The organism is Staphylococcus americanisciuri, from assembly GCF_024814435.1.
Lineage (GTDB): Bacteria > Bacillota > Bacilli > Staphylococcales > Staphylococcaceae > Staphylococcus > Staphylococcus americanisciuri.
In genome coordinates, this window is sequence record NZ_JANUXY010000001.1 from 115,343 (window position 1) to 230,685 (window position 115,343).

Here is a 115,343-nt window from a genome sequence, read left to right on the forward strand (position 1 = left end):
AATAAATAAAAGGCATAATGCCATATGTTTTCACATCCTTTTAGTACCTGCTCTTATTTTAACATAAATTCATATTTCGTCGTGTGTTTTCTAATAAGAATGTCATAAATGGGTGGTATGGGATACAAATAATGTTTAAAGGGTGATAATAAAGCAAGTCTTATCATCTAGATATTTGCAATCGTTATCATTTTTGTTTAAGATTAATATAACACAATACGTGAAAGGGTGAACCAACTACATGATTTTATAATCCTATTTTTTGAACGCAAACAATTGAAGGTAATGCAGCAATATGATGCTGTTTTATTTGTTGTGCCTTTGATTGTTCCCTTCAGAATAGGATTGTTTGTAGTTGTACGTAAAGAGAATGGTTGTCTTTGCGTGTGCACCTATATGGATTTTTGCCTCCTATTCTGAATGACAATAGGGGGCATTTTTGTCTCCAATCATTTATTCAAAGGAGATGATTGTATGAGAATATTACTAGAAGCAACAGCTTTAAAGCACTATATAGCAACGCGATTACTGATAGATGTTGAGAAGTTGCAAGTGCATCAAGGCGACAGAATCGGGTTGGTTGGTCATAACGGCAGTGGCAAAACAACATTACTCCAAATGCTATGTGGTAACCTTACACCCGAACAGGGGCTTGTAACACCTTATTCGCAATTGGGCTATATACCACAACTTAAAGCGCAGGACATGGTTATGAGTGGTGGTGAGATGACTCAAAAGACCATTCAGCAAGTGCTTGGTCAACAACCCGAGTTGCTACTTGCTGATGAACCAACGGCTAATTTAGATATTTCACATATAGAAGCGTTAGAACATACAATGAAGTCGTGGACAGGGGCGTTTATTATAGTATCTCATGACCGTGACTTTTTGGATGCTTTATGTACAATGATATGGGAGATTGAAGATAGCAAAATAACAGTGTATAAAGGGAACTATAGTGATTATATTAATCAGAAAGACTTGGAACGTCGTCAAGCACAGTTAGCACATAAAACGTATGAGCAGAAGAAGCAACAGTTAGAAGCGGCGATAAAATTGAAAGAGAGAAAAGCGCAACAAGCGACTAAAAAACCTAAAAATCTTAGTAGTTCAGAAGCACGAATTAAAGGAACAAGTGTCTATTTTGCGAATAAACAGAAGAAGCTACGTCAAACGATGAAAGCCATGCAAAGTCGATTAGGTAGGTTGGAAACTATAGAAAAAGTAGTGGAACATAAACCATTAAAAATGTCTATTCCAAGTTCAGAAATATTAAAACGGCGAATAGTAATGCATGTGGAAGAACTTGCTGGCAATATTAAAGAGCGCACCTTATGGCGTCCAGCAACCTTTAATATTCGTAGTGGCGATAAACTTGTAATTATTGGTGCCAATGGAACAGGAAAGACTACCTTAATGAAACAATTGGTATCCCACCAGCCAGGTATCACAATATCACCAGCAGTTAAAATCGGTTATTTTAGTCAAAATTTAGATATTTTAGACTTAGATAAAACGATTTTAGAAAATGTACGAGCCACATCAAAACAAGATGAAACACTGGTTCGTACTGTACTTGCAAGGATGCATTTTGCTAAGGAAGATGTTTATAAACGTGTAGGTGTACTCAGTGGCGGTGAACGTGTGAAGGTTGCGCTTACGAAAGTATTTCTAAGCGATGTGAATACATTACTGTTGGACGAGCCGACTAATTATCTTGATACACAAGCAATCGAAGCGTTTGAGACATTGTTGAATGAATATGAAGGGACCGTTATCGTTGCGTCTCATGATCGTCGCTTCATTGATAAAGTAGCAACACGTATTTTAGCAATTGAAGATTTAAAGCTGACTGTATTTGAAGGGAACTATCAAGCGTGGCTAGCTGAAGCACAGGTGTCCGAGAAAGATGAGGCAGAAGATGAAAAACTGTTGCTAGATGTAAAAATAGCAGCAGTACTTAGCCGATTAAGTGTTGAACCTTCAGAGGCATTAGAACAAGAATTCCAAAAATTGTTGAAGCAAAAGCGAGCACTAGTTGAGTAATTGTATAACTAAGCGTGCTGAAACTTAACTTTTCACCTTGTATCAGTTATGTTAAAAGGCTTTATTTCATCAATAACTTCCATTTGTTGCTTGCATTTTTGAAGAATTTATATAAGAATAGCTATTGTATAGTTTGATGAACGAACGTATGTTTGCAGGAGGGGAATTGTGTGTCAGCGAAAAAGATGAATAATTATTCGGATGATGCGATACAAGTATTAGAAGGTCTTGAAGCAGTACGAAAAAGACCAGGTATGTATATAGGTTCTACAGATAAACGCGGCTTACACCATCTCGTATATGAAGTTGTTGATAACTCAGTAGATGAAGTATTAAATGGCTATGGTAATGAAATTCAAGTAACGATTAATGCCGATGAGAGTATCACGATTGCAGACAATGGACGTGGTATGCCAACCGGAATGCACAAATCTGGTAAACCAACAGTAGAAGTGATTTTTACGGTGCTACATGCAGGTGGTAAGTTTGGACAAGGTGGTTACAAAACATCGGGTGGTCTTCACGGTGTAGGTGCCTCTGTTGTAAATGCCTTAAGTGAATGGTTAACAGTTGAGATTCACAGAGATGGTAAGGTGTTTGAACAGAAGTTTGCACATGGTGGTGTGCCACAGACACGTCTTGTTCAAAAAGGCAAAACGAAGAACACAGGGACAATCGTAACGTTTAAACCAGACCCAGAGATTTTTAAAAGTTCAACATTGTTTAATTTTGATACGCTTAGTGAACGCTTTCAAGAATCAGCATTTTTATTGCAAGGTTTGAAAATTGTTATGGAAGATAAGCGTTCTGGGAAAGAAAGACAAGAAGTCTATCATTATGAAGAAGGTATCAAAGCATTTGTAAACTATGTGAATGAAGGCAAGGAAACACTTCATGATGTGGCGTTATTCCAAGGAACGATGAATGATATTGAAGTCGATGTGGCATTTCAATATAACGATCAATATTCTGAAAGCATTTTAAGTTTTGTTAATAATGTGCGTACAAAAGACGGCGGGACACATGAAGTTGGCTTTAAGACGGCGATGACACGTGTTTTCAATGAGTATTCACGACGCATAGGTGAGTTGAAGCCAAAAGATAAAAATATTGAAGGTAACGATATTCGTGAAGGACTCACTGCGATTGTATCAGTACGTATTCCTGAACATCTTTTACAATTCGAAGGGCAAACAAAGTCTAAATTGGGAACGCCTGAAGCGAGAAGTGCAGTAGATGCGATTATTGCTGAGAAGTTGCCTTTCTACTTAGAAGAAAAAGGACAATTATCCAAAGCATTAGTGAAAAAAGCTATTAAAGCACAACAAGCACGGGAAGCGGCTCGTAAAGCGCGTGAAGATGCCCGTTCTGGCAAGAAGAATCGCCGTAAAGATACTTTGTTGTCCGGTAAACTAACGCCTGCTCAAAGTAAAAATACGAAGAAAAATGAATTGTATCTAGTCGAAGGGGATTCTGCCGGCGGTTCAGCAAAATTAGGGCGCGATCGCAAGTTCCAAGCGATTTTACCATTGCGTGGTAAGGTGATTAACACGGAGAAAGCCCGCCTTGAAGATATTTTTAAGAATGAAGAAATCAATACGATTATTCATACGATTGGTGCAGGTGTGGGCAATGACTTTAACATTGAAGATAGCAACTACAACCGTGTGATAATTATGACTGATGCTGATACAGATGGTGCACATATTCAGGTATTATTGTTAACGTTCTTCTTTAAATATATGCGTCCACTCGTACGTGAAGGGCATGTTTTTATTGCTTTACCACCACTGTATAAATTGGAAAAAGGAAAAGGCAAACAAAAACGTGTGGAATATGCGTGGACAGATGAAGAGTTAGAGCAATTGCAGAAAGAATTGGGTAAAGGCTTCATGTTGCAACGTTATAAAGGTCTTGGTGAAATGAATCCGGATCAATTATGGGAAACAACGATGAATCCTGAGACACGTACTTTAATTCAAGTTCAAATTGATGATGAAGTACGCTCGTCTAAGCGTGTCTCTACACTGATGGGTGATAAAGTTGCACCGCGTCGTGAATGGATTGAGCGTCATGTCCAATTCGGTATGCAAGAAGATCAGAGTATTTTAGAGAATGATGAAGTTCAGATTTTAGTTAAAGACGAGATGGATGAGGAGGATGCATAATGGCTGAAGTAATTCAAACTTTACCGTTAGAAGATGTAATCGGCGATCGTTTTGGACGTTACAGTAAATATATTATCCAAGAACGTGCATTGCCAGATGTACGTGATGGGTTAAAGCCTGTACAGCGACGTATCTTATATTCTATGTTCTCAAGCGGTAATACGTATGATAAAAACTTCCGTAAGAGTGCGAAAACAGTTGGTGACGTGATTGGTCATTTGCATCCACATGGCGATAGTTCCGTTTATGATGCGATGGTGCGTTTGAGTCAAGATTGGAAGTTGCGTCATCTACTCGTTGAAATGCATGGGAACAACGGGAGTATTGACAATGACCCGCCTGCTGCAATGCGTTACACAGAGGCTAAGTTGAGTCAATTGTCAGAGCAGTTATTGCGTGACTTGAATAAAGGAACGGTAGACTTTGTACCAAACTACGATGATACACAAATGGAGCCGATGGTATTACCAGCACGTTTGCCTAACTTGTTAATTAATGGTTCAACAGGGATTTCTGCAGGTTATGCAACAGATATTCCACCACATAACTTAGCTGAAGTGATTACGGCAACATTGAAGTTGATTGATAATCCAGATATGACCGTTAAGCAATTGATGAAATATATCAAAGGCCCTGACTTCCCAACAGGTGGCATTATCCAAGGTATTGATGGCATTCAAAAAGCTTACGAGACGGGTAAAGGCAAAGTGATTGTACGCGCAAAAGCTGAAACAGAAACATTGCGCAACGGTCGAAGTCAAATTGTGATTGCTGAAATCCCTTATGAAGTTAATAAAGGTAGTTTAGTTAAGAAAATTGATGAGTTGCGTGCCGACAAAAAAGTAGAAGGTATTGTTGAAGTGCGCGACGAAACAGACCGCAGTGGTTTAAGAGTTGCGATTGAGTTGAAAAAAGATGTTAATGCAACATCAATACTCAACTATTTGTACAAGAACACAGACTTACAAGTGGCATATAACTTTAATATGGTGGCAATTAGTGAAGGGCGTCCGAAGTTGATGGGTATCAAACAGATTATTGACTGTTACTTGAACCATCAAATTGAAGTAGTATCACGTCGTACACGTTATGACTTGAAACATGCAGAAGAACGTATGCATATTGTCGAAGGATTGATGAAGGCGCTTTCTATTTTAGATGAAGTGATTGCGCTCATCCGAGAATCCAAAAATAAACGTGATGCGAAAGAGAACTTAGTTGCGACGTATGATTTTACAGATGCACAAGCGGAAGCCATCGTTATGTTACAACTGTATCGTTTAACGAATACGGATATTGTAGCGTTGCAAGAAGAACATGATGCGCTTGCCAATAAAATTAAAGATTTACAATATATTTTGGAAGATCACAATGCTTTGTTAGACGTTATTAAAAATGAATTATCAGAAATAAAAAAACAGTTTAAAGATGCGAGATTGTCAACGATTGAAGCAGAAATCGCAGAAATCAAGATCGACAAAGAGGTGCTTGTACCAAGTGAAGTCGTGATGGTGAGTGTTACGCGTGAAGGTTATATTAAGCGCACATCATTGCGTAGTTTTAATGCATCAGGTAAAGAGGAAATTGGCTTGAAAGTGGACGATTACGTATTGAAATATATGGAAGTAAATACCCAAGATACTGCGCTTGTTTTTACAAATAAAGGACGTTACTTGTCAATTCCTGTTCATAAGTTACCGGACATCAAATGGAAAGATCTTGGACAACATATTTCGCAATTAGCAGTGATTGATGAAGACGAAGTTATCGTGGACTATGATGTCGTTTCAGCATTTGATGATCATGAAGCTATTATTACAGCAACGCGTAACGGCATGATTAAAATGACGACATTGTCCAACTATAAAACAGCACGACATTGTAAACCACTTGTAGCGATGAAGTTGAAAGATGATGATGTAGTTATTTCGGCGATGAGAACGCAAATTACGGAAACTGAGCAATTAGTAACATTATTAACCCACAAAGGTATGTCGCTCACGTATCCAATTGCTGAGCTACCAACGACAGGTATTCGTACGGGTGGTGTAAAGGCTATCAATTTAAAAGCAGAGGATCATGTTGTGATGGTTGATTTAGTAGGTCGTCAGGACACGATTCTAATTGCGACACAACGCGGAGCATTGAAACGTATTAGCTTTAAGGTCTTGCAAGAGGCAAAACGTGCACAACGTGGTATTACGCTGCTGAAAGAATTGAAGAAGCAACCGCATCGTATCGTAGCAGCAGTGGTATGTCGTGAAGCTGATGTCCACTATCAATTAGTATCAGACGAAGCGGTACACGATGGGCAAATTAACAAAATTCATTTATCCGAGCAATATACGAATGGCTCATTCGTTGTTGATACAGCGACATTTGGGGAAATCAAGGATCTATTTATTAGCAAATAATAAAAAAATAGATAGTCACTATTGTGCATAGATGATAAACTATTACTAGTTGTGTGTTATTGAGACATTTGAAAATCTAATAGTAAAGAGTGATTAAAATATGAGAGATTTTGATAGTTTAATTCCTGATTGGTTCAAAACAATTGTTGAAGTAGGAAACGATTTGATTTGGTCACAGTATTTAATTGGGCTACTTTTAACAGTAGGTTTATTCTTCACGATTAGCTCAAAAGTTGTCCAAATCAGGTGGATACCTGAAATGTTTCGTGCTATTAAGGAGAAACCGGAGACACTAGATTCAGGTGAAAAAGGGATTTCATCATTCCAAGCCTTTGCCATTAGTGCAGGTTCTCGTGTAGGTACAGGGAACATTGCCGGTGTTGCAACCGCAATCGTCTTAGGAGGTCCAGGTGCAGTATTCTGGATGTGGATTATTGCGATTGTCGGTGCTGCGAGTGCCTTTATAGAGGCAACTTTGGCACAAGTTTATAAAGTGCCTGATGAAGAAGGTGGCTTCCGTGGTGGTCCAGCTTACTATATCACCAAAGGATTGAATCAAAAATGGCTAGGTATTCTATTCGCAGTATTGATTACAGTGACTTTTGCCTTTGTATTTAATACGGTTCAATCAAACACAATTGCAGAATCATTAAATACGCAATACAATGTAAGTCCTGTAGTAACAGGTATTATTCTTGCTGTTTTGACTGCTGTCATCATTTTTGGTGGTGTGCGTAGTATTGCAAATATTTCATCAGCCATCGTTCCTTTTATGGCAATTATTTATGTTGCAATGGTACTTGTCATTTTGTTTATGCATTTTGATCAAATCATCCCAATGATTTTAACGATTATTAAAAGTGCGTTTGGTTTTGACCAAGCTGCTGGTGGCGCAGTTGGTTTCGCAGTACTGCAAGGTGTAAAACGTGGTTTGTTCTCAAACGAAGCTGGTATGGGTTCTGCGCCGAACGCAGCAGCAACGGCCGCTGTATCTCACCCTGTTAAGCAAGGTTTGATTCAAGCATTAGGTGTATTCTTTGATACTATCTTAGTTTGTACAGCAACAGCGATTATGATTTTACTTTATTCTGGGTTAGAATTCGGTGAAAATGCTAAACAAGGTGTTGCAGTAACACAATCTGCATTAAATGAACATCTCGGTAGTGCAGGTGGTATTTTCTTAACAATTGCGATTGCATTGTTTGCATTCTCATCAGTGATTGGTAATTATTACTATGGTCAATCCAATATGGAGTTTTTAACTAAAAATAAGGTAGCATTATTTATTTTCCGTTGCTTAGTTGTACTACTTGTATTTGTCGGTGCAGTTGTCAAAACTGAGACAGTATGGAGTACAGCAGACTTATTCATGGGAATGATGGCCATTGTGAACTTGATAGCTATCATTGCCTTAGCTAATATTGCCTTAGCTGTGATGCGAGATTATCAGAAACAGCGCAAAGAAGGTAAACGCCCAATCTTCAGACCAGAAGAACTTGAAATTAACCTCTTTGGCATTGAATGTTGGGGCGACAATGCACAAAAGTTAAACAATTCAACGGTGAAAAAAACAAAATAACATATGAATGATGAACCGAATGTGGAAGCAGAGAGATGTTTTTACATTCGGTTTTTTAATATTTAATTGTGATTCTCATGTTAAAACGAATATAACTCTTTTCAATAATAGTAATAGCGGATATAATTTGACTTGTATGTATGGAGAGGGTGATGATGTGAGCACATACAAGATAGTCAAAGTTCTCAATAATAATGTGATTATATGTGAGCAAGATGACACAGAAGTTGTCTTAGTGGGTAAAGGGATTGGTTTTAACAAAAAAGTAGGCGTCGTAATTCAAAATGTGGATACGATTGAGAAAGTTTTTAAGCTACAAAACAAATCACAACAAGACCACTATTTAATGTTAATGGATCAAACCAATGATGAAGAGATTCATGTGGTGATTGAGTCCGTACAAATTATCTTGGCGCATTTTAATATAGAAAATAACGAAGCGTTTATCGTATCGTTGACGGATCATTTAATTTTTGCGTTGAAACGTGTAAAAAAAGGGCAATTGATTACTAATCCGTTTCTGAGTGAAACAAAATATAGTTATCCGGAAGCGTACCAAATTGCAAAACGTGTTGTGGCACGTCTGAATTTACAGTTAAATGTGGCGTTCCCTGAAGATGAAGTAGGGTTTATTGCATTGCATATCGCATCACAAATTGAAGATGTGAGCATAGAAAACACGAAACAGGTGACAGAATTGATCAACCGCTCAGTGCGTTTGATTGAGCATGATCGACAAGTGCGCATTGATGTAACATCATTGCAGTATCAACGCTTTATTCGACATATGCACTTTTTATTACAGCGCTTGAAAAAAGGAGAACGTTCAACAATTGAATTAAGTTTCGAGAACCTATTGAAAGCACAATATCCACTATGCTATAATGTAGCTGTTAAAATAATTAAGATGATTCAATCACAAATGGATGTTGAAGTGTATGAAGCTGAAGTGGCTTATTTAACAATGCACATCCAGCAGTTGGTTCGTACATCTCAACAATCTTAAATCAATAACGTGTTACTAAGTGAGATTAGGCATGAGTTAGCAATTGTGAATATACTATTATTCACAGTTTCTTTCTCATGCCTTTTGTGTTGAATTCATTGATAAATGGAGGTTAGTACAGTGAGGAAAAAGCTTTTTGGTCAATTGCAACGTATTGGTAAAGCATTGATGTTACCAGTTGCGATTTTACCTGCTGCCGGTCTGCTTTTAGCAATCGGGACAGCACTACAAGGAGATGCATTACAAGGCTATCTACCATTTCTGCATAACGCTGGTGTTCAAAGCGTAGCAAGTATGATGGTTGGTGCCGGGGGTATTATTTTTGACAACTTGCCGATTATCTTCGCCATGGGTGTTGCAATCGGTTTAGCAGGTGGAGACGGTGTTGCAGCGATTGCCGCACTTGTTGGTTATCTTGTAATGAATAAAACAATGAGTGAGTTCTTACAAGTAACAGCGAAAGCGGTTGCTGATCCATCTAGTGGTTACGCAAGTGTTTTAGGTGTTCCGACACTTCAAACAGGTGTATTTGGTGGTATCATCATCGGGGCTTTAGCAGCTTGGTGTTATAATAAGTTTTATAATATCGATTTACCGTCATATTTAGGTTTCTTTGCGGGTAAACGTTTCGTACCGATTGCGATGGCAGGTACATCTTTCTTATTAGCGTTCCCAATGGCTTGGATTTGGCCAACAATCCAAGGTGGTTTAAATGCATTTAGTGAAGGATTACTTGATGCCAACACGGGTATTGCGGTATTTTTATTCGGTTTCATTAAGCGATTATTAATTCCGTTCGGTTTACATCACATTTTCTATGCACCGTTCTGGTTTGAATTTGGTTCTTATACAAATGCCGCTGGTGAGATTATTCATGGGGACCAACGTATTTTCTTTGAACAGTTACAAGAAGGTTCTAAGTTAACATCAGGTAAATTTATGCAAGGTGAATTCCCTGTGATGATGTTCGGTTTACCAGCTGCTGCATTAGCAATTTATCAAGCAGCAAAACCTGAAAACAAAAAGGTTGTTGCCGGTTTAATGGGTTCAGCAGCGTTAACATCATTCTTAACAGGTATTACTGAACCAATGGAATTCTCATTCTTATTCGTTGCACCATTATTGTTCTTTATTCATGCAGTGTTAGATGGTTTAGCATTCTTAATTATGTATTTACTTGATATACATCTTGGCTACACATTCTCAGGTGGTTTTATCGACTTTGTATTACTCGGTGTTTTACCGAATAAAACAGCTTGGTGGCTTGTTATTCCGATTGGTCTTGTATACGCAGTTATTTACTACTTTGTATTCCGCTTCTTAATCAAGGCGCTGAACTATAAGACACCAGGTCGTGAAGATAAACAATCAACAGCGCAAAAAACATCAGCAAGTGATTTACCACATGCTGTGTTAGAAGCGATGGGTGGCAAAGGAAATATTAAGCATTTAGATGCATGTATTACACGTCTTCGTGTAGAAGTAAACGATAAAGCGCAAGTTGATGTTGCACGTTTGAAAGACTTAGGTGCATCTGGTGTGCTTGAAGTTGGTAATAATATGCAAGCAATCTTTGGTCCTAAATCAGATCAAATTAAGCATGAAATGCAACAAATCATGGCAGGAGAAGAAGTAATATCGACAGTTGATTTAGACGATAAAGATGAAGCAACAGTGGTAGATGCTGCGACAGCCAACAAAGAAATAGTGAAGCACTTTGTTGCTGCACCTTTAAAAGGTGAAGTCTTGCCATTAAGTGAAGTGCCTGACCAAGTATTCAGTGAAAAAATGATGGGTGATGGTATTGCAATCCGTCCAACAGAAGGTAAGGTTTGCGCGCCATTTAACGGTCGTGTACAGATGGTCTTCCCAACAAAACATGCGATTGGTTTAACATCTGAAGACGGCTTAGAATTATTGATTCATGTAGGATTAGATACAGTGAAGTTAGAAGGTCAGTGCTTCGACGTACTTGTTGAAGAAGGTCAAGAAATCAAAACAGGCGACGTCTTAATGACATTCGACTTAGATTATATTAAAGAACATGCGAAAAGTGATATTACGCCAATTATTGTGACACAAGCAGACGTAACGAACTTAGATTATACAACAGCTTCAACAGTGACAACAGGCGACAAACTTTTTGAAACAAAATAATAGGTATGCAAGCTGAGATTATATGGTATTTTCGTCATAAATCTCAGCTTTTCTTATAGTCATAATCATTCACACGATGATAGAGAACTTTGTATATCAAATGATATTTAGCAGTTTGATTTTCGAGAAAAAAAGTATAAACTATAATTACTTTCCAAAAGGTTTGGTGAAATTTATGACAGAACGAGAAACAAAAAAGGCGCAAGCTGAAAAACGAATTGAGCTAAAAGAAAGTCGATTTATGAAGTTTTTTGGTGGTAAAGATTTACTATTTGCGTTAGTAGTATTTATTTTGATTGGTGTGGTTGTTTTTATATTTGATCGTGTATCTTATATATTTCAACCATTTACTATTATACTTAACACGATTGCTGCACCGATTATTGTCGCATTGATACTTTACTACTTATTTAATCCAATTATTAATATTTTAGAGCGGTATCATATCAAACGAGTATGGGGTATTATTTTGCTCTTCCTAGGTATTATTGGACTCATCACATTAGCCGTTAACTTGTTAATTCCAGTGGTAACATATCAATTTGATCGATTGATACATAACTTTCCATCATACATTAATAAGGCGACGAATTTTGTTAATAATATGATGCACGTACCATTTTTATCAGATTATTATAGTGATATTGAAAAGTGGTTGCATAATTTACAAGAAAAAATTCCAAGTTTTGCTAATGGATTTAGTGACAAAGTGCGTGTTTTTGCGGAAGCAGTGGTCAATGTAACAGTTGTTATTGTTACGGTGCCATTTGTGTTATTCTTTATGTTAAAGGATGGACATCGTTTCAAAAACTATTCTAACAAAATTGTACCACCTAAGTTTCGTAAAGATGTCCATGACTTATTGGATAAGATGAGTGAACAAGTGGGTTCATATATTCAAGGACAGATTATCGTATCATTTTGTATTGGTATTTTGTTATTCATTGGTTACTCTATTATTGGTTTGGATTATGCTTTGATTCTAGCAAGTATTGCAGCAGTGACGAGTGTGGTTCCTTATCTTGGACCAACGATTGCTATTTCTCCAGCAATTGTTATTTCGATTATTACATCACCATTTATGCTGGTGAAGTTGATTGTTGTATGGACAGCTGTGCAATTTATTGAAGGTCATTTTATTTCCCCTAACATCATGGGAAAAACAATGCGTATCCATCCGTTAACGATTATTTTCGTTTTATTATGTGCGGGTAACTTACTTGGTGTGGTAGGTGTCATTCTAGGGATTCCAACATATGCCATTATCAAAGTATTAGTATCTCACGTCTTTATGTTATTCAAGCGACGTTACAATAAGTTTTATGCAGATGATGCAGGTCCTTATGAGCTTGAAGAAGATCAAAATTCGAAAATAGTAGAAGAATAAAAATCATGCTTTTTTATTGAATGTTAGGCAAATAAAGAGGCGGGGGAACTTGAAATATTGAGAAAATTGATAAGTATTTTTCTCACAGCCTCTTGTGCCTATTCAGAGAGGAGTCGTGTTGTGAGCGCTAATAAACAACTTTTATTGAAGTACTTAAAAGGAATATTTATCGTCGTATTGTTAAGTATTGTGACATTCGTTTTAGCTAAAGAACTCTCACATGTTGATTTTAAAAGAACGTTCTTATTATTCAATCGCATTAACAGTTTGCAATTAGTGCTGCTCTTTACACTAGGTGCAAGCTCGATTATATTGTTATCTCTATATGATGTTATTTTAACGATGCGTTTCGGACTTAAGTTGTCAAAGTTTAAAGCTTTAAGAGTCGGTTATATTATCAATGCTTTTAATAATATTATTGGTTTTGGTGGCTTTGTTGGTGCGAGTGTGCGTTTATGGTTCTATCAACAATATACAGACCGTAAAAAGAAATTGATTCAGTTCGTTTCGTACATGTTAACATCTATGTTGACCGGGTTAAGTTTTTTATCGTTACTTGTAGTGACGCATGTATTAGATGTCCGCTTTTTAGAACAGACGTCCGTGTGGGTCACTGTATTTTTATATGTTATCGCAGCATTATTACCAGTCTTCATCATTGTGTCATGGATTTGGCCGATTGATAAGACGGCGCGCTGGCTGGGCGCAAGTTTTACATTGATTTCAAGCTTAGAGTGGTTTATGGCGACAGTGGTCTTTTACTATGCATTACATTTAGTAGGTGCGCCTATTGCCTTTTCTGTCGTTCTAGGTGTGTTCATTGTAGCAGCTATTTCTGGACTTATTTCCTTTATTCCTGGTGGATTTGGTGCATTTGATTTATTGATATTACTAGGTTTTAAATACTTCAACGTACCAGAAGAGAAAATTGTATTGGCATTGCTTTTATATCGTATTGCTTACTATTTCTTCCCGTTGTTCATCTCACTTATATTAACCGTATTTGAGTTTGGAACAGTTGCTAAAAAGTATGTTTCCGAGTCTAAATATTTTCAGCCTGCTAAAGAGATTACGACATTTTTGCTTTCTTTCCAAAAAGATATAGCAAGTTATATTCCATCTTTTGCGCTGAGCTGTTTAGTGTTTATTATGAGTGTAGTCGCTTTAATTAACAACTTTGGCATACTTTTTGATGCATCGAACTCGAAGCAACATATCATGTTTATAATACTTTATATTTTGAATGTCAGTGCAGGTTTAATTCTCTTCTTGAACTTGAAAGGGATTATACTTAGAAGTAAACGTGCGATATTATTTGCTATCGTGGCGCTGATAATTTTGATTATATCTGATGTTTATGTATACGGTATCTCAGGGATATCCATCATGTCCATCTTAGCCTTACTATTAGTATTAGTGCTTATTTTTGCATATCGCAATTCGCGCATGCTCAAACGCCCTGTAAGGTTAAAATCACTCGTTATGATGGGTCTTATAACGGTATGTGTGTTATATGTGAATCAATTTTTAGTTCGTATCTTTTTGGAGTTTTTAGATGTTAGCGTACCTAAAGTAGATCTTTTGCTGCTTAAGTCTGCTTTCGCTTTAGCGCTATTAGGGTTATCACTGCTCGTTGTTGCTATCATTAACTTTTTTGAATGGCGCTATCACAGACCAAGTACGTATAATGATATAAATATTGCCCAAGAGATTCTAGAACAGCATGGCGGGCATCTTCTGAGTCACCTGTTATATAGCGGTGACAAACGTGTTTATGTAAACGAGGCACAAAATGCCTTTTTAATGTATCGTTATACGAGAGATGCTTTTGTTGTTCTAGGTGATCCGATTGGAGACGCTGAAGGTTTTCAATCGCTGTTAAAGGAATTCTATCAACATGCCATCTATTTGGGTGGAGATGTAATGTTTTATCAAGTGTCTGAGGAACTATTACCGATGTATCATGATTTTGGTAACCAATTTTTCAAGTTAGGTGAAGAAGCATTAATTGATGTTCAGAGCTTTACGGTCGCTGGTAAAAAGAGAAGAGGCTTTAGAGCGACTTTAAATAAATTTGAGTCATTAGGTTATACATTTGAAATTCTAGAAACACCTTTAGACGAAAAAACGTATCAACGTTTAAGAAAAATTAGTGATATTTGGTTAGGTCAGCAGTCAGAATTTTACTTTTCGGTAGGTCACTTCAATCGAACATATGTGAATGCAGCACCTGTTGCGGTTTTAAGAAATGCTGACGGACAGATTGATGCGTTTGCTACATTGATGCCTGTTGATCGTAAAACAACGATTTCTGTTGATTTAATTCGTTGGGACAGAGGCATCGAATTACCGTTTATGGATGGTTTATATTTGCATATGATTCTATGGGCACAATCAGCGGAATATGAGCGATTCAATATGGGAATGGCAACACTATCCAATGTTGGTCAAGTACCTTATGGTCATATGAAAGAAAAGGTTGTAGGTCGCTTTTATGAGCATTTTAATGGCTTATATAGCTTCCAAGGCTTACGTCAGTATAAAAGTAAGTTTGGACCGAATTGGGAATCACGTTATCTTATTTATCATCGTTCACAAACAGTATGGGAATGTTTGTTAACAGTTACGCGCATTATACGTAAAAAGAATAGAGTATAAATATGAACAGGCAGACACCCTTCATCAGATAGGATGTCTGCCTGTTTTAAATATTACAAACGCCACTTATTCGTTTAGATGGTGTGCTTTTGCGTAAGCGGCGCGATCTGCCTCTTCTTGTTCAAAACGTTCAGGTTGCTTTTTGTAGAAATCTTGGTGGTAGTCTTCTGCTTCATAAAAATCAGAAACAGGAAGGACTTTTGTCGCAATTGCTTTATCGTGATTAAAAGTATTTTTTAAACTGTTGATATAGTTTTCTGCAACAGCTTTTTGATTTTCATTGGTATAAAAGATAGCTGTGCGATATTGTGTTCCACGATCTTGAAATTGACCTTCCGAATCAGTCGGATCAATTACAGAAAAGAAAATTTCTAATAGTTTATGATAGGAAAAAAGTGCCACATCATATTCAATCTTGACGACTTCATAGTGTCCAGTTTTGCCGGTTTTAACTTGTTCATAAGTGGGATTAGTGACATGACCGCCCATGTAACCTGAAATCACTTTTTCAATACCTTGATGTTGGTCGAATGGTTTTGTCATACACCAAAAGCAGCCACCCGCAAAATAAGCTGTACTTATATTCATTTGAACACCTCCTAGTGTATTATTTTTCATGACTTTACATGTTTTTACTTGCTTTTTAAATTGAATTTATATACCGTTAATATGTGCTTATTATAGTACACAGATACCTAATTTTGAAGATATAAGGTTGAGAAGACGATGGAAAACAATTTTAAACGTAAAAAAACAAGTATGTCAGATCAGAGTTTGAAACGTACGAAAAAGAGACGGATACGCAAATTACCATTTGTTATTTTGATCATTGTCTTACTGCTTGTCTTACCAATTATATACAGCGTGAGAAGTTATCATCAAGGTTTAGAGGTTGCAAAAAATCATAATCAAGCGCCTAAAATACATAAATTTAACGGTACCTCAAAAAATGATGGAAAAGCGACTGTTTTAATTTTGGGGACAGATTTAGAAGATGGTGGTGTATCGCGAACTGACTCCATCATGGTTGTACAATACGATTACATTAAGAAAGATATGAAAATTGTCTCTGTGATGCGTGACATTTATGCAGATATTCCAGGCTATAGTAGTTATAAAATCAATGCTGCGTATTCGCTAGGCGGTGCAGAGTTGATGCGTAAAACATTGAAAGAAAACTTAGGCATTGAACCTGAGTATTATGCAACATTGGATTTCAAAGGGTTTGAAGCGATGATTGATGAGCTTGAACCTGAGGGTATTCCGATTGATGTTGAAAAGGATATGTCTGAGAAGATTGGTGTCTCTTTGAAAAAAGGATATCACCGTTTAAATGGTAAAGAATTGCTAGGTTATGCTCGCTTCCGTAATGATGAAGAAGGTGATTTTGGACGTGTTAGACGCCAACAACAGGTGATGTCAGCACTTAAACGTCAACTGACAGAGCCATCTTCTATTCTAAAAGCGCCAAAACTAGCGGGTATTATGCGTGGATATGTTAGTACAGACATGCCTGATTCAGCTATTTATCAAACCGGATTTAGTTTTATTTTACGGGGTGATAAAAATATCAAGACATTGAGCGTGCCAGTCAAAGGAAGTTATGAGAATATCACAACTAACGACGGTGGGGCGGCATTAGGTATTGATAAGAAAGAGAATAAGAAACGTATTCAACAATTTTTGAATGAAGAATAAAAAATGAAGCCATTACAAGACGTAGCATCGTCGCTGTAATGGCTTCATTTGCATACAACTTATTGGTCAGATTTACGTGTACCACCTAAACCATAATGTGTTGGTTTCATTTCTTCAATGACAACTGATATCGCATCACGTTGTGCATTCGTTGTTTTTTCAACAGCATTAGTCACTTCTGTTACTAAGTTCTTGAGTTGATCGTCTGTACGACCTTCTAGTAGCTTAACTGTAACGATAGGCATATGATTGGCTCCTCTCTTAGTGATAATCATTCACATTATAACATTTTTAGTTATAGGTTGCGGATATTTATATAAAACACGTATGATAGAGATGAAAAAGAAAAGAGACGGAGGTTTAATGCATGGGTTTTGATAACATCTTAACATCATTAGGTATTGAAGGTATGAAAGTATTCGTTCATCTTGATCAGCAGTCATATACTGTGGGTGAAGCGATAACAGGTTATATCAAACTGAAAGCGGGTATGAGTGATCAAAAAGTGACACATATCGAATTGAAATTGTTAGAAAAATATAGCAATTCAGACGAAACGAGTGAATTTAGTTATCTCAATAATGAACTTGACACGTTCATTATTGACGAGACATTTACGCTCGGCACTAAAGAACATAAGAAAATTGGGTTTGAATTAAAACCGGAGACATTTAACCTTAAGTCTGATACAAGCAAAGTCTATCTTAAGATACATGTATTCATTGATTTAGGGATTGATGAAGAAGTAGAGGCTGAAGTTCCATATCAGCGATAAATCATCACTTGGCATAAGAACTACAACATAATTGATGACTAAAATTTTGATAATGGAAAAATAGTATTAAGTATTTTGCGTTCTTTTTATTATCTGTGCAGCTGAGAAGCATTAGTTTCTTATATTTTGGGAGTGAGACAGGAAACGCATTTTTCAAAAAAAGATTTCGTTGTTCCACCACGGCAAGGCTGAAACGAGATTATGACATAAAAGGCTTTGAAAAGCACAGTTTTTGTCTTGTCTTTCACAATATTTTCCTTACTTTGGATTAGGTTATTAGTGTGGAGACGATAATTATAGTCTTTAGTGTTAGTGACTAAGGAGTGAATAGTTCTTAACAGTTTGTTCATGCAAGCATTCGCTACAGTCTTATGGTCTTTGCCATAGGGCTGTTTTTTGATTAGATGAGCTTAATCTTAATGATATTTACATCATCAACCTCACAACTTGTTGACCCGCTTCAGCAAGAGCGAGAAGTACGCGTAGTTAAGACAATTGATGCCTTACACAGAAAATATGCGAAAGGCACCATTTCAAAAGCTGTATTATATATCTAGTAACTATAAACAAAAGTGGGTCACAGAATGTAAGTATCAAAGTCGTTGAGTGCTGCTTGACCACGTTCCCGATCAGCTGCTGTTTTAAAACTCACACGTAAGGCACCGTAAATATCTTCACGCAGTTCTAAAATTTTCAAGTTGCGAATAGATATATTATGTGAACTTAAAATATCAGTAACCTGTGAAATAGAGCCGGTTTTATCTGGAATATCAACATACAAATCATATGTGCTAGTTAAAGCACCTTGTTCTCTGATAGGTAATGCATCTCGATATGCCTTATTATCAGCAAAAAAATCATAGAGTTCCATTTTATTTTCTTGCTCAAGTATCGAAATAATGTCACTTAGCTTGGATTGGAATTGATGCATAATCGTTAAGATATGTGTTTTGTTCTCTAATGAAATATCTCGCCACATCTCTGGACTACTACTAGCAATGCGTGTGATATCTCTAAAGCCTCCTGCAGCAAGTGTTTGAATAAGTGGGATTTGCGAAGCTTCATGAGCATTAAGAGAAACTAAGCTAGATGCGATGAGGTGTGGTACATGACTGACGACACCTACAATATAGTCGTGTTCATCGGCAGTCATTTTGATGAATTTAGCTCGCGTTGACTCAAGAAGAGAGGCAATACGAGTATGTGCCGTTGCATTTTCTGCTAAGTCATGTACAAGAATATAATAAGCATTTTCAAATAGATGTTTTTTGGCATTCAAAACACCAGACTTGTGACTACCTGCCATCGGATGCCCACCAATCAGGTGAATATCATGTTGTAGTAAATGGGCTTCATATGCTTGAATGGTTGATTTTGTACTTCCGGTATCTGTTACGATAAGTCCGGGTTTTGTTTGAAGCGTAGATAGCATTGTTAAATAAGCTACAGTTGTTTGTACAGGTGTAGCAAAAATAATGATATCAGCTTGTGCAACACCTTCTGCAAAATCATAGATAGGTTTATCAATAATGTCAATTGATTGTGCACGTTCTAGTTGTTTTGGGTCTGAATCGTAGGCGCTGATGGTCATTTGAGGATAAGCATCTTTTATATTACTAGCTAAACTACCACCAATGAGCCCTAAGCCTACGAAGAAAATCTCTGTCATAATCTTCTTTACCTCGCTTGAATTACATTAATTTTCAGATATTTTAACATTTTAAAGTGCTATAAAGCAATGGTTATAAATAAAACAGATAGAATTTTACATGAATAAGCGCATTTACTAGCAGGATATTGGCTAAATATCGTATGATACGTTAAAATATATCTTGGTAAGTTGTGCAACTTAAAGTAGTAGCGTACAATTCGTAGAGAAATGAGTAACGGTGTTTTAACATATTGAGTGAGATCTTTTCTACTTGAATTGTGTATAAATGAGCTATTTGCAGAATGAATATTGAATAGAGAAATTAGGAGTAATTTTATGAAGTTTACAAATTTAACAACAGCGGAATTTGGACAGTTTACAGATGCGATGCCATATAGTCACTTTACACAAATGACTGGCAACTATGAATTAAAAGTAGCAGAAGGTGTAGAAACGCATCTTGTTGGTATAAAAGATAGCAACAATCAAGTTTTAGCGGCTTGTTTGTTGACTGCGATGCCTGTGATGAGAGTTTTTAAATATTTTTATGCTAATAGAGGCCCTGTGCTTGATTATGATAACCAAGAACTTGTTCATTTCTTTTTTAATGAACTCTCAAAATATGCGAAAAAACATCATGCGCTATATGTAAAAGTAGATCCATATTTACCGATATATAAACGCAATCACGATGGTGAAATACTTGAAGATTACAACATGGCATGGATCTTTAAAAAGTTTGAGTCGCTTGGCTATCAGCATGAAGGTTTTACAACAGGATTCAATCCAGTTACTCAGATTCGTTATCACTCAGTCTTGGATTTGACAGATAAGACAGCTAAAGATGTATTGAATGGTATGGATAATCTTCGTAAGCGAAACACTAAAAAAGTACAGAAAAATGGTGTAAAAATTAGGTTTTTAGCGGAAGATGAGTTGCCGATTTTTAGAGCATTTATGGAGGAGACTTCAGCAACAAAAGATTTTGAAGATCGTACAGATGATTTTTACTACCACCGTATGAGACATTATAAAAATCGCGTACTTGTTCCGTTAGCATATATTGATTTCGAAGCGTATATCAAAGAACTTGAAGTAGAAGAAGCCCAGTATCGAAAAGAGATAGCTAAGGCGGAAAAAGACTTAGCTAAACGTCCTGATAATCAAAAAGCGATAAATAAAAAGCAAAATCTGGAAAAACAATTAGAAGCGAATCAAGCCAAAATGACTGAAGCGCGCATATTGCAAGAAAAACATGGGAATGAATTGCCTATATCTGCTGGATTCTTTATCATTAATCCATTTGAAGTGGTATATTATGCAGGTGGAACAGCGAATGAATTTCGACACTTTGCAGGAAGTTATGCTGTGCAATGGGAAATGATTAATTATGCGATCGACCATAAGATCACACGTTATAATTTTTATGGTATTAGCGGGGATTTCAGTGAGACTGCAGAAGATGCAGGTGTCATTAAGTTCAAAAAAGGGTACAATGCGGATGTTATTGAATACATTGGAGACTTCATCAAGCCAATTAACAAGCCGGCGTATGCTGCGTATAATAAGTTGAAACGATTGAAGGAAAAGTTATCGTAGAAGAGAGAAGGGGATTAGCGGTATGAAATTCACAGAGTTAACAGTTGAGGAATTTGATCAGTTTGTTCAAGATCCTTCTTTAGAAAGTCACTATTTTCAAGTGAAAGAAAATATCGAAATACGTGAAAAAGATGGTTTTCAAGTTGTCTTATTAGGTGTTAAAGACGAAAACAACCAGGTTATTGCAGCGAGTTTGTTTTCAAAAATACCGACGATGGGAAGTTATGTATTTTACTCCAATCGTGGGCCTGTCATGGATTATAGTGATTTAGGGTTAGTAGATTTTTATCTCAAGTCTTTAGATGGATATCTTGCTAAAAATAAGTGTCTCTATGTAAAACTGGATCCTTATTGGATGTATAATATTTATGATAAAGATGTTCACCAAATAGGAGACAATCAATTAGGGGATCAATTAGTTCAAATGTTAAAATCATATGGCTATGAACATCATGGTTTTACAACGAAATATGATGCATCAAGTCAAGTGAGATGGATGGGTGTATTGAACTTGAAAGACCAAACACCACAAAGTATTAAGAAGCATTTCGATAGCCAACGTAAACGCAATGTAAATAAAGCGGCTAATTTTGGTGTGCAAGTTCGTTACCTTGAAGAACAAGAATTTGATCAATTTTTAGCATTGTATCGTGAAACAGAAGCGCGTACTGGCTTCACGTCTAAAACGGACGAGTATTTGCTCAGTTTCTTCCGTCACTATGGTAGCAAGGCGATAGTGCCAATGGCGTATATTGACTTAGATCAATACTTAACAAGATTACAGCAAGATTTGAGTGATAAAGAAACTAGACGTGATCAAATGATGGCGAATCAAAACAAATCAGACAAACAATTGAAAAAGATTGCAGAGTTAGATAAGCAAATTGCACATAATCAGCAAGAAATGTTAAAAGCAAGTGAGCTGAGAAAGACAGATGGCTCAATATTAAATCTTGCATCAGGTATCTTCTTTGCCAATGCTTATGAAATTAATTATTTCTCAGGCGGATCTAGTGAAAAGTACAACCACTTTATGGGTCCTTATGCGATGCATTGGCACATGATTAACTACTGTTTTGAACATGGTTATGAACGTTATAATTTCTATGGTCTATCTGGAGACTTTACAGAATCAAGTGAGGACTATGGTGTTTATCGCTTTAAACGAGGCTTTAACGTACAGTTAGAAGAATTAGTTGGAGATTTTTACAAACCAATTAATAAGCCAAAGTATATCATCTTTCAACTAATCAATCGATTGAGATCGAAGCTAAAAAAATAAAAAAGAGCCGATTATTAAAGAGCCGATTATTATAGTGATGAATGCATGTGTAACAGCTTGATAGTTACACATGAACGCAAGTATCATAATAATCAGCTTTGTAGTGAGCACGAAAAAAGCATCAATTCCAATAGTTTGCTTTTTTCGTGCGTTTTTGTGTAGTGTTGACACAACTGCTATTGATTTTAATAACGTCGTAAGGGAACGTAAGTAGGGTGTGTTATCTTCAAGCCATCAAAACATCCTTAGTTCAAATGAGTAATCCTGTAGAAAATGAACTAAGTGATATGATGACTCATTGCAACGATGAGTGATTATAATTGCTATTAAAGGAAAAAAACGTATTACTCATGAAGATATTTATAAAAAATCGATAGCTATGTGGAACACTACAACCACATCTTAGCAAAACTTTTTAGTAAGAACAATCACTTTTTAATAGCATAAATACACTGTCGTATACCATGAAATTTATACATTTTCGGAAGTATTATCTAAAAAGCAAGATAGTTAAAATATTAGAATGTATAATAAGCAAAGTGGTTAAAAGACTAAAATAACAATATTATGTAAACTTAAATTGATAATACTAAGTAAGAGGCATTATCTACTAAGTGCATAGAAATAAAATTGATATTAAAGAATACTTATAGCAATATTATTTGATTAATACAGAGTTAAACAGATATCTTTAAAAGATATTTTCTTAGGTTTTCATCAACTCAAACGAGTATAAATGTATCATAATAGTATAAAAATTATGTAAAGAAATTTAATGCTATATGTCATTTTTTTATCTAAAATAGATTGCTTTATGAAAGTACAGCGTATTTTAAGCTGATTAAGTACATGTATGGAATTAATTATATTGTGGGTGAACGAGCTAGAAAGAATTAATATGCTAACTAGTAATATTTATTGAATGATGATATGTATTCAATGAGACTTTATAGCGCTTTAAAAATCGTTTTCTTTTTATAAGTTTACATAATATATATTATAGGAAGTTATATGTGTTAAGAGAATAACGCTCTGCTACATAAAAACACTTGCAAGTATGTGTTGTTTACCTACAAGTGTTTTTATGTTATTTATGATCGTATTGTTTTTCTAAACGTGCTAACTCTTTTTCATATTTCTTTTGTTGGCGACGTTTACGCATATCGCGTGTTAAATACCATAGAATTAAGCTAATAATTAAGCTTAAGATTGCAACAAATGCTGCATAGCCTAATAACGGTTCATACGTAATGGCATAAAAATTTGGTAAGATAAATGCCAATATGCCTAATCCAACAAACATAATAATGGCACTTACAAACCATTTGTTCAAGATGAGCGTACAAAATAGTGTTAAAACGATCATGACAACGAGTGTAACCCATAAATAATTCGGGATTTCTAAAATAGACATTCGATAATACTCCTTTAATCATTTTGTATGTACAATTGATTATACTAGAAATTAAGAGATCATACATTAAATAATTGTCGTAATAAATATGATATGATATTAACAACAATAATCAAGGGGGTTGTTTTATGGATCAAACATTGCCAACAAGATCTGAAGTAGCACAGCATGAAACATGGGATTTATCGGATTTATTTAAGGATGCAACAACTTATGAAACATTTGTTAGAGCATTGCCTGAACGTTCTGCAAAATTTAAAGCGCAATATAGTGGTGCTTTGCAGGATGTGGATAGTATCCAACAAGCATTAGACGACTACTGCACATTGGCTGTTGATATTGATCGTGCAAGCAATTATGCACAAATGCAACTAAGCGTTGATGCAACAGATTCGGAGCGCCAACGACTTGCTGCTATCATTCAAACTTTATATGGTAAAGTATCAGGAAACTTAACATTTATGACATCTGAATTATTAGCCTTAGAAGATGAACTTTTAAATAAAGCCATCGAACAAACAACGTATAGTCATTATCTGATGAAGTTAAAACGTTTAAAACCTTATCAGTTACATCCACAAGCGGAAGAAGTTTTGGCACAATTGTCCCCTGTCTTAGGAGCGCCAAGTGAAATTTATGGGATTACAAAGATGTTGGACATTGATTTTGGTCATTTTGAAGTAAATGGTCAAAGTTATGCGATGGATTATACGACATTTGAAGGATTTTACGAAGATCATGCGGATACAGCAGTTCGACGTGCAAGTTTCCGCCATTTCAGCGATACGTTAAAAAAATATGAACATACAACAGCGGCAGCTTATAATGCACATATTCAAGCTGAAAAATTAGAAGCAGATATGCGTGGTTACGATTCTGTTATTGATTTTTTATTGTCAGAACAAGATGTAACGCGAGAGATGTATGACCGTCAAATAGATGTAATTATGTCGGATTTAGCCCCTATCATGCGCCGATATGCTAAAGTTATTCAACGTGCTAATCATCTTGATGAAATGCGCTTTGAAGATTTGAAAATTTCCATTGATGATACGTATGAACCTAATATTACGATTGATGAATCGAAAAAATATATTTTTGGCGCATTAAGTGTTTTAGGTGCGGATTATCAAAACATGTTAGAAAAATCGTATGATGAACGTTGGATTGACTTTGTTCAAAATAAAGGGAAAGAAACAGGTGCCTACTGTGCTTCGCCTTATGCTTCACATAGCTATATCTTTATTTCTTGGACAGGCAAAATGACAGAAGTGTTTGTATTAGCACATGAACTTGGACATGCTGGCCACTTTAATTTGGCAAATAAACATCAAAATTACTTACAAGCAGATGCTTCAATGTACTTCGTTGAGGCGCCTTCTACAATGAATGAAATGCTGATGTTGAATTATTTATTAGAAAGTAGTGACGATAAAGCGTTTAAGCGCTGGGCCATTGGTTCAATTATTGCGCGTACGTATTATCATAATATGGTTACACACTTGCTTGAGGCAGCATATCAACGTGAAGTGTACTTACGCGTAGATCAAGGAGAATCGCTCACTGCACCATTACTCAATGAAATTAAGCGTCAAGTTATTCACGATTTCTGGGGCGATGATGTTGTATTGACAGAAGGTGCAGAGTTGACTTGGATGCGTCAACCCCACTACTACATGGGTCTTTATCCATACACATATTCTGCAGGTTTAACAATCGGTACCATCATGGCACAACGCATTCAAACGGAAGGTCAACCAGCGATTCATGATTGGCTTGAGACGTTAAAAGCTGGTGACAGTGTTTCTCCTGTTGAGCTTGCACGAATGGCTGGTATTGATGTTACGACGGATAAACCTTTGAAAGAAACGATTGCATATATTGGTCGTCTCGTTGATGAGCTTGAAGGATTAACAGATCATTTGAATCATGCATAAAAAAGCTGAACAGGGGTGAAAATGCGCTTTCACCCCTGTTCAGCTTTTGCCTTTTAAATGAAATTGCAAACTTAATTTGAAAAAAGCGTACAATCTTGCTTTATTGTACACTTTAGGTGGATGATGTCTATTTATTTTTTTGATGTATTTTCTGTACGTGCCCACCCTTTTTTCGTAAGGGTGATATGACCTGTTTCAATATTAATAATGCGTTGTTTGTATAAGTGACCGATTGCACGCTTGAATGCGCCTTTACTCATATTGAAGACCTCTTTAATCGCTTCAGGGCTCGATTTGTCCCAGAATGGTAAAGTGCCATCATATTCAACGAGTAGTTGGAAAATGGTTTCGCCATCATCATCCAGACGTTCATGTGCGAGCGGTAAAAATGAGCCGTTTAACTCTCCTTTATCGTTATAACCGATAATGCGAACAGACATTTCTTGACCTAGACGTGGTTCGTGTTGGCGCTCTGACTCGTGAACAAAGATTTTATAGCCTTTAGACGTTAATAAGAAAGTTCCAACACGTAACAAACGGTATGGTCGTGCAGTTAGCACTTCATTTTGTAGCTTGTCATCGTGAACAGGTGTAAACATCTGTTGTACCGTTGTTTCTGATGCCAAACGTGCAAACATTTGACGTTCACGGTCGATGCGTAGCGTACATAACACATAGTCCCCTTTTTCAGGCCATAGTGATTTGAGTTTCGGTAGATCTTCCCATGGAATCAAAACCTCACGTGGTAAACCAACATCTACACGTGCACCGTCACGATCTGTGCTTAGTACGCGAACGAAGTCATAACGTCCCACTGTAATGTCTGGCATATTTTGTGTTGCGAACAAATCTCCAGAACGGTTTGGATATACAAAAAAGCTATAGGATTCCCCTATTTCTAATGTATCAGATTCATTGACTTCTGACTGATTCAGTTTGACAACCTCTTTATTTGGACCTTCAAGGATATATGTTGAACCTTCAAGAGATTTTACTTCTAAAAACTCGATTGTCCCAACAATTTCATTTTCTTTAAAAGACATAACGCGCTGCTACTAAAACCATACTAAAATGTAGTTTTTATATTTTCCTTATTCAGCGTGGATATTACCATTGAGCGACAAGTTTTTGTCCACTCCTAAGGTGTTTATTCCGATACAGCCTACTGTATTTTAATGCTTAACTATTTTAGTAAGTTGCTTTTTTTAGTAACACTACTTCCTTTCCTTACGTAAGCAATACGTATTCTTTTAATTTTACTAAGTTTAAACTTGCATTTAAATCTCTGTCTATTTCATTCCTACAAACTTCACATTTGAATATTCTTTTGATTAAAGGCATTTGTTGTCTGTGACATAATTGACTATGTTGGTAAGAATATGCGATGTCTTTCAATTACAATTGTACCAATCAACTAAAAAGAACCGTTTAATGTTTTCTTTTTAAATCTTGGATATTTTTGACAAATATTTAAAGAAGTTTCTGTAACTTCTGTCTGTATTTATAATCGTTTGCGTAACGGACTTACTAGACACTTCTTCAATTCATGTGTGTTTCTTTTTGCATAATTGCTATTCACTCATGTGTAACGTTTATGCAGATACATTGAGCATTTCTGCCATTTCCTTTGGCTTTAAAACACCATTCTTCACAACTTTTTTACAATATACATTGTTACATTAATTTGCAAGCTGTTGAATGACGCCTCTTTTTTGCAAGTTACATCCATTATAGCATGCCCCTGCTTGATAAGCATTAAAGGATTATACGTTCTGTCATGTAAACGCATCATAATATCGAAACGATGTAGGTTATATGGTATAATTCAGGCGTTAGAATATATATAAAGGAGAAAGTGCATGTTACAAGTTACGGATGTTAGTTTACGTTTTGGTGACCGTAAATTATTTGAAGACGTTAATATTAAATTTACACCAGGCAACTGTTATGGCTTAATCGGAGCAAATGGTGCTGGTAAGTCTACATTTTTGAAGATTTTATCAGGAGAACTTGATTCTCAAACGGGTCACGTATCATTAGGCAAAGATGAACGTCTTGCAGTGTTGAAGCAGGATCATTTCGCATATGAAGATGTTCGCGTATTAGATGTTGTGATTAAAGGTCATGAGCGTTTATATGAAGTAATGCAAGAAAAAGATGCGATTTATATGAAACCAGATTTCAGCGATGAAGATGGCATTCGTGCAGCAGAACTTGAAGGTGAGTTTGCTGAAATGGATGGTTGGAATGCGGAATCTGATGCGGCAACATTATTATCGGGACTCGGTATTGAGACAAGCTTGCATGATAAAAAAATGGCTGAGTTAGAAAATAATCAAAAAGTGAAAGTCCTCTTGGCTCAAAGTTTGTTTGGTTCACCAGATGTATTGTTATTGGACGAGCCTACCAATGGTTTGGATATCCAAGCGATTAGTTGGTTAGAAGATTTCTTAATTAACTTTGATAATACAGTCATTGTCGTATCCCATGATCGTCACTTCTTGAACAATGTATGTACGCATATTGCTGACTTAGATTTTGGTAAAATTAAAATTTATGTTGGTAACTATGATTTTTGGTACCAATCAAGTCAACTTGCGCAAAAAATGGCACAAGAACAAAATAAGAAAAAAGAAGATAAAATTAAAGAATTGCAAGAGTTTATTGCACGCTTTTCTGCCAATGCATCTAAATCTAAACAAGCTACAAGCCGTAAAAAACAATTAGAGAAAATTGAATTAGATGATATTCAACCTTCTTCAAGACGCTATCCTTTCGTAAAGTTTTCACCTGAACGTGAAATCGGTAATGACTTACTGTTCGTTGAAGGCATTTCAAAAACAGTTGATGGTGAGAAAGTGTTGGATAACATTTCATTTACAATGAATCCAAATGATAAAGCAGTATTAATGGGTAGCAGTGAAATTGCTAAAACAACACTATTGAAAATTTTAGCTGGCGAGTTAGAACCAGATGAAGGAACAGTAAAATGGGGTGTAACGACTTCACAAAGTTACTTCCCTAAAGATAATTCAGCATTTTTCGAAGGCGTCGATATGAACTTGGTTGATTGGTTACGCCAATATGCACCTGAAGATGAACAAACAGAAACATTTTTACGTGGTTTCTTAGGTCGTATGCTGTTCAGTGGCGAAGAAGTGAAGAAAAAAGCGAGTGTGCTATCAGGTGGCGAAAAAGTACGCTGTATGCTGAGCAAAATGATGCTATCAAGTGCGAATGTCTTGCTTTTAGATGAGCCAACGAACCATTTAGACCTTGAAAGTATTACATCTGTCAATGAAGGCTTAAAATCATTCAAAGGATCAATCATCTTTACGTCGCATGACTTTGAGTTTATCAACACAATTGCCAATAGAGTTATTGATTTAGATGTGCCATCAGGTTTATCAAAAGAAATCCCTTACGAAAGCTATTTAGAAGAAAAAGGTATTTTAAAATCAAAATAAGCAGTTTTAATTAAAAATCGGACTGGTGTTATTCACTGGTTCGATTTTGATTTTTTTATGTGTTACGAATGCCCCTTATTATTATGTTTTCAAAACTTTTATTGTCTGTAAATTTAAAAAAGTTCGCAAATGGTATTTACAGGTGTGTGCGTAGTATGTATAATATGAACCATATTAATTTAATAATTTTTGATGAGGCGCATCAATCATGAGTAGATACAAGCATTTGTCTGCAAACAGCTTATATCCAAAGGGTGCGATGCCGAAGTAAACAGGTTTTGCAGAATCTGTTTATTGGATTCTAAGGTTAAGAGCTATGAATCTGTCATTATTTTACTGATAATGGAGTGCATCACTTGTATATAAATGAGACAAGTTCGCACGACGGACTTGTTTTTTTATATATTACGTGACTCTTCCCTAATGTGAGGAGGTCAAAAATGAGCTATATTTTGATGAAATTAATTGATGATGGATAACGACAAAATGTATCAACAATTAATTTACTGAATTATATGAAATAAATAAAATAACTATTTAAGAAGATGGAGTGAATAGCATGGTTAAATTAGCAGTCGCAGGTGCAACAGGATTAGTAGGTTCTAAAATTTTGGAGACAATTGACCGCAAAGGCATCCCTTTTGATGAGTTAGTATTATTTTCATCGAAACGTTCTGCTGGACAAGAAATTGAGTTTCAAGGTCAAACGTATACTGTACAGGAGCTTACTGAAACAGCAACAGATGCTGACTTTGATTATGTGCTAATGAGTGCAGGTGGTGAGACAAGCAAACGCTTCGCCCCACTCTTTGAACAACATGGTGCAATAATTATTGATAACTCGAGTCAATGGCGTATGACTGAAGACGTAGATTTAGTTGTTCCAGAAGTTAACGAACCACAGTTTACACGTGGGATTATTGCCAATCCAAACTGTTCAACAATTCAATCAGTTGTACCATTGAAGCCATTACAAGATCAATATGGCTTGAAACGTGTAGCCTATACGACATATCAAGCAGTATCAGGCTCTGGTATGCAAGGTAAAAAAGATTTGGCAGATGGTGCACATGGTGCGGAACCTAAAGCGTATCCACATCCAATATATAACAACGTCTTACCGCATATCGACGTCTTCTTAGATAACGGTTATACAAAAGAAGAACAAAAAATGATCGATGAAACGAGAAAAATTTTAAATGAACCTACATTAAATGTTACTGCCACTTGTGTTCGTGTACCAGTGCAGGATAGTCATAGTGTACATATCAATGTGACACTTGATCAACCAGCAACAGTTGAAGAAATTCAAGCCTTATTTGATGCAGACCCACGCGTTGTATTAGTCGATAATCCAGCAAATAATGAATATCCATTAGCGATTCATTCAACGGGGCGTGATGAAGTGTTTGTAGGACGTATTCGTAAAGACGATTCGTTAGACAATACGTTCCACTTGTGGGTTACTTCAGATAACTTATTGAAAGGTGCTGCACTGAATGCTGTACAAGTGTTGGAACAGGTTCTCAAATTGAAAGGAGAATAATGTTATGGCACATATTTTTGAAGGGACAGGCGTTGCAATGATTACCCCATTCACGAATAATGAGGTGGATTATGAGGCAATTCGCAGACAAGTGAATTTTTTAATCGATAACGGTATCCAATCTTTAATTGTGAATGGAACAACAGCGGAAAACCCATCACTTGTTGACGAAGAAAAAGATCAAATTTTGAAGACGGTTATTGATGAAAATCGTGGACGAGTACCTATTGTAGTTGGTACTGGAACGAATAACACACAACGTTCTATTGAAGCATCATTACGAGCAAAAGTATTAGGTGCGGATGCGATTATGTTGATTACCCCCTATTATTTGAAAACCAATCAACGGGGTTTGATTGCACACTTTGAAGCGATTGCGGATGCAGTAGAATTACCAGTGATTTTATACAATGTCCCCTCAAGAACAAACAGTACGATTGAGCCGGAGACAGTTGCACATCTAAGTCAACATCCATATATTGTTGCTTTAAAAGATGCGACGAATGATTTTGATTATTTAGCGGATATTCAATCACGTGTGGATACGTCGAAATTTGCATTATATAGCGGTAATGATGACAATATTGTGCGTTATTTTAATGAAGGCGGACATGGTTTGATTTCAGTAGCTGCAAACGTCATCCCAGCAGCCTTTCAACGTGTCTATACAGATGCTAACAATCGTGCGAGACACTTTGAACCAATTGACAAATTGTTAACAGCGTTATCAGTAGATGTTAATCCAATTCCAATCAAATTTTTGGCAGCGTTAGAAGGTTTCGGTCAATATGAAGTCCGTTTACCACTTGTTTGTTTGAATGAACAAGAACAAGCAACATTAAAAGAAGCATATATGCAATTTAAAGCGGAGGTTCAAGCATGAAAATATTACTCATTGGTTATGGTACGATGAATCAGCGTGTTGCACGTCTGGCAGAAGCAGCTGGTCATGAAATTGTAGCTGTGATTGCGAACAAAAATCATGATGCAATTCCCTACCCTACTGTTAATCAAATAAATGAAGCGACAGAGGCGGATGTGGCGATTGATTTTTCTCATCCGAACTTGTTGCTACCATTACTTAACCAAGAATTTGAATTACCACTAGTGATTGCAACAACTGGTGAAAAAGAAACAATCACATCCAAGTTACAAACGCTTTCTGAAAAGATGCCTGTCTTTTTCAGTGCGAATATGAGTTATGGTGTTCACGTACTCACAAAGTTGTTAGAAGTAGCGGTGCCATTACTCGAACAATATGATATAGAGCTAACAGAAGCACATCATAATCAAAAAGTGGATGCCCCTAGTGGCACATTGGTAAAACTTTATGATGTGATTGAACGTCTACGTGAAGAAGTACAACCTGTTTATGATCGCAGTCAACAAAATGCGAAACGTGAAAAGCAAGAAATCGGCATTCATTCAATACGTGGCGGTACAATCGTTGGCGAACATGATGTTTTATTTGCCGGTGTGGATGAGACGATTACCCTTTCCCATCGTGCACAATCTAAAGATATCTTTGCGAATGGTGCGTTAAATGCAGCCGAAAAGCTAATACATCAAGCACCTGGGTATTATACATTTGATAATTTATAAGGAGTGTAAGAAAACATGGTTAAAAATTTCACTGCTGAAGAGATCATTCAATATATTAGTGATGCGAAAAAGTCTACACCATTAAAAGTGTATGCAAATGGAAATTTCGAGGGTATCGACTTTCCAGAATCATTCAAAGTATTTGGTTCAAACGATTCAAAAGTCATTTTCTGTGAGGCAAGCGATTGGCAAGCATTTTATGAAGCACATCAATCAGTTATTACTGACTTAGAGATTGAAATGGATCGTCGTAATTCAGCGATTCCATTGAAGAATCTAGTGAATACAAATGCACGTATTGAGCCAGGTGCATTTATTCGTGAACATGCTGTGATTGGTGATGGCGCAGTTGTCATGATGGGTGCAACCATTAATATTGGTGCTATCGTTGGTGAAGGAACAATGATTGATATGAATGCAACATTAGGTGGTCGTGCTATCACTGGTAAGAATGTTCATGTAGGCGCAGGTGCCGTTTTAGCCGGTGTGATTGAACCACCAAGCGCTGAGCCCGTTGTTGTTGAAGATAATGTATTAATCGGTGCAAATGCTGTCATATTAGAAGGTGTACGTATCGGTGAAGGCGCAATCGTTGCTGCAGGTGCTATCGTAACACAAAATGTACCGGCGGGTGCTGTTGTTGCAGGTACACCAGCCAAGGTCATCAAACAAGCGAGTGATGTTGCAGACTCAAAACGTGAAATTGTTGCTGCATTGAGAAAACTTGATGACTAGATATAAGAGAAAGAGGCTGGGACATTAATAGAAAACATCATATAGAATGGGGAAACGATGTGGAAGATAGCAACTGACTGGCGTGAAAATAGTTTTTAATTTTTGTTATTTTATTCCTATGGCAGTACGGCTGCATAATTCGTTTATCTCACCTCTGCCTTTTATGTATAGGTTGATTTGATAGGAGTGGGCAACCCTAAAGAAGTCGCTTGGTCCCCCACTTCTTTTGTTATATAACAAGGAGTGAAAAGAATGAGTGAGTTAGAGTTTGTTACGCAACATAGACGCTATTTACATGCGCATCCAGAATTAAGTTTAGAAGAATATGAGACAACAGAATATATCATACAATTTTTAAAATCAGAAGGTGTATCGTATGAACGTCCGTTGAAAACAGGAGTTGTTGCCTACTTGCCGGGGAAATCGGATAAGACAATTGCCTTTCGTGCGGATATTGATGCATTGCCTATTCATGAAGAGAACGATGTTGATTATCGCAGTCAGGTAGATCATGTGATGCATGCTTGTGGACATGATGGACATACAACAGCGTTGATGTTACATGTCAAAAGATGTAAAGCATTATATGACAAAGGGCGTCTGCCTCACAATGTTGTCTTTATTTTCCAACCTGCCGAGGAATCGGGTGGCGGTGCGAATCTCTTAATCAAAACAGGCAAGCTTGATGCTTATCATTTGGATGCTATTTATGGTGTGCATATTATGCCATTTGTCGCTGAAGGTTCGGTTGTAGTTCGTGATGAGGAGATTACAGCGAGTGCAACAGAATACCGCTTTTATTTACATGGCAAATCAAGTCATGTTGCGAACAAAGAACAAGGTCATTCTGCGGCTGAAGCAATGCAACATTTGTTGACACAATTATCGCAAATACAACAGTATCACTTGAATGGTTTGCAACGGAATATTGTACATGTCGGTCGTTTTCATGCAGGTGAAGCGATTAATACAGTTCCAAGTAGTGGCTATTTAGAAGGCACGATACGAACATACGACATGACTGATCTACAACAGGTTCAAAAGCAAATGCAGAAGATTGCACAAAGCATGTCATTATTATTTAATGTGCAGTGTGAGTTGAAGTTTGAAGAAGGATACCCGCCTACAATTAATGATCCAAAATTAAAAAAATATGTTGTGGAAAGCTTGGCTTACAATCATCAAACAGTTATCGAGCCTAAAACACCTTATTTATTTGGTGAAGATTTTAGTTTCTATGGACAAATTGCGCCAGCTTATTTTGTTTTTATTGGCACGCGTAATGAAGAACAAAATAATATACATGGTTTGCATACACCACAACTTAACTTTGATGAGAAAATATTAATCAATATTGCTGATTACTATGAACGTTTATTGTTTAACTTTGATGAGGTGATTGAATGACAGCGATATGGCGTGTTGATCGCAAAATTTTTCAACAAAATGTGAAACGTGTTCAGAACGGACACCCAATTATGGCAGTTGTAAAAAATAATGCCTATAATTATGGTTTGTCATTTGCGGTAGAACAGTTTTTGGAAGCTGGTATTCAGTGTTTCAGTACAACATCATTAAATGAAGCGATAGAAATTCGTGAACTTGCCCCTACTGCATCGATATTTTTAATGAATCCAACGCAATCATTTGACATACTGCGCCAATATGACATTCAGATGACGCTCCCGTCACTAGCGTTTTATTATAAATATAAAGAAGCGTTAGCAGGTGTAAAAGTACATTTAGAATATGAGAACCTGTTACATCGTTCGGGTTTTAAAACATTAGATGAAATACAAGAAGTGTTGGCAGATCACGAAGCAAACGCATCAACCAAAATGGAAATAACGGGTTTGTGGACGCACTTTGGTTATGCTGATGAATTCGATGTAGAAGATTATGAAATTGAGCGTGCAGCATGGTTGAACATTGTTGAAAAACTATTAAATCAAGGTTACACATTTAATATGGTTCACGCACAAAATAGTGCAAGTTTTATACGAGAAGGTCAAATCTTCCCACATCATACACATGCACGTGTTGGCATTGCATTATATGGATCTCGTCCCTATTCAGCACTGCCTAGAGAGCAGATTGCACAGGCATTAACTGTTCAAGCAAATGTATTACAAGTACGAACAGTTCAAGAAGGTCAACATTGCGGTTATAGTTTTGCATACACTGCTGTACGTGATAATACGAGATTAGCTGTTGTTGACTTAGGATATGGAGATGGCGTGTTGCGGACGCGTGCCCAACATGATGTCTTGATAAATAATAAACGCTATCCCATCCGTGCATTGATGATGAGTCACATGTTTGTTGAAGTAGATGAATATGTCCAAGCACAGGATACAGTAATTTTATATAACGAAGATTTAAGAATTGATGATTATACGTTTAAAGGTGTCGGTGCGAACTCTGAACAATTGAGTGCATTGAACCTAGATTCATTGACGAAGGAGTATAAATAATGACAGTTACTTACAATAAATCAGGAGAACTTACGATTGATGAGACAAGCTTAAAGACACTCGCACAAAGCTATGGGACACCAACGATTGTGTATGACGAAAATCAAATTCGTCAACAAATGCGTCGATATCATCGTGCATTTCAACAGAATGATATTGGTTATGTTTTATCATATGCATCTAAAGCATTTACATGTATTCAGATGATTAAGCTAGTTGAAGAAGAAGATTTTGATCTAGATGTTGTATCTGAAGGTGAACTTTATACAGCTATTGAAGCGGGTTACGATCCGAAACGCATTCATTTTCATGGGAACAACAAAACAAAACAGGAAATTCAATATGCTTTATCCCAAGGCATTGGTTACTTTGTTGTAGATGCGCTTGATGAGATTAGTTTACTAGATGAATATGCGACAGAACCTGTAGACGTATTAATTCGTGTTAATCCAGGTGTTGAAGCTCATACACATGAATTTATTCAAACAGGTCAAGAAAAAAGTAAATTTGGTTTGTCATTAAAACACGGTTTAGCAGAACAAGCAGTTGAAATGATTCACCAAAGTCATCATTTACAATTGAAAGGTATTCATTTTCATATAGGTTCTCAGATTGAAGAGACAACTGGAATGATTGAAACGGCAAAAATGGTAATTGACTGGTTGAATGATCAGGCAATTGAGATTGAGTTACTTAACCTAGGCGGTGGCTTTAGTGCTGAATATGTTGAGGGTGATCAATCATTTGATATTGAAGCAGGTATTACAGAAATTGTTCAAGCCATCAAACAAAAATGTCAGGATCTTGACTACCCTACGCCAACTTTAAGTATAGAACCAGGTCGTTCCATTGTTGCTGAAGCGGGTGTTACTTTGTATGAAGTAGGCACAATCAAAGACATTCCATCTGTCAATAAATATATTTCAGTTGACGGTGGTATGAGTGATCATATTCGGACGGCCTTATATGATGCGAAATACAAAGTCATGCTCGTCAATCGTAATGAAAAAGCCGATCAAGTTGTGACTTTGGCGGGTAAGCTATGTGAGTCTGGAGACATTTTGATTCATGAAGCGACATTGCCTTCTAGCGTGGCACGTGGTGATTATCTAGCAGTATTGTCAACTGGGGCATATCATTATAGTATGGCATCTAACTATAATCAGATTCAGAAACCTGCTGTCTTTTTTATCGCAAATGGTAAGGCACGTGAAGTCATTAAACGTCAATCGTTACGCCAATTAATTATCAATGATGTGAAATAAAAGGCGCTATATTTTGGTGGTGGTATTTATTATTATCTTTCCATCACAAAAGCTGAACAGCCAAAAAATAGTCAAATCCCCTCTTTGCGTTAGGTGTTTTGACTATTTTTGCATATATTAGACAAAGCAAAAAGACGAACATATTTATGTCCGCCTTTTTATTAAGTCAACATTGCATCTATTTATTATAGTTTAACAACGTTTGCAGCTTGTGGACCGCGATCGCCTTCAACTACTTCAAATTCAACTGCTTGACCTTCATCTAATGATTTGTAACCTTCTTGGTTAATAGCTGAGAAGTGTACGAATACGTCGTTTTCACCTTCAACTTCGATAAAACCAAAACCTTTTTCAGCGTTAAACCATTTTACTGTACCTTGTTTCATAATATGTGAAACCTCCAAGACTAAAATTCAATATGCGCTATTCGCATATTACAAAAAATACTCACATAGCCATTAATATTCTTTGCAATATGGAATAATGCAATTGCTTAAATACTATTATAATGTAACGTGCATGTATTTGCAATACAGAAATTAAAAATTTTTATTCAGTTTATTAATGGTGTATTTAAATAAATTTCTTTATTTTTTAAGACAATAAAACTATAAAAAATTTGAAGGTCTTCATCGCAGTCTTCACAATAGTTCATATCACAATTGTTGTAAAATGCATAGATATTATGTTTGCCGACTGCATAATTATTGAAACATTGCTTCGCTTGTGTAATAGTTTTTTTATATCCTTCTACAAATGCATCATAGGACGAATAAGTTTGTGTGTCAATAATATGTTCTGGCCAGTCATCAAAAAGCCACCAGCCTTCGTAGTCTGCACGAATCATTATGAGTTCCCACATATAAATGCCTCCCAATCAGTGCTGAGCTTAATTTGAGTTAAACATCAACGATTATTGTAAAATGCAGCTTCGTTAACCTACTTCACAACTTAAGACTTTTAGACGTAAAAATCAAGTTATTCATCTTAAATGAATGAAGACAGTTGTAGTTCAAGATTTATTAATATGACAAAGTATACCAAAATCGCCTAAATATGAAAAACAGCATACAATTTGTGTAAAATTGAAAAGTTAAAATGAAGGCTAAAGGTTTAGGAATGGCAATCAAAAAATGGTTTTTAAATATAATTTGTTTATCATTGCTAATGGCAACTGTGGATCATGTATTAGATTGCTAATTTTATGATTAACATTCAGTTATTTCTATTTCATAATAAGAAAATTGACACCTGTATAGAGATTTACTTTAAATGACTAATTTCAAATCATTGTTTTTCGGAATTTTTTGTTAATATATTGTTTGGGATAGTCGGAATAATGATTTATAACGAAATAGCAGTTATTTTTAACACCAAATGTAAGTATATAAAATATCATTGTTTTAATCTTTACGATTTTAAAGCAATGTTGTTATGAAGCGATATCAAAGCGGTATTCACTTCTCAATTATTAGTCTTTTACGCTAAAAATACGTATAATTAAAGAGAGAGGTGATATGATATGCAACGATATTTAATCAAGGTATATGGTCGTGTACAAGGTGTAGGCTTTCGTTATTTTACCGAACGTCTAGCATTGAAATATGATGTAACAGGTACTGTTCAAAATGTAAATAATCACGTTGAGGTTATAGCACAAGGTGAAGGAAATCATTTGGAAACATTTATGCAAGCAGTGATTAATGGTGCCTCCCCTGCTTCTTCTGTTACACATCATCAGATAGAACACCTCGATGTAGAACCACAACTAGAAAAGTTTAAAGTATTGGGATAAAGGAAGTTATCACGATGAGATATAATCTATCGCGTATTTTTGGGATTTTTGTTGGTATACCTATCGCTGTCGCATCTTTTTTCACAAGTGTCATCGGTCTGGATATTCAATTCTTCTTTGACTTACTTATAGGAGCTGCAGGTTTCGTTGTAGGTTATGTACCAACACAACGATTAACATCAAAAAGTTATTTGAATGAGCTCGGTTTAACTAGAAAAGACTATCGTTATATTCGACATCAAATAAATACAGCACAAAATAAAGTTAAGCGTATTTTTAAAGCATTTATTAATGTACGCTCTATTCAAGATTTTAAATTAGTGAATGATATTTATCGCTTAACGCGTACAATCAATCAAATTGTGCGTCAACAACCAAATCATTTTTATCATATTGAGAGTTTTTATTATTCACATATTGATCATGCTTTGAATCTTGTTGAAAGTTACACACATTTGGCAAAAATGCCGATGAAATCTACAGCTGATCAACAAGCATTGCATCAAACGCGCATTACGCTTGAAGAGGTTAAACGGACGTTGATTGCCGATTTAAAACGGGTTAATGAACAACACTACAATCAGTTAGACACAGAAATGCGTTTGTCAAAGCTGTATCAACATCACTATGAAAAGGAGTACGATAATGAAACAAAATAAGCAATCACATCCTTTAGAGCATTATTTTGAGTCCTTCGAGCAAGGTATAGAGCTAAAGGAAAAAGAACAAACAGCACCTCAGTTTTCAGAACAAGATCAACAAAAAATTAATGCATTAGCACAAGAAATTGAGCCATTGAATAATGATAGTTTGTTACAATTTGGTTCCAAAGCGCAATCACATTTATCTGGTTTTTCACATCAAATGTTAAACGACATACAATCTAAAGATATTGGTACAATTGGAGAAACACTTGAGAGTTTAATGAAAAAGCTAAAAGAAGTCGATCCTGAAGACCTATCTCAACAAAACAATTCATTCTTGAAGCGTGTGTTTAAACGTTCTAAAGCATCGTTACAACAAGTTTTTTCACGCATGCAATCAGTCAGTGCGCAAGTTGATAGAATATCCGTAGAATTGGATAAAAATAAATCAGAACTTTTAAAGGATGCTCAGTTACTCGATGGTTTGTATCAACAAAATAAAGACTATTACGATGTTCTGAATTTATATATTGCAGCGGCGCAAAATAAGAGAGATCATTTAACACAAAACGTCTTACCGGAGCTACGTGATAAGGCGAAACATACAGATAATCAAATGGCTGTTCAAGATGTAGCGGATATGGAGCAGTTCGTTGATCGACTTGAAAAACGCATTTATGATTTGCAATTATCGCGTCAAATTACGCTGCAATCTGCCCCACAAATTAGAATGATACAAAATATTAATCAAGCGTTGGCAGAGAAGATTCAAAGTTCAATATTGACGAGCATTCCACTGTGGAAAAACCAAATGGCGATTGCTTTAACTTTAAATCGTCAAAATAAAGCGGCACAGGCTCAAAAACAAGTGACAGATACTACAAATGAGATTTTAATTCGTAATTCTGAAATGTTAAGACAGAATGCGCGTATGACTGCAGAAGAAAATGAGCGAGGTATTGTAGATATTGAAACGCTGAAAACAACACAGGATAATATCATTCATACAATTGAAGAAACACTTCAAATTCAAGCAGATGGTCGTCAAAAACGTCAACAAGCTGAGCAAGATTTGAAACAACTTGAACAAGATTTACGTGAACGTTTAACAACAGCTAAGAGTCAGCGTGATGGATTCTAGCAACCCAAATAGTTGAGCTTTTGGCATTAGAGAATGCGTGCTTTTTAGTGACAAAGATAGAAGATGTAATGTAGAATCAAAAAAGCCCTATCAGTAAAGATAGAGGCTTTTTTTGGGATACTATTCTTTTTCGTAAACAATGATATCTGATGACTTTGCAAAAGCACCAATGATGTATCCGATAATTAATGTAATAACTGCAATTGGGAACCATTCAAGTGTGTATTCATGGAATGGCAATTGTTCGATGAATGGCATTTTAACCCAACCATTTGCATTCATAACGCTTAAAATAGATTCTATTGAAACAACAAGTACTGTAATTTGTTGTGTAATGCGTCTTGTTGGTACAAAACGTGCAATCAAGATTAAGAAAACAGTTGTGATTGCAACAGGATAAATAATTAATAATACAGGAACTGATAACTTAATTACTGCGTTTAATCCTAAGTTAGATAATACAAAACTGATCAAAGTGAAAATGATTACGTATGCTTTATATGATAGTTTCGGTAAGATACTGTTAAAGTACTCACTTACAGATACGACCAAACCACATGCAGTTGTAAGACATGCAAGTGCAACGATAATACCAAGTAAATATTTACCAAATGCACCATAACCTGTTCCTGCAATTGTGATAAGCAAGTATGCACCAATATTTTGATCATTATCAGTTAAGTGTTTCATTGTTGCTTCACTAATAATCATGTGGTTTCCGATAAAACCTAATGAAATATAGATGAATGCAAGTGCGGCTGCAGCGATCAATCCTGCAATTGCTGTTTGCTTGAAAATATCATTTGCATGTTTGATACCAGTTGCTTTAATAGCATTAACAACAATCATTGAAAAGGCAATAGCAGCGATAGCATCCATTGTTAAATACCCTTCTGTAAACCCTTTAGAGAAACCTGACAAGTTAGAAGAATAAACAGCAGGATCAGCTGTAGTATTTGGATTACCACCAAAGTCGATAAATCCTTTCACAATCATTGCAAGAATTGTAATCAACAATAACGGTGTTAAAATTGCACCAATGCGGTCTACAATCTTACCAGGATTAAAGCATAGGTATAAAACAATTAAAAAGTAAACCACTGAGAAAACAAATAACCAAATCGGGCTACTAGAATGAATGATTGGTGTCACTGTCATCTCAAAAGATGTTGATGCTGTACGAGGAATTGCAAACAATGGTCCAATTGTTAAATAGATTGCTACCAAGAAGATGACTGAAAATACTGGGTGAATCTTGTTAACAGCACCAATATAGCCCTGCTTATCAAGTGCACCTACAACGACACCTAACAGCGGTAAACCTATACCAGTAATAACAAAGGCTATAACTGCTGGCCAGAAGTATTGACCACTCGATAGACCTAAGTTAGGCGGGAAAATCAAGTTACCTGCTCCAAAGAAAATAGCAAATAACATAAAACCAATAAATAAAGTATTCTTGTTCATTTTACTTACTCCTAAACCTTCATTTTTAAATTATGCCTCATTTTATCACAATAAATTTCTTTCGTCTATTAGATTTCTGAAAATTTCTAAAATCATTTTATATTGCTAGAAAGTTTTAAAGGAGCAAAAACACAAATCATGTATCGCTTCATTATGATTGATGTTTTACTCCTTTTTTTATGTCTGGTTTTAAAAAGACTTTAATAATAATTTTTTCAATAATGGTGATAATTGGCTTGGTAAATGTTCAACACCTTCTACAAAAATAGCAAATGATCCGTAAATATTATGAATCGTTTGTTCAATTGCTTCGGTAATAGGTTCTTGACTTAAGAAAACATTGAACACTTCTATTCCGAGTTTGCGAGACATTTCAACAGCTTCATAAGTGTCTAAAATACCTTCTTGTGCATAATTGAAAGCAGAAGGTTCACCATCTGAAAAAACAATCAAGAATTTTTGTTTTTCTGCTCGTGTTAAGAGGCGTTCGCTTGCCACACGAATCGCAACACCATCTCGGTTGTCATCTTGTGGTGTAAGTGACATAATACGAGGGGCTTCCGCTTGGTAAATGGATTGATGATAATTGATGATTTCGTCAATGATATTTGGTTGATCACCTTCATCAGAATCAAAAGCATCTTCGTTAAATGCAAGGATTTCATGTCGGACATTTAGTGCTTTTAGTGTCTCATGGAATAACACAACCCCTTTAATTGTTTCGTCCATTTTGTCATGCATACTTGCTGATGCATCAATTAACAAAGTGAATGTTGCATCAAATGTCTGACTTTGATCTGCTTTCTTATAAAATAATTTATATTGATCGTCAATAAACCAATTGACTAAATTACGTTGCAAACGCCCTTTTGTAAGATTCGTGCGCATATCTTGAAATTCATGCTCAATCGTTTTTTTGATGATTTGAATTAAGTCTTTAATCTCATATTGAACATCTGTTTGAACTTGACGGTATGCCTCAACATATTCTGGTAGGATTGATGGTATGTTCCACTTGATGCGTACATTAGCATTGATGCCTGTTAAGCCTAACAAGTTATGTGAAGAATTTTGATTGCCACCTTCTTCATTTTCTAATGTGTCTTGTGAGCCCTTTCCTTTTTTAGAGAGCATATCTGTCATATCATCTGAACTATCACCTTCACGCGCTGTATCATTGTCACTTAGTGCTTCACTGCTCTCACCTTCATGTAGTTCAGTTTCTAAATATGCACCACCTGCTGTTTCAGCATCAGCAGATTTACTATCGATTTCTTCTGTTTCAACATCGTCTTTCTCATCCGTCTGTCCATCTGTTTGTGCGGCATCCATACGTTTTATATCATCCAATGTCATATCACTCAAAGACTCATATACATGGCGTGGGATATGATAATATTCGTTCAACATATCATCTTTTAACCAATTGTCTACTTGGAACATAATGCGTTGTGCCAAATACATAGCTTCTTCACTCGTACGAATATTAAAAATGTCTGGTAGATATTGATACATCATTTCTAAGACAGAATCAATTTCAGGATGAATTTTCGGCACTTCAAAAAAGTTTTCCGTTAAAAATGAACGCTCTAAATTTAGAAAGAATAGGTCTGTATACACTGTTTTGGTACGGTAAAAATTAATTTGTGTTTCACAATATTGCAAGCGCATTTGACGACGAACGTTAATAAGCTTTGCTGTTTGTGGCCGTTCATTGACGATAAGATTTAAAACTCTCATCTCTTCAATTAATTTAAATAATTGGCGATATAACTTGGGATGGCGAAAACTTTCTTCATTCGAAATGACTTCGTTAACAATTGCTGGTGACATGTTGAAATAGCTATAAGTCGCTAACAAAATATCCGTCTTTAAACCAGTATGCTCAATATTCTCAGGGCGATGCGACCAAAATGAACTACAGATGACTTCATTATTAATCGCATCATAGTATGGGAATTTATGGATTTTTACTTGCGTTTCTGCATTTTTTAATAGTAATCGTGCAAGGTCTTGTAACATCATGACTTTCATTGCATCGAGTTGTTCATCGTTAAATAGGATAAAGCGATCGCTCATTTGGTATCACCCTCTAAAAATTCAGTTCTACAGCATTTTTGACAGCATGTTGTTCACGTTCATCTTCCAATTTATCAATAATTGTACGTTGAATGGCACGTTCGATGGGCATTACAGTTGCAAGATCACTCATATCAATCAATGCTCGAATACTTGCAGCTTCTTCCGATAATTGTCCTTGTTGTGTCATTGTACGCAAGTCTTCGTTAAATTTAATAATTTGATCGATTAACGTATCATCTTGTAACAAGCTTTGTGATTTGATAACTTCATGTAATGTATCACCATCAATATATGCGACATTAATAACGACAAAGCGGTTTTTTAATGCTTCGTTCATCGGTAACGTACCGACATAACCTTCATTAATTGCAGCAATAACCTTGAAACCAGGTGCTGCTTTAATGACTTCTCCTGTAAATGGGTTGGTAAGTTGGCGACGATAATCAAGTACGCCGTTTAAAATAGGCAATGTTTCAGGTTTCGCCATATTAATTTCATCGATATATAAAATATGCCCTTCTCGCATCGCTTTAATAACTGGCCCATCAATAAATACAATTTCTTGATGTCCTTCGTCTGATGTTTTAATTGTTTTGAAGCCAAGCAAACTTTCGGCATCTAAATCGACGGAACAGTTGATTTGGTGCATTGGAATATTGGTTGTTTCGCTTAAAGTTTCTGCAAGTCGTGTTTTACCTGAACCGGTTGGCCCTTTAAGTAAAATATTTTTGTTTAAGCTAAATAATTTCTCAGCATCACCAAATACATTTTTATCTGAATTGATGTAGCCTGTGTTACGTTGTGTCATGATTTTATCACCTTTTCACCTTTCTATAGTCAATATGCTTTCTCTTTGTATAGGGGATGACTATTTAATATCTGTAAAAATACATAAGAAAAAAGCAGATGGCAACTCAGGTCATCGCTTTTTTCATTGTACTTCAATTGTTCATCTTATACTTCTTCAAAATATGTTTTGTAGTAGCCACCAACATGTCCAGAGTTATCAATGATTTGGTAGTATTCTTCAGTTTCATTGACCACGTCATATGTTTTGCCGATTGTTAACATATCACTTACTGTAAACTTTTTGGCGTCAGTATGAACCACTTTGACTTGTTTAAGCGGCTCATTATCTTTCCAATTTTCGTGTAGCATTTCAGTCACCTCTTAATTACTCAATCCTAATACATTATGGAATAAATCAATAACTTTGTCTATCATCTGAGCTTTGAAAGTTATTACTGTTTTTCTTGTTCATAAGTTATATTATAGCGAACTTAAAATCAAAAGTTGCTATTAATGCTTGTAATTATTAGAAAAAGATTCCAAATAAAATAAAAATAATACCTGCATAAAAATAAAAGTTACGCTGTTTACGTTCTTGTAAAACATCGAAGCCGTATAGAATGATTAAGCCTAGACCAATCGTTTGAAAGACGGGCCAATAATCAGTTAAGCCAAATAGACTTGTCAAAATAAAAATAAAGTTAATCAAAATAATTAATACACCGAGTGATAATATAGGAACAAGTAAGTTCTTATTAATTTGCATATCTCTGTAATCTCCTATTATGGGTTAATACAAGCGTAACATATATAAGATGCGTGAAAAAGACTATGTCCGTAAAAAGGCTTTACATCTTTTATGGTGAGGTGTCATGCTTAACCTTTTGCCTTTCAAGTATATAAAAAGCGCACAATTACTATGGACTGTACGCTAAATGAAGACAGCTATTTCAACTTAATTGTGGGGACATTAACAGAAAATGCTATTCAAAGTAAGAAAATGTTGTAAAAGACAGTAGCCGACTGGCGTGAAAATATGATTTTCTAAGTTTTTTTCACCCATAATTAGCCTTGGCGGGGTGTAACAACGGAATTTTTTTAGAAAAATGAGGTTCTTGTTCCACTCTCTATTTTTCCACACAAAAGTTGAACAGTCGTAAAAAATGGAGAGCCTTTATAATAGGCTCCCCAGATATATGAGTGATCAATTAAGACTCAAGTAATAAATCTTCAGGATTTTCAATGAGTTCTTTAATCGTTTTTAAGAATCCAACTGCTTCTTTTCCATCAATGATGCGATGGTCATAGCTTAATGCTAAGTACATCATTGGACGGTTTTCAATGGTATCTTTATCAATTGCGATTGGTCGCGTCATGATTGAGTGCATTCCTAAGATAGCAGCTTGGTTTCCATTGATGATTGGTGTTGACATCATTGAACCGAAGATACCTCCGTTAGTGATTGTGAATGAACCATTAATCATGTCATCTAATGAAAGTTTGTTATCGCGCGCTTTTGCTGCTAAGTTAGCAATTTCTGCTTCAATTTCAGCGAAGTTTTTCTTATCGCAGTCACGAACATTTGGTACTAACAAGCCACCAGGTGTCGATACTGCAACACCGATATCATAGAATTGTTTTGTAACCATGTATTCGCCATCAATTTCAGCGTTGACTTCTGGATATTTTTTCAATGCCGCAACAGCAGCTTTTGTGAAAAATGACATGAAGCCAAGTTTTGTACCATTATGGTCTTCCATGAACTTATCTTTTTTACGTTTACGAAGTTCCATCACATTTGTCATATCTACTTCATTGAAAGTAGTTAGCATGGCAGTGTTGTTACTAACTTCTAATAATTTGCGCGCAGCTGTTTGTTTTCTGCGGTTCATTTTTTCACGAATTACTGGTTTTGATGGATTTTGTGGTGCAGCAGGTACGGCTGGTTTGTCGGCTTTTGTTTCAGCAGGCTTTGCAGCCGGTTGTGTACCACGTTCAACATCTTCTTTGCGTACGATGTCTCCTGCTTTTGCGCTTACTTCTGTTAAATCAATACCTTTTTCACGTGCCGCGCGACGTGCAGAAGGTGTTGCGTTTACGCGCTCATTTGAAGTTGTTGTATCTTTTGCCGGTTGTTGTTGTGCTGTAGTTTCCTCTTTCGCAGCAGGCTTGTCTTTTGATGCTTCGGCAGGTTTTGCAGCACCTTCACCGACGATTGCAATTGCTTGTCCCACTTCTACAGTATCTCCAGCTTCGGCAAGTAATTCTTGAATTGTTCCTGCTTCTTCAGATACCACTTCCACGTTTACCTTATCTGTTTCAAGCTCTAATAATGCTTCACCTTTTTCAACTGAGTCCCCTACTTGTTTCAACCACTCTGCAATGGTACCTTCTGTAATAGATTCTGCTAATTCTGGAACTTTTACCTCTGCCATTTTAATATGCCCCCTAGATATTTAAGCTGTTTTCAATGATTTTATTTTGAACAATTTTGTGAATTTCTCCGTCGCCTTCTGATGGCGCTGCACGATGTGGTCTACCTTCATACTCAAGTTTATATTGCTCTCCAACAATGCGTGTGAGTTGTGGGTAAACGAAATGCCATGCCCCTTGGTTTTGAGGCTCTTCTTGAACCCATGTAACTGTTTTTAGATTTGGTAATGTTTCTAAAAACTCAAGGATTTCTTTTTCAGGGAATGGATACAACCTTTCAACCGCAACGAGTGCAATTGCTTCGTTTGGTTCTTTTGCTAGACGTTCCTTGAGATCCACGAGCATTTTACCTGAAGCAAGGATTACTTTAGTTACTGTTTCAGGATTATGTGTACCAACTAAAATTGGTTCAAATCCCCCTGATGTAAACTTATCAATTGGTTGCGCAACTGTTTTATTACGCAATAAACCTTTTGGTGACATAAGTACAAGTGGTCTCATTGCCTCTGTTCCTAAACTTGCTGCTTGTGCACGCAATAAATGGAAATAGTTACTTGAGCTCGATAAGTTACAAATTGTCATATTGTTCTCAGCAGCGAGTTGTAAAAAGCGTTCAAGTCGTGCTGATGAATGTTCAGGACCTTGACCTTCAAATGAATGTGGCAACATGAAAGTTAAGCCAGAGCGTTCCCCCCATTTAGCATTACTTGAAAATACAAAGTTATCAAAGTACATTTGCGCCATATTTGCAAAGTCACCAAACTGTGCTTCCCAAATATTAAATGATGATGGATTTTCAACATTATAACCATATTCAAAGCCAACCACTGCAGATTCTGAAAGTGGTGAGTTGTGAATATAGAATGATGCTTTTTGATTAGGTACATGTTGTAATGGGATATGCACTTTATCACTATTTTGATCGTGCAAGACAGCATGGCGATGACTGAATGTTCCGCGCTCACAGTCTTGACCTGTCATGCGGATAGGCGTACCTTCTTGCATAACTGATGCGAATGCTAGTTGTTCTGCGTGTGCCCAGTCAACTAAGCCCTCTTCTTTTTCAAATGGTTGACGTCTTTGCTCTAAAATGCGTTGTAGCTTATTGAAAATATTAAAGTCTTCAGGATAAGTGAGCATTGCGTCATTGATTTCTTTTAGTCTGTCAAATGATAGCTCAGATTCGTTACTTGCAATTGGATTTGAAATATTGTCTGGGCGCACCATATCTGCATTATCGTTTTTATTTGTTTTATCAATTTTGTCATGTGCTTGACGCATTTCTTTTTGAACATCATCCATAACGGCTTGCATGTCGGCTTCACTTAGGATACCAGCATCAACTAATTTTTTTCCGTAAATGACTTCAACTGTATCATGTTTCTTAATATTTTTATATGGTAGTGGGTTGGTCAACATAGGTTCATCCATTTCGTTATGACCGAAACGACGATAACCCACTATATCAATAACAACATCTTTATTAAAGGCTTTTCTGAACTCCATCGCAATGTCGATTGCTTCTATTGTTGCTTCAACATCATCTGCATTTACATGCATAATCGGAACATCGTAGCCTTTAGCGACATCTGTTGCATATGTTGTTGAACGGGCATCGGTTGGTTCAGTTGTAAAGCCAATGCGGTTGTTTGTAATTAAATGAATCGTACCACCTGTACTATAACCTTCTAAGCTACCCAAGTTCATTGTTTCAAAGTTGACACCTTGACCTGGGTATGCGGCATCTCCGTGAACAATAATAGGAAGTGCACGATTGAAGTCAGTATCAAGTTGTCCAGATTGTGCAACGAAGTCTTGAGCTGCTCTTGTACGGCCTGTAACAACTGGTGCAACAATTTCAAGGTGGCTTGGGTTGTTTGCTAATGTGATACGTTGTTCAATGCCATGTGATTGAATCGTTTTCACACCACCAAGGTGATATTTTACGTCACTTGTCCAGCCGGCTGTAAGTTTTAAGCTACCGTCTTCAGGTAAGAAAGACATAGGATCAGTATGCATGAACTCAGAAAGCATCATTTCATATGGTTTTTTCAAAATATGCGTGAGTACATTTAAACGTCCACGGTGTGCCATACCGATTTGAATGTTTGAAATCTCATTTTCAGCCGCACGTTTAATAATTTGTGCAATCATAGGTACCAGGGCATCTACCCCTTCAATTGAGAATCGTTTAGCACCTACAAAGTTTTTATGAAGGTACTTTTCAAAGCCTTCAACCTTCGCAAGTTGTTTGAAAAGATCAATCTTTTCATTGTTATTCAAGGCTGCTTTATACGGTGTTTCAATTCTGCGTTTTAACCATACACGTTCCTTCGTATTATTAATATGCGTATATTCGAATGCAATGGATCCTTTGTATCGTTCTTCCATGCGCTGAATTGCTTCGTAGGCATTGTCGTAAATATCTTTAAAATGATCCGATACAATCTCCGAAGATATATTTTCGAGCGTTTGACGGTCTAAGTTAAAGTCTTCAATACTTAATTTTGGAACGTTGGTACGCTCAGGTCTATTTACTGGATAGATGTCTGCCAGCAAATGTCCATATTGTCGAATATTATCAATCAAGCGCATAACACGTTTAATCGTGCTATCCCCCGAGCTTGATTGTCTTGATGTGTTTGAACATGGTGTATTGTCATTTTTAATTGTACCGAAAAGCACTTGTAAATCATCAGATACTGAGCTAGGATCTTCTAAAAATTGATCATAGAGTTCTAACATAAGTCCTAAATTAGCCCCGAAATTTACAGGTGCTTCACTCACCTGTTTATCGTTCTTCATAATCCACCCTCCACTGAAAGAATAAAACGCTTACAAGTAAATGATAGCATTAAATTGTGAACATTTAAAGGCAAAAAACTAGGATATTTTAACTTAATTTAGGCAGATTAATGTAGGGGAGAAAAATTCAAAATTATACAATAGATTTGTTGATGTATTTAATGTAAGACCATCAATTACTTAAATTAATAGTGGGTGAAATGAAGTAGAAGGAAGTAGCTGACTGCTGGCATAAAGAATGCTTTTATACTAGCAGTCAGCTGTGTTAGTTGTCTCTGTATGGCTGTTGTTTATCGATGTGTATTTGCATTAAAGCTGATTGTAAAAATCGTATATTTACCTTCTTCACTATTGACTGTAATCAGACCATCATAGAGTTTGACAATTTTCAATGCGATAGATAATCCTAAACCATTGCCGCCTTGTTGTCTGGAACGTGATTTATCAACGCGATAGAAGCGATCAAAAATATGTTCTTGATCTTCTTTAGGAATCCCCATACCATGATCTTTAATTTCAATCAGCACACGATTGTTGACCAGCTTAGTTTTGATACAAATATTGCGATTTGTTTGGTCATATTTTATCGCATTATCAATAAAAATGAGCAAGATTTGTTCTAAGTGAAAACCATTCATATTCAAGTAAATAAAGTCTTGATTTGTTTCAAAATTAAATTGATATGTTGGATGAATTTGTTCTAATGAGTGAAGACGATTTTTAATTTCTAGATTGACATCTACTTTTTCAAGTTGTTGATCTATAGAACGCGCATTATCTTTTGTTAAAAGTAATAACTCCTCAACTAGTTTGGTAATGCGATTCATCTCTTCTATTGAAATTGTCAATGATTCTTCTAATACAGCTGGATCCTTTTTTCCCCAACGTTGAATAAGATTTAAATGACCTTGAATGATTTGCAATGGTGTTCTTAATTCGTGTGAAGCATCTTCAACAAATTGTCGTTGTTGATTGAATGAATCTTCCAATTTGATCATCATACTGTTAAAGTTATCGATAAGTGCATCAGTTTCTTCATAACTTGTAGGAACTTCGAGTTTTTCTTGGAAGCCATTGCGACGAATTTGTGTCATTTTTTCTGTAATAATATTTATCGGTTTTGTGATTTGAGATGAAAATGCATAACTAAGAGAAGCAGTAACAAATAAAGCAATTAAACCAAATATTAATGCGAGATATGTGATGAAGTTCAATAGATCATCAAAAACATCTAAAGGATGAATAATTGTTGCATAACCGTTAAAATATTCGGTGCTAATTGGATTTGACACAATGATAAACGAACCAGAAGTATTATTAATAATTCCAATCGTTCTTGAGGTCGTTTTCTGAAATTCAGGTGTAAACTTAATATCGTTTGTATTTGTGCTTTCAATTAAATGTTTGCCATTTTTATCATACAAAATCGCTTTTTGGTAGCTGTTCGTAACGGAGCTAAATTCAAGTGGCGTAATATTGCTTAAAGATTGCGTTGATAACAGATGGTGCAATTCATCGGCACTATGTTCTGCTTTCTCCAATTCACTTTGTTTGAGTAAACTACTCACAGCATAAATAATCAATAGGCAAAAAATAAAAATAATTAAAAATGTAATAACCGTTGTGACCAGTGTCCATTTCGTTTTTAGTGTAGGTTGTTTCATTGACGAATCACATACCCGACACCTCGAACGGTCTCTATTAATTTCTCTTTGTGTATAGGTTTTAATTTATTGCGTAAATATCTAATATAGACATCTACAACATTCGTTTCAACTTCAGAATCATATCCCCATACATGGTTTAAGATTTGTTCACGATGAAGGACGTGATTTTTATTTTCTGCCAATAATAGCAGCAAATCAAATTCAGTCTTAGTCAATTCGATGGCTTGTCCTTCATAGGTAACGTGAAAAGCACTTTTATCGATAATGATACCACCCACTGCTACTGTGTCTTTTGAAGTGTGTTGATCATCAGAAACACGTCTTACTAATGCTCGCATTCGCGCAAGTAATTCTTCTATTTCAAATGGTTTGACAATATAATCATCTGCGCCATAATCAAGACCTAATACTTTATCATAGATTTCTCCTTTGGCAGTAATCATGATAATGGGTGTATCTTTTTGTTTTCGCAATCTTTTACATACCTCTAGTCCATCAATACCAGGAAGCATTAAGTCTAGCAAAATAATGTCAAAGTCTTGTTGTAATGCGGTGTTCAATCCTGACAGGCCATCATTTTTTATAGATACCTCGTAATTTTCATGTTTTAGTTCGAGTTCAATAAAACGCGCTAAATTTTGTTCGTCTTCTATAATTAATACATTTTTCATGTTGTCACCTCATCTTTAATAATAGGATAATCATGCAATTTTATAAAGGATGAACTGCTTGTAATACACTAAAAATTGGTAGCTTGTTAATAGTGTTATTTGACATGTAAGTGATTGCTGCCAATGGACTATTTCTGCTTTTACAGAGGAGACGAAAAAAATATAAAAAATTAGGTGTTTCTAATTGACAATTATTCTCAATACGTTATAATTTAATTGAAAATGATTATCAATCCCAACGATCCCCCCACTACAATTCGTTCTATAGATTGAGTCATTTTCAAGTAATATCCCCTTTTATATGCCCGTATAAAAATTTCGTTGATATTAAACGTATAATAAAAACCGCTGCATTCGATTAAGGTGCAGCGGTTTTTATTATGAGCGATGGAGTGGTTTGCGAAGTATAAGTTGTGTTAGTACGATAAAGAACAGGCCCCCCATAATTCCGGCAATAATATCTGTTGGATAATGTACGCCTAAATAGATTCGAGACGCACAAATAAACGGAATCATAAGAATGCATAGTATACTGAGCCAAATTCTTGCTTGTCCTTTGATAATACGCAAACTGATATAACATAAGCTGCCAAAAAAGGCTGTGGCTCCCATTGCATGGCCGCTTGGAAAACTGAGTCCTGAAATATCAATAAGGCGCATCACGCTTGGGCGTTCGCGATTAAAAATATGTTTTAATATTGGGTTAGTAAGTCCTGACAAAATCATAGTAAGTGCGAGAAATAGGGCTTCTACACGATATTGATAGCGTATTAATAAAAGCACTATCAATGTTGTCAAGATAACCATACTTACGGCTTCTCCTATATATGTTACAGTAAGAAACACCGCCGTCATGACAGGGCTTTTACTTGCAATAATGGATGAATATACGTGATGATCGACCCACTCACCCACTGTTGACTGATGATAAAATCCAATGGTTGTCAAAATAACCATAGTTACCACCAATGTCAGTATTCTTTTCCAATGTGTCATAATTACCTCCTTTATAAACGAGCATCTTCAATAATTTTGTTGAGCAATGCTTCCTTAGTATAACTTTCTGTAAAGGTCTCCATCGTAGCAATATACATCTCTCGTGATTCTTCAAGTGTATCTAATGCAGTTTTTAGAGAACCGTCTGTTAAGGTTGATTCATCGAGTGTCAGCGCATAGCCTTGTCTAGCAAAATAATTGGCATTGTCAATCTGATCGCCACGTGATTGATCTAAGCCTAACGGAATTAATAACATCGGTATACGCAACGTTAAGAATTCATAAATAGCATTGGAACCGGCACGAGAGACAACAGTATCTGTAATTGCTAACAAGTCGGTGAGCTCATCAGTAACAAATTCGTATTGGATATAACCAGGCTTGTGAAGTTGCTCATCTTTAAGTCCTTTACCTGTCAGATGAATGACTTGATAATGTTCCAGCAATTGATCAAGTTCTTGTCGCAATTGATGATTCATTGTCGCACTACCTAGACTTCCCCCCATGACAAGTAAAGTTTTTTTCGATGGTTGGAAACCTGTTAAGGCATATCCACGTTCTTTACTACCATTTTTTAAATCTTCACGAATTGTTGCGCCTACAAAAACACCTTTATTTTGAGGTACATATTTTAAGGTTTCTTCAAATGTTGTATAAATCTTTTTGGCAAACTTAGTCGCTATCTTATTCGCTAATCCAGGCGTCAAATCAGATTCGTGTACAATAACTGGAATTTGTAGAGATTTAGCTGCTAAAACGACAGGTACTGACACGAAGCCGCCTTTTGAAAAAACAAATGCTGGTTTTTCACGTTTTAAGATTTTACGTGCATCTAAAATACCTTTCAATACTTTAAAGATGTCTTTTAGATTATCCATTGACAAATAACGGCGCAGTTTACCACTAGAGATCGGATAATAAGGTGTATCAGGTAATTGTGAGGTAATCATCTCACGCTCAATACCATCTTTAGAGCCAATGTATATCGTTTGGAATCCTTTGTTGACTGCCGCTGGAATTAGACTTAAGTTGACAGAGACATGACCGATTGTTCCGCCTCCTGTAAATGCAATTTTAGTCATAATAACCCTCTCATTCTAATTGATTTTTTTATAATAAGCATAAAATGGTTTTCCTTTATCGAAGGGGAATGTTTCACTTAACATTTCCCCTACCTTGATAAAATGATGTTTCTTGAATCGCGCTTGTGCCCGCTGATTCTCAGAAAATGTATCTGTTAATAAAACATTAAATTGGTGGCTTTTCGCATAGTTTTCTGCAAAATCTATGAGCTTTCGTGCTACTCCAGGATACTTGGCAGATGCCACAAGTCTATGAATGACTAGCGCATGGTCACGAGAAACTGGCCATTCAAACTGGTTGTACCATTCAGGTGATAGGTTATTAATTACGATAAACCCCTTGATTATATCTGACTCATCTAATACATAAAGTGTTTTATCTGTAATGTCTTGTATGAAATCTTTTTTTACAGGATATGATATGTCCCATTGATTATGATTGTCCTGTTTCATTATCTCCTTTGCTTCTGCAACTAGTACGAGAATGGCATCTATGTCAGACATTGTTGCAAGTCTCATAGCTTATCACTCCTTCAGCTTTTCTAATGTACGCTGTAACATCACATCTTCTTCAGATGCTTTTTTAACCAGTTGTTCTGTTAATTTTTGATTGGTTTCACGGTTAAATGTACCATCAGCATCTAGTTTTTGATCTGCTTGAAATGATTGTATCGCATTTTGTAATGTTGTATCAAAAGATTCATTAATATCTCCTACATCATACCCTAATGCATTTAAACCGATTTTAATGGATTTAATATATTTTGATTGGTCTCCGAGCTTGAAAGATTTGTCTGACGGAATAACCGTCATATTTTCATAGGCTGCACCTGCTACTTTCTCATCAGGTTGAATGCCTTTGCCATGAATATAATGACCTTTTGGTGTGAGCCATTTCATTTCTGTAAATTTGAGTAATGAGCCGTCACAAAACTCACGTGTTGTTTGAACGATTCCTTTACCAAAAGATTTTTGACCATATACTTTGGCTACTTGATGATCTTGTAGTGCGCCTGTAAACACTTCAGATGCACTAGCAGAGCCTTCATTGATTAGGATTGAAATCTTCTGCTTATTGATTCCCTTTATAGGTGCCTGCGAAGTTTGGATCTCTTGCTTTTGTTTTCCTTTTTCTAGCTGTACAACAGTTTGTCCTTTATCAATGAAAAGATTCGCCATCTTGACAGCTTCGTCGAGTAGACCTCCAGGATTGTTACGCAAGTCAATGACTAAGTGTTTAGCACCTTGCTTCTGAGCTTTTTCAATAGCATTTTTTAATTCGTTCGCTGTTCCTTGTTGAAACTTACTCACTTTGAAAACATGTTTATCTCCATGTTTTTCGTGTTTAACACTATCAACATGAATCGTATCTCGTGTTACGGTATAGTCCTTTAATTCTCCGACACGTTTGATTGTTAATTTAACTTTAGTTCCCTTTTTACCACGAACTTTTTTCACGATTTCATTTAGTTGCTTTCCTTTTACGTCTTGGCCATCTACTGCAATTAATTCATCTTTAGGCTGAATACCTGCTTTTTCTGCTGGTGCACCTTTGATAGGGCTTGCGATATAGATGTGCCCCTCTTTTTGCTCCATCTCAGCACCGATACCGACAAAATCTCCTGATACATCTTCATTGAAAGCTTCAGTTTCTTCTTTTGTCATATATTCCGTGTAAGGATCTTTTAAACTTTTCGTCATTCCTTTAATAGCATCATTAAGCAATGCTTCTTTATCTGTATTTTTATAATAGTCAGTTGCCAATACTTCATATATATCACCTAACTTTTTGGCATTCTGTTCAATACTGGCATCAGTTGAACTATTTTTCCAATACCACATGCCTAAAAGCATAAGTGAAGCAGTTAATAATACGGTTGCTATGATGCTTATCACAAAGTGTTTGAGTGAAATATACTTTGGGGTATCAGATTTTTTGGACGATGGTAAAGCTTTATTTGATTGTTTCATCTTTCAGCTCCTTGTCTATGTAATATAGTTATGTTTTTAATATAAGCGAAATAGCTTTGAATATATGTTAGAAAAATTGGTTCAAAAAAGGAGTAGGACAGAAATCTTATATTAAAGACTTCATAGTCCCACTCCGCCAAGGATGACGAATTGTGCAAGAATTTGAAACGTAAATGGACAACATAAGCAAACTGCTGCTTTGTATCGTATCTCTCATTCTGAAGAAAAAGTGGGACAAGAATCTTATTTTCTAAAAGGTTGGAAAAGTGTATTTTCACTTCGACCACTGACTTCTACATAAAAACTTAAACTTAAATTGAAAGTTTCTATTAATGTCCCAGCGCTATTCCTAACGCCTTACTAGTGATGTTTAGCGTTAAAATTGAAGCCATTCTTGATATTCTTCAAAAAGTGCATCAAAAACAGATAATGATAAGGTATAGTTGCCTTCTGTCTCGATGTATTCTGATAGCTTGTTGAAATCTGATTCATACTTAGGAAAATCTAAATCTTGAAAAACCATTTCTGCAAATGCACCTTTGTCATCACGTCTACCTCTAACTGTCAATGCAAATTGGTAAAACGATGCATCTTTCATTATTTCACTGTCACATCTAATACATGTGTTGTTCCTTTAGTCAAAGCTTGAACCTCATGGAATGTATGTGACTCAACATGTTCAGCGAAGTTCGTTAAGATAACTGGTGAGATGATAGACTTCGCATTTTGATTGATATAATCTAGGTCAAATGTTACGAGCGCATCACCTACAGATACACGGTCACCGCTTTCAACAAGTGTTTCAAAACCTTCACCATTTAATTGAACAGTATCTAAACCAATGTGGACAAGTACTTCCAAGCCATTATCAGCTTTTAAGCCAATTGCGTGCTTTGTTGGGAAGACATTGTCTACTACACCGTCAATTGGGGATACAACTTTACCTTCAGTTGGTTTAACACCAAAGCCATCACCCATCATTTTTTGTGCGAATACAGGATCTGGAATATCTTCAACCTTGACGTATTCACCAGTGATTGGCGCAAAAACTTTGATATCTTTACTTACTTCATTACCTTTTCCAAATAACTTTTTAAACATATGGTTCACTCCTCTTTATTTATCAAACAATTTAATGAATTCGCCGTATCCAAGTTGTTCGAGCTTTTCATATGGAATAAATTGAATCGCAGCAGAATTAATGCAATAACGCAGACCGCCTCGTTCTTTAGGTCCGTCATTAAAGACATGTCCTAAATGACTGTTGCTGCCCTCTGAGCGGACTTCAGTGCGTAACATTCCGTAAGATTTATCGACTAATTCAACAATCTCTTCATCAGCAATGGCTTTTGAGAAACTCGGCCAGCCACAATCTGATTGGAATTTGTCTTCAGAGGTAAACAGTGGCTTACCTGATAACTTATCAACATAGATCCCTTTGTCAAAGTGATTCCAATATTCGTTGTTGAAAGGTGGTTCAGTGCCATCTTGTTGTGTAACGAGATATTCAAGATCTGTTAGGTCTGATTTATCTTTTTTGATCATTGCGCATCCCCCCAGTGTGAGTCAATAAATGCTTTCCTACCTGAACCTTGTTGATAACGTTGATAGTGTGCTGGATTTTTAAGGTAATAATCTTGATGATGTGCTTCAGCAGGATAAAAATTTTTATAAGGTTCAACGGGTGTCACAATTGGTTTGTTAAAAACACCTTGAGCATCTAAAGTTTTAATTTTTTGAATCGCAGTTTTTTGTTGTTCAGCATCATGATAAAAAATAACGGGACGATAACTGTCTCCTCTATCAAAGAATTGTCCATCTTTGTCAGTGGGGTCAAACGTTTTAAAGTAGATATCTAGAATTGCTTCATATGAAATAATAGCTGGATTGTACGTAATCTGAACAGCTTCAACATGTCCTGTCGTATTGCTACATACTTGTTCATATGTAGGATTTTCTACTGTTCCTCCGCTATATCCAGAAACAATGCCTTCAATACCATCATATGATGTGAATGGTTTAACTAGGCACCAGAAACAACCGCCTGCAAGTGTTGCGAGAGCCATATCATGATCCCTCCTTATTGATGATTAATACGTATCTTCTTTTAATACGATGAGTCCGATAGCACCCGTACCCGTATGTGTTGAAATAACAGGTGATGTATGACCTAATTGGAACTGACCAACATCGAATGTTTCATCGATTTTTTCTTTAAACTTGTGCATGAAGCCTTCAGCATCAGCGTGTGAGACTCCAACAGATTCTAGTTTTCCGTTGTCAACAAATGGCTTGAGATCATTGATAACTTGTTTGACACAGGCACCTTGTGTACGGACATTGTGAATCATTTCTAGCTTGCCATCGACCAATTCACCAATAGGTTTGATTTTCATTAAGTTACCCATGAAGCCTTTTGCTTTACTAATACGCCCACCTTTAATGAGTTGATCAAGTTGACCGATGATAACGAATAACTTAATATTTTTTTGTAACTTTTCAATTTTTTTCAAGATTTCTTCTGTTGGGATTCCCTCTTCAATCCATTTAGTTAAATATTGTATTTGATATGCAAGTCCCCATGAAATAGACTTTGAATCGATAATCGTGATTTTACCATCAACCATTTCACTTGCTTGACGTGCAGTTTGAACTGTACCACTCAGCCCTGATGTTAAGTGAATACTAATGATTTCAACATCATCATTCATTAATTCTTTATATTTTTCTACAAATTGTCCAAGTGCTGGTTGACTTGTTTTTAAATCATGATTTCCTTCTGCTAAATATTTGATATATGCTTCTGATGACATATCAATTTGGTCTACGTATGATTTACCATCAATTGTAACGCTTAGTGGAATGACGTGAATATTGTGCGCTTCAAAAAAAGATGGATCTAAATCAGATGTAGAATCTGTAACTATAATACGTTGCATAGCATTATTGCCTCCAATTTATTTTCTAATAAGATGTAAGAATGTATGTGCATATTTATTTTTATCGTCAACTGTGCCTTCTATTGCAGACTTAACTTGCCAGTCTTCAAATGTGTACGGTGGAAAAAATGTATCTGCTTGGAATGTATCTTCAATGACTGTAATATACATATCATTCACTGAGTCAATCATTGATTCAAACAATGTTTGACCACCGAATATAAAAACATGTCCTTCAAGCTTTGCGATGTCTTCGAGGCTATGAATAACATCTACACCTTCAGCTTGAAAGTCAGGATTATGTGTCAAAACAACATTGCGTCTATTAGGCAAAGGCTTACCAATAGATTCATATGTTGCGCGCCCCATAACAAGCGTATGACCGGTTGTTAGCTCTTTAACGTGTTTGAGGTCGTTCGGTAGATGCCATGGCAATTGATTGTTAAAGCCAATGCCACGATTTTGATCATGTGCAACAAGTATGGATAATGTCAAAATAATCACTCCTCGTCATTATACCGCGATGGGTGCTTTAATAGGTGGATGATACGTATAATTAACAATCTCTAAATCTTCATATTCTATATCGAATATAGATTTGTTGGTATTGATATTTAAAGTTGGTGGCGCAAAGCTTGTACGCGATAATTGTGTTTTTACTGCATCAAGATGATTGCTATAGATATGTGCATCACCAAATGTATGAACGAATTCGCCTACTTCTAAGCCACATTCTTTGGCGATTAAATGAGTGAGCAAACTATAGCTTGCAATATTAAATGGAACACCTAAGAAAATATCGGCACTGCGCTGATACAGCTGGCAACTTAGTTTGTTATTTTCTACATAGAACTGAAATAGCGTATGACATGGTGGCAATGCCATGGTATCAATCTCGGCAGGATTCCAGGCGCTGATAATATGCCGTCTTGATGTTGGATATTGCTTGATTTGCGCAATAACCGTTTTTAGTTGATCGTAATGTTTGCCATCAGCCCCTACCCAGTCACGCCATTGTTTACCATAAACGTTACCTAGGTCGCCATGTTTTTGCATAAATTGATCGTCGTGAAGAATTGCATCTTTGAATTTACGCATTTCTTCATCGTACTGTACTTTAAATTCTGGATCGGTTAGTGTACGGTGTCCAAAATTTGTCATGTCAGGTCCTGTGTAATCTGTACTGTTAATATATTTCTCGAATGCCCATTCATTCCAAATATTGTTGTTATATTGGAGGAGATATCTCAGATTGGTATCGCCACGAATAAACCAGATGAGTTCAGTAGCAATAAGTTTAAATGATACTTTTTTGGTTGTTAATAATGGAAATCCTTTAGATAAATCGAAACGTAACTGATGTCCAAATTTTGAAATCGTACCAGTTGCAGTGCGGTCATCACGTTCGTTGCCAATTGTTAATATTTCATTACATAAATCATGATATGCAGTATCAAATGGATTCATGACGTTCACCTCTTTTCTCTTTTATAACTATAATAGACGATTTTTAAAGATTTGAAAAATAAAAAACCAATGCTGGGATGATTGATTGTTGAACCCAGCACTGTTTTTAATTATTAGCAATGCGTATCGAAAGCTTCTTTAATATCCATTGCTAAGTCATTAATGTCTCTACCTTCAATATGTTCACGTGGTGTGAAGTGTACAAGTGTATGCCCTTTGAAAAGTGCAAATGAAGGGCTTGATGGCACTTGTTGAATATAGTTGCGCATTGTTTCAGTTGCTTCTCTATCTTGACCAGCAAAAACAGTCACTTTATTGTCAGGTTTTTTATCATTTTGTTCAGCAACCGCTACTGCAGCAGGTCGAGCTAATCCAGCGGCACAACCACAAGTTGAGTTAATCACTACAAATGTCGTTTCATCTTCATGACGTCCATTCATATAGGCAGTGACGTCATCTGATGTTTCTAAGCTTGTAAAACCATTTTGTGTTAATTCAGCACGCATTTGTGTTGCTAATTCTTTCATATATGCATCATACGCGTTCATGTATCAATTCGCTCCTTTTATTCTTTTAAGTCATCGTATTCCTTTATTATAGCATTATTTAACGCTTGCGATTGGCAATTTGTTTCCAAATAGATCCAAGTGCAGCTTCCCCTTGTTCAATACGTGTAATAGCCATTTCAATTTGCATGCGTACTTCATATGCAGGTTCGTCAAGATGTGCTTTTAATGCATCGAGCTGTTCAGAATTGCCTTCATCAAAAATAAACATTGCTGCACGCCAACGGACAATTTTATGAGGGTCATCTAACGCTTGCATCATCATCGGTAGTGCTTCCGAATAACCTAAATCACTAAGCGCATCACCCGCAGCTCGTCTTACGGCAGGACTTTTATCTTTCATGCCCTGATATAAATACGGCAAAGTTTCCTTGCTTTCAATCATACTTAGCAGCACGACAGCTTCACGGCGCAACTGCACTTTTTCTTCTTGTAAGGCATACGCTAATAAAGGATAGTCCTCTGTAGTTGGTTTTGGGAAAGCGCTCAACATTCTTAAACGTGCTTTCCAATCTGTCGCTTGTTGATATGTTTCCAAAGTCACATGGTAATATTGTTTTTGTGGCACATTATCTGTTGTAATATGTTGCGCTTGTTCAACGAGCCGGCGTAGTTCAGTTGGTGGATAAAGGGCATTGATCTCTTCTTCAACTTCATCCATCACTTGTTCAAGCACACCGTAACGAATGCCTAATGTGTGCCATTTTCTTAACAAGACAACGTTGTCACTAGGTAATTGTGCCTCTGTCATTGCCTCGATAAAAACATCTTGCAATTGACGACGAACTTCTTCATTAGGTGTTGTTAACTTGATTTGATACGGAATGTTTTTAAATTTTAAAACCTCAGCTTTAATCTCACCAAAGTGGGTCTGTACCTCAGCATCTTGTGTTGTTTCAACTTGTTCGCCAGTTAATGATGCAGTAATTTTAGGTAGTACTTCCTCCCAATCTGCTTTTGGTGACTTATCAATCGCTAAAAAATCTAACACATGAAAAATAGATTTTACGCCTTCAATTGCTAACAGATGGTTAATAAATGCCGGTTGTATTTCGTTAATTTCTGTATATGTGTTTGACTGCTGATCTTCTCGTTTGTCCGATAAGACAATCTTCATTGTATTTGGACTTGGTGTTGGTTCAATTTTTATAATTTCCATATTGCGCATTGCCCCCAATTCTGCAATATTATTGTAAATATTTGCCTAAGGATTGGATACGTTGACCAACAGAACAAGAATGGATACAGAAGTGATGTGCGGCCGTTTTACTTTCTTCTTTCCTCAAATGAGATTTGATTAAACATTGTGTACAGTAGTCGGCCATAAGTGAATCAATTGTTGCAATCGCCACTCTTTTTTCCTCAGTTAACATATCTGTCACCTCATTTATGTTCATTAGTATAAACAAACATAATGGTAACATGATTTTGCACTGCGTTGAAACGTTTGACTCAAATAATGGTAATGATTATGTGCATTGGGAGTGGTATCTCATAGTTTTAAAAAGATTCTGTTGTTTCACTCTTACACAGCTACGGTCTTTTATACCATTGTTTCACTTTGGATATGGCTTTCTTTTAATGTTCCACCCTCTTTCTTTCACAATAGTGTTTTAATTCGTTATTGAAATTTTTATTTGACTGTTCTATGATGTATTAGTTGTTAAACAGCGGTTTCTAAACACCCGCATTATCAAAATTTAGGAGGAAAAAGCATGTACAATGAAATAATAGGCATTGTTGCCTTTGTGGTTACTTTTAGCCTAATGGTTTTAATGTTTCGTATTTTTGGGAAGCAAGGTCTCTATGCTTGGGTAGCAATGGGGACAATCATTGCCAATATTCAAGTGTTAAAAACAATCGATATTTTTACGATATCTGCAACGCTAGGAAATGTAATGTTTGCATCGATTTATTTAGCGACAGATATACTGAATGATATTTATGGCAGAAAGGTTGCTAAAAAGGCGGTATGGCTTGGTTTCACATCGACATTAGTCATGATTATAGTGATGCAAGTGTCATTAGCCTTTGTACCGAGTGAAGCGGACATCGCACAAGATGCATTGAAAACCATTTTTGATGTAATTCCACGTATTGCGATAGCATCCATTGTGGCGTATATCATCGGTCAGCATATTGATGTTTTTATTTTTAATGCAATCAAAAAAGTATTTACGTCAGATCGTACATTTTTTATACGAGCATATGGGAGTACGACATTAAGTTCTATAGTAGATACCGCTTTATTTGTTTTAATTGCATTTTATGGTGGTCCTTTACCAAATGATGTTATTTTAGAAATCTTTATTACGACTTATTTATTGAAGCTGGTTTCTACAATTTTCAACGTACCATTTGGTTATTGGGCGAAATCAATGTATCGACGTGGTAAAATTACTGAAGACAACATTTAATATGAAAGTGGGTAATTAGCGTTATTTGACACACTGCCCCTTTTTTCTAGCTAGGAGTGTAAAATGATGGCTAAAATTTATTTTGATGCAGCAACCAAAGGAAACCCAGGTATGAGTGCGTGTGGTATCGTAATTGTTGAAGAAGCTCAACGTTATACAGATGGCCAAATATTGGGGGAAATGGACAATCATAGTGCGGAATGGGAAGCATTGATTTACGCGTTACAGCAAGCAGCTCAATTACAAGTTGTAAATGCATTAATTTATACAGATTCACAATTAATTGAAGATGCAGTTAACCGTAATTATGTGAAAAATAGACGCTTTAAACCGTACTTGGTGCAGTTTAACGAACTGGCAGATACATTTAATCTTTGTTTTGTTAAATGGGTACCACGTGGGCAGAATAAAGAAGCGAATCAACTCGCACAACAAACACTCTATCAAGCGATAAAGCAATAATATATAAAGAGAGACAGCATACCATTTCTAATGAAACCGGTGCTGTCTCTCTTATATTTTATAATGACAAAATATATCTTTTAGCGACACGTAATTCGTGTTCATCACATACGTTCAATATATGTTCAAGGTCAGGTCTGTAGGTCATTTGTTGCCATATATCCTGGGTCTCAATAGGTGCGTCACAAATAATTTCAGCTAAACGTTTAGAACAGAGTAAGTTGTCCATATTGGCATTGATTTTCTTTTGTTGACCGGGTGTTAAAGCAGTAATATTTGAGATGACTTCTTCAACAGAACCATATTGTTGAATGAGCTTAATCGCTGTTTTCTCTCCTATGCCTTTGACTCCTGGGTATCCGTCTGCAGTGTCCCCCATAAATGCTTTGACATCGATAAGTTGCTTAGGTGCCAAACCATAATGTTCTCGGAAAGTGGCATCATCAAATTTCAAATATTCCGTAAAGCCCTTTTTAACGAGCCAAATATGGATATTTTCAGCGCTACATTGTAGTAAATCACGATCTCCAGTAATGACATATACATTTGTATGAGTGTCATGTGCACTTTGTGTAGCGAGTGTTCCAATAACATCATCAGCTTCATAGTTAGGCAATCCTATGTTAAAGAACCCCAATGCTTGTGATATCTGTTGAACATGGCTGAATTGCGGAACCAATGCTTCGGGTGGTTCAGGTCGATTTTGTTTGTAGCCTTGGAACAGTTCATTACGAAAAGTTGTTTTGCCCATATCCCAACATACAGCTAGGTGCGTCGGTTGGATATCTGTTACCGCTCGTAACACGTGACGTACGAAGCCCTGTGTGCCATTTGTAGGGATGCCATTCGAATTGATCATATAGTTTTTATGGACGCTTGTCGCAAAAAAATGGCGGAATAACAGCGCCATGCCGTCTATTAATAGTATGCGTTTGTTCATTATAATTTATCCTTTAGTTCAAAATTTGTTTAAGTTCAGGTAATGTTGCTTTCAATATGGCTACTTGTGTCTGATCCATATCGAATGATAACATTTTAGCTATTTCTTGTTGTGCGGTTTGTTCTAATGCATCGAGTATGCTTATTGCCTGCTCGTTCAATAACGTCAAATAGTCTTCTAATGCACTGTTGAGCTGTTTTAAGCAAGGCTGTAATTGTTCGACTGTTATATCTTTAATCATCGTCTGAACTTGTTGTTGTTGTTTTGGTTGTAAAATATTTCTTTTTGTCAGTTGTTTTGGCAAATGTGCAATGAATGATGACAAATCTAAATGGAGATAGGGTGTCTCTAGTGTTTCGGCTGTCAGTTGTGTATCAGCTTGTAAAATGATGTGACGTTGTCCTATATCCGTAATGATTGGTGCAAGTTGATGTGCAAATTGCTTTTCAAAATATTGTTTCAATCGATTGACGAGTAAAGTTTGTTCTAAATACAACTTTTGATGTATTTGATCAAGATAGTTTTTCGATGTATGTCGCTTAGCACTTTTAAAATCATCTGAAGCTGTCATTTGTGTATTGAAAGCGGACTTTACAATATCTAAAAGTTGAATATTGAGTCGTTCGTTGAGATAGTATATCTGATCATCGCGTTCGTTACGATATTGTTGATTTACAGATTCTATGAGTTGCTTAGGAAAGACGCGTATCTTATCGTAGCGTTGTAAATATTCATTGTTTTGCTTGATTTGTGAGGCATTATGTTCAACATCGGTTAACATTATTTCAAGCGATTGTGTAATAGCATCTAACTGATGTAGAATTTGTTTTTCAAGCACTTGTTTTGATTCAATATCTGAGAATGTTTGGATGGCTTCACGTAGTTGCGTAATCCCTTCGTCGCCACCACGTAATGCTTCTCGGCTAGATACATCAAATATTTCACATTGCATACCGACTTCTGCTAATGCATCTTTCGTATATGTATGCACATCAGCAAGGTCTTCAGGCGTTTCTGCTAAATCAACCGCGTTAATAACCATCTTGAATGTTTGATTTTCGATTAGCTGGTTCATCTCTTTCATATGTTCGATAAACGCTTTATCATTATCTGTAAAAGCATGGTTGAAATAACTAACGTATAGGATGAGGTCGGCCGTTGCTAAAATCTTCTCCGTTTCATTAGTATGTCGTTGATTATTTGAATACAGTCCAAGCGAATCAACAATAATCTTATCTTTTAACCACTCATGTTCTAATTGTAAATGGACGGTTTTTACAAATGTTGCATATTCATCTTCTGCACTCCATTTTTTTAGTTCGTGTTGCGGAATATCTAATTCATAGCTATCTTTAGTTAAAGATTCATATAATGCATAATTCTTCTCAATCGCTTCAATAAAAGCTAATTTGTTTTTATCGATACGCCCTTTTAAATCTTGCAAATCTTGCGTTAAAAAGTCATCAATAGATTCAAAATGATAGTCGACAGTTTCAACTACGTCATTTAATTCATCTAGCAATATATCTCGTGTTTTGAAAGTGACGGTATTTTGATGTCCATATGAAATTTCAGTTGTCGCTGCTGTTGTAGGATTAGGTGAGCTCACGAGATACTGATCACCTAATAATGCATTAATCAGACTGCTCTTCCCTGCACTAAACGTTCCAAACACACCAATTTTTATCACTTGATTATCTACACGTTGTAAGGTATCTTGCATGTTATTAACCTGTGCGTCGTATAGTGATAATTTCGATAGGGTTGCCAATGCTTGTTCAATTCGATTACGTTGAGATGCTTGCTTCTTGTCAGTTATAGCTGGTTGTTCAATGAGCGCATCTGACACTTGAGACACGATTTGTGAAGGAGTATAAGTTATCTTTGTTCGATCGATTAATTTGTCTAAAGAATCGTCGAGATGAATGTAATAATGCTGATAATTTGCTGTATCCAATGACGTTTTAAGTTTACGCAATGTATGGTATCGCTCGTAAGTATCAGTCGTTTCGTTCGATGATGAAGATGCGAGTTCAACGTGTGCATGAGCGATGATTTCTTCATCAAGTGGTTTGGCTTCCTTAAGGATATATTGTCCAATCTGCTTCATCAATGCTTCAGAGAATGTTAATACATACTGATTGCTAATTTGAACTTGTGTTTGATATAGATCAGTAATAAGTGAAGCTGGTATTGTATATGCTTGATTCAAAATGCGTTCATTGAGTGCTGCATTGTCAATAAAACGTGTTAGAAAAGCCATATCTGCTTGCATAGGCTTAACAATCTCTTGTGTTACTTGCGTTTGGAGGGCAGACATGAGTGTAGCAAGGCGTTCTTCACGTGCTTGTTCAATCTTTTTGCGTTTATTAAATAACCCACCTAACGAAAAATCTTTCGTCATACTTTCTAAGTAATAGCGTATATGTTCTCGCATATCATGCGTCATAATGTAAGCGTTGTCAATGATTGCTTTACGTTGTTTTTCTAAGTGCTGACTTAATGCATCCGTATTACTAATCAGTTGTGCCTCATTATGAACGGATTGTTCTTGTATATGATGATCATATGCTGCGTCAAAGTCAGCTGCTTCGATATTCAATGTTTCTAGACAACTTGCCATTTGTTGCGTTAAATAATCAGATTGATGTTTTTGAATAAATGCGACCATTCGTGATACATAATCTGCAAGTGGTTCACGATCGGCATCTTGTTCATGCATATATGTTTTTAATGCTGCAAACTGATTTTCTGGATGCTCAAATTTAGTAACATAAAAAATTTTTTCTAGCGTAATGTCCCAATCAGATAGGGACTTGGTTACACGCGCTTTGAATGCATCAAAAGAGAGCTCGGCATCGTTGTGTTTGTCAATCTGGTTAATCACAAATGAAACAGGAATACCCGCTTGATTTAGTTGCTTCATAAATTGAAAGTTTAAAGCAGATTGCACGTGATTATAATCGACGGTATAAAACACCATATTGCTTGTATATAAGAAACGTTCAGTACTATGACTGTGTGATTTGACGTTTGAGTCTACCCCTGGTGTATCTTGGAATGTAAAGCCGTTTTGGTAGTCGTCGGATTGAAAGCGAATGTCGATTGACTCCACGTTATAGTTTTCTTTGTTCATTTGTTTAACATCATCATAAGACGACAATTCTGTGTACTGTTGCCCTTCGATATTTGCAGTAATCCCGGGTGTATCGGATACAGTTACTAAAGCGGTATTACTTGTTGTTGGGACTGGTGAACTTGGTAAAATGTTTTGCCCAATCAAGTTATTAATAATGGTTGATTTACCGGCTGAAAAGTGACCGACAAACGTCATTGTATAATGTGCCAAGTAGACTTTTTTTATGATTTGGTTAATCGTCTGAACGAAATGCGTGTGATCAGACTTTTCAACTTCTTTTTTTAATTTATAAAGGATATCTAATTGTTCAATATTGTTCATTTTTAATAATTCCCCTTGTTTCCTTCGTGTACTTATATGCTATTGTATAGTATTTACGCCAAACTTAAAATGGGATAAGCAGAAATCTTTTTGTTGGAGTGAGGCATAACGCATTTATCTGTTGAGAAAACGCTTGTCAGTATTTGCAATGTAGGACTTTTGACAGAACTTCATAAAAAACTGACGACCTTGAAAGATCGCCAGTTCGAGCTTTGTCTATGTAAGAGGATTTGGTTTGCGTCGTATCTTGACTACTTGTGACAGGACATAGATGAGAATGCCTGACCATATGAAACAAAAAGTAATAAATTGATCCAAGTTGAATGCTTCTTTAAAAACAAAAATACCATTTAAAAAGATGAGTGTCGGTCCAACATATTGAATAAATCCGATAAGGGATAGTGGGATACGATTGGCTGCTGCTGAGAATGATAGCAATGGAACGGCTGTCACGATACCAGAAAATATCAACCAGAATGTTGAGCTGTTCATTCCTATACTTAGCCCATGTGAATGATTGATAAAAATCAAATACAGCAAAGCCATAGGTGTTGTGGCAAAGGTCTCAATAGTGATACTACTGATTGCACTAAGTGGCACAAGCTTTTTTAATAAACCATAAATCCCAAATGTAAATGCTAAAAATAATGAAATAAATGGAAATTCTCCTACTTTGATTGTCATATAAATAACACCAATCGTTGCGAGACCTATTGCGCACCATTCAAGCCGTGTGAAACGTTCTTTAAAAAAGATCATTGCTAACATAATACTCACTAATGGATTAATATAATAACCAAGACTTGTTTGTAAGACATAGTTTTCGTTAATGGCATATATGAATATCCCCCAGTTCAATGTTACAACATACCCTGCAATCACGATGATAATAAGCTTTTTAGGTGTTTGAATCAATTGTTGAATGTCCCCTTTGAGCTGATTCCATTGTTTGGTTATGGGTATGAGTATAATCATAAAGATAAGAGATAAGATAATGCGAAACATCAAAATCTCTGTTGCATTTATCTCTGTAATTAATGCCCAATATAGTGGCAAAATTCCCCACATAAAATACGCGGCAAAAGCATAAAAAATCCCCTGTTGAAATGATGATGAATGCTTCATACACACACCTCTCTTATAGAATATATGACAAACACTTATCTATTAGCCCAATATTGATAGTAAGTGGTTTCAATATAACCATTGAATAACTTACGGCGTTTCGTTGCCTTACGATTGACAAGATATTCAAATTCTTTACTGCTCGTCATAATGTACATGGACAACTGTGGATGTTGTTGAAGCAATTTGCCTAGATAACGATACATTTCTTCAACTTCATCTCTTTCCCCGATACGTTCGCCATATGGTGGGTTGCCAATTAAACCAATCGGACCATCATGATTGATTGTTAGTGTATTAACATCTTTAACTTCAAATTGTATAATGTCCCCTACACCAACTTCATCTGCGTTACGGCGCGCGATTTCAATCATTTCTGGATCGATATCTGATGCATAAATTTGAATTTCTTTATCATAATCTGCTTGAGCATCAGCTTCAGCACGCATTTGATCGAAAAGGGTATCGGGGATAATCGACCATTGTTCTGAAACAAATGAACGATTGAAACCAGGCGCAATATTTTGTGCGATGAGACAAGCTTCAATCGCAATCGTACCTGATCCACAGAAAGGATCAATGAGAGGTGTTTCTCCTGTCCAGTTTGCGAGCTTGACTAAGCTGGCTGCTAAAGTTTCTTTGATAGGTGCTTCCCCTTGCGCTAGACGATAGCCACGTTTGTTTAATCCAGAACCTGATGTATCGATAGTCAGTAGTACATTGTCTTTTAAAATATTGACTTCAACTGGATATTTTGCACCCGATTCATCTAGCCAGCCTGATACGTGGTGTTCGGATTTGAGCTTTTCAACAATTGCTTTTTTTGTGATTGCTTGTACATCTGGAACACTGTGTAGGATGGATTTTAAGCTGCGTCCTTGTACGGGGAATTGTCCGTCTGCTGGAATGAGTTCATGCCATGGTAAGGCTTTCGTTTTTTCAAACAATTCGTCAAAACTTGTTGCTTTAAACTGTCCAACAATAAGCTTGACACGGTCAGCTGTTCGTAACCATAAGTTCGCTTTAACAATTGCTTGTGCGTCGCCTTCAAAATAAATACGCCCATTTTCAACGCGTGTTTTATAGCCTAACTCTTGTACTTCTTTTGCAACAATGGCTTCCAATCCCATAGGACAAACGGCTAATAACTGATACATAATGAACCTCCTAAATAGTAGATGATTGAATAAAGTTAATTTTTAAATATATGGTTCATACATTTAAGGCTGGGACATATCGTATGCCCCAGCCTATTAGCTAGTGTAGTAATATTTCTATAAGCCATGTTCTGTTCCATAGTACTCATACGTGCACTAGTTACACTGGTACGCCGGTGGTAATCATCTGTCTAAAGTATGATTAACATACATTCTCGTTTATGCGTTCATTTCCGCTAAACGAGTGCTCCTACCAAATTTGGATTGCTCACTCGAGGGGTTTACCGCGTTCCACCTCTGCTATTTCTATCAGAGCTACGTCACTGTGGCACTTTCAAACTACTATAACCCTATCAAAAGACTTAGGTTAATTCGTTGCCGTCAATTTGCATTGCCTTGACTTATTGTTTCATCAAGCACGAACACTACAATCATCTCAGACTGTGTGAGCATGGACTTTCCTCTATAAAAATTAATTTATAGCGATTACCCAAAATATTACTTCAAAATTATATCATCTTAAACATTAAAAGCAATGATTATTTGCCAAATACTGCTTTCTCTAGATTAGAAATACGTTTTAAAATATCAACATTGCTATTTTGGTTTGCACCTTGACTTGAGAAGCTTTTGCTTTCTTGTGGGCGACCTGATGCAACGCGAATACGCAAATCTTCAATTTCTTTTTTGAGTTTATGGTTTTCTTCTGAAAGTTTGATTACTTCATTATTCAAGTCTGACATTTTTTGATAATCAACAATGATATCATCTAAAAAAGCATCGACTTCTTCTGGACGATAGCCGCGAACAACTGTTTTTTCAAAATCTTTTTCATAAATATCCTTTGCAGATAATTTTAACGAAACATCTGACATATGCCCCACCTCATTAGATTCATATTTCATTTGACCATTGTAAATCATTAATAAAACTTGTTATTTCGTCAAATGTCACAACATCACAATTATAGTGTGTTTGTGCCATAAAATCAACTAACTTTCTTTTGAAATACTTTGGGCTCGCTTCTTGTTCTTCATCATAAATAAGAATGGTTAAATCGGTATGGTCAAGCATGAATTGATCGGCTGCTTGAAACTGGTGTGGCCCAGTATAGTCACTATGATAAACACTGTTCATATAATCAGCTTGACTGACAATAGTCTGATATTGTGCTTGTTGCGCTTCTCGCCATTTAGATGTGTGATTTTGAAAAGGTGTGACGATACCTAACTTAAGCTCGGGATATGATTCTTTCAGCGCAATCACACATTCAGCTGCCCATAATTCAATACCTAATTGTCCTTGGATTAATACCCACTCAAGCCCTTCTTCTATATAGCTGATTAATTTTTGTTTAATAAAGGCTTTTAGAAAATCCACTTCTTTGACATCTTCATTAAAAATATTCAGTTCATATGATTTGTAGCCTGTAATGTATAAAGACTTGTACATATCTAGATCCACCCTATTACTTTAAAGTCATCATATCGTGCTTTACTGTCTTCAATTGATTGTAAAATTGTTTCTTGCTTGTACGTGAATGATGGCAGGTAACCGATAAGTTCTGTAAGAGTGTTATTAATCTGTCATGTTGCACAGTCACGTGAGATGTTTCTCGTTGTAGATGCGCCAGGTGTTGGTCAACTTGCGCAACAAACGGCTTAATGTCAGTATCAAAGTCATATATATGGCCTTCGCGTGCAGCAACATATCTTGATTCCATCTCTGAAGTGCACATGAGCAATGCTTGAAATAGACTTTTTGACAACTTAATCACCTACACCTTCCTAACCATATCGTAACACAAAATGTGACAAAACTGGTTAACAGTACGCTTTGGGGTAACAGAGAAGCAACATCTATGGTACAATAATGTCAGTTTATGATTCCAAATAATTTAAAAGTTTTCATAAACTACTCCCTACTTTGTTTATAGGGCATTACAGACGAAATGTAGGTGAGACAATGAACTATCCAAATGGTAAGCCTTTTAAGCAAAATAAGACTCAAGGCGGAAGTCAACGCCCCTTTAAATCAGATACGATTAAGTATGGTGGTCGTGGGATGTCTTTAGAAAAGGATATCGAACGTTCCAACAAGCATTATTTGGAGTCAGGAACGGCAGTTATCCATAAAAAGCCAACGCCCATTCAAGTAGTGCACGTTGATTACCCCAAACGAAGTCAAGCGGTGATTAAAGAGGCTTACTTTAGGACGCCTTCTACAACTGACTATAATGGTGTTTATCGTGGGCAGTATATCGACTTTGAAGCGAAGGAGACAGTCAATAAAACGTCTTTTCCACTTCAAAATATTCATGCGCATCAAGTTGAACATATGCGTCAAGTCGTGAAGCATGATGGTATTGCATTTTTATTGCTGCGCTTTAAAGGCCGAGACGAAACGTATTTACTCTCATTTAAAGCGTTTATCGTTTTTTGGCAACGCTATTTAGATGGCATCAAAAAGTCAATTTCGGTTGAAGAAGTGCAAGAAAATGGTTACTATATTCCTTATCAGTATCAACCAAGGTTAGACTATCTAAAAGTTGTTGATAAGTTGATATTAGATGAAAGCGAGGATCGCCTATGACGGGAAAAAAAGAGGCTTCTAATGGTTCTAAAAAGAAGTCCGGCAAAAAAAAGAATAGAAATATTAAGCGCACAGTGATAAAAGTGATCAGCTTTTGTGTATTAGCTTTTGTTATTTTAGCTTTATTGGGCGTGTTACTATTTGCTTATTATGCATGGAAAGCACCTGCATTTAACGAAGCGAAGTTACAAGACCCAAGTCCTGCTAAAATATATGACCAAAATAATACACTTGTTAAAACGCTAGATAATGGCGCAAGACGAGAACATGTCGATTTGAAAGATGTGCCTGATCAACTGAAAGATGCTGTACTTGCTACTGAAGATAATCGCTTCTATGAACATGGTGCGTTAGACTATAAACGTCTCTTCGGTGCCGTATTGAAGAACGTTACTGGTGGATTTGGTTCACAAGGTGCATCAACATTGACGCAACAAGTGGTGAAGCGTACGTTCTTAACAGATCAAAAGTCGATTGAACGTAAAGCTCAAGAAGCGTATCTGTCTTATCGCCTTGAACAAGAGTACTCTAAGGATGAAATTTTCCAAATGTACTTGAATAAAATCTACTATTCAGATGGCGTATATGGTGTTAAAGCAGCTGCTAAGTACTACTTCAACAAAGATTTGAAGGACTTGAATTTAGCAGAAACTGCCTATCTTGCTGGTTTGCCACAAGTTCCAAACACATATAATATTTATGATAATCCAGAAGAAGCAGAGAAACGTAAAGATACAGTTCTCTATTTGATGGCTTATCATGATCGCATTACAGACAAGCAGATGAAAGAAGCGCAAGATACGCCTATCACTACAAACTTAGTTGAACGTTCAGCAGAAGACCGTGAGATCAAGCCAGATGATAGTTCACAACAGTATGATTCGTATCTTAACTTTGTGAAGCAAGAATTGATGAGTAAAGACGAGTTTAAAGGTCGTAACTTATCTGATGTGCTTAATAGCGGTATTAAGATTTATACGTACATGGATAAAGACATTCAAACTGTTCTACAAAATCGTATTGATTATGGTGGTTACTACAAGAATGACGATCAACAAGTGGGTGCCACTATTGTGGATAGTGAAACGGGTGCATTAACAGCCATTTCTGGTGGTAGAGATTATAAAGATGTTGTTCAGCGAAACCAAGCAACGGATGTACATCCTACAGGTTCAACACTGAAACCATTTTTAGCATATGCGCCTGCGATTGATTACTTACAATGGGCAACAAATCATTCATTACAAGATGAATCAGTCTACTACGTGGATGGTGGAGCATTCCATAACTATGATGGCAAAGGACATGGTGTTGTCACAATTTATGATGCTTTGAGACAAAGTTTTAACATCCCAGCATTGAAAACATGGCAAGCTGTTAAAGAGCAAGCCGGTGACAATGCACCAACAGACTTTGCAGCAAAAGTAGGTTTAGAATATGAGAATTCAAATATTGGACCTTCAGAAGTATTGGGTGGTTCATCTTCAGAATTCTCTACTGTTCAATTAGCATCTGCTTATGCATCGTTTGCCAATGGTGGTACGTATAATAAGGCACATGCGATTAAAAAAGTTGTTGAAGCGAATGGTAATACGATTGAATTCAATCATACAAGTCACCAAGCGATGAATGATTACACAGCTTATATGATTACACAAATCTTAAAAGGTACATTCGATACGTATGGTTCTGCATATGGTAATAGTGTTCCTGGTGTAAATGTTGCTGCTAAAACAGGTACTGGTACGTATGGCGACGAAACATATCAAGAGTATAGCTTGCCTGATTCAGCAGCCAAGGACGTATGGATTTCTGGTTATTCCCCACGCTATACAATGTCTGTATGGATGGGCTTTAATAAAGTGAAGCTATATGGTGAGAATTCATTCGTTGGTAGCTCAGAGCAGAAATTACCACAGTACCTCTTTAGAGATGTGATGGGAGATATTAATCCGATAGATGGTTTAGACTTTGAACGCCCTGCTTCTGTTGGTGGCAGCGGACGTAGTTTATATGTTGCACAAGCCCCAGACGGTAATGTAACAAGTAACTTTACAGAATCAAGTGGTGGTACGAATAGCAACAGTAATAATAATCAAAGTAATTCCAACAACGGCAATTCAAGCAACAGTAATAATAACAAAAATCTTTTCAGCAACTTTTTCGGTAATAACTAAACAAAAAAATGAACCACTGATACGGGATATACGCCCTATCAGTGGTTTTTTGCGCGATAAGCAGCATGCATTTTGATAAGCTCACTTTTCAATGTTTTCATTTGTTGATATCCCATGTAGTGATGTTTGCGTTCTTGAATATACGCTAGGCGTTCTTCAAAGTTAAACGGTACAATGGGTAAATATTCTATCTCTGCGACAGAAAGTGTTTGTATATCATTAATCTTACAGAAATACGTTATCAGTAGTGCATAGTATTCATCGAGTAATGCGATACTTTCAGTTTTCCCAATGCGACGTGCTTTTGCTATTGGATCCAACTGTGTTTCAAGTTCTGATAGTCTTGTAATAGTCATTATTGTGCTGTCGCCCCTTTTAATCGCATTGCTGCACGGTAACGCTTTTGCCCTTCTCGACAGTCTACAAACAGTGGGCATGCGTCACATTTTGGTTTTTTCGCTAAACAGTGATAACGTCCAAAAAATATTAATTGATGGTGACTTTGCGTCCAACGTGCTTTTGGAATAATAGAGGTAAGCTTACGTTCAACTTCAGTCACACTGTCTTTCCATCGACAAATACCTAGACGTTTTGAGACGCGTTCCACATGCGTATCAACAGCGAGTGCAGGTTCGCCAAATGCTACACTCATCACAACATTGGCTGTTTTTTGACCGACGCCAGCAAGTCCAACTAATTGTTCGTGGGTATTAGGAACTTGTCCATCATACTGTTCAATCAACGAGCGACATAGTTTTTGAATATTTTTAGCTTTGTTACGATATAGCCCGATAGAACGAATATCTTGTTGTAATTCCTCAAGTGATACGGCTAAATAATCTTCAGGTGTGTGATATTTTTGAAATAAAGATTTCGTTACTTTATTGACCGTATTATCTGTACATTGTGCTGACAGGAGTACAGCAATTGTCAGTTCAAATGGGTTATCATGGATTAATTCACATTCTGCATCTGGAAACATTTCATCGATGACATCAATCATCTCCAGTGCTTTTTTCTTGCTAATCAAATGGATTTTCCCCCTTTAACCAATTAAATTTTGGGAAGTTTTCAATTTTTTTCACTGTTGGTTGTTGCTTGGTGAATTTAGCGCGTATCGGTTTAGCGTCATCTACTGTACGAACATTATTTTTTTCCCAGTTCAACAAGATTCTGTCGACATATTTTAAACTTGATTTATCGTGCGCTAATGCCTCATCTACAGCTGCATGGATGATAGTTATATCATAATTATCGACATCAAGCCATTGATTAATGTTTTCAATTTCTAACGGTGATAATGTGCGACCAAATCCTTGTTCAATCTTTTTGAAAAGTATTTTAAATGCTTCATTTTTATCAGTTTGATGTCTCGCTGTGTCAATTCCATCAAAAACTTGTGATAGTTGTTCATAAAAGCCATCTAGATTGATATATTCGCTCATTTTTCCATCAGCATTTTTTTCTACACGCATTTCTAACAAGCCCAGCTGAATAAGCTTTTGAATGATCATTGTTATTTCAGCTGCTTGCATCGTCGTTCCTTTTTGTAACGTCTCAATAGAAGGTTGTTCATTACTCATCTCATAGGCATACATGATTTTCATAAGGATAATCAAGTCAGCTTCATTCAATCCTAAATCATGATAGTGTTCGAGTAACTCATAACGACATACAAAAGGACGTGTCTTTAATTCATAGATATTCAAAAATATCACCTCTTACTTGTTGTGTATCATTATGTGTCTATTATTTTTATATTTTGGCGAAAAATGACAACCCATTGAAAGCTATCAGTAAGTGGACTTCCAATGGGTAGTTATTTGACGCTATATAGCCATTCTTTAATTATGGATACAGTCTATTTAATAAGCGTGGGAATGGTGATGTTTCACGAACATGTTCCACACCGGCAATCCATGCGACTGTACGTTCTAAGCCTAAACCGAAACCACTGTGAGGAACACTACCATATTTACGTAAATCTAAATAATATTGATAGCTTTCAGGGTCTAATTGGTGTGCATTAATACGTGTTTCTAATAGTGCTAAGTCATTGATACGCTCCGAACCACCGATGATTTCACCGTAACCTTCCGGCGCAATGAGATCAGCACATAATACTGTGTCTTCATTCTCAGGATTTGGTTGCATATAAAATGGTTTGATTTTTGTTGGGTAGTTAACGATAAATACTGGTAAATCATAGTGATTAGCGATGGCTGTTTCGTGTGGTGCACCAAAGTCATCACCCCACTCAATGTCATCAAAACCAGCTTCATGTAAGAATGTAATAGCCTCATCATATGAAATGCGTGGGAATGGTGCCACAACTTTTTCAAGTTTTGAGGTATCACGGTCTAATACTTTTAATTCAAGCGCACAATTTTTAAGAACAGATTGCACGACAAATGCAACATAATTTTCTTGAACTTGTAGACTTTCTTCATGATTTGTGAATGCCATCTCAGGTTCAATCATCCAGAATTCGATAAGATGGCGACGTGTTTTAGATTTTTCTGCACGGAATGTTGGACCGAATGAGAATACTTTACCGTGTGCCATTGCAGCAGCTTCCATATACAATTGACCGCTTTGAGATAAAAATGCATCTTCATCAAAATATTTAGTATGGAATAACTCACTTGTGCCTTCAGGAGCACTTGCAGTTAAGATAGGTGGATCAATTTTAGTGAAGCCATTGTTATTGAAAAACTCATAAGTTGCACGAATGATTTCATTACGAATCTTCATCACAGCATGTTGTTTTTTAGAACGTAACCATAAATGACGGTGATCCATTAAGAATTCCGTTCCATGATTTTTAGGTGTAATAGGATAGTCATGTGCTTCATGAATGACTTTGATTTCTTTCACTTGCATTTCATAACCTAAGTCTGATCGGTTATCTTCAGTAATCTCACCTGTAACGTAAATAGAAGACTCCTGTGTAAGTGATTTTGCGGTTTTAAAAATATCTTCTGCAACTTCTGATTTGACGACAACCCCTTGCATAAAGCCTGTCCCATCACGCAGTTGTAAGAAGGCAATTTTACCGCTAGAACGTTTATTGGCAAGCCATGCGCCGATTGTTACTTCTTCACCGATATGATTTTTTGCTTCTTTAATTGTTGTTTTCATAGCTAATCTCCTAAATTATTTACTGCTCTTATTTTATCAAAACTTCATAATGACATCTAGTTTATGATTTAGAATCTCATAGATTAACATAATCGATGTAACTTAGAACTATTTTTATTGAGCTGTTTCAAGCGCTGTTCAAAATCATTAATATCCCCTTGTTGCTGATGATATGATGCAATTGTTTGTTGGAAAAATGATTGAAAACGACTACTTACTAAACGATTGTCAAAGGAAACAATAATACCGCAATCTTCTTCATGCCTTAGTAAACGACCGAGTCCTTGTCTAAAACGTGTGACAGCATCTGGTAAGATATAATCTTTAAAGATATTAGAAAATTCATCTTTTAACAATAAAGGTTTTGTTGCGTGTTGATTCATAAATGGTAATTTGGCAATCATCACACATTTAACCCCTGATGCTTGGTAATCAAAACCTTCAAAGAAAGCACTTGTTCCTAATAAAATCGCCTTGTCAAAGTGATTAAACTGCTGTACGATTTTGTAATTTTGACTTTGTTGTTGTGCAAGAATGACGTAATCATCAAATGCTGAAATTTCATTCAAATATTCCATAACAGTATAGAGCATTTGGTAGTTTGTAAATAAAACCAAACATTTACCTTCTATCGTCGTAACGTAGCGCGTGATATAGTCGACTATGATTTCAATGTAGCGTTTGTGATTGTGATGCTGATAAGGCTCAATATCAGTTGGTACGAAAATGTAGCCATTGTCATGTTTTACAGGTTGTGACTGAATTTGATACACATTAAAAGCTGTCTCATCTTGAAACCAATTTTTGAATGCACTGAATGATTGATTAAAAGTCAATGTTCCTGAGATAAATGTTAATGACTGATACTGTAGTAGTATCTGTTCGGTCAATATCGTTTTAACATCTGTATGTTTAATATGCAGTTTTATAGTTGATTTTTGATCAAGATTTTTTAATGAAATATAAAAGATACTGTTTCTTTTTAAGCCATCTTCAATAGGTTTTAATTGAGACACAATATAGAGCAATTGTTTTCTTAATGTTTTAACGGTCTTATGCTTAATATTGTCAAAATGCAACAGTGTCAGATGTATTTTTTTTATAAGTCGATGAATATCTGGTAACAATGTGTCACTTGATATGTCGTAAACATAATACAGTTTGGATGATTCATCGTTGTGTATTTTGTCTGTTGGTATCGAGTTGAATAGCCGTTCGAATAGTGCGTCATTCATATCATGTATTTCGATAATATCTTGCTTGATTTTGAATATATTCATTGACGGCATATCTAGTTGCTCTGAGATTCGTCGTTGTTCTAACTGGTCGATTTGAGATAATAATTTTTCATTTTCTGTTTTGCCTATTAAACCGAGCTGATATTTAATATCTGCATAGCCAATTTGATGAACAGCACAATCTATCGCATAGTCAGGAAGGCGATGCGCCTCATCAATAATACAATGATCGAATAGTTGATAAATTGTATTCTCAGATGATGAACGTAATAAGTGTGCATGGTTCGTAATCCCTATTTGGATGTTCGGTGCATTTAAACGAATCTGCTGATAATAATCAATATCTTTACGCATAGGGACATATGTTTCAATCTTCTGGTCAATATATAATTTGACACCACCACGTAGATTGAGCTCGTGAATATCACCGGTATCTGTTTCAAGCAGCCATAGTAACAATTGCATTTTTAACATATTGACTTCATAGTTAGTTGTTTCATCATTTAATATTTGATACACAAGCCCCAACGATATGTAGTCACGCTTACTTTTAATAATGCATGCATTGAGTTTAATGTTTAATGCACGGTTGATAAGCGGAATGTCTTTGTCTATTAATTGATATTGTAAAAGTTTCGTATTTGTCGAAATCATGACATGTTCGCCAGTTTCGATGTAGTACATTAATGCTGCAATAAGATATGCTAATGACTTACCGCTACCTGTCTCAGCTTCAATCAGGGCTGTATCGTTCTGCATCAGTTGATTATAAATAACTTCACTCAAATAGCGCTGGTCTTCTCGGTATTGATATCCTGCGTAGTTAATGATGGTTTCATATAATGTCGCCAAATCATCATTAAAGTTAATGATTGGTTTTTCAAATGATGTAGCAGGCTTGTAATAGATATGGTTAAACTTTGCTAAATGACGTGTAGTCGTATGTGCATCACAATGATGGTGAACAAGTTCAAAAAAGTAATCCTGCAATTGATATTTTAGGTTTTTGCTCAGGTAGAATAATTGTTTTTTCGTATCTATCGGCACAGCATCAAACTTTTTGAATGCATGGATCATTATTTTGGCTGTTGTTTCAGCATCTTCATCTGCGCGATGTGCCCGGGCTAGTGGAATGTTCAATGATTGCGCGAGCTCGCTGAGTTGATAACTTTTTTCAGATGGAAATGCGATTTTGAATAGCTCTAAAGTATCAATGACTTTACGCGGCTGATAGTCAATATAACATTGTTCAAAAGACGCTTTTAAGAAATTGAGGTCAAAGTTCACATTGTGTGCTACAAAGACACAGCCTTGTAATTGCTGGAAAATATCATCAGCAACTTCATGAAAATAAGGTGCTTGAGTAAGCATATCATTTTCAATTGAAGTCAATGCTTGGATAAACGTCGGGATTTCTTTGTCTGTTTTGATCATTGTGTGGTATTTACCAACAATTTGGTACTGTTCAACAAAGACAATACCAATCTGTATAATGTCATCTATATCAGTTTGATTCCCCGTTGTTTCCAAATCTATGACAGCGTATCTTGGGGTGTTCAATCGAATTGACCTCCTTTCGTTATAAACTTTACGGTAACTCGATATCAGCACTCATCAAGCGATATAAGTTCCCTTCTTCATCGACAACGTGTAAAAAGCCGTCGTCGTCTATCTGTATAACTTTACCATAAAATTGCTTCTGCCCTTCTGTAAAGCGCAAACGGCGATTCCAAATATTGGATACATCAATATATTCAGCTTTAATAGTACTAAAGGGTTCAGTTAAAAATTGTTGAAAGCGTTGTTCAATATTGATAAGTAAATCGTGTAGAAACGTATAGCGTTCAACATCATTGTCGCGGTGTAATCGAATACTTGTAGCTTGAATGGGCTCGGACGTATCAAAATCCTCCAACTGTTGATTAACATTAATGCCAATCCCACAAACGACAGCTTCAATGCCATCTGGATTTGCAATCATTTCGGTTAAAAAGCCACATACTTTACAATCACCAATATAAATGTCGTTTGGCCATTTTACGGAAACTGGCTCATCCACATATTGCTGAACTGTATTGCAGATGGCTAAAGATATAAATAAATTGAAAGTAGTCAGCATAGAGAAAGGGATATTTGGACGTAACACGAGTGTCATCCAAATGCCGCGCCCTTTTGCAGATTGCCAGCGACGTTTAAAACGCCCTTTCCCAGCTGTTTGTTCATCACTCAAAATTAACATAGTATCTGAATGATCAATAAGTGTACGCTTTGCGACATCTTGCGTAGATGTGACAGAATCATATGTTTGAATGCGTGTAATCAATTGTTGATCGCTTAAAAGTCCTTCTAATATGCCTGTATACCATGTTGCTGGATAGGCGTTTAAACGGTGTCCTTTGTTATGAACAGAATCAATGGATACATCTTCTAGTTTTAATTGATCCATCACTTTTTTCACACTCATACGTGAAATGTTTAGCTGCTCTGCAATTGCTTGTCCAGAAAGATAATTCGGCTGCGCTTTAGTTAGCAAGCTAAGGATGGCATCACGATATTTTGACATTAGCTCTCACCCATTCAATAATTTCTTGTTTATCATTTGCTATTTGTTGCTGGACGACTGCACATTCTGCAAGTCGTAATGCATCTTTAAGCCATGGACCAGCCTTTTTGTCGAAAGCTGATATTAACATTTTACCATCAATTGCGAGTTGTTGACGGTTAGTAATTGAAAGTGTATTCCAAGTCTCAGTGATGGTTTGACCATTAAAGAGAAGTGCTGATGGCTGTGGTATATTATTTTCTTGGAGCAATGGTTGAATTGCTAGTATTTCATTGCACAATGCGAGTCCATAGTCGTAAACGAATTGTTGGAGTGCTTGTTTGGAAGTGAGTGTCAGCACTTCTTGAACTGCTCGCAATAATCGTTCTGCATGTTTGATTTCATCTTTGCTGCGTTTGAGTTGTTTGGTTTTCACAGATTGTGTCGATTGGTACATGACAATCGCTAAAAATTGAGGTAACGTAACGGGCGATGAGATTTGTATATGTTTCATAGGCATGTCTTTAAAGTAGACGATATGATCCCAAATGTGCAGATCTGCTAGTGTAGTGAAAGTTTTAATAACATGTGCACCATTCAAGAGCTTCTCTAATTCAACCATTATGCGTTCAATGGCTAAATGAGAAATATCAGCAGCTCGTTCAGCCATTGCATTATAAGTTTGAGTATCAATTGTAAAACCTAGTTGTGCTTGGAAACGCAGCCCTCTGAGTATTCGAAGCGCATCTTCTTCAAAGCGTGCATGTGGATCGCCTACTGTACGAATTAACTGGTTATTAATATCTTGTTGGCCCTCGAAATAGTCTAAAACATTAAAGTGCTGATCCATTGCAATGGCATTAATTGTAAAGTCGCGTCGTTCAACATCTTGATATAAATCTCGAACAAATGAAACGTGACTTGGACGACGATGATCGAGATAGACGCCTTCAGTACGAAAGGTTGTTATCTCATAATTAATACCATTCCACACGACGTTGATAGTGCCATGCTCTTTGCCTACTGGAATGGTATGTACAAATAAAGCTTCAATTTCATCAGGTGTTGCATTTGTTGTTATATCGATATCATTAATAGGGCGCCCCATTAAAAAATCACGTACAGAGCCGCCGACAAAATAAGCTTCATAACCGTGGTCTGTTAATTGTTGCATTACAGGTAGTGCATCTAGAAATAGTGTTTTGTCATTCGTCATGTTTATCTCCTACCATGTTCTGATAGTATGTTTCATATTGATCAGCAATAATAGATGAGTGAAAGCGTTGTTGTATATCATGTAACATATTTTGTTGTAATGTTGCATAAAGTGTTGGGTTAGATAATAGCTTTAATGCATAGTTTGCAGCACTTTGACTATCTCCTATATCTACTAAATAGCCTGTTTCTCCATGATGGATGACTTCTTGTATTCCACCAGCACGTGTGCCAATAGGTACAACACCTGTGGTCATCGCTTCAAGCAATGTCAAACCAAAACTTTCTTTTTCACTCATTAACAGTACCAAGTCAGATATTTGATAGAAATTACTCATACAATCTTGTTTACCCAAAAAGAGCACATCGTCTAATAAGTCTAAAGCACGCACTTTTTCGCGCATATCAAGCAATTCCGGACCATCTCCAATCAACAACAACTTAGCTTTAGTCTGTTGACGTATTAGATGGAACGTATCAATAATCGTATCAATGCGTTTGACCTTTCTAAAGTTAGAAACATGAATAATGACTTTTTCATCTTCAGCAATACCATAACTGCTTTTCAATTCAGCATTGTAGCCTCTAGGAAATTCAGATTCCCGTACAAAGTTATAGATTGGTACAATTTCTTTGTTCGGCTGAATGATATCATATGTTTCCTTCATAAGTGATTCACTAACACTTGTTACAACATCACTCTGTTCGATACCGAATTTGATGGCATTGCGTAATGCATGATCGTAACCAAGGACAGTTATATCTGTTCCGTGCAATGTTGTCATGATTTTTATGTCTTTGCCTGACATTTGACGTGCAAGAATACCACAAATTGCATGAGGTATTGCGTAATGCATATGCAATACATCTAGGTCATATTCATTGATGACATTAGCAATCTTTGTACTGAGTGAGATGTCATAAGGAGGATATTGAAAAACTGCGTATTGATTTACATCTACTTGATGAAATGTGATGTTAGGAATCGGTTTGTTAAGACGAAATGGCATATTGGATGTAATAAAGTGAACTTCATGTCCACGCTCAGCCATTAAAATACCGAGTTCTGTAGCTATAACACCTGATCCACCGATAGATGGGTAGCATGTGATACCGATTTTCATAGGAAAGACCTCCTTTATTTTCTCTCAAAGCGATCTTTGTCGCGTGTGTTAAACTTATGCATCGTTTGATTGAAACTTTCTGTCATATCAATATTTAATGAATTAGCTATGCAGAGTAGGACGAATAAATTGTCTCCTAACTCCGCTTCAATTGTATTCGTCTCTTCCGTCTCTTTTTTACGCTTCTCGCCATAATAATGGTTAATCTCACGGGCGAGTTCTCCAACTTCTTCAGTCATACGAGCTAAGTTAGCCAATGGGGAAAAGTACCCTGCTTTGAATTGTGAGATATAAGCATCTACTTCTTGTTGCATCTCATACATAGATTTTGACATGATATGACCTCTTTCTATTAACATTCTCTTTTATATTACATGTATCTGACGTGTTGAGCAATTCAAGACACTTATTGGAAAAACAAAAAATTCAATACAAATAGTTACCGCTTTTTGCGATTGATAGGGGCTGAACAACCTAAAAAAAGAAGCGTTTTGCACGCCTCTTTTTACGATGCAATATTCATTTTTATATCTGTGCTACAACGCTGATTATGTATTACATATAGTTTAACAGTAACAAGTACTTACTGCAATCTCTTGAATGAATCTTTAGCTAGGTGTTAATGTTCAATGACATCCTACAGGCAAACCATAGATACTTATGATTACTGTTAGCTCAATAAACAAAGAGCCGAAACATAGCGTTTCAGCTCTATTGATTATTCTGCAGAGCGAGCCATTAAGATAAAACGTAAAAGCTCTGCAACTGCGACTGCTGTTGCTGCGACGTATGTCATCGCTGCTGCACGTAAAACACGACCTGCATGTTTGTATTCTTTTTCATTAACAATCTGCAAGCGTTTGATTTGATTCATTGCACGCTTACTTGCATCAAACTCAACTGGTAATGTCACAATTGAGAACAATACGGCGAATGCCATTAAGAAAATACCAATCCATAAAGCGGATGTTCCGATTGCCATATGCATCGCTGTTAATACAATGCCCATCATAATAAAGATATATGATAATGAGCTACCTAAGTTCGCAACTGGTACAAGTGCTGTACGGAAACGCAAGAAGAAGTAGCCTTCATAGTGTTGGATTGCATGTCCTACTTCATGAGCCGCAATGGCTGTTCCTGCAACACTTGGTCGATTATAGTTTGCCGGTGATAAAACGACGACTTTATTTTTTGGATCATAATGGTCTGTTAAAAAACCTTGCCCTTCTTTGACATCTACATCATAGATACCATTGGCATGTAAAATTTCTAATGCGACTTCTCTGCCCGTTTTGCCGCTAGTTGATCTTACCTTTGAATATTTTTCATAGTTTGATTTCACACTGTGTTGGGCATACATAGGGAGTATCATCAGTACTACAAAATATAGAATCATTGACATAAAAGACATAGTGTTCACTCCTTTTATTATATTTTACGTGGTTCATGTTGAGGGGTCAAACTATTTACCTGTACGCTGTTTGATTTGCCATAAAACGATGAGGATTGCAAGCATGGACAGCCAAAAAGCGATATAGCCGATGAAACTTTCATAACTTGTCAATGAACCATAGACAGGATATTGGTGAAAGGCATAATCAATAACATCATTGTGAGTAACCCAGACAATAGTCACTGCAAAGCTCATAAATGTAAAGCAAAAGCGTGGTAAAAAGAGTAGTGCTTGAAACGCCATAATACCATGCGACATGATTAACATGATGCCTGTGAGATAAACCGTATGATCTACTTGAAATAGCATAAAATTCATAATTACTGCCCAGAGGCCATATTTGATTAATGTGACAAAGGCAAGTGTATCAATAACGGCTGAGTGTTTATTCAGCAGCCATAAGAGCAAGCTGAGCGATAAAAAAAGCGTTGCAGTCGGACTATCAGGTACAAACGGCCAAAAATACCAAGGAGTTTGTACGAGTTGTGGTGCGTACCAGATATAACCATAAATTGTTCCTAAAACGTTAGCAGCAAGCAAAAGATACAAAAAAGGTCTGTGATATAACAATGTTTGGATAAATGATTGAATAGACATTGTATTTACCTCTTTATATGTGATTTCATAAGTGACGCTTCCGTAATTTTAATGTATTGCGGAGACGGGAACAACGATAGAATGTGTCGGCATCATGCATCATTAAGCTCATATCAATCTGTGATGACAGCATATCTAATAATTGTTGTTCTGTCTCTTGAGAAAGTGATAAATAATAAAGATCTTGTAAATATTCAGATGGATCCGTTTTGTCCAAGAGCTGACACAATACGATTTGATCTAACAATGGATCTCTACGCTTATCATCAAAAAGTTGAAGTTTTATATCGATAGTTTGAGTTGTATGAATAACATCTTGAAAGATTTGATCAGAGTTTATCAATGTACGTTCATTGTTTATAAACTGTATAGCATGTTGCTTCGATGTATGGGCTGTCAAAATGAGTGTCGGATGTTGTTCGATGATATGATCAACAAAATGTATTTTATTAAGTAACTGCATATCAGCTTTAATATAATTGAGCAACCAAACACTAATACGTGATTTGAATGTGTATGTTGTTAGCAAATATGCAATCAATTGTTGTTTTAATTGCTGAAGTGAGGTCTCAAACATATTGTTCATCTTACAATAAACGTTCATACTCTTCGTGCCACTGCATATTATTTGGATCGAGTTTCATTAAACGAGTAAGTAATTTTTGGCGTGTGACAGTATCAGCAATTTCTACCGCATAGTGATAGTAGTCGCTTAAAAAGTCGATATTGTTATGCAATGTTTCATGCGCCAAGGTATAGAAATGTTGTGCTTCTGTGTCACGTTCTTCTTCACCTAATGCATATGCGACCTGCCACATAAATTGAGGATCCATATCATCTTCTTCAGTAAATTGAATTAATGAGATAAGCCCTTCGTTATCATTTTCATTTCGGTAATAATCAGCAAGTAGCATAAGAGGTTCTTGATATGCTGGATCTACCTCAAGTGCTTGTTTCAATAGAGCTTCCCCTTCTTGTTGATCGCCATGTTCCAACTGTAGTGCACCTGTTGTATACATTAGTTCTTTATAAAATTGGTTGAGACGCAAGCCCTCTATCCCTACTTCAATCGCTTCTTCATAGGCTTTTTCATTTTCATATAACTGTTGTAAATAGTAATAAGCTTGCATATAGTCTGGATCTTTTTGAAGCAAAGTGCGAATGATTTTAATTGCTTCTTGTGTTAAGTCATTCTTATCGAAAGCAATGGCTTTTTTAAAGTAGTCTTCAGAAGTCATGTCTTGTTCATGAATTTCTTCAAACCATTGCAATGCATCAGAGTAGTTTCCGCTTTGCAAGCTGCTGTCGGCAAGTCTAGAGAACAGATTTACGCCGTTGAAAAGATGTTCGCCTGTTTCAAGTACTGTGTCATATGCACGAGATGCACGTAAGTATTGGCCATCAAAATAATACAGTTCACCTAATGCAAAATATAAAACAGGGTCTGCAGGTTGCATCTCAATGGCTTGTTGTACCTTATCAATCGCTACATCTGTCATATTGAGTTGTTGATACAAATCAGCCTCCAACATCAGGCGTTCAGGTGTTAGTTCAACGTTGTTTAAATATTCCAATGCTTCATCTGTATGATTTTCAGAAATTAAGCCTTCAATGAAATAAATTAATACTTCTGCTTCATCTGGATACTTCATGTATAGCGTGCGAAAAACTTCTAGTGCCTGTGGTGTCAAACCGAAGTGATAAAGCGTCTCCCCTAGAATAAAAAGGGCTTCATCATCATCAGAATGAAGCGCCTGTTCAACACGGCTATGAATATTATCGAGCTTTTGGCTATTAATATCATCGATTAACTTGTAGATATCTTGCATGTTATCCCTCATTTTCTAAATGTTGTAATGCAGACAAAAATCCTGGGAATGACACATTCACACTCTCAAAGCGATGAATACGATAAGTTTCAGGTGACATGAGTGATGCGATGGCTAACATCATGCCAATGCGATGATCTGTGTGACTATCTAATTCAGCAACCTTTGAAACGGATGATGGATGAATCAACAAACCATCATCTGTTGGTTCTAAATTTAATCCTAACTTGTTCAATTCAGTGGCTGTCGTGTCAATTCGATTGGTCTCTTTTACTTTTAATTCTTCAGCATCTTTAATAATACTGGAACCTTGCGCTTGTGTACAGAGTAACGCAATGACCGGCAATTCATCGATACATCTTGGAATGAGCTTTCCGCCAATCTCGACGCCTTGTAAATTCGGTGTATATTGTACACGAATGGAAGCTGTGGGTTCAGAACCATCTGTCACATTAAAAATGGTAAGGTTACCGCCCATTTTTTTAACGACTTCAAGAATACCATCTCGTGTAGGATTGATGCCAACGTTATGAATTGTGATGTCGCTATGAGGAATAATCAAGCCTGCAACGATAAAAAATGCAGCCGAAGAAATATCACCAGGAACGTGGAAGTCTGTTGGTTGAATATGTGTAACACCTTGGCACGGAAGCGTGATAGTCATATTTTCAACTTGAATCGGAATGCCATAATGTGCAAACATCGTTTCCGTGTGATTTCTAGAGGTGTCCGTTTCTTTAACAACTGTTGGTTCATCTGCAAATAAGCCTGCAAACAAAATCGCACTTTTTACTTGAGCGCTGGCGACAGGCATTTGATAATGGATACCTTGCACCTTACTAGGCTGTATAATCAAAGGAGTATATTGATTATCGACACCAGAAATATCGATATGCATTTGCTGTAACGGTGTCATAATACGTGCCATTGGGCGTTTGCCAATTGATTCATCTCCGGATAATACACTTTGGATTGCAGCACCACCTAATACGCCGGCTAACAAGCGTGTTGTTGTTCCAGAATTGCCAGTATATAGTACTTGGTGCGGTGTCTTGAACTGTTGATACCCAGGAGAATCAATGATAATGCGTTCTGCTTCAATGGTAATAGAAACCCCTAATAAGCGAAAAATCTCAGCAGTTCGTAAACAATCTTCTCCGAGTAATGGCTGATGTATAACAGAGCGTCCTTCTGCTAATGAAGCAAGAATGATTGCACGATGTGTCATCGATTTGTCTCCTGGTACAGTGATGTCTCCTAGTAGCCGACCATATAAGTCAATCGTTGTTGTCATGGTATACAGTCTCCTTCACAATTAATGTTAAAGTACGAAAAGCTTCTTCTAGTATATCTACTGGTATCGTTTGAACAATTGGTTGTCCAACCTTTTGTAGTAATACCATACGAATACCGGATTGGTTATTTTTTTTATCTTGTTGCATCAACTGACATAAAGGTTTGAATGATAATTGTTCAATGATATGAAGCGGATAACCCATTGAATTAAAATAAGTAACATAATGTTGAATGTCGTGCTCAGCATTTAACAGTTCATTTGCGACAATCATTTGATAGAGAATACCAATCATCACAGCATGACCATGTGGTATCTTGGTTTGATATTCGACAGCATGACCGAATGTATGTCCCAAATTTAACCATTGACGTTGACCACGCTCTGTTTCATCATTTATAACAATCTCTAACTTTGTACGAATGCCTTCAATCAAGTATTGCTCAATATGGCTGAGTTCCAGGAGCGCAGCTTGGTTGTGATAAGTAGATTCTAAACTTTGTACAGATGCTTCTCCTTGTAACAAAGCGTGTTTGTACACCTCACCATATCCACTTAGTATTTCATTCGTAGGCAAAGATGTTAAGAAGTCCAAATCATAAAGTACGGCTGCAGGTCTATGAAAAGCTCCAATTAAGTTTTTACCAAATGAAGCATTAATCCCTACTTTACCGCCTATGCTTGAATCGTGAGCCAATATCGTTGTAGGGACTTGAATGAAGTCGACGCCCCGCAACAGTGTAGCAGCTAAAAACCCAACAAAGTCTCCTACTGCACCGCCACCAATGGCGACTAAACATGTTTGGCGTGTAGGTTGCAATGCCAAGAGCACTTCTATATATTGTTCGTAATAATTGAGGGTTTTTACTTGCTCTCCAGATGGCAACACAAAAATCTTGTTGCTTTGTTTGTCATTGACTGCTTGTATTTTGGACGACCAGTATGATTCAACTTGTTCATCGACGAATAGAAAGACGTGTTGATAGTGTGCTGTATAGTCAGCTAGGTCGTCGATTGCTTGATGTTTCACAATCACTGGATAATTGTTTGATTCGTATGTTGTAGTAAGTTCCATGTCGAAGCCCCCTATTTAATAGTTAACGTTCATTTCACGGCGCGCATCAACTTGTTGTTTCAAAATGGTCATGTCATTTGATTCAAACTCTTCTAATAATGCACGTGCTACTTCAAAAGATACAGCGTGTTCACAGACAATACTTGCAGCTGGGACTGCACAACTATCTGAACGTTCAATTGTTGCTTTGAAAGGTTCTTTCGTATTAATATCAACGGATGCCAAAGGGCGATATAGTGTCGGAATTGGTTTCATAACCCCATTGATGATGAGTGGCATACCATTTGACATTCCACCTTCAAAGCCCCCTAAATGATTAGAAGCTCTGTAATAACCTTGTGACGCATCATAAAGGATAGGGTCTTGAATCTCGCTTCCTAATTTGTCTCCAGCAGCAAAGCCAGCACCAAAAGACACGCCTTTAAAAGCATTAATGCTAACGACGCTTTGCGCAATACGACCATCAAGCTTACGATCATAATGGACATAACTACCAATTCCCACTGGCATATGATTAACGATTACTTGAACGACACCTCCAATTGAGTCACCGTCTTGTTTCGCTTGATCAATTTTATCTCGCATTTGTTGTGCAATCGTTTCATCAATGACACGTACATCATTGTTATCGACATGCTGAATGATGTCATCTATTTCATAATGATTCGTGTCGCTGATGCCCCCAATGGTTACAACACGGCTATAGACATCAATATCTAATTGTTGTAAAAGTTGTTTGCACAAAGCGCCTACAGCTACACGTGCCGCCGTTTCTCGTGCAGATGAACGTTCGAGGACGTTGCGCAAATCACGATGTTGGTACTTTAAACCGCCTACAAGGTCTGCATGTCCAGGTCTCGGTTTAGTAATGACACGTTTCATCTCAGATTGTGCTTCTTCACTGATAGGTGCAGCTCCCATAATATTGCGCCAATGTTTGAAATCATCATTATTTATAACAATTGTGATGGGGCTACCTAATGTATAACCATGGCGCACACCTGATACAATTTCAACACTGTCTTTTTCAATTTGCATACGTCGTCCTCGTCCATATCCGCCTTGTCGTTTGTACATTTCTTCGTTTAATTGATCTATATCGACTTGCATATTTGCAGGAAATCCTTCGACAATCACTGTCAGTTGTGGGCCGTGTGATTCGCCAGCTGTTAAAAATCTCATCTTTACAACACTCCTTCAATTTCTGATGATGTACCACAATGAATTACGTTTATTAACAAAAATGATATGACATACATCATAGCATAAATTATGTATTTAATTAACAGAAAACTTCAAAATATTTTATCGCTTTTAATGGCTAAAATTTTATCGCATGACAATTAGGAAAAGTATGTCCTCGTTTCATGATAAAACGTATAAGCTTGTAATGTGGTAGATGAAGATAGAAAGTATAGGTTTAATGATAAGAAGAGAATTAAAATGGTTTTAGCTTATTGTAGAACAACATGCTGACTTTATTGGGGTATTGGAAACTTTTTATCCTCAGAACATCGCTTTTATGAACACATACGAATGACCATAAAAATGATGTGCAGTTTATATGGCGGAAAGGTAATGATAAGCGTCCAGCTTCATTTATACTGTTGAAATCGCTGCCTTCACTGAGCGTACAGTGCATTATGATGATGTACTTTTCCATACTAAAAAAGTAGAGTGGTTTATCATACCACGCCATCATAAAAGATATAGAACCAAAAAATGAGAAGGTACTTTTATGCGACCTTCCCATTTTGAATTTTAGGATGCTTTATTCATAAACCCATACTTCTTCAGGCAAAGCGTATGTGCTTAATTCTGCTTCGTCAAACCACAGTGCAATTTCACGTTCTGCTGATGTAACGGAATCCGAGCCATGAACAACATTGCGCCCCACTGTTAAGCCTAAATCGCCTCGAATGGTACCAACTGCAGCTTCAGTTGGGTTCGTTGCGCCAATTAAGTGACGACATACATTCACTGCGTCTTCCCCTTCAACAACCATCGCAAACACAGGTGCTGATGTGATAAACGCAATTAAGTCTTGATAAAATGGGCGCTCTTTATGTTCACCATAGTGTGTTTCTGCCAAAGTTTGTGGAACAGTCATTAGTTTGGCACCAACTAACTTCAAGCCTTTATGCTCTAAGCGTTGAACAATCTCTCCAATCAATTTACGTTGCACTGCATCTGGTTTAATCATCACAAAAGTTCTTTCCATAGTTATTTATCCCCCTTATTTTTACATACAAGGTTATACTACCATGTATGTAAAACGCTTTCAATAGGGAGATTAACGCATTCTGTGCTGTAATTTATTAATAAGCTTTTCAAATAAAGGCTTCAAATTTTCATTTGGCAATTGATCAAGTAATTGATGTGCTTTATCAAGGTATTTTGCACTGATTTCTTTAGATTGTATAATAACGTCAGATTGTCTGATTTGCTCAATGCATTCTGTAAATAAAGCATCAGGCGCATTTGAATGTAAGGATGCGATTTTTTGTTTGAAATCCGCATTGCGACGTGCTTCTAATAGGACTGGTAATGTCAAGTGTCCATTGCGCAAATCACTTCCTACAGGCTTGCCTAGTTTTTCTGCTGTCCCCGTAAAATCTAAAATATCATCAATAATTTGGAAGCTCATCCCAATATAATGTCCGATTTGACGCATTGTTCGTATGGTTGAAGCATCGGCACCTGACGTCATTGCGCCAACTTCTGTTGATAATTGAATCAGTAGCGCTGTTTTTCGATTGATACGTCTCAAGTAGTTCGTCATTGATTGGTTTACTCGAAATTGATCTTGGAATTGAAAAAGTTCCCCGCGACAAACTTCTGTAATGGCTGCTGATAAAGTGGTATGAATCTCTGGATTTTCAATCTCAGACAAATATTCTAGTGCACGAGCTAATAAAAAATTACCTGTTAAAATGGCAGTCGGCTTATCCCATTTCTTTTCAATAGTTAACTTACCACGTCGTTTGTCACTATAATCAATGACGTCATCATGGACGAGCGTAGCCATATGGATAAGTTCTAATGCTGTGGCAACGCGATATGCAGCTTCATTCGCTTGATCCTCTCCTACATAACTGCTGAGAATTACAAACAATGGACGTATGCGTTTGCCACCAGACTTCAACAAGTGGTGAGACGCAGCTTGTAGTGTTGCATCGTCACTTTTGATTTGTTGTTGAAGTCTTTTTTCAATTGTCTTAATTTCTTGGTTTAGATTAATTTTCGACATGCCATTCACCTTTTATTTATTCGAGTTAGGTTTATAAGCGAGATGCATTGCTGCAACACCACCGGTAAAGCTTCTTACTTTTACATTCTCAAACTGCACACTTTCAAATAACTTTTTGAGCGTTTCGCGATCTGGAAAGTCAAATGCTGACTGTTGTAACCATTCGTACTCTTGTTTCGACTTGGCAAACAGCTTTCCAAATAACGGCATAATAAACTTAAAGTACAGTTGATAGCCCTGTTTGAAAATAGGCATTGTTGGTTGACTCGTTTCAAGGCAGACGACCATTCCCCCTGGTTTTAAGACGCGATGCATTTCCGCTAATGCGACTTTATAATCGGGTATATTGCGCAAACCGAATCCAATCGTTACATAATCAAATGTATCATTATCGAATGGTAAATCCATCGCATCCCCTTGAACAAGACGAATATTCTCCATCGTGCGCGTTTTTTGTTCGCCGACTTTTAACATATTTTCACTAAAATCAAGCCCTGTCACTTCTCCATTAGACCCAACTGCTTGGCTTAATGCGATTGTCCAATCGGCTGTTCCGCAACATACATCTAGTGCTACAGCCCCATGTTGAACATTCATTTCTTTCATGACTTTTTTGCGCCATTTTTTATGTTGTTCAAAGCTGATAATATTATTGAGACGATCATATTTTTCAGATATATTTTGAAACACTTCATGTACTTGTTCTTTATTAGCTTTATTTTTACTCATACTTAAACCTCATTAGATTTGATATTTTTCTTGTAATTGCTGTATTAAAGTCATTTTGGTTTGTGCATCAAAATGATTGAGATAACTGAGTTCTGATACATCTATATTGCGCAACAAAAGCTGTATAGGTTCTGCGAGATGCTTGTCTGGCAAATATACATCCAATAGTTGTTTGAGCAACAATGTCTCAATGTTATAGATAGCATCAAGTACTTGTGCCTGTGACATGTGCGTATGTTGATGTTGGAATTTTGATTTCAATTCATTAATTGTGACAATGGCTTGGCTCATCTTCAACTGAAATTGTGGTGCGTTCAAGTCAGCAAGCAATGTGTAGTAATGTGCACTTAATAAGTCGCCAATCAGAATACCATCACGTTCATAATTGTCGTAACTTACATGATCAAGATGTTTTAAAGATGTATCGATTGAGAGGCATGCTAACTTCGCTAATATCGGAATATGTAGGACATCTAACACATGACTTAATGCACGATTAATATGTATATTTTTAGGATGTTGCAAATTTTTAAGACGTTCATTAATTTGTTCTTCAAGTAATTGATACGTAGATTGCATATTTGCCACCTCTCAATTTAGTCACTCTCTATATTAACACTAACCTTTTAAAATGAAAATGCGAATTATTCGAAACAACTCTTTTGATTCAGAAAAAGTATTAAAGAACCCCAGTTTAGCTATGAAAGTATTAATGTGGTATAGAAGTTGAATGCGTATTGGTTACAATATAAATATAAGATAAAAACCAGTAGCTGACTGAAGTTAAGGCCTCTTTTTCAAGGTTTATATTTGATTCTTCAAGACATAACAAAAAAGCCCACTTGTAAAAGGGGCTTTTTTGTAGCTAAAAGAATTATTTAACTGCGTCTTTTAGAGCTTTACCTGCTTTGAAAGCTGGTACTTTGCTTGCAGGGATGTCAATTTCTTTACCTGTTTGTGGGTTGCGTCCTTTGCGTGCAGCACGTTCGCGCACTTCAAAGTTACCGAAACCGATTAATTGTACTTTTTCACCTTTAGCTAGTGAGTTTTGAATTGATTCGAAAACGGCATCAACAGCTAAACTCGCATCTTTTTTAGTTAAATCAGCTTGTTCAGCAACCGCGTTGATTAAGTCTGTTTTGTTCATGTACAAGTCCGCCTCCTTAAAGGTTGTATGTAATGATAACTCATTTATCATTATGGTATGACTTTAACACAATTATAGGTAAAACTGCAATGATTTATATATGAAAAACGGCGGTTTCATCGCATTTTAGCTCGTTTTTATGAAAAGAATATATCAAATTTTAAAAAAAGGATTAAATTACTCTGCTTTTTTAGTTCGTCCCATTAGAATTTTAAGTGCTTTTTCTACAGGTTGTTCTTCAAATAATACGTGATACAATGCTGAAGTGATTGGCATATCAACGTCTAATTTTTTTGCGAGATGGTAGACTGATTGTGTTGTATATACACCTTCTGCCACCATATTCATGTCATCAAGAATCTCTTGAAGTGTTCTACCACTGCCCAACGCATACCCTAATGAAAAATTGCGTGAATGTGTGGACGTACACGTTACGATTAAGTCGCCAATGCCACCCAATCCTTGAAATGTAATAGGGTCTGCCCCTAACTTAACACCAAGACGTGTAATCTCTGCTAAACCACGTGTAATAAGAGCTGCTTTGGCATTGTCTCCGTAACCCATTCCAGCAAGTACCCCACTCGCAATGGCAATAATATTTTTTGTTGCGCCACCAATCTCAACACCAATCAAATCATCATTGGTATAGACGCGCAGGTAGTCTGTCATAAATAAATCTTGAATGATTTGACAGAGTTCTTTGTGACTTGAAGCTGCTGAGACGGTGGTTGGTTGTTTAATAACGACCTCTTCGGCATGGCTAGGGCCGGACAAGACACCAACGCCTCCATTATGTTCCGGAGAGATAACATCTTCAATCATTTCAGAAACACGTTTGAACGTGCCATTCTCAATTCCTTTAGCAACATGAATAAATTGTTTTGGTGATGTCAAAAGTGCATCAACTTGAGATAAGACAGCACGAATTGCTTTAGTTGGAATTGCGATGAGATAAATATCAGCATGGTCAACTGCTACTTGCATATCAGTGGTTGCGCGAACGGAATCATTGATAACGGCTTCTTTTAGATATGCACGGTTGGTATGGCATGCATTGATTTCTTCAACGGTTTCTGCTGTTTTTCCCCACATCAAAGTCTTATGACCATTGTCAGCGAGTACATTTGCTAATGCAGTGCCAAAGCTACCAGTTCCGAATACGGTAATGTTGGTCATATTAAAATCCCCCATTCATGTCTAATTTCGTTTACGTGCGATGATATGTACTGGTGTCCCTTCAAAACCGAATGCACTGCGAATTTGATTTTCTAAATAACGTTTATATGAAAAGTGCATCAGTTCAACATCATTGACAAAAACAACAAAAGTTGGTGGTTCAATGGCAACTTGTGTTGTATAGAAAATATTTAAGCGACGCCCTTTATCTGTAGGCGTTGGATTCATAGATATTGCATCCGTAATCACTTCATTTAGCGTTGAGCTTTGAACACGTTTTTTATGATTTTCGCTTGCTTCGTTGATAAGTGGGAATAACGTGCGTAATCGCGTGCCTTCTTTAGCTGATACAAAGGCGATTTGTGCATAATCTAAAAATTGGAAGTTTTGGCGTATATCATCCATAAAGCGTTTCATTGTTTTACTATCTTTTTCAAGTGTATCCCATTTGTTAACTACAATCACGATGGCTTTACCTTCTTCGTGTGCGTAGCCAGCGACACGCTTATCCTGTTCAATAATACCTTCTTCTGCATCAAGTACAACGAGCACAACATTGGAACGCTCAATCGCTTTTAATGCGCGTAAGACAGAATATTTTTCAGTTGTTTCGTAAACCTTCCCTTTTTTACGCATCCCTGCTGTATCAATTAATACATAGTCTTGACCTTCATAACTATACTCTGTATCAATGGCATCTCTTGTTGTACCGGCAATATTAGAAACAATCACACGCTCTTCTCCTAAAATTGCATTGACAAGACTTGATTTTCCAACATTCGGACGCCCAATCAATGATAGTTTTATGACTGAGTCGTCATATGGGTCTTCTTCTTGGGGTTTGAAATGTTTAGCAACGGCTTCTAATAAGTCACCTAGACCTAAGCCGTGAGAACCTGATAGTGGATAGGGTTCTCCAAAGCCTAAAGTATAGAAGTCATATATATCGTTACGCATGTCAGGATTGTCGACTTTATTGACTGCAAGTACGACAGGCTTTTTAGATTTGTATAACATTTGCGCAACCATCTCATCGCTTTGTGTGACCCCTTCACGAACATTTGTCATAAAAATAATGACATCGGCTTCTTCTATGGCGATTTCAGCTTGTGCGCGTATTTGTGTTTGGAATGGTGCATCACCAATCTCAATACCACCTGTATCAATAATATTGAAATCATGTGTCAACCAATCTCCACTCGCATAGATTCTATCACGTGTAATACCAGGTGTATCTTCAACAATTGAGACACGTTCTCCAACAATGCGGTTAAATATAGTTGATTTCCCAACATTTGGACGACCTACTATCGCCACTACTGGTTTTGTCATGTATGTTCTTCCTCTCTACAAATATCTTTATCATTCTAGCATATCAAGTGCGACGTCGGCATCTCATTTGATAAAACTTTCATCGATTGCAGCTCAGTTTATAGAACGTACCATAAATACCTCAAAGATAGTGATTACCTTTCCGAAAAGTATAGCACCCTATAATTAATCATAATCTACTGCAGTAAACCTAAGAATTATTCATATTATACCATGGTCATACAAACTAATGAAAACGATGCTATGTTTCTTGATGACTCGGCACATTTATTCAAGTAGCATTACACAAAATAATAGACTGAAAAGCTACGCAATGTAACTTTTCAGTCTGTGTTACGACATTAAATTATAGGTTGAGGTTTTTGAATTTATCCGCAAATACATCGCCTAATGTTGGGTTGTTGCTATCATCATCTGTTGACAATGTATATTGCTCAGTTGTTTCAGGAGATGCTTCATTCGTTTCTTCAGCAGGTGCTGCTGCTTTAATTGAAAGTGAGATACGTTCTTCAGCAGTGTTAATGCTTAAGATTTTCACATCTACTGTTTGACCAGGTTCAAGTACTTCATTTGGTGAACCAATATGTTTGTGACTAATCTCAGAGATGTGTACAAGACCTTGTAAGCCAGGTCCAATCTCAACGAAAGCACCAAAGCTAGCAAGACGCATCACTTTACCTTCTACAACGTCACCTTCATTGAACTTAGATTGAATTGTTTCAAAAGGACTTGGTAAAGTATCTTTAATAGATAAAGAGATACGCTCAGAATCAGCTTCAACAGAGCGAACTTTTACTTTAACAATATCGCCAATTGTTACTACTTCTTCAGGCGTTGATACGTGTTCGTGAGATAGCTCAGATACATGAACTAAACCGTCAACACCACCAATATCCACAAAAGCACCAAAATTAGCGAGACGCGCTACTTTACCTTCTAGTACATCGCCTTCTTTAATTGACTTCAAAAGTTCTTCTTTTTTCTTTTCATTTTGTTCAGCTTCGACGGCTTTGCGACTTAGGATGACACGATTATTCGCAGGATCTAATTCTTCAACTTTAAGCTCAAGGACTTTCCCTTCATAATCAGAGAAATCTTCAATGTAATCAGTTGAAATAAGGGATGCAGGGATGAAACCACGTTGACCTACATCTACAACTAAGCCACCTTTAACAACTTCAGTGACCTTTGCTTCAATCGTTTCATTGTTATCAAGCTTCTCTTGCAAGAATTCATACGATTTTTCTTCTTCTAATTGGCGCTTAGATAAAATATAGCTACCTGTTTCATTGTCTTCATCGATTTCAATTTTTGTAACGTATGCGCCAATCTCGTCGCCCACTTTGACAACTTCATTCGCATCTTCTACATGGTGTGTTGAGAGTTGACTAATTGGAATAATGCCGTTATATTTGGCACCGCTTACATGAACAACGACATGTTTGTCGTTGACTTGTTGTACCTCTCCTGTAACCTTGTCGCCTTCTTTAATGTCTGTAATCATTGACTCATTGAATTCTTCTGTCATCATAAATGCCTCCTTGTATTACTACATAATAATAACATCTTACAAACTGTGCAAATTGTCAAGAAATTTCCACAGTTGTCACTTATTTTGATTGTGCTTCACGTGCGAGATGAATGATGCGCTCAGTTACCGCTTCAATCGTCATTCCCGTTGTATCGATTTCAAGTGCATCATGCGCCTTGATTAAAGGAGAAATATCACGGTTCATATCATAAGCGTCACGTTCTGCGATATCCTTTTTCAGCTGTGCCAGTGTTGAAGGAATACCTCGTTCTATATTGTCTTTCAAACGACGTTGTGCACGTTCTTCCACGGAGGCAATCATATAGACTTTCACTTCTGCATCCGGCAATACAGTTGTGCCGATATCGCGTCCATCCATCACAATCCCTTTGTCGGTAGCGAGTTGCTGTTGAACTTTGACGAGATACGTTCTAACAGCGTCTTGAGAAGCGACGTATGACACTTGTTCAGTGACTTCATTGCTGCGGAGATAATCAGTCACATCCGCTTCATTCAAAATGACACGTTGTCCTTTCTGTTCATCGTAAATTAACTTCAAATCAATCTGTCCTATCATTGTATCGAAGTCAGAGAACGTATGTTGGTTGTTCAAATAAAAATACGTAATAGCTCGATACATTGCACCTGTATCGACATAAATCATATTTAACGTAGTTGCCACACGCTTAGCAATTGTACTCTTACCAGCTGCAGCAGGCCCATCAATAGCAATATTTATAGCAGTCATTGTAAACCTTCCTTGTTGTTGTTTGTATAACAATATTTTATCATAATAGGGGATATTATTACGAGGAGGAAATAACATGAAAAGTTTATTAGTAATTCATACAGGTGGCACTATTAGCATGTCACAAGATGCTTCGAACCGAGTCAACACGAATGGTGACAATCCGATTGCCAATCATCAAGCATTAATTCAAACGTATGCAGATATTAAAGAAGTGATGCCTTTCACTGTCCCTTCTCCACATATTACAATTGAACACGTTAAAGAAATTAAACAATTGATTGAGATGCACGCCGATGAATTTGATGGTTTTGTCATAACACACGGTACAGATACATTAGAGGAAACAGCATTTTTACTTGATTTAACACTTTCAATAACGAAGCCAGTTGTCATTACAGGCGCGATGCGTTCATCTAACGAAATTGGTTCAGATGGTTTATACAACTTTATCGCTTCTATTCGTGTTGCCACAGCAGACGATTCGACACATAAAGGTGTGATGGTTGTATTTAACGATGAAATTCATACTGCACGCAACGTTACGAAAACGCACACATCCAATACGAATACTTTCCAAAGTCCAAACCATGGGCCTCTCGGTGTGATTACGAAATCGGGCGTGTACTTCCATCATCGTCCCTATGATAAAAAGACATTATCTGATATCAATACAACGTTGAATGTGCCATTGATTAAAGCGCATATGGGCATGGGAAGTGAAGTATTAAGTTTTTATGCAGATCAGCATGTCGATGGTATCGTAATTGAAGGTTTAGGTCAGGGTAATTTACCTCCGACTACTTTAGAAGGATTAGAGAAGTGTTTAGCGGCAGATATTCCAATTGTACTCGTATCACGTTCTTTTAATGGAATTGTGAGTGCTGTATATGCTTATGAAGGTGGCGGACATCAACTTCAAAGCAAAGGTGTGATCTTTTCAAATGGCTTAAATGGACAAAAAGCACGTCTGAAATTACTTGTCGCTTTAAGTAATGCTTATGATCATCGCATGATTCGAGACTATTTTAATGACTAAATGATCATTATTAGCTCCCCTAGTATTGTGGTGATAGTGCAAGATTATTGACGCGTGTTTCACTAAAAAATTTATGGGTTGAGATATTAAATAGAAATATTCAATTTAAGTTTGAGATTTCATGTAGAAAGCAGTAGTTGACTGGCGTGAAAATATGCTTTTACACGCCCTATTCAACCTTGATAACGGAATTTTTTAGAAAAATGAGATGTCTGCTTCATTCTCAAAAAGAAGCTAGAACATATTATTCACTTCAACGGAATAACGTGTTCTAGCTTTTCTATCTTTTGTCATCATTACTCATACAAAATACAACCACTTAAGCGTTGTTTCTGTCTATGATTCTAGTGGTGCTTGTTTCTTTGTTAAAATATCTTGGGCAATTGCCACACCATGATATTTACCATTTTCAATAAAAATTGTGTTTGCATCGTTACCAGCTGCAATGACCCCTGCGATATAACAGTTTTCTACGTTTGTTTCATATGTGTCTTTATTATAGACAGGTGCTGTACCATAACTATTTGTATTAATGTCGATACCGATAGCTGATAAGAAATCATAATCAGGATGGTAACCAATCATCGCAAATACAAAATCATTGTCGATAGTTTTTGTCACACCATTTGTTTCAAACGTTACACTGTCTTCTGTAATTTTAGTGACGTGGCTATTAAAGTGCATATCGATATTACCACGTCGTACAAGTGAGTCAAAGTTAGGTAAAATCCATGGTTTCACTGATGGAGAGTATTCTGAACCACGATAGATGACTGTTACATTGGCATTTGCTTTTTCTAGTTCAATTGCCGCATCAACTGCTGAGTTTTTCCCTCCGATAATAACAACGTTTTGATTGAAATATGGATGTGCTTCTTTGAAATAATGCATCACTTTAGGTAAAGTCGCACCTTCTACTTCTAAGGCATTCGGTTGGCCATAGTAGCCAGTAGCAATTGTTAAGAAGCGGCATTGATAGACATCTTTCGTTGTTGTAATAGTGAAGTGATCATTCATTTTACGTACAGTTAACACTTCTTCAAATGTGTTCACTTTAAGTTGATGATGTTTCACTACTTCGCGGTAATAGACAAGCGCTTGATTACGTCGTGGTTTTAGTTCTTCTACAATAAATGGAACATCCCCGATACTTAACTTGTCACTTGAGGAGAAGAATGTTTGATGTGTTGGATAATGATAAAGCGCTTCAACAACATTCCCTTTTTCGATGATTAATGTGTTGATTCCCTTTTTCTGTTGTTCAATTGCAGCACTTAAACCACAGGGACCGCCACCAATAATAATACTTTCAATCGTTTTCATCTGTATAACTGAAACTAAAAATATGAACTATTGTGCCATATTATGCTACTTTAGTGTCAGTATTGCCTCCTATTCCTTACTAGCATGGTATTTACGTTCTATGAGTCCTCAAACATTATAGCAATTTTTAGATACAAACTAAATGAATAAGTTTTGACATTGATAATATTGACGATAAAACGTCAAAAAAAGAGAAACGACACATTGCCGTCTCTCTTTAATAATTGGATATATATCTTATGGAATAATCAATTGTTGACCGTTGCTAATGTTGTTACCACTAATACCATTAGCTTGTCTGATTTTCTCTACATTTTCAGGTGAGCCACTACCGTAATATTGAATAGCAATACGATATAAGTTTTCGTTACCAGCGACTGTATGTGATTGGTTACCAGCATTTGGTTGCTGTTGTTGATTTTGAGCTGCATATTGATTGTTAAGATCTTGTTGATTTGCAACATCATTTTGAGCTGCTTCTTGTTCAGCCTTCTCTTTCTCAGCTTTTTCCTTCTCGGCTTTTTCTTTTTCGGCTTTCTCTTTAGCAGTCTTTTCTTTTTGCGTCTTTTCTTTTTGTGCTTTTTCTTTTTCAGCTTTGTCTTTCTCACTTTGTGCTTTTTTATCGCTAGAACTTGTTTGCTGTGTTAATTGTGCATCGTCATTAGAAGTACCTTGGTCTTGATTGAAGAGATACATACCGCCAAAAATTGCGATTGTTCCTAATAATAAAATGGCAGCAATGATTGGTAAGAAACGTTTTAAAATGCCACCATCATCAGCACCATTAGAAACAGTTGTACTTGGCTGTTCCACTGTTTTTGCAGTTCCAACACCAGCTGTACCGGCGGCTGTACTTGTTGCCGTTGTTTTGCTTGTTTCTTCCTTAGCCTGTGTTGCAGTAGTATGATTTGCCGCTTTAGCAGAGCTAGATGCAGCAGTACCTGTCGCAACGCCAGCACCGACCGATGCCGCTTTCTTGTTGTTAGAAGTTGCTTGTTTATCAGATTGAGTCTGTGTTGTTTGGGCACTAGCTTCAGATTTCGAATCAGTAGATTGTTTGACCTGTTGCTGATTCGTTGATTTATCAGAACTTGCTGCTACACCGGCAACACTAGAACTAATTGCTGCCTTACCATCTCTTGAACGATGGTCGTCGGACGGTGTAGCATTGCGCTTCGATGTTTTTGGTGTTTGTTTATCTACATCATTAGCGCCTGCTACAGCTGATTGTTGATTAGTATTTTGCTGAGATGGCGTTTCCTTATCAGCATGGTTTTGTTGAGAAACTTCTTGTTTTGTAGCATTATCGCTAGTACTCTCTTGATTTCGTACACGTTTACGATGACGACGTGCAGTATTACGTGGTGGAAAATGTTGCGTACTGTCTGTTGATAATGCGTCTGTTTGTTTACTTGATTCTTCTTCAATAGGTGTATGATTTTGTCTAGTTGGATTGATTTCTTGACGATTGCGTTCGAATTCATCCTTAAAGTTATCTTTTGACACGATATTCCTTCCTTTCTGTTACGCTATCACATAGAGGATAATATCTGTGTTTATCCCCTACTTATTTAACAATATAAGCGTATTGTTATTCAAGCGTCCTATATCACTTAATTAGATTATAGCGTGTTTAAAAATGCAGTGTAAAGCAATCAGTGATTTATTCAAATAAACTTTCCAATTTTTCTTTATGTGTGCGTTTTCTTTTGACTTTTTTCTTATTTTTTTCGTGAATCTCATGTTTAATGCCACAAATATCACAACAATTTTCTATCGTAATGACGGGTTTATCGAAATAGCGTAATAATTGTTGACGCCTACAATATTGTGTTGAGACATAATTCAACATATGTCGAAAAGCACGCGTTTTTCGCTCGTAATTTTGTTGAAATATCTGATGTAATGCCTGGATGGTGTATCGTTGTGTCAAAACAGTCAGTATGTCATTTATTTCGCCATCTATCAGCTGTCCTTGTTGGTATAACGTGATATCTTCATCACGAATACTGTTAGCGATTGCCAATGTTTCAATTAAATATTGATCATCTGTTTGATACAAAGCAATTGCTTGGCTTTGTTGCCCATCTCGACCAGCTCGGCCAATTTCTTGCAAATAATTGGAAGGGCTTGTTGACAGATGAAAATGGATAACCGTCCGAATATCTGGTTTGTTAACGCCCATTCCAAATGCACTGGTGGCAACAATAATACGAATCTCATTGTTTAAAAATTGTTGCTGTACGGTATAGCGCTCTTGATAACTCAAGTCTCCATGGTAGATACCTGTAAGATGACCTGCTGCGTAGATGTGTTCTGCAATATCTAGGCAAACCTTCTTAGATGACACATAGATGATAGTAGGTCCAGAGGTATCAATAGTTGTCAACAACCAGGACAATTTTTCTTGATAAGCATCGAAATGTTTGACGGAAAGCGATATATTGGGACGATCCATGGATGACTGAAAAACTTTAAAAGAATAGTCAGTAACATACTCAATATCTTGTTTTAAGTGCTGAGTGGCTGTTGCGGTGAGTGCGAGTATCGGAATATTAGTATACAATTTGAGTAAATCTCCTATAAGTGCATAATGCGGGCGAAAGTCAAAGCCCCATTCCGATAAACAGTGTACTTCATCAAGAACGATTAAACCGAAGTTGATTTGACTGAAGCGCTCAAGATGATGAACTTGCAGTATAAATTCAGGACTAACAAATATAAAACGCGATGATGTCAGTTGGTTGTATGCTAGCGTGCGTTCGTCTGAAGACATACCTGAATGAATAGCTGTCACTTGATGTTCACCATTCATCTTCATCTGCATCACTTGATCATCCATTAATGAAATCAAAGGTGAAATGATTAATGTAGGCTTTTGGTGAATATATGTTGGCAGTTGATAGCATAAACTTTTGCCGCTGCCAGTTGGTAAGATACCTAAAGTATGATGACCTTTCAGAATACTTTGTATGATTTCTTCTTGACCTTCTCTAAAATCATCAAAGCCAAAATACTGTTTTAATGCATTTTTAAGCATGTAACGCTCCTTTCGCAATACCTATGATTGCAAGTTTTATGTCAAAATAACTTAGATGGTCGAAGTGTGATTTATAAAAGCGTAAACGTTGATGTGGTTGTTGCATATAAAAATAAATAAAATCCGTCATCTCTTGACTGAAATAATCTGTATAATTTGTTAAGTAATTACGCATAAAGAGTTCAAGTACATGATCTTGTACCGTGTTTTCCATACGTTGAGTCATTTGTGCAATACGAGAAATATCATGTCCATTAATGAGCAATGTATAGGTACGATTGAGCGTCGGACTTAATGGTATACCTGTTATAAGGTGGTGTAATATCGGATACGATGTGCTGTCGTTTAGTAACTGATAGATAGTGAACATATCAATATATAAAGATAATGTTAATGCATCATCATCGAAACCAGTGATTTGCCCTACTTGGTGCTGTGTATACATTGTTTCATCATAGCCAGTTAAATAGTAGTGAGCTGTACTATTGGTGTGTTTATCATTTAAACATTCAAATAGCAACTTGATTTCTTCTTTTGCCTCAACGAAAGCTTGTTGTTGCTGTATATGTTGATACAACTGGCGTACTGTACGATGAATGTTAATTTGTGACGTAAGCGGAACGAACTTAAATTGTTGATGGTGTGCATAGGATAATGTTTGAACCAACAGTTGCAATGCGACAAAAGTTTGTTGTAATATGGGATACGTTACATGCGTAGATGTTGGTATATTGACATGATTTGAGATGGGTTTATTGACGGTTGCTTCAAACTGTTCATACGAGATGTTTGGTGCACAACCAAATAAACTCAACAATTGTAATGAAGTAGCATCAAAAAAGGTTTGATGTGTTTTTTTTCCTATGATAATATTATAAATGCTCTTTATATTTTTGTGAGGGATTGCACGTTGGTATACGAAAGTAATTATTGATTTCATGTTCATTACCTCATTTATAAAACGTATATATTGAAAAAATAAGCTAACCAAACTACAATGAAATTATAATGTTAGTCTGGCACTTTGAAAAGGGAGGCGAAGAATTTGGCTAAGTACACGATTGTCGATATGGATACTTGTATCGCATGTGGTGCTTGTGGTGCGGCAGCTCCAGACATCTATGATTACGATGATGAAGGAATTGCTTATGTTATTCTGGATGACAACCAAGGCACAACGCCTGTACCGGAAGAACTGTATGAAGATTTAGAGGACGCTTTTGAAGGCTGCCCTACTGACTCCATTAAAGTTGAAGAAGAAACTTTCGATGGCGATGCATTAAAGTTCGAATAATACTATTCAAGCGTATTGTACCTTATGATACGTTGAATTTAAATAAATAAGCAACTAGAAAGCGGTGCGTAGAGTCATCGCTTTTTAGTTGCTTATTTTGTCATGTTAAAGTTCTTTTATATTTTGAGAACGTTCTTAAGACGTCGATATAACAAGATAAATAATATAGAAACGACAAGTCCTTTGATAATGTTGAATGGAATAATACCGGCCGTAATAATTACCTTAAGATTCGTTGCAATATCAGATAAATTCATAATCATGCCATACAATGGGAGTAATACGAAATAGTTCATGATACTAAGAATAAGTGTCATGATAAGCGTTCCCACTGATAGACCAATTATCATAGAACGTGTTGTTTGTTTGTGACGAAAGATAGTATAAGCTGTAAGTAACAAGCTCGCTCCTGCAATAAAGTTTGCGATGGGTCCAATAGGATCAGCCAGATAGAAAAAGAAGTTGAGTAAGTTTTTAATCAGTTCCACTAATAATCCGGCAACTGGACCTAAAGTAAATGTTGCAAGTAATGCAGGAACATCACTGAAATCTAATGTTAAATATGGGGGTAAAAATGGTAATGGGAACTTCAAGAACATTAGTATAAATGAAATCCCACTCAATATCCCAACAATAATCAGTTGACGTGTTTGTTTCGTTTGTTGCATGTGTTGTTAGCCTCCTATAAAATTCATCTAATCAGAATAGGAGGTTTTAGTGCAACCCAAAGAAACCTCCATCTTCTCCCATCCAGACTTTAACTGTCGGCTCTAGAATTTCACTAGATCAGGAGGTTGAGAGACAAGCATACTTTTGATCAGTGATTAAACTGTTCCTAAAGCATAGAAGCACGATATCTCAACCTCGTCGCAGGCTTTAATTACTGCCGGTAGGGAATTTCACCCAACCCCGAAGATGAATTTATTAATTTTATTTATCATTAGTGTAACGAATCCTTTAGCTGAATACAATATAGATGTTTAATTCATCAAAAATTTAGGATCAATTAATAATAATGTATTCAAATAATAGTGAAATTGAAATTCCAATCCCAACGCTTGCATGTGATAGTCTTAACTTATTGCTGTACAGGGTATTTTGGTAGTTTAATTGTAAATGTTGTTCCTACGTTAACCTCACTTTTTACTTCAATCGTACCGCGATGAGCATCGATAATCATACGTGTGATAAAGAGACCTAGCCCCGTTCCTTGTTTGCCTCGTTTTCGTGCTGCATCGGCTTTGTAGAAACGTTCAAATACTTTGTCGACATGTTCAGGGGCAATACCGACGCCTGTATCTTGAACCTTTAGAATATGGTGCAATGTCGTTTCATGTGCATGAATTGAAATTCTGTCTCCTGGTCTTGTGTACCGCGATGCATTGTCTATAAGATTCGTTAAAACTTGTTCCATGCGGTCAAAATCATAATACCAATTCTCTAACATAGTGCCATTGAGTTGAAAATCTAAATTCAACTCCAATTCATTTGCTTGTTGTCGATATTTCGTCGCCATCTTATTAACCAATTCATACATCGGTCTTACTTCAGGTGTAATGTTAATACCGTCTGCATCAATTTTGGCAACATCTAACAATTCATTGACAAGTCGACTTAAACGCTTCGTTTCATCAAGTACAATAAGCAAAAATTCATGAATATCTTCAGGTTCTGTTACCACACCATCAACAATCGATTCCGTATAGCCTTGTAATAATGAAATAGGCGTTCTCAGTTCGTGTGAGACACTCGCGATAAAATCTTTTTTCATCTGTTCCATATGGTGTTCTTTAGTCATATCTCGAATGATGACAACGAGACCACTTTCTTTATTCGTCTGAATGCGATCGATATAACTCATGATGACTTCGTAATGCTGTTGGTTGATTTCATATTCGCGATACTTTGTTTGTTGACTCGCAAATGTTTGATTAATCTGTGCATCAAAGAGTGCTTTATCATCCACTGTCATATCTAGCATCATTTTATGCGCAAGATTGTTGGAGAGGATAATCTGTCGTTGATGGTTAATTCCTAAAACACCTTGTGCCATAGAATTAATCAGTGTATCACGAATATTTTTCGAAGTTGTAAGTGCATCTATATGATTTTGAATGTGGTGGTTCATTTGATTAAAAGCGATTGCCAATTCACCAATTTCATCTTTTGTCTGTACATATACTTGCTTATTATAGTGCCCTTTTGCTATTTCTTGTGCTTGCGTCTTAAGTTGTCGTAAAGGATTTGTAATTCTCGTTGACAAGAAAAAGGCAAAAATTGTTGTGATGATTAGAAAAATAACGGCTGTAATTAAAATAGTAATCGCAATAACATTATTTGTATCATCAATACTACGCAAATCTTCATAGATGTAAATGGCAGATTTTTGCCCTTTCGCATCCTGAGTTGGATACCCTAAAAGAACATATGCACGCTGTTTACCATCAACTTTAAACGTGACATGTTTCAGTGCTTTTTGTTGTGTTGTTAATACATTACTTAGTCGACGATCTTGTTCAATCACCTTTTGCATATGTCTTTTTAGTGGTTGATTAGACGTTTGAGCAGTACTTTCAGGTAGTATAATCCCTTTATCACCTTCTAATAGCAGCTCGCTATGTTCAATTGCAAGTTGCCTATTTTCGCTTTTTTCTATGAGGGTACTAATGTTTTCGGCATTTTCATATAAGGACTGTTCCGTTTGTTGCGTGAAATAATATTGTATAAAAGTAATGAGTGCTGCACTTAATAAAATTAAAACTGTCGTTACTATAAAAATAATAGTTAACCACAGTTTAATAACGACACTATTTAGACGTTTCATCTGCTTGTGAAACCTCAAATTTATAGCCTACGCCCCAAACAGTCTGAATCATTGATGCAGCATCATTTGACACGCGATTTAATTTTTCACGCAAACGTTTAACATGTGTATCTACCGTGCGTAAATCCCCATAAAACTCATAATGCCATACTTCTTTTAACAATTGCTCGCGATCAAATACCTTATTCGGTGTTTTGGCTAAGAAAATTAACAGCTCATATTCTTTAGGTGTTAAGTTGACCGGTGAACCATCTGCCAATACTTTGTGTGCATCATTATCAATTGTGAGATGTTGAAACTCAATCATATCACGTGCATGTGGTTCATTTTGTTCGGTGATTGCAGACTGTGTACGTCTCAATAAAGCTTTGACACGCAATACGACTTCACGTGGGGAAAAAGGTTTAACGATATAGTCATCGGCGCCCGATTCAAAACCTTCTACACGATTGTTTTCTTCACCTTTTGCGGTCAACATAATAATCGGCGTATCTTTTGTTTCACGCAGACGCATTGCCACTTCAAGCCCGTCCATTTCTGGCAACATCAAGTCTAACAAGATACACGCATAATCATATTTTGTTGCTAATTCGAATGCTTCACGCCCATCACTGGCTTCTGCAACTTCATAACCTTCTCTTTCAAGAAATAATCTAAGTAATTTCCTGATACGATGTTCATCATCAACGACTAAGATTTCTTTAGTCACAAGACATACCTCCCACATAAGTTGACATTTTATACTCAATGCATATTATAGCATATTGTTGTTTATACTTGATAATAAAAGAATAAGAGACGAAACATAAACAATTTTCATATTGGTTCATCTCTTAATATTATAGCATGTGAATTAATTCGCATAATAGTAGGGAAATCTCTACTATATTTTCAAGAATGTGTAAGTTTGAAATTGCATATGGATATATCAGTCAGCGATAAGGTTCTGTGTCATTCGATGACTATGCCACAAAAATGACTTTAATGTGTGCCACTTTGTGCTAATTGGCGTAAAGTCTTAACTTCATGTGGTGATAGTACACGCCCTTCACCAGCACCTAGCCCTTTTAAAGTCAATGGACCGAATGAGATGCGAGAAAGTTTTGTGACTTTAAAACCAAAATGCTCAAACATACGGCGGACTTGACGGTTACGTCCTTCCGTAATCGTAATTTCAACTAAAGAAGTATTTTTTTCTTTGTTTTGTTTTTTTACTTTAACTTGTGCTGGTTGTGTTTTACCATCTTCTAACACAATCCCTTGTTCCAATTGCTTAACTTGTTCTCTTAAAATATAGCCTTCAATTTTAGCGATATATGTTTTGGGAATCTTGTATTTCGGATGTGTCATTAAGTTCGTAAATTCACCGTCATTTGTTAACAGTAGTACACCTGATGTATCATAATCGAGGCGTCCCACTGGATAGATTCGTGTTTCCAGATCATCAAAATAATCTGTCACGACGGTTCTACCACGATCATCAGAAACACTCGTAATCACTTGTGCTGGTTTGTAGAATAAAATATACAGCTTATCCTCGAGTTCTAATGGAATCCCTTCAACTGAAACTTCATCAGATGGTCGTACTTTTGTACCGAGTTCTGTGACAGTCTTGCCATTTACTTGAACTTTCCCCTCTTGGATGAGTTTTTCAGCTTTACGACGTGAGGTATAGCCACTATTAGCGATGCGTTTTTGTAGGCGTTCTAATTCTTTGCTCATGTGTTGTGTTGTCCTTTCTGGTTAACAAGATTACTAAAAAATGATTCGATTTCTTCTGTTTCTTCATCAGTTGTTGGCAGTTCAGAGAGTGACTCTAAGCCAAAAACATTTAAAAACAGATCTGTTGTGTACAGCTGTTGTCCCCTTACATCTGGTTGTTGCTTTGGTTCGACAAGGCCTTTTGCAATCAGTGTTTTCACTGGCCCGTCGGAAGCAATTCCGCGAATCAATTCGATATCACTGCGTGTCACAGGTTGGTTGTAAGCAATAATTGCTAAGACTTCCATCGATGCTTGTGAAAGTTTTGTCGAGACTTTGTTTAATATTAAAGATTCGATATAAGGTTCCATTTCTTTCTGTGTGGTTAAAACATAAGTTTGACCATATTTTTGAACAGTTAACCCAGGTAGTTTTAAGTTTGTCAGTACTTCGTTAAGTGTGGGTTCATCAATATCTAATGATGTTAATAACTGATCTACTTCAATGCCATCTTCCCCGACCGTGTATAGCAAAGCGGTAATCGCTGCATTAAGATTGTGTGCCATAGTTGACTCCTTTAGTGATTTCTATATTATGAAATGCTTCGACTTGTTGCATTTGAATTGCACCCGTTTTTGCCATTTCTAATAAAGCTAAAAAGTATGTCACGACATGTTCGATAGATTCGTTAAAATCAAACAAATCAAAAAAATTAATATTCTGATGTTTGTTTAACTGTTGATAAATACGATCGGTCGACTGTTGAATCGTAAACGTCTCTTTCTTAATCTCAACAGCTTTTGGTTTTTTGAGTGCGATGCGGTGCTTCATTTTTTGATAAGCGACAATCAATTCGGTAAGATCGATATGTGTCCCTTCAGGCATATGTTCTGTTAGTTCATATTTAGACAAATCTGAAGGTGTTTTCGTGTATAGATGACTACGTATTTCTCTGCTATCATTTAACATTTCGGCATATGCTTTGTAGTTTTGATACTCAATTAGTTTGCCGACAAGTTCTTCACGTGGATCTTCTTCAATCAGATCATCCGAGTTATGGTCTGGTAACAATAATTTGCTTTTGATGACTAAGAGTTCTGAAGCCATCACTAAGTATTCACTTGCGATATTAATTTCTAGTTGCTTCATCGCATGGACATATTGCATATACTGTTCTGTTAATGCTTTCATCGGAATATCATAAATATCGATTTCAAACTGCTGAATTAAATGTAATAATAAGTCCAATGGGCCATTAAAGGCGTCTAATTTTACTTCATACATACTTAAAGCCTCTCTAATTTGCTTGTTAGGTGCATCTTACCAAAAAATATTATAGCATGTTTATTGTTGAGAATAAATTTTAGGAGAGATAGTCATGCAAAATGCGCTGATTGAATTTTACTACCAATTTCATGCAAAGCAACATTATTTTCTATGTCACGATATATTAGAAGATGCATGGAAAGCTCAAGATCAATATGCGAAAGATGACTTAATCGTCAGTTTGATATTATTCGCAACAGGTTCATATCACTACAGACGTCAAAATTTTCATGGGGCATATCGTTCTTATCGAAAAGCAGGAAAGATAGTGGAAAATTATAGTGATGAAGCCATTGAAGCACTCGGTTTAGTACCGCATGCATTTCGCCAACAGATTCAAATATTAGTTACTGCTACTAAAGCAGAAAAGCCGTTCCAACCCATTGAAATACTTCTAACAGCAACAATATATCAAAAATTGTTAACACATTATCCGTCTTATAAATGGTATAGTGCTATTGTGAAAACACCGTCGATTATGCATCACCATCGTAATCGTGATCGTTCTGATGTCATAGCTGCGAGGGAAATGGCTTTAAGTAAACGCCAGAAAAATAAAAAATACTAGGGGATGGAACGACAGAATCTTTTTTAGAACAATGAGATTCCTGTTCCACTCCCTAGTGCACGAATATCACGCTCTAGGATGGTAAGATTGATATATTTTTCTAATCTGTGTGCTAGAAATGTGTGTGTATAGCTGTGTTGTCGAAATATCAGAGTGACCTAACATTTCTTGTACAGCGCGTAAATCTGCCCCATTCTCCAATAAGTGTGTTGCAAATGAGTGACGCAGTGTATGAGGGGTTAAGCGCTTCGAAAGACCAGCTTTAATACCTGCTTGTTTAATCATCTTCCAAACGCCTTGTCGAGATAAAGGTTTTCCTTGTAAGTTAAGAAATAGGACATCTGTGACCGTTTTTTTCAATAGTTGCGGGCGGATTTCTTGTATGTAATGGGTTAAATAGTCAATTACCGTTTCACCTAGCGGAATGATCCGTTCTTTGTTTCCTTTACCGAAGACTTTGACAAATCCCATCATTAGATTGACGTCTTGTACTTCTACATATATCAATTCCGATACACGCATTCCTGTTGCATAGAGTAACTCCAGCATTGTTCGGTTACGATAATCGTTCAGTTTAGTCAATTCAAATGAATCTAACAACTGATCTACCTCGTCAATCGATAAAACATCTGGTAACTTTCGCTCATATTTAGGCGTTGTAATCAACACAGTTGGGTCTTGGGAAGCATATCGTTCACGTAGAGCAAATTGGTGAAAACTGCGAATCGTGGATGTGAAACGAGCGATTGATTTTGCGGACTGTCCTTCATCGTGTCGAGAGCCAAAAAATTGCTGAATTACATCACGTGTTACAAAATCTAAATGGGTGATTTTCTGTGATTGCAAATAGTTGATATACTGATTCAAGTCACGACGATATGCAGCAATGGTGTTAGCTGACAAGCCCTTTTCTAGCTGTATAAATCTTAAAAACTCGTCTCGTATCTCTTCCATCTATAGCCCTCGATTCTAGCAATGATTTATGCTTCTGTTCCTTTTCCTTCTTGTTGACACGTTTGACAAATACCATGAAATGTTAAACGGTGATCCAAAATTTTGAAGTCAAATTCATTTTCTACACGCTCTTCTACTTGCGGTA

At 36.5% G+C, this 115,343-nt stretch carries 108 protein-coding genes, 1 other RNA gene and 2 riboswitches (2 of these 111 running past the window's edge); of the genes, 32 read left to right on the forward strand and 77 right to left on the reverse strand.

The features are described from left to right. Positions 1-24: the start of a glycerol-3-phosphate 1-O-acyltransferase PlsY gene (gene plsY, locus NXS11_RS00550; RefSeq protein ID WP_259197765.1), read on the reverse strand. It extends 558 nt beyond the left edge of the window; 24 of the gene's 582 nt are visible here — the first part of the coding sequence; the start codon lies at positions 22-24; the stop codon falls past the left edge of the window. Positions 25-474: 450 nt separating this feature from the next. Here plsY and NXS11_RS00555 point away from each other — a divergent pair, with 450 nt between their 5' ends. The 8 genes from NXS11_RS00555 to mprF all read left to right on the forward strand — a co-directional run bounded on the left by NXS11_RS00555 (position 475) and on the right by mprF (position 15,415). After that, the gene (locus NXS11_RS00555) at positions 475-2,046 is read left to right on the forward strand and encodes a Vga family ABC-F type ribosomal protection protein (RefSeq protein ID WP_259197766.1); all 1,572 of its coding nucleotides are present in this window, start codon (positions 475-477) and stop codon (positions 2,044-2,046) included. A gap of 185 nt (positions 2,047-2,231) precedes the next feature. Further along, positions 2,232-4,214: a DNA topoisomerase IV subunit B gene (gene parE / locus NXS11_RS00560; RefSeq protein ID WP_259198270.1), complete on the forward strand. Its 1,983-nt coding sequence runs from the start codon at positions 2,232-2,234 to the stop codon at positions 4,212-4,214. Beyond that, the gene (parC, locus tag NXS11_RS00565; RefSeq protein WP_259197767.1) at positions 4,214-6,628 is read left to right on the forward strand and encodes a DNA topoisomerase IV subunit A; all 2,415 of its coding nucleotides are present in this window, start codon (positions 4,214-4,216) and stop codon (positions 6,626-6,628) included. Before parE ends, parC begins: the two co-directional genes overlap by 1 nt. 100 nt (positions 6,629-6,728) lie before the next feature. Next, on the forward strand, positions 6,729-8,207 hold the full coding sequence (gene alsT / locus NXS11_RS00570; RefSeq protein WP_259197768.1) for a glutamine transporter AlsT: 1,479 nt from the start codon (positions 6,729-6,731) through the stop codon (positions 8,205-8,207). A 157-nt stretch (positions 8,208-8,364) separates the two neighbouring features. Further along, positions 8,365-9,213, forward strand: a complete 849-nt coding sequence (gene glcT / locus NXS11_RS00575) for a glucose PTS transporter transcription antiterminator GlcT (RefSeq protein ID WP_259197769.1) — start codon at positions 8,365-8,367, stop codon at positions 9,211-9,213. Positions 9,214-9,333: 120 nt separating this feature from the next. Next, complete coding sequence (gene ptsG / locus NXS11_RS00580) at positions 9,334-11,370, forward strand: glucose-specific PTS transporter subunit IIBC (RefSeq protein ID WP_259197770.1); 2,037 nt, start codon at positions 9,334-9,336, stop codon at positions 11,368-11,370. Between the two features lie 175 nt (positions 11,371-11,545). Beyond that, a complete protein-coding gene (locus NXS11_RS00585) occupies positions 11,546-12,757 on the forward strand; it encodes an AI-2E family transporter (protein WP_259197773.1) in 1,212 nt (403 codons plus the stop codon). Between the two features lie 120 nt (positions 12,758-12,877). Next, the gene (gene mprF / locus NXS11_RS00590; RefSeq protein WP_259197775.1) at positions 12,878-15,415 is read left to right on the forward strand and encodes a bifunctional lysylphosphatidylglycerol flippase/synthetase MprF; all 2,538 of its coding nucleotides are present in this window, start codon (positions 12,878-12,880) and stop codon (positions 15,413-15,415) included. Between the two features lie 66 nt (positions 15,416-15,481). Here the strand turns inward: mprF and msrA (NXS11_RS00595) are convergent, their stop codons facing one another. After that, a complete protein-coding gene (msrA, locus tag NXS11_RS00595) occupies positions 15,482-16,003 on the reverse strand; it encodes a peptide-methionine (S)-S-oxide reductase MsrA (RefSeq protein WP_259197776.1) in 522 nt (173 codons plus the stop codon). 138 nt (positions 16,004-16,141) lie between these two features. Between msrA (NXS11_RS00595) and NXS11_RS00600 the strand changes: the two genes are divergently transcribed. Next, the gene (locus NXS11_RS00600; RefSeq protein ID WP_259197777.1) at positions 16,142-17,113 is read left to right on the forward strand and encodes an LCP family protein; all 972 of its coding nucleotides are present in this window, start codon (positions 16,142-16,144) and stop codon (positions 17,111-17,113) included. A 59-nt stretch (positions 17,114-17,172) separates the two neighbouring features. Here NXS11_RS00600 and thmT read toward each other — a convergent pair whose 3' ends face one another. After that, positions 17,173-17,358 (reverse strand): 2-hydroxymuconate tautomerase, encoded by a 186-nt coding sequence (thmT, locus tag NXS11_RS00605; protein WP_259197778.1) that lies wholly within the window; start codon positions 17,356-17,358, stop codon positions 17,173-17,175. A gap of 122 nt (positions 17,359-17,480) precedes the next feature. Between thmT and NXS11_RS00610 the strand changes: the two genes are divergently transcribed. Both NXS11_RS00610 and NXS11_RS00615 read left to right on the forward strand, forming a co-directional pair. Next, complete coding sequence (locus tag NXS11_RS00610) at positions 17,481-17,888, forward strand: sporulation protein (protein ID WP_259197779.1); 408 nt, start codon at positions 17,481-17,483, stop codon at positions 17,886-17,888. A gap of 419 nt (positions 17,889-18,307) precedes the next feature. Beyond that, on the forward strand, positions 18,308-18,445 hold the full coding sequence (locus NXS11_RS00615) for a hypothetical protein (RefSeq protein ID WP_259197780.1): 138 nt from the start codon (positions 18,308-18,310) through the stop codon (positions 18,443-18,445). 20 nt (positions 18,446-18,465) lie between these two features. Here NXS11_RS00615 and NXS11_RS00620 read toward each other — a convergent pair whose 3' ends face one another. Then, positions 18,466-19,557: a prephenate dehydrogenase gene (locus NXS11_RS00620; protein ID WP_259197781.1), complete on the reverse strand. Its 1,092-nt coding sequence runs from the start codon at positions 19,555-19,557 to the stop codon at positions 18,466-18,468. 318 nt (positions 19,558-19,875) lie between these two features. Here NXS11_RS00620 and NXS11_RS00625 point away from each other — a divergent pair, with 318 nt between their 5' ends. Beyond that, on the forward strand, positions 19,876-21,138 hold the full coding sequence (locus NXS11_RS00625) for an aminoacyltransferase (protein ID WP_259197782.1): 1,263 nt from the start codon (positions 19,876-19,878) through the stop codon (positions 21,136-21,138). A gap of 22 nt (positions 21,139-21,160) precedes the next feature. Beyond that, a complete protein-coding gene (locus tag NXS11_RS00630) occupies positions 21,161-22,420 on the forward strand; it encodes an aminoacyltransferase (RefSeq protein ID WP_259197783.1) in 1,260 nt (419 codons plus the stop codon). Between the two features lie 1,087 nt (positions 22,421-23,507). Here the strand turns inward: NXS11_RS00630 and NXS11_RS00635 are convergent. Continuing rightward, a complete protein-coding gene (locus NXS11_RS00635; RefSeq protein ID WP_259197784.1) occupies positions 23,508-23,834 on the reverse strand; it encodes a hypothetical protein in 327 nt (108 codons plus the stop codon). A 128-nt stretch (positions 23,835-23,962) separates the two neighbouring features. Between NXS11_RS00635 and pepF the strand changes: the two genes are divergently transcribed. Next, entirely contained in the window at positions 23,963-25,771 is a 1,809-nt protein-coding gene (gene pepF / locus NXS11_RS00640) for an oligoendopeptidase F (protein ID WP_259197785.1), read from the forward strand. A gap of 131 nt (positions 25,772-25,902) precedes the next feature. Here the strand turns inward: pepF and NXS11_RS00645 are convergent, their stop codons facing one another. Then, the gene (locus NXS11_RS00645) at positions 25,903-26,814 is read right to left on the reverse strand and encodes a CvfB family protein (RefSeq protein WP_259197786.1); all 912 of its coding nucleotides are present in this window, start codon (positions 26,812-26,814) and stop codon (positions 25,903-25,905) included. Between the two features lie 184 nt (positions 26,815-26,998). Further along, positions 26,999-27,166, reverse strand: coding sequence for a zinc ribbon domain-containing protein (locus NXS11_RS00650; protein WP_259197787.1), 168 nt, complete (start codon positions 27,164-27,166; stop codon positions 26,999-27,001). A 464-nt stretch (positions 27,167-27,630) separates the two neighbouring features. Between NXS11_RS00650 and NXS11_RS00655 the strand changes: the two genes are divergently transcribed. The 8 genes from NXS11_RS00655 to lysA all read left to right on the forward strand — a co-directional run bounded on the left by NXS11_RS00655 (position 27,631) and on the right by lysA (position 36,860). After that, positions 27,631-29,238, forward strand: a complete 1,608-nt coding sequence (locus NXS11_RS00655; protein WP_259197788.1) for an ABC-F family ATP-binding cassette domain-containing protein — start codon at positions 27,631-27,633, stop codon at positions 29,236-29,238. Positions 29,239-29,422: 184 nt separating this feature from the next. After that, positions 29,423-29,599, forward strand: a riboswitch (Lysine riboswitch). Positions 29,600-29,797: 198 nt separating this feature from the next. Beyond that, positions 29,798-30,784 (forward strand): aspartate-semialdehyde dehydrogenase, encoded by a 987-nt coding sequence (locus NXS11_RS00660; RefSeq protein WP_259197789.1) that lies wholly within the window; start codon positions 29,798-29,800, stop codon positions 30,782-30,784. A 4-nt stretch (positions 30,785-30,788) separates the two neighbouring features. Next, positions 30,789-31,667: a 4-hydroxy-tetrahydrodipicolinate synthase gene (gene dapA, locus NXS11_RS00665; protein WP_259197790.1), complete on the forward strand. Its 879-nt coding sequence runs from the start codon at positions 30,789-30,791 to the stop codon at positions 31,665-31,667. Continuing rightward, positions 31,664-32,386 (forward strand): 4-hydroxy-tetrahydrodipicolinate reductase, encoded by a 723-nt coding sequence (dapB, locus tag NXS11_RS00670; RefSeq protein WP_259197791.1) that lies wholly within the window; start codon positions 31,664-31,666, stop codon positions 32,384-32,386. Before dapA ends, dapB begins: the two co-directional genes overlap by 4 nt. 15 nt (positions 32,387-32,401) lie before the next feature. Then, entirely contained in the window at positions 32,402-33,121 is a 720-nt protein-coding gene (gene dapD / locus NXS11_RS00675; protein WP_259197793.1) for a 2,3,4,5-tetrahydropyridine-2,6-dicarboxylate N-acetyltransferase, read from the forward strand. A gap of 252 nt (positions 33,122-33,373) precedes the next feature. Continuing rightward, entirely contained in the window at positions 33,374-34,528 is a 1,155-nt protein-coding gene (locus NXS11_RS00680; RefSeq protein WP_259197796.1) for a M20 metallopeptidase family protein, read from the forward strand. Beyond that, positions 34,525-35,595 carry an alanine racemase gene (alr, locus tag NXS11_RS00685; RefSeq protein WP_259197797.1) on the forward strand — a complete coding sequence of 357 codons (1,071 nt, stop codon included), beginning with the start codon at positions 34,525-34,527 and terminating at the stop codon, positions 35,593-35,595. Before NXS11_RS00680 ends, alr begins: the two co-directional genes overlap by 4 nt. Then, positions 35,595-36,860, forward strand: coding sequence for a diaminopimelate decarboxylase (gene lysA / locus NXS11_RS00690; RefSeq protein WP_259197798.1), 1,266 nt, complete (start codon positions 35,595-35,597; stop codon positions 36,858-36,860). The genes alr and lysA overlap by 1 nt, the downstream gene beginning before the upstream one ends. Positions 36,861-37,045: 185 nt before the next feature. On the opposite strand, the gene cspA is transcribed toward lysA, so the two are convergent. Together cspA and msaA are read right to left on the reverse strand one after the other, a co-directional pair. Further along, complete coding sequence (cspA, locus tag NXS11_RS00695) at positions 37,046-37,246, reverse strand: cold shock protein CspA (protein ID WP_103357964.1); 201 nt, start codon at positions 37,244-37,246, stop codon at positions 37,046-37,048. Positions 37,247-37,413: 167 nt separating this feature from the next. Next, positions 37,414-37,722 carry a regulatory protein MsaA gene (gene msaA, locus NXS11_RS00700; RefSeq protein WP_259197804.1) on the reverse strand — a complete coding sequence of 103 codons (309 nt, stop codon included), beginning with the start codon at positions 37,720-37,722 and terminating at the stop codon, positions 37,414-37,416. Between the two features lie 660 nt (positions 37,723-38,382). On the opposite strand from msaA, the gene NXS11_RS00705 reads away from it, so the two are divergent. Genes NXS11_RS00705 through NXS11_RS00715 form a run of 3 tightly spaced genes read left to right on the forward strand, consistent with a single transcriptional unit; the run spans position 38,383 to position 40,440 of the window. Beyond that, complete coding sequence (locus NXS11_RS00705) at positions 38,383-38,655, forward strand: acylphosphatase (RefSeq protein ID WP_259197805.1); 273 nt, start codon at positions 38,383-38,385, stop codon at positions 38,653-38,655. 14 nt (positions 38,656-38,669) lie between these two features. Then, positions 38,670-39,314, forward strand: coding sequence for a 5-bromo-4-chloroindolyl phosphate hydrolysis family protein (locus NXS11_RS00710; protein ID WP_259197806.1), 645 nt, complete (start codon positions 38,670-38,672; stop codon positions 39,312-39,314). Continuing rightward, on the forward strand, positions 39,301-40,440 hold the full coding sequence (locus tag NXS11_RS00715; protein ID WP_259197807.1) for a toxic anion resistance protein: 1,140 nt from the start codon (positions 39,301-39,303) through the stop codon (positions 40,438-40,440). Before NXS11_RS00710 ends, NXS11_RS00715 begins: the two co-directional genes overlap by 14 nt. A 120-nt stretch (positions 40,441-40,560) precedes the next feature. Here the strand turns inward: NXS11_RS00715 and brnQ3 are convergent, their stop codons facing one another. From brnQ3 to NXS11_RS00830, 23 genes are all read right to left on the reverse strand, one after another. Then, complete coding sequence (brnQ3, locus tag NXS11_RS00720) at positions 40,561-41,907, reverse strand: branched-chain amino acid-like transporter carrier protein BrnQ3 (protein WP_259197808.1); 1,347 nt, start codon at positions 41,905-41,907, stop codon at positions 40,561-40,563. 189 nt (positions 41,908-42,096) lie between these two features. After that, the gene (locus tag NXS11_RS00725) at positions 42,097-43,986 is read right to left on the reverse strand and encodes a vWA domain-containing protein (protein ID WP_259197809.1); all 1,890 of its coding nucleotides are present in this window, start codon (positions 43,984-43,986) and stop codon (positions 42,097-42,099) included. 13 nt (positions 43,987-43,999) lie between these two features. Continuing rightward, positions 44,000-44,797, reverse strand: coding sequence for an ATP-binding protein (locus NXS11_RS00730; protein WP_259197810.1), 798 nt, complete (start codon positions 44,795-44,797; stop codon positions 44,000-44,002). Positions 44,798-44,943: 146 nt separating this feature from the next. Beyond that, complete coding sequence (locus tag NXS11_RS00735; RefSeq protein ID WP_259197811.1) at positions 44,944-45,147, reverse strand: DUF6501 family protein; 204 nt, start codon at positions 45,145-45,147, stop codon at positions 44,944-44,946. A gap of 157 nt (positions 45,148-45,304) precedes the next feature. Next, positions 45,305-45,544 (reverse strand): hypothetical protein, encoded by a 240-nt coding sequence (locus tag NXS11_RS00740; RefSeq protein WP_259197812.1) that lies wholly within the window; start codon positions 45,542-45,544, stop codon positions 45,305-45,307. 442 nt (positions 45,545-45,986) lie between these two features. Beyond that, a complete protein-coding gene (gene sucB / locus NXS11_RS00745; protein ID WP_259197813.1) occupies positions 45,987-47,213 on the reverse strand; it encodes a dihydrolipoyllysine-residue succinyltransferase in 1,227 nt (408 codons plus the stop codon). A 13-nt stretch (positions 47,214-47,226) separates the two neighbouring features. Continuing rightward, positions 47,227-50,016 (reverse strand): 2-oxoglutarate dehydrogenase E1 component, encoded by a 2,790-nt coding sequence (locus NXS11_RS00750; protein ID WP_259197816.1) that lies wholly within the window; start codon positions 50,014-50,016, stop codon positions 47,227-47,229. Positions 50,017-50,306: 290 nt separating this feature from the next. After that, positions 50,307-51,680, reverse strand: a complete 1,374-nt coding sequence (locus tag NXS11_RS00755) for a HAMP domain-containing sensor histidine kinase (RefSeq protein ID WP_259197817.1) — start codon at positions 51,678-51,680, stop codon at positions 50,307-50,309. Continuing rightward, entirely contained in the window at positions 51,677-52,354 is a 678-nt protein-coding gene (locus NXS11_RS00760) for a response regulator transcription factor (protein WP_259197818.1), read from the reverse strand. The genes NXS11_RS00755 and NXS11_RS00760 overlap by 4 nt, the downstream gene beginning before the upstream one ends. A gap of 378 nt (positions 52,355-52,732) precedes the next feature. Further along, on the reverse strand, positions 52,733-53,350 hold the full coding sequence (locus NXS11_RS00765; RefSeq protein WP_259197820.1) for a phosphatase PAP2 family protein: 618 nt from the start codon (positions 53,348-53,350) through the stop codon (positions 52,733-52,735). A gap of 11 nt (positions 53,351-53,361) precedes the next feature. Continuing rightward, a complete protein-coding gene (gene murG / locus NXS11_RS00770) occupies positions 53,362-54,432 on the reverse strand; it encodes an undecaprenyldiphospho-muramoylpentapeptide beta-N-acetylglucosaminyltransferase (protein ID WP_259197821.1) in 1,071 nt (356 codons plus the stop codon). Positions 54,433-54,447: 15 nt separating this feature from the next. Continuing rightward, positions 54,448-54,951: a GNAT family N-acetyltransferase gene (locus tag NXS11_RS00775; RefSeq protein ID WP_259197822.1), complete on the reverse strand. Its 504-nt coding sequence runs from the start codon at positions 54,949-54,951 to the stop codon at positions 54,448-54,450. A gap of 6 nt (positions 54,952-54,957) precedes the next feature. After that, positions 54,958-56,403: a S41 family peptidase gene (locus NXS11_RS00780; RefSeq protein ID WP_259197824.1), complete on the reverse strand. Its 1,446-nt coding sequence runs from the start codon at positions 56,401-56,403 to the stop codon at positions 54,958-54,960. 376 nt (positions 56,404-56,779) lie between these two features. Next, positions 56,780-57,001: a YozE family protein gene (locus NXS11_RS00785; protein ID WP_259197827.1), complete on the reverse strand. Its 222-nt coding sequence runs from the start codon at positions 56,999-57,001 to the stop codon at positions 56,780-56,782. After that, on the reverse strand, positions 57,001-57,504 hold the full coding sequence (locus tag NXS11_RS00790) for a PTS sugar transporter subunit IIA (RefSeq protein ID WP_259197828.1): 504 nt from the start codon (positions 57,502-57,504) through the stop codon (positions 57,001-57,003). Before NXS11_RS00790 ends, NXS11_RS00785 begins: the two co-directional genes overlap by 1 nt. Positions 57,505-57,519: 15 nt before the next feature. After that, positions 57,520-57,948 carry a peptide-methionine (R)-S-oxide reductase MsrB gene (gene msrB, locus NXS11_RS00795; RefSeq protein WP_259197829.1) on the reverse strand — a complete coding sequence of 143 codons (429 nt, stop codon included), beginning with the start codon at positions 57,946-57,948 and terminating at the stop codon, positions 57,520-57,522. Further along, positions 57,945-58,469: a peptide-methionine (S)-S-oxide reductase MsrA gene (gene msrA / locus NXS11_RS00800; RefSeq protein WP_259197830.1), complete on the reverse strand. Its 525-nt coding sequence runs from the start codon at positions 58,467-58,469 to the stop codon at positions 57,945-57,947. Before msrA (NXS11_RS00800) ends, msrB begins: the two co-directional genes overlap by 4 nt. 24 nt (positions 58,470-58,493) lie before the next feature. Continuing rightward, entirely contained in the window at positions 58,494-59,342 is an 849-nt protein-coding gene (fakB, locus tag NXS11_RS00805) for a DegV family protein (RefSeq protein WP_259197832.1), read from the reverse strand. Positions 59,343-59,360: 18 nt separating this feature from the next. Further along, a complete protein-coding gene (locus tag NXS11_RS00810) occupies positions 59,361-59,837 on the reverse strand; it encodes a dihydrofolate reductase (protein ID WP_259197833.1) in 477 nt (158 codons plus the stop codon). An 18-nt stretch (positions 59,838-59,855) separates the two neighbouring features. Further along, the gene (locus tag NXS11_RS00815; protein WP_259197834.1) at positions 59,856-60,809 is read right to left on the reverse strand and encodes a thymidylate synthase; all 954 of its coding nucleotides are present in this window, start codon (positions 60,807-60,809) and stop codon (positions 59,856-59,858) included. Between the two features lie 113 nt (positions 60,810-60,922). Continuing rightward, a complete protein-coding gene (brxA, locus tag NXS11_RS00820; RefSeq protein ID WP_259197835.1) occupies positions 60,923-61,357 on the reverse strand; it encodes a bacilliredoxin BrxA in 435 nt (144 codons plus the stop codon). 58 nt (positions 61,358-61,415) lie between these two features. Then, positions 61,416-62,534 carry a conserved virulence factor C family protein gene (locus NXS11_RS00825; protein ID WP_259197838.1) on the reverse strand — a complete coding sequence of 373 codons (1,119 nt, stop codon included), beginning with the start codon at positions 62,532-62,534 and terminating at the stop codon, positions 61,416-61,418. Positions 62,535-62,562: 28 nt separating this feature from the next. Then, on the reverse strand, positions 62,563-62,748 hold the full coding sequence (locus NXS11_RS00830) for a zinc-finger domain-containing protein (protein ID WP_259197839.1): 186 nt from the start codon (positions 62,746-62,748) through the stop codon (positions 62,563-62,565). Positions 62,749-63,090: 342 nt separating this feature from the next. On the opposite strand from NXS11_RS00830, the gene NXS11_RS00835 reads away from it, so the two are divergent. Both NXS11_RS00835 and NXS11_RS00840 read left to right on the forward strand, forming a co-directional pair. Further along, a complete protein-coding gene (locus NXS11_RS00835; protein WP_259197841.1) occupies positions 63,091-63,792 on the forward strand; it encodes a queuosine precursor transporter in 702 nt (233 codons plus the stop codon). Between the two features lie 66 nt (positions 63,793-63,858). Beyond that, complete coding sequence (locus tag NXS11_RS00840) at positions 63,859-64,254, forward strand: ribonuclease HI family protein (RefSeq protein WP_259197842.1); 396 nt, start codon at positions 63,859-63,861, stop codon at positions 64,252-64,254. Positions 64,255-64,312: 58 nt separating this feature from the next. Here NXS11_RS00840 and NXS11_RS00845 read toward each other — a convergent pair whose 3' ends face one another. The 8 genes from NXS11_RS00845 to NXS11_RS00880 all read right to left on the reverse strand — a co-directional run bounded on the left by NXS11_RS00845 (position 64,313) and on the right by NXS11_RS00880 (position 72,713). Next, positions 64,313-65,194, reverse strand: a complete 882-nt coding sequence (locus tag NXS11_RS00845; RefSeq protein ID WP_259197843.1) for a 5'-3' exonuclease — start codon at positions 65,192-65,194, stop codon at positions 64,313-64,315. Positions 65,195-65,207: 13 nt separating this feature from the next. Further along, positions 65,208-68,654: a dynamin family protein gene (locus tag NXS11_RS00850; RefSeq protein WP_259197844.1), complete on the reverse strand. Its 3,447-nt coding sequence runs from the start codon at positions 68,652-68,654 to the stop codon at positions 65,208-65,210. A gap of 216 nt (positions 68,655-68,870) precedes the next feature. Beyond that, on the reverse strand, positions 68,871-69,779 hold the full coding sequence (gene rarD / locus NXS11_RS00855; RefSeq protein ID WP_259197845.1) for an EamA family transporter RarD: 909 nt from the start codon (positions 69,777-69,779) through the stop codon (positions 68,871-68,873). A 35-nt stretch (positions 69,780-69,814) separates the two neighbouring features. Beyond that, positions 69,815-70,936 carry a THUMP domain-containing class I SAM-dependent RNA methyltransferase gene (locus NXS11_RS00860; RefSeq protein WP_259197846.1) on the reverse strand — a complete coding sequence of 374 codons (1,122 nt, stop codon included), beginning with the start codon at positions 70,934-70,936 and terminating at the stop codon, positions 69,815-69,817. Positions 70,937-71,051: 115 nt separating this feature from the next. Then, positions 71,052-71,434: RNase P RNA component class B (gene rnpB, locus NXS11_RS00865), an RNA gene on the reverse strand. A 41-nt stretch (positions 71,435-71,475) separates the two neighbouring features. Next, positions 71,476-71,811 (reverse strand): cell division regulator GpsB, encoded by a 336-nt coding sequence (gene gpsB / locus NXS11_RS00870; protein WP_259197849.1) that lies wholly within the window; start codon positions 71,809-71,811, stop codon positions 71,476-71,478. 19 nt (positions 71,812-71,830) lie between these two features. Next, positions 71,831-72,388 (reverse strand): SLOG family protein, encoded by a 558-nt coding sequence (locus NXS11_RS00875; RefSeq protein WP_259197850.1) that lies wholly within the window; start codon positions 72,386-72,388, stop codon positions 71,831-71,833. A gap of 16 nt (positions 72,389-72,404) precedes the next feature. Beyond that, the gene (locus tag NXS11_RS00880) at positions 72,405-72,713 is read right to left on the reverse strand and encodes a DUF1798 family protein (protein ID WP_259197851.1); all 309 of its coding nucleotides are present in this window, start codon (positions 72,711-72,713) and stop codon (positions 72,405-72,407) included. Positions 72,714-72,901: 188 nt separating this feature from the next. Between NXS11_RS00880 and recU the strand changes: the two genes are divergently transcribed. Beyond that, on the forward strand, positions 72,902-73,528 hold the full coding sequence (gene recU, locus NXS11_RS00885; protein ID WP_259197852.1) for a Holliday junction resolvase RecU: 627 nt from the start codon (positions 72,902-72,904) through the stop codon (positions 73,526-73,528). Next, a complete protein-coding gene (locus NXS11_RS00890; protein WP_259197853.1) occupies positions 73,525-75,705 on the forward strand; it encodes a transglycosylase domain-containing protein in 2,181 nt (726 codons plus the stop codon). The genes recU and NXS11_RS00890 overlap by 4 nt, the downstream gene beginning before the upstream one ends. 38 nt (positions 75,706-75,743) lie before the next feature. Here the strand turns inward: NXS11_RS00890 and NXS11_RS00895 are convergent, their stop codons facing one another. The 25 genes from NXS11_RS00895 to cmk form a co-directional block, all read right to left on the reverse strand. Then, complete coding sequence (locus NXS11_RS00895) at positions 75,744-76,061, reverse strand: YpoC family protein (RefSeq protein WP_259197854.1); 318 nt, start codon at positions 76,059-76,061, stop codon at positions 75,744-75,746. Further along, entirely contained in the window at positions 76,061-76,735 is a 675-nt protein-coding gene (gene nth / locus NXS11_RS00900) for an endonuclease III (RefSeq protein ID WP_259197855.1), read from the reverse strand. Before nth ends, NXS11_RS00895 begins: the two co-directional genes overlap by 1 nt. Beyond that, positions 76,728-77,414 (reverse strand): DnaD domain-containing protein, encoded by a 687-nt coding sequence (locus NXS11_RS00905; protein WP_259197856.1) that lies wholly within the window; start codon positions 77,412-77,414, stop codon positions 76,728-76,730. Before NXS11_RS00905 ends, nth begins: the two co-directional genes overlap by 8 nt. A gap of 139 nt (positions 77,415-77,553) precedes the next feature. Continuing rightward, complete coding sequence (gene asnS, locus NXS11_RS00910) at positions 77,554-78,846, reverse strand: asparagine--tRNA ligase (protein ID WP_259197857.1); 1,293 nt, start codon at positions 78,844-78,846, stop codon at positions 77,554-77,556. A gap of 83 nt (positions 78,847-78,929) precedes the next feature. Then, on the reverse strand, positions 78,930-81,644 hold the full coding sequence (locus NXS11_RS00915; protein WP_259197858.1) for a helicase C-terminal domain-containing protein: 2,715 nt from the start codon (positions 81,642-81,644) through the stop codon (positions 78,930-78,932). A gap of 28 nt (positions 81,645-81,672) precedes the next feature. Then, on the reverse strand, positions 81,673-82,647 hold the full coding sequence (locus NXS11_RS00920; protein WP_259197859.1) for a biotin--[acetyl-CoA-carboxylase] ligase: 975 nt from the start codon (positions 82,645-82,647) through the stop codon (positions 81,673-81,675). Further along, positions 82,631-83,842, reverse strand: coding sequence for a CCA tRNA nucleotidyltransferase (locus NXS11_RS00925; protein WP_259197861.1), 1,212 nt, complete (start codon positions 83,840-83,842; stop codon positions 82,631-82,633). The genes NXS11_RS00920 and NXS11_RS00925 overlap by 17 nt, the downstream gene beginning before the upstream one ends. Further along, positions 83,832-84,965 carry an N-acetyl-alpha-D-glucosaminyl L-malate synthase BshA gene (gene bshA, locus NXS11_RS00930; protein ID WP_259197863.1) on the reverse strand — a complete coding sequence of 378 codons (1,134 nt, stop codon included), beginning with the start codon at positions 84,963-84,965 and terminating at the stop codon, positions 83,832-83,834. The genes NXS11_RS00925 and bshA overlap by 11 nt, the downstream gene beginning before the upstream one ends. Positions 84,966-84,979: 14 nt before the next feature. Further along, positions 84,980-85,300 (reverse strand): nucleotide pyrophosphohydrolase, encoded by a 321-nt coding sequence (locus NXS11_RS00935; protein WP_259197864.1) that lies wholly within the window; start codon positions 85,298-85,300, stop codon positions 84,980-84,982. 383 nt (positions 85,301-85,683) lie between these two features. Further along, positions 85,684-86,379: a zinc metallopeptidase gene (locus tag NXS11_RS00940; RefSeq protein WP_259197865.1), complete on the reverse strand. Its 696-nt coding sequence runs from the start codon at positions 86,377-86,379 to the stop codon at positions 85,684-85,686. A 51-nt stretch (positions 86,380-86,430) separates the two neighbouring features. Beyond that, positions 86,431-87,018, reverse strand: a complete 588-nt coding sequence (locus NXS11_RS00945; protein WP_259197866.1) for a DUF1405 domain-containing protein — start codon at positions 87,016-87,018, stop codon at positions 86,431-86,433. Positions 87,019-87,043: 25 nt separating this feature from the next. Further along, positions 87,044-87,604, reverse strand: coding sequence for a YpiB family protein (locus NXS11_RS00950; protein ID WP_259197869.1), 561 nt, complete (start codon positions 87,602-87,604; stop codon positions 87,044-87,046). 1 nt (position 87,605) lies between these two features. After that, positions 87,606-88,847, reverse strand: coding sequence for a tetratricopeptide repeat protein (locus NXS11_RS00955; protein ID WP_259197870.1), 1,242 nt, complete (start codon positions 88,845-88,847; stop codon positions 87,606-87,608). Position 88,848: 1 nt separating this feature from the next. Next, entirely contained in the window at positions 88,849-90,141 is a 1,293-nt protein-coding gene (gene aroA, locus NXS11_RS00960) for a 3-phosphoshikimate 1-carboxyvinyltransferase (RefSeq protein ID WP_259197872.1), read from the reverse strand. Next, on the reverse strand, positions 90,125-91,216 hold the full coding sequence (gene aroB, locus NXS11_RS00965; RefSeq protein WP_259197874.1) for a 3-dehydroquinate synthase: 1,092 nt from the start codon (positions 91,214-91,216) through the stop codon (positions 90,125-90,127). Before aroB ends, aroA begins: the two co-directional genes overlap by 17 nt. 15 nt (positions 91,217-91,231) lie before the next feature. Next, a complete protein-coding gene (aroC, locus tag NXS11_RS00970) occupies positions 91,232-92,398 on the reverse strand; it encodes a chorismate synthase (protein WP_259197875.1) in 1,167 nt (388 codons plus the stop codon). Positions 92,399-92,987: 589 nt separating this feature from the next. Beyond that, positions 92,988-93,437 carry a nucleoside-diphosphate kinase gene (gene ndk / locus NXS11_RS00975; RefSeq protein WP_259197876.1) on the reverse strand — a complete coding sequence of 150 codons (450 nt, stop codon included), beginning with the start codon at positions 93,435-93,437 and terminating at the stop codon, positions 92,988-92,990. 72 nt (positions 93,438-93,509) lie between these two features. Then, positions 93,510-94,466: a polyprenyl synthetase family protein gene (locus NXS11_RS00980; protein ID WP_259197877.1), complete on the reverse strand. Its 957-nt coding sequence runs from the start codon at positions 94,464-94,466 to the stop codon at positions 93,510-93,512. A gap of 12 nt (positions 94,467-94,478) precedes the next feature. Continuing rightward, a complete protein-coding gene (locus NXS11_RS00985; RefSeq protein WP_259197880.1) occupies positions 94,479-95,195 on the reverse strand; it encodes a demethylmenaquinone methyltransferase in 717 nt (238 codons plus the stop codon). 12 nt (positions 95,196-95,207) lie between these two features. Next, positions 95,208-95,774 carry a heptaprenyl diphosphate synthase component 1 gene (locus NXS11_RS00990; RefSeq protein ID WP_259197881.1) on the reverse strand — a complete coding sequence of 189 codons (567 nt, stop codon included), beginning with the start codon at positions 95,772-95,774 and terminating at the stop codon, positions 95,208-95,210. 295 nt (positions 95,775-96,069) lie between these two features. Beyond that, positions 96,070-96,342, reverse strand: coding sequence for a non-specific DNA-binding protein Hbs (gene hbs, locus NXS11_RS00995; protein ID WP_044358871.1), 273 nt, complete (start codon positions 96,340-96,342; stop codon positions 96,070-96,072). Positions 96,343-96,519: 177 nt separating this feature from the next. Beyond that, on the reverse strand, positions 96,520-97,518 hold the full coding sequence (locus NXS11_RS01000; protein ID WP_259197884.1) for an NAD(P)H-dependent glycerol-3-phosphate dehydrogenase: 999 nt from the start codon (positions 97,516-97,518) through the stop codon (positions 96,520-96,522). 21 nt (positions 97,519-97,539) lie between these two features. Continuing rightward, on the reverse strand, positions 97,540-98,850 hold the full coding sequence (der, locus tag NXS11_RS01005; protein WP_259197885.1) for a ribosome biogenesis GTPase Der: 1,311 nt from the start codon (positions 98,848-98,850) through the stop codon (positions 97,540-97,542). Between the two features lie 346 nt (positions 98,851-99,196). Beyond that, a complete protein-coding gene (rpsA, locus tag NXS11_RS01010) occupies positions 99,197-100,378 on the reverse strand; it encodes a 30S ribosomal protein S1 (RefSeq protein ID WP_259197886.1) in 1,182 nt (393 codons plus the stop codon). Positions 100,379-100,460: 82 nt separating this feature from the next. Continuing rightward, entirely contained in the window at positions 100,461-101,129 is a 669-nt protein-coding gene (cmk, locus tag NXS11_RS01015) for a (d)CMP kinase (protein ID WP_259197888.1), read from the reverse strand. Positions 101,130-101,205: 76 nt separating this feature from the next. Here cmk and NXS11_RS01020 point away from each other — a divergent pair, with 76 nt between their 5' ends. Continuing rightward, on the forward strand, positions 101,206-102,168 hold the full coding sequence (locus tag NXS11_RS01020; RefSeq protein WP_259197889.1) for an asparaginase: 963 nt from the start codon (positions 101,206-101,208) through the stop codon (positions 102,166-102,168). A 336-nt stretch (positions 102,169-102,504) separates the two neighbouring features. On the opposite strand, the gene ypdA is transcribed toward NXS11_RS01020, so the two are convergent. The 4 genes from ypdA to NXS11_RS01040 all read right to left on the reverse strand — a co-directional run bounded on the left by ypdA (position 102,505) and on the right by NXS11_RS01040 (position 107,471). Beyond that, entirely contained in the window at positions 102,505-103,491 is a 987-nt protein-coding gene (gene ypdA / locus NXS11_RS01025; protein ID WP_259197890.1) for a bacillithiol disulfide reductase YpdA, read from the reverse strand. A 237-nt stretch (positions 103,492-103,728) separates the two neighbouring features. Beyond that, entirely contained in the window at positions 103,729-104,997 is a 1,269-nt protein-coding gene (locus tag NXS11_RS11030; RefSeq protein WP_259197892.1) for a LysM peptidoglycan-binding domain-containing protein, read from the reverse strand. 157 nt (positions 104,998-105,154) lie between these two features. Next, on the reverse strand, positions 105,155-106,531 hold the full coding sequence (locus NXS11_RS01035) for a RecQ family ATP-dependent DNA helicase (RefSeq protein WP_259197893.1): 1,377 nt from the start codon (positions 106,529-106,531) through the stop codon (positions 105,155-105,157). Next, positions 106,524-107,471, reverse strand: coding sequence for a helix-turn-helix domain-containing protein (locus NXS11_RS01040; protein ID WP_259197895.1), 948 nt, complete (start codon positions 107,469-107,471; stop codon positions 106,524-106,526). The genes NXS11_RS01035 and NXS11_RS01040 overlap by 8 nt, the downstream gene beginning before the upstream one ends. Positions 107,472-107,576: 105 nt before the next feature. Between NXS11_RS01040 and NXS11_RS01045 the strand changes: the two genes are divergently transcribed. Then, the gene (locus tag NXS11_RS01045; protein WP_044358884.1) at positions 107,577-107,825 is read left to right on the forward strand and encodes a ferredoxin; all 249 of its coding nucleotides are present in this window, start codon (positions 107,577-107,579) and stop codon (positions 107,823-107,825) included. Between the two features lie 116 nt (positions 107,826-107,941). Here NXS11_RS01045 and NXS11_RS01050 read toward each other — a convergent pair whose 3' ends face one another. From NXS11_RS01050 to NXS11_RS01075, 6 genes are all read right to left on the reverse strand, one after another. Further along, entirely contained in the window at positions 107,942-108,493 is a 552-nt protein-coding gene (locus tag NXS11_RS01050) for an ECF transporter S component (protein ID WP_259197900.1), read from the reverse strand. Between the two features lie 66 nt (positions 108,494-108,559). Further along, positions 108,560-108,746: riboswitch (FMN riboswitch) on the reverse strand. A 157-nt stretch (positions 108,747-108,903) separates the two neighbouring features. Further along, a complete protein-coding gene (locus tag NXS11_RS01055; RefSeq protein WP_259197901.1) occupies positions 108,904-110,649 on the reverse strand; it encodes an ATP-binding protein in 1,746 nt (581 codons plus the stop codon). Next, positions 110,633-111,358: a response regulator gene (locus NXS11_RS01060; RefSeq protein WP_259197902.1), complete on the reverse strand. Its 726-nt coding sequence runs from the start codon at positions 111,356-111,358 to the stop codon at positions 110,633-110,635. Before NXS11_RS01060 ends, NXS11_RS01055 begins: the two co-directional genes overlap by 17 nt. 272 nt (positions 111,359-111,630) lie before the next feature. Beyond that, the gene (locus tag NXS11_RS01065; RefSeq protein WP_259197903.1) at positions 111,631-112,371 is read right to left on the reverse strand and encodes a pseudouridine synthase; all 741 of its coding nucleotides are present in this window, start codon (positions 112,369-112,371) and stop codon (positions 111,631-111,633) included. Further along, complete coding sequence (gene scpB, locus NXS11_RS01070) at positions 112,368-112,916, reverse strand: SMC-Scp complex subunit ScpB (protein WP_259197904.1); 549 nt, start codon at positions 112,914-112,916, stop codon at positions 112,368-112,370. Before scpB ends, NXS11_RS01065 begins: the two co-directional genes overlap by 4 nt. Beyond that, entirely contained in the window at positions 112,900-113,634 is a 735-nt protein-coding gene (locus NXS11_RS01075) for a segregation and condensation protein A (protein WP_259197906.1), read from the reverse strand. The genes scpB and NXS11_RS01075 overlap by 17 nt, the downstream gene beginning before the upstream one ends. 94 nt (positions 113,635-113,728) lie before the next feature. Here NXS11_RS01075 and NXS11_RS01080 point away from each other — a divergent pair, with 94 nt between their 5' ends. Then, a complete protein-coding gene (locus NXS11_RS01080; RefSeq protein ID WP_259197908.1) occupies positions 113,729-114,244 on the forward strand; it encodes a DUF309 domain-containing protein in 516 nt (171 codons plus the stop codon). A gap of 66 nt (positions 114,245-114,310) precedes the next feature. Here NXS11_RS01080 and xerD read toward each other — a convergent pair whose 3' ends face one another. Then, entirely contained in the window at positions 114,311-115,198 is an 888-nt protein-coding gene (gene xerD, locus NXS11_RS01085; RefSeq protein WP_259197910.1) for a site-specific tyrosine recombinase XerD, read from the reverse strand. 26 nt (positions 115,199-115,224) lie between these two features. Beyond that, on the reverse strand, positions 115,225-115,343 hold the end of the coding sequence (gene fur / locus NXS11_RS01090) for a ferric iron uptake transcriptional regulator (protein ID WP_259197912.1). Its footprint extends 340 nt past the window's final position; the window shows 119 of its 459 coding nt (coding positions 341-459); its start codon lies off the right edge, out of view; it ends in the stop codon at positions 115,225-115,227.

What these genes read in the sequence shown, in the direction of transcription:
- NXS11_RS00725 (WP_259197809.1), bottom strand. Translation starts at nt 43,986, where the DNA reads ATGAGCGATCGCTTTATCCTATTTAACGATGAACAACTCGATGCAATG.
- dapD (WP_259197793.1), top strand. Translation starts at nt 32,402, where the DNA reads ATGGTTAAAAATTTCACTGCTGAAGAGATCATTCAATATATTAGTGAT.
- NXS11_RS00715 (WP_259197807.1), top strand. Translation starts at nt 39,301, where the DNA reads ATGAAACAAAATAAGCAATCACATCCTTTAGAGCATTATTTTGAGTCC.
- NXS11_RS00980 (WP_259197877.1), bottom strand. Translation starts at nt 94,466, where the DNA reads ATGTCGAAAATTAATCTAAACCAAGAAATTAAGACAATTGAAAAAAGA.
- msrA (WP_259197830.1), bottom strand. Translation starts at nt 58,469, where the DNA reads ATGGCTCTCGCAACACTTGCAGGCGGTTGTTTCTGGTGCCTAGTTAAA.
- der (WP_259197885.1), bottom strand. Translation starts at nt 98,850, where the DNA reads ATGACAAAACCAGTAGTGGCGATAGTAGGTCGTCCAAATGTTGGGAAA.
- thmT (WP_259197778.1), bottom strand. Translation starts at nt 17,358, where the DNA reads ATGCCTATCGTTACAGTTAAGCTACTAGAAGGTCGTACAGACGATCAA.
- cmk (WP_259197888.1), bottom strand. Translation starts at nt 101,129, where the DNA reads ATGACTGCTATAAATATTGCTATTGATGGGCCTGCTGCAGCTGGTAAG.
- lysA (WP_259197798.1), top strand. Translation starts at nt 35,595, where the DNA reads ATGACAGTTACTTACAATAAATCAGGAGAACTTACGATTGATGAGACA.
- NXS11_RS01035 (WP_259197893.1), bottom strand. Translation starts at nt 106,531, where the DNA reads ATGCTTAAAAATGCATTAAAACAGTATTTTGGCTTTGATGATTTTAGA.
- NXS11_RS01080 (WP_259197908.1), top strand. Translation starts at nt 113,729, where the DNA reads ATGCAAAATGCGCTGATTGAATTTTACTACCAATTTCATGCAAAGCAA.
- NXS11_RS00785 (WP_259197827.1), bottom strand. Translation starts at nt 57,001, where the DNA reads ATGAAAGATGCATCGTTTTACCAATTTGCATTGACAGTTAGAGGTAGA.
- cspA (WP_103357964.1), bottom strand. Translation starts at nt 37,246, where the DNA reads ATGAAACAAGGTACAGTAAAATGGTTTAACGCTGAAAAAGGTTTTGGT.
- NXS11_RS01020 (WP_259197889.1), top strand. Translation starts at nt 101,206, where the DNA reads ATGAAAAGTTTATTAGTAATTCATACAGGTGGCACTATTAGCATGTCA.
- NXS11_RS00835 (WP_259197841.1), top strand. Translation starts at nt 63,091, where the DNA reads ATGTACAATGAAATAATAGGCATTGTTGCCTTTGTGGTTACTTTTAGC.
- aroC (WP_259197875.1), bottom strand. Translation starts at nt 92,398, where the DNA reads ATGAGATTTTTAACAGCTGGCGAATCACACGGCCCACAACTGACAGTG.
- gpsB (WP_259197849.1), bottom strand. Translation starts at nt 71,811, where the DNA reads ATGTCAGATGTTTCGTTAAAATTATCTGCAAAGGATATTTATGAAAAA.
- xerD (WP_259197910.1), bottom strand. Translation starts at nt 115,198, where the DNA reads ATGGAAGAGATACGAGACGAGTTTTTAAGATTTATACAGCTAGAAAAG.
- NXS11_RS00920 (WP_259197859.1), bottom strand. Translation starts at nt 82,647, where the DNA reads ATGTCAAAATATCGTGATGCCATCCTTAGCTTGCTAACTAAAGCGCAG.
- NXS11_RS00585 (WP_259197773.1), top strand. Translation starts at nt 11,546, where the DNA reads ATGACAGAACGAGAAACAAAAAAGGCGCAAGCTGAAAAACGAATTGAG.
- NXS11_RS00555 (WP_259197766.1), top strand. Translation starts at nt 475, where the DNA reads ATGAGAATATTACTAGAAGCAACAGCTTTAAAGCACTATATAGCAACG.
- NXS11_RS00765 (WP_259197820.1), bottom strand. Translation starts at nt 53,350, where the DNA reads ATGACACATTGGAAAAGAATACTGACATTGGTGGTAACTATGGTTATT.
- dapA (WP_259197790.1), top strand. Translation starts at nt 30,789, where the DNA reads ATGGCACATATTTTTGAAGGGACAGGCGTTGCAATGATTACCCCATTC.
- NXS11_RS00630 (WP_259197783.1), top strand. Translation starts at nt 21,161, where the DNA reads ATGAAATTCACAGAGTTAACAGTTGAGGAATTTGATCAGTTTGTTCAA.
- NXS11_RS00655 (WP_259197788.1), top strand. Translation starts at nt 27,631, where the DNA reads ATGTTACAAGTTACGGATGTTAGTTTACGTTTTGGTGACCGTAAATTA.
- NXS11_RS00625 (WP_259197782.1), top strand. Translation starts at nt 19,876, where the DNA reads ATGAAGTTTACAAATTTAACAACAGCGGAATTTGGACAGTTTACAGAT.
- rpsA (WP_259197886.1), bottom strand. Translation starts at nt 100,378, where the DNA reads ATGACAGAAGAATTCAATGAGTCAATGATTACAGACATTAAAGAAGGC.
- NXS11_RS00840 (WP_259197842.1), top strand. Translation starts at nt 63,859, where the DNA reads ATGGCTAAAATTTATTTTGATGCAGCAACCAAAGGAAACCCAGGTATG.
- sucB (WP_259197813.1), bottom strand. Translation starts at nt 47,213, where the DNA reads ATGGCAGAGGTAAAAGTTCCAGAATTAGCAGAATCTATTACAGAAGGT.
- ypdA (WP_259197890.1), bottom strand. Translation starts at nt 103,491, where the DNA reads ATGAAAACGATTGAAAGTATTATTATTGGTGGCGGTCCCTGTGGTTTA.
- NXS11_RS00710 (WP_259197806.1), top strand. Translation starts at nt 38,670, where the DNA reads ATGAGATATAATCTATCGCGTATTTTTGGGATTTTTGTTGGTATACCT.
- NXS11_RS00955 (WP_259197870.1), bottom strand. Translation starts at nt 88,847, where the DNA reads ATGCAAGATATCTACAAGTTAATCGATGATATTAATAGCCAAAAGCTC.
- NXS11_RS00890 (WP_259197853.1), top strand. Translation starts at nt 73,525, where the DNA reads ATGACGGGAAAAAAAGAGGCTTCTAATGGTTCTAAAAAGAAGTCCGGC.
- fakB (WP_259197832.1), bottom strand. Translation starts at nt 59,342, where the DNA reads ATGCAACGTATTATAGTTACAGATTCTACATCTGATTTAGATCCATCT.
- NXS11_RS00875 (WP_259197850.1), bottom strand. Translation starts at nt 72,388, where the DNA reads ATGTACAAGTCTTTATACATTACAGGCTACAAATCATATGAACTGAAT.
- alsT (WP_259197768.1), top strand. Translation starts at nt 6,729, where the DNA reads ATGAGAGATTTTGATAGTTTAATTCCTGATTGGTTCAAAACAATTGTT.
- murG (WP_259197821.1), bottom strand. Translation starts at nt 54,432, where the DNA reads ATGACTAAAATTGCATTTACAGGAGGCGGAACAATCGGTCATGTCTCT.
- msaA (WP_259197804.1), bottom strand. Translation starts at nt 37,722, where the DNA reads ATGTGGGAACTCATAATGATTCGTGCAGACTACGAAGGCTGGTGGCTT.
- scpB (WP_259197904.1), bottom strand. Translation starts at nt 112,916, where the DNA reads ATGGCACACAATCTTAATGCAGCGATTACCGCTTTGCTATACACGGTC.
- NXS11_RS00985 (WP_259197880.1), bottom strand. Translation starts at nt 95,195, where the DNA reads ATGAGTAAAAATAAAGCTAATAAAGAACAAGTACATGAAGTGTTTCAA.
- NXS11_RS00845 (WP_259197843.1), bottom strand. Translation starts at nt 65,194, where the DNA reads ATGAACAAACGCATACTATTAATAGACGGCATGGCGCTGTTATTCCGC.
- NXS11_RS00645 (WP_259197786.1), bottom strand. Translation starts at nt 26,814, where the DNA reads ATGTCTTTTAAAGAAAATGAAATTGTTGGGACAATCGAGTTTTTAGAA.
- NXS11_RS00660 (WP_259197789.1), top strand. Translation starts at nt 29,798, where the DNA reads ATGGTTAAATTAGCAGTCGCAGGTGCAACAGGATTAGTAGGTTCTAAA.
- NXS11_RS00925 (WP_259197861.1), bottom strand. Translation starts at nt 83,842, where the DNA reads ATGACGAATGACAAAACACTATTTCTAGATGCACTACCTGTAATGCAA.
- ndk (WP_259197876.1), bottom strand. Translation starts at nt 93,437, where the DNA reads ATGGAAAGAACTTTTGTGATGATTAAACCAGATGCAGTGCAACGTAAA.
- NXS11_RS00940 (WP_259197865.1), bottom strand. Translation starts at nt 86,379, where the DNA reads ATGTCTTTTATGTCAATGATTCTATATTTTGTAGTACTGATGATACTC.
- NXS11_RS00790 (WP_259197828.1), bottom strand. Translation starts at nt 57,504, where the DNA reads ATGTTTAAAAAGTTATTTGGAAAAGGTAATGAAGTAAGTAAAGATATC.
- NXS11_RS00780 (WP_259197824.1), bottom strand. Translation starts at nt 56,403, where the DNA reads ATGAAACAATCAAATAAAGCTTTACCATCGTCCAAAAAATCTGATACC.
- parC (WP_259197767.1), top strand. Translation starts at nt 4,214, where the DNA reads ATGGCTGAAGTAATTCAAACTTTACCGTTAGAAGATGTAATCGGCGAT.
- brxA (WP_259197835.1), bottom strand. Translation starts at nt 61,357, where the DNA reads ATGAACGCGTATGATGCATATATGAAAGAATTAGCAACACAAATGCGT.
- NXS11_RS00850 (WP_259197844.1), bottom strand. Translation starts at nt 68,654, where the DNA reads ATGAACAATATTGAACAATTAGATATCCTTTATAAATTAAAAAAAGAA.
- NXS11_RS00760 (WP_259197818.1), bottom strand. Translation starts at nt 52,354, where the DNA reads ATGAAAAATGTATTAATTATAGAAGACGAACAAAATTTAGCGCGTTTT.
- NXS11_RS00620 (WP_259197781.1), bottom strand. Translation starts at nt 19,557, where the DNA reads ATGACAGAGATTTTCTTCGTAGGCTTAGGGCTCATTGGTGGTAGTTTA.
- NXS11_RS00680 (WP_259197796.1), top strand. Translation starts at nt 33,374, where the DNA reads ATGAGTGAGTTAGAGTTTGTTACGCAACATAGACGCTATTTACATGCG.
- NXS11_RS00705 (WP_259197805.1), top strand. Translation starts at nt 38,383, where the DNA reads ATGCAACGATATTTAATCAAGGTATATGGTCGTGTACAAGGTGTAGGC.
- hbs (WP_044358871.1), bottom strand. Translation starts at nt 96,342, where the DNA reads ATGAACAAAACAGACTTAATCAACGCGGTTGCTGAACAAGCTGATTTA.
- msrA (WP_259197776.1), bottom strand. Translation starts at nt 16,003, where the DNA reads ATGAATATAAGTACAGCTTATTTTGCGGGTGGCTGCTTTTGGTGTATG.
- parE (WP_259198270.1), top strand. Translation starts at nt 2,232, where the DNA reads ATGAATAATTATTCGGATGATGCGATACAAGTATTAGAAGGTCTTGAA.
- NXS11_RS00740 (WP_259197812.1), bottom strand. Translation starts at nt 45,544, where the DNA reads ATGCAAATTAATAAGAACTTACTTGTTCCTATATTATCACTCGGTGTA.
- asnS (WP_259197857.1), bottom strand. Translation starts at nt 78,846, where the DNA reads ATGAAAACAACAATTAAAGAAGCAAAAAATCATATCGGTGAAGAAGTA.
- NXS11_RS00730 (WP_259197810.1), bottom strand. Translation starts at nt 44,797, where the DNA reads ATGACACAACGTAACACAGGCTACATCAATTCAGATAAAAATGTATTT.
- NXS11_RS00895 (WP_259197854.1), bottom strand. Translation starts at nt 76,061, where the DNA reads ATGACTATTACAAGACTATCAGAACTTGAAACACAGTTGGATCCAATA.
- NXS11_RS00945 (WP_259197866.1), bottom strand. Translation starts at nt 87,018, where the DNA reads ATGTCTATTCAATCATTTATCCAAACATTGTTATATCACAGACCTTTT.
- alr (WP_259197797.1), top strand. Translation starts at nt 34,525, where the DNA reads ATGACAGCGATATGGCGTGTTGATCGCAAAATTTTTCAACAAAATGTG.
- NXS11_RS00935 (WP_259197864.1), bottom strand. Translation starts at nt 85,300, where the DNA reads ATGTCAAAATCTATGTATGAGATGCAACAAGAAGTAGATGCTTATATC.
- NXS11_RS00990 (WP_259197881.1), bottom strand. Translation starts at nt 95,774, where the DNA reads ATGCAATCTACGTATCAATTACTTGAAGAACAAATTAATGAACGTCTT.
- NXS11_RS00610 (WP_259197779.1), top strand. Translation starts at nt 17,481, where the DNA reads ATGGGTTTTGATAACATCTTAACATCATTAGGTATTGAAGGTATGAAA.
- NXS11_RS00860 (WP_259197846.1), bottom strand. Translation starts at nt 70,936, where the DNA reads ATGTATCAGTTATTAGCCGTTTGTCCTATGGGATTGGAAGCCATTGTT.
- NXS11_RS00775 (WP_259197822.1), bottom strand. Translation starts at nt 54,951, where the DNA reads ATGAGACTTGCAACAATGTCTGACATAGATGCCATTCTCGTACTAGTT.
- NXS11_RS01055 (WP_259197901.1), bottom strand. Translation starts at nt 110,649, where the DNA reads ATGAAACGTCTAAATAGTGTCGTTATTAAACTGTGGTTAACTATTATT.
- aroA (WP_259197872.1), bottom strand. Translation starts at nt 90,141, where the DNA reads ATGACAACAACGATTGACTTATATGGTCGGCTACTAGGAGACATCACT.
- NXS11_RS01000 (WP_259197884.1), bottom strand. Translation starts at nt 97,518, where the DNA reads ATGACCAACATTACCGTATTCGGAACTGGTAGCTTTGGCACTGCATTA.
- NXS11_RS00635 (WP_259197784.1), bottom strand. Translation starts at nt 23,834, where the DNA reads ATGTCTATTTTAGAAATCCCGAATTATTTATGGGTTACACTCGTTGTC.
- recU (WP_259197852.1), top strand. Translation starts at nt 72,902, where the DNA reads ATGAACTATCCAAATGGTAAGCCTTTTAAGCAAAATAAGACTCAAGGC.
- rarD (WP_259197845.1), bottom strand. Translation starts at nt 69,779, where the DNA reads ATGAAGCATTCATCATCATTTCAACAGGGGATTTTTTATGCTTTTGCC.
- NXS11_RS00755 (WP_259197817.1), bottom strand. Translation starts at nt 51,680, where the DNA reads ATGAAACAACCTACACTAAAAACGAAATGGACACTGGTCACAACGGTT.
- NXS11_RS00950 (WP_259197869.1), bottom strand. Translation starts at nt 87,604, where the DNA reads ATGAACAATATGTTTGAGACCTCACTTCAGCAATTAAAACAACAATTG.
- NXS11_RS00615 (WP_259197780.1), top strand. Translation starts at nt 18,308, where the DNA reads ATGATATTTACATCATCAACCTCACAACTTGTTGACCCGCTTCAGCAA.
- NXS11_RS01065 (WP_259197903.1), bottom strand. Translation starts at nt 112,371, where the DNA reads ATGAGCAAAGAATTAGAACGCCTACAAAAACGCATCGCTAATAGTGGC.
- NXS11_RS01075 (WP_259197906.1), bottom strand. Translation starts at nt 113,634, where the DNA reads ATGTATGAAGTAAAATTAGACGCCTTTAATGGCCCATTGGACTTATTA.
- NXS11_RS00750 (WP_259197816.1), bottom strand. Translation starts at nt 50,016, where the DNA reads ATGAAGAACGATAAACAGGTGAGTGAAGCACCTGTAAATTTCGGGGCT.
- brnQ3 (WP_259197808.1), bottom strand. Translation starts at nt 41,907, where the DNA reads ATGAACAAGAATACTTTATTTATTGGTTTTATGTTATTTGCTATTTTC.
- NXS11_RS00830 (WP_259197839.1), bottom strand. Translation starts at nt 62,748, where the DNA reads ATGTTAACTGAGGAAAAAAGAGTGGCGATTGCAACAATTGATTCACTT.
- NXS11_RS00600 (WP_259197777.1), top strand. Translation starts at nt 16,142, where the DNA reads ATGGAAAACAATTTTAAACGTAAAAAAACAAGTATGTCAGATCAGAGT.
- bshA (WP_259197863.1), bottom strand. Translation starts at nt 84,965, where the DNA reads ATGAAAATCGGTATCACATGCTACCCATCTATCGGTGGATCAGGTGTT.
- msrB (WP_259197829.1), bottom strand. Translation starts at nt 57,948, where the DNA reads ATGATCAAAAAAGATAAATCAGACCTAACAGATCTTGAATATCTCGTT.
- NXS11_RS00735 (WP_259197811.1), bottom strand. Translation starts at nt 45,147, where the DNA reads ATGCTACACGAAAATTGGAAAGATAATGAGCCGCTTAAACAAGTCAAA.
- NXS11_RS01040 (WP_259197895.1), bottom strand. Translation starts at nt 107,471, where the DNA reads ATGAAATCAATAATTACTTTCGTATACCAACGTGCAATCCCTCACAAA.
- dapB (WP_259197791.1), top strand. Translation starts at nt 31,664, where the DNA reads ATGAAAATATTACTCATTGGTTATGGTACGATGAATCAGCGTGTTGCA.
- NXS11_RS00825 (WP_259197838.1), bottom strand. Translation starts at nt 62,534, where the DNA reads ATGGAAATTATAAAAATTGAACCAACACCAAGTCCAAATACAATGAAG.
- NXS11_RS01050 (WP_259197900.1), bottom strand. Translation starts at nt 108,493, where the DNA reads ATGCAACAAACGAAACAAACACGTCAACTGATTATTGTTGGGATATTG.
- aroB (WP_259197874.1), bottom strand. Translation starts at nt 91,216, where the DNA reads ATGGAACTTACTACAACATACGAATCAAACAATTATCCAGTGATTGTG.
- pepF (WP_259197785.1), top strand. Translation starts at nt 23,963, where the DNA reads ATGGATCAAACATTGCCAACAAGATCTGAAGTAGCACAGCATGAAACA.
- NXS11_RS00815 (WP_259197834.1), bottom strand. Translation starts at nt 60,809, where the DNA reads ATGAATCCATTTGATACTGCATATCATGATTTATGTAATGAAATATTA.